The sequence below is a fragment of the Plantibacter sp. AC185 genome (assembly GCF_979258065.1).
In genome coordinates this window covers 3,217,751-3,333,093 of sequence record NZ_OZ409831.1, presented here as the reverse complement: position 1 = coordinate 3,333,093, position 115,343 = coordinate 3,217,751, and the positions used below count along the sequence as shown (strand labels likewise).

The window sequence follows — 115,343 nt, the reverse complement described above, 5'->3', positions numbered from 1 at the left end:
GCGCAATCGATGAGGCGCTGGCCGGTCGACCAGGATCCTGGGAAGCGGCGAAGATGGCAGAGCTGCTCGAGGCGACCGTCGGTCCTGACCAAGCCGAGCTATGGCAGCACCGCACCGAACCACTGCAACTGGTCGTCGACGTCGACGACCTCCTCTCCCACCGAACTGACGCCAGGTCCCAGTACGACGACGCGGAACACAGCATCGGCGAACAGCAGCTCGCGGTAGAGCAGGCAGACCCCTACCCCGACGAAGCCACATGCGGGTGGAGCTACAAGGTCACCGGCCCGAATCAGCTCACGGCCGTCGACCCAGCAGCGCCCGAATGGTCATGGGACACCTGGCGTACCCTCACCGACAATGACAACGCCAATCTCGTCGAGAGATCGATCCACGACGGTGACACCTTCTTCACCTCGCTCTTCATCCCCGACTCCCCCGCCTCCGCAGTCGAGTACTACTCGTCTCATCGACGAACGTGATGCCCGGATCGGTTTGTTCTACAAGCAGCTCCGACTGCTCGAAGCACAGAAGCAGCAGGAATGGGACACCTACGCAGTAGCGCTCACCCAATCGATCGAGACCGCAGCACGCTCCATCCAGGGCCTGCGCGTTCCCATCGAGGTCGCAATCACCACGAACACGGATTCGATCGTCACTGCACATCAGAAGCTTGAGCCGCTCGCCGAGCAGCTCCTCGACGCCGCCGTAACCGCAACCCCCTCCCCTGCCGACCTACCCGGAACGCCACTAGAACGCATCGCCGCAAAGGCTCAGTAACTCGGCGGCGTGTCCCTTCACGGCTCGCCTCACGTCGTCCAGTAACGCGTGGCAGTGGCGTTCTGCTTACAACGGGACGCCCGACTCATCCCATCCTCGGAACAACGCTGGTGTTCGCGCTGACCATCTTGGCCCCAGACGTCGGAGTCGGTCGCTAGACATGAGGCATACGTCTCGAACGATGCCGCCTCGAGACCTGATAGCCGATTCGCGCGCGATCGCCATCGGGGTCTCAATCGGCAGACCGACTCTTGACCACGGTTCGAAGCTCGTAGTCCCATGACTACACGACACGTTCAGCTCAGACCAAGGGACGCACTACCAGCGACAATTCAGATCCACACCCCGCCAGGTGGCGTGATTCACAGGTCTGCCGGCGGATACCCGAGACAACCCAACATCGAAAGGCTAGATCCGAATCAACAACAGATCCCGCAACGAAATGAGGATCAAATGAAGAACAACCGGCAACCGACACGTGCGATCTCGCTGTCCCTGAGCGCCCTCCTGCTCGTGGGCACCTCGACACTTGCCGCTCAGAGCGCACAGGCGGCGCCGGCGCCATCAGTGTCCACCGCCGCATCAGCACCGATCACCTCATCCCTGCAATCGCGCGGTCCGATTGTTGTGAAGTTCTTCTGGTCCAGCATCATGAGAATCTTCATCACGTTCTCTAAACACGCCGTGACGCAGATGTCCGCCCGCGGCGTCTCCGCGGCCACGGTTCAGCAGATTTTGAGTTTTGGACAGGTGATCTCCCGCCACAACGGCATCACTTCTATCCGGTCGGGGCAAATCACAGTGCGGGTCAACACGAATACCGGTAACGTGATCACGGTGATCAGGTCTTCCGGAGGTGGTGGTCGATGAAACTGAGCTACGACCCTGAAGCGGATGCAGCCTACGTTCAGGTTGCGCCTCATATCGAGCCCGGCGCAGTAGTGAGGTCAGAGGAGACCAGCTACCTTGATTGCCATATCGCGGTGGACTACGACAGCGACGACCGCGTCCTCGGTATTGAGATCTTAAGCGCCTCCACCCTATTTACGCCCACAGCACTCGATGTGGCCGGAAGCGAATAGCCTCATGTTGCACGGACAGTGACACGTGATCCACCTCTCCTGGAATTCACCGGACCTCCCGAACGCCTTCCGGCGAGCTTTTGCCTGACGCCTCAGGAGCTATCGGGGACCGTGAGCATGAAGTCTCTAGCGGCTCGCGAAGAAAGTTCACGTTCACGCAAGGGAGGTATTCACGGGGGGGCTGAAACTGGATGCGGATTTCGGTCCCGCTAGCTGCCGCCACGGCGAGACGATGCCCGACTACCTCCACCCCGGCTCCGCCCGATCCTGCGGGAAACCCGCGGCGTGGTGGTGTTCCACGAGCAGGTCATGCGCATCATCGACGAACTCACCGGCACAGGCCTCGGCACCGCCGACGTCCTCCGCCGGCAACTCGCCGACCCAGGCCGGCTCGACGGCATCGAATCGTGTTCTTCACCATTTCGGGACTGTAGTATCGCGCTCCGGAGGACCAGGGGCTGGAACCTGGCTACACCCCGGCCCCCATCGTGCTCGGCATCGACATCGGACTCTGGGCATTGGGTATCGGCCTGACAGTGTTCGTCGTCGCGGGGACACTCACCCTAGCCAGACGACGAACACGCCCAAGCACCACACCATCACCATCCGAGGATTGACCTCGCCAAGCACGTCACACAACCACAGCCGCGCCCCGAACCAACACAGCCGGGGCGCAGCTGCGACACCACCACACGGGTGACCGCGAGGGGACCACGCAGTCGACGGGAGTGCTGCGGGGCAGCCTGGCGTCACTTCGCGCGCGGGCAAACATGACAGCTCTCGACTGGACACGGCAGGTGTCGTGGTTGAGCCCGATGGGACGCTCTCGGCCGATCCTGCGGCGTCGGCACCTCAGCCGGAAGGTTCCGCGGGTACGCCGGCAGCGCCGGCTGGCTTCACTGCAAGACTTGCTTCCGCGCCGACGAACCGTGTCGTGCCGGGCACTGGAACGTACGATGTGAGTCACGCTTCGTCGGGCCGCCTACGTCGTCAACAAGCACAACCTGAACACCGCGGTCGTGAAGCGCGTCACGACGTCCTACTCCTCGCGTCTCGGTGCCGGATTTGCGACTGCGTTCAACTACTTCCTTGAGGCCAAGCAGTTCATCTGCAACATGCTGACGTGCTGGGTGAGTGCTTCCGTGTGGGTGCAGTCGACGGTGGATTACCGTGCAATCACCGGTGGCACCTTCGGCGTCGTCACGACGTACTGTCAGGGAGTGACACTGTGCCCCAACTGGGTCAAGAACGCCCTCAACGTTTAGGACGGCGCCATGCATTCAATACGCGTTCAGAACGCGTTCCTCGTCGAGCTCGCGCGCCTCGAGCAAGCGCAGCTCGATGACAGGATCCTCTGCACCAGGATCGACTTCACGGACGCTTCCGTCGTCCTGACGACCAGCGGCGGGCGCGTAGCCGCACCCCTAGGAGCAGATGCCGAGGCTCTGGCACGGTTGCTGCAGCCGCTCCTCGGGCCACTCGATGCCCCGTCAGAACAGGGAACGCGCAACTATCCGAGCAGCGGGACGTTGGGCAGTCGGTGGGCGGAACTGCTCTACGATCTCGGCCGTACCGACTTTCTCATCCAACTCGACTCCGCGACTGATACGAGTTACGAGAGCCTGCAACTCGGCGATCGAACCGCGGTCCTGACCTTGAGACGGCCCTCCGAGAGCCTCGTGGTCGAAATCAACATCGACGACTACCCGGTTCATGCTGCCTCCGAGATCGGTGAAGCCATCGACCGCGGAGGCCCGCGCTGGGCACCTGCCCATCGGCCGGCGCGGGTCAGCTCCTCTCTCGCAGGGTCGGTGGGTCATCGAAGTCCGTCTGAGATGAAACCAGCGGCTGAAGTTGATGAGCCGGGGGACGCAAGTACATGGATCTGAGGAGTACTGGGCAGGACGCTGGGCGGTCGCGTATCGTGAATCTGGCGGCCACGTGGGCGTTGTTCGTCGCGTTCGCCGGATCGGCCTGGACGAATCTTTTCACCATCTGGGGATACGGCGTTGTCGCACTTGGCTCCGTCGTTCTGCTCGCCGTGCTGTCGCGCCGTTCGCTTCTCGCTTTCCCTCTGCGGCGTTTACCGTGGGGGCTGGGGTGTTATGTCGGCCTGGCTTTGGTGTCGGTCACATGGTCGGCCTACCGTGTCGGTACGGCGGCGACGCTGCTAGGCCTGTTGATGTGCACGGCAGTAGGCGTCTTCGTTGCGCGGCACCTGAACTGGGCCGATGTGCTGACGGCGATCCAGCGGGCGGCGGGCGGTGTCCTGGTGCTGTCGTTGCTGTTCGAGGTGTACGTTTCCCTCGTGATCCGTCATCCCGTGCTGCCGTTCTTCACCGATTACGGCGACGAGGAGCCGCCGTTGCTTGCGTACTGGTCGAGAGACGTTCTCCTCGAGGGAGGCCGGATCCAGGGGCTACCTGGCAACGCGAACTTGCTGGCGTTTGTGGCTGCGGTCGCCCTGATCGTCAGTGTTGCGCGGCTTGCGACGGCCACTCCTCGGGCGGAGGCACTCGGCAGCGTTCTCCTGGCTCTCCTCATGCTCTGGCTCACTCGCTCGTCCACCGTCATTGTGGCGTTACTCGCAGTGGGTGTGACTGTCGTGGCGGTCGCCGTTCTCCTCGCGTTGCGACCTGGGTGGCCCAGACATGCCGGGACTGCCGCAATCCTGCTCATCACAGCGGGTGGGGTAGGCGCGGCGATCCTCCATTGGCAGGTGATCCTCAGCGGGTTCGGGAAGAGCGCCGACCTCACTGGACGCACAGAGATATGGGGAAAGGTCATAGAACGCATTGAAGAACGCCCCGTCCTCGGGTGGGGGTTCTCGAGCCCCTGGGCCAGCTGGGAACCGCAGTTCTCCGAGTTCGTGATCCGCAACGGAGTCCGTCAGCTCCAAGCGCACAACGCATGGCTCGACGTGAGCATGCAGCTCGGGCTGATCGGTGCAGCCGTCTTTCTGATCCTCATCGTCCAGACCACTCACGGGACGCTGTCGCTCCTCCCCTACCGAGTAACAAGGTCTACGTTCAGCACCTTCTTCGCGGCCGCCGCACCGTTCTCACTGCTCCTGCTCCTGGTGCTGCAGAGTTTAACTGAGAGCCGCCCACTCGTCGAGTCAGGATGGGTGCTCTTGGCAATCCTCGCGGTCAAACCACTTATGTTCGACAGTCCACTGCCGGGTGGGCGTGCCGACGCGGAGACGACACGCCCACACGCAATCAGCAGGCTGCGTAGCCGTTTGGCACGTACCGGTTGGTGACGTTGTTGAGGATTGCGGCGGCCACACGTCTCCTTGAGGAGCCTGAGGGCGTAGCGCGCGTTAACCGGCCCAATCTATGTTCAGGGCAGCTTCCCACTCTCCTGCTTCGCTGCCCTCCGGTGTTTCGCCTCGGTGGGCGTACGACGGTAGGCCATGATTTGCTATGCCTGTTCGGCAGCGTCGAGAGCGGTTCCCGTGAAGAGGGTGGACGCGCTCAAGACTTCGATCCCGAGGACGCGATCGTCACTGTCGAAATCGATGGCGATGTGGCAGTCGAGATACATCGATTGTTCCGACCGAATGGATGCGCCGGGTGCAATTTTCGGGACAATTTGAAGATAGGCCGTGTCTACCTCAGGGTCGTAGTTCAGCTTCATCGACCGCCACCTTCTGAGGAGTTGATCAGCGTGATGACGTTACCGGTTTTCGTGTTCACTCGCACGGTGATCTGCCCGACCGCACAGAGGTGACGGAGTCGGGGCGCGAGATTGCCCTCGGGCATCTGGCCGAGGGCGTCCTTTCCCGAGGTGATCGAGATCCTCTCGATGCCGGACCAAAGGAACTTCACCATGGTCAAATCCCCCGTCTGGTTCGACTAGTTCACACCAACTCCGGCAATCGCGAAATCCAGCACTGCACGCATGAATCATCGAACGGCTACATATCCCCCAGATTCAAAGCAATAAGGCCAAATGCGGGGGAGACCTGAGGATCACCGCTACATCGACTGCGTCGATTTCACTCGAAGTGCCTGGGGAGTCGCTGTGAGCCAGGGCACTGGAGCCGGCATCGCCGGTATCGCGGCCGGTCAACAGATCATGCTGGGAGCCGGATGGCCTGAGACCGTCGGCCTAGTATCTGCCCTGACGTCGAAGGCATCGATCAAGCAGCAGTACGACTGCCATGTCTTCTGCGCTGCATTCAAGCCCGCCTCGTGGAATCTCGAGAAATACCGCTACAACAATCCGGGGTGGGCGTCCAATCCGCTCGCACATCAGTGCAACTGGGCATAACGAAGGAATCATCGTGAAGGAGACGACCGCGCTCACCATCGCCGTAGGCACTCTCAGCGCTAGTGTCGCGCTCATCGTATCCTTCGGAGCCCTCCTCTTCCAGGGCGGAATCATTGCCGACGAAACAGGAACCGGGGGTCAGCTACTTCCCGTTCAGGCTGGTATGGGAATCACCGGTTTAATTCTGCTGGTTGCCACTGTCGGCCTGTTTATCTATGTCGGTTTCAGCGGGAACCGCAGATAGCAGCAGGGAAGAACCACTACGCATGAGGGGTACCGCCCAGCGTTCCGTGCCCCTCATGCGTGGTTCATAGAGCAGCTCTGACAAAACGAAGCGGTAGTCATCCTTCAGCCTGACGCCCCCTGAGGACTAGTCGAGTACCGTAAACATCATGCGCAAGCCCTCGCCCGCTGCCCTCATCATCGGTGCAGCCATGACCCAGCTCGCTGTTGGTATGGCGATCGTTGCAATCACCGCGAGCTATTGGCTGGCACCTCCCAGCCCCGTCGCGAGGATCACCGCAGACGACGGGATGGAGATGGTCCTGGACTGGGCCGACTACCCCGGCGATCCGAGCCTTGACCCGGACGACGTCCTCGCAGCCCCACGCGCCGAAGAGGTCGCCGACGTCGGAGACACCGAACTCTCCATGCTCCAGTCAGCTGCGGATACCGCAGTGCCCGACCTCGCCTGGGCCTCGGACGGCACCGGCACCGAGGACTCCCTGCTCAACACGACCGTCGGGGGCAACGGATACGGCGGACGATCACTCCACCGCATTTACAACTCGCCGAACCTCCTCAGCGACGATTTGCCTGCAGACGCCGACTGGGCAGGCCTAGGCGCAGCTCTCGATGAGGAACTCCTCGCCCTGGGCTACGACACGATCACCTGGGACTTCGAACGCCCGCCCGCCGACTATCAGACCGACGCCGACCGTGACGCGGAGATCCTCGACCAGTTCGGCTCACTCGACCCCGAACGCATGTGGAACTGGACCGGCATCGCCGAGCGGGGTTCGATGTGGGTCTCAGTGACCATCTGGGACGACCGCCGCGGCGCGCCCGAAGCGTACTGGCCCACGGCGAGCGGCATCAGTCTGAGCGTTGGAGGAACCGTCGTGGCCGCATCCGACGATCACAGCTACGAGGCCAGCATTGCACCATTTTCGGGGCTTCCCCGCCCGAAGTCGACACGCTCGGACTGAGAAGCCAGGCTGGCAGGCGGTTCTCGTGTCGTCAGGAAGTGCTCGAAACGAGAACACACGAGCGCACGTTGTCGATCTCACCTTCGACCGCTGTCCGTAGTTCAGGGTCACAGCTTCCTCGTCAACGCGGCTTCGCCTGGCAGACGAATGATCGCCCCGGGCCGGGGACTTCTGGCGGACCAGCCCGCGACGCGGACGCCGCCCCGCTTGCCAGTCATTGGTGATTCCCTGTCGCCCGGTCTTTACCCGGTCGAGTGCGGCACACGAAGCGCCGTGGCATGTCAAAAAGCGATAACCCGCAAGCCGCTGTGTGCGAGTTGCATGATCTCGCTCAAGTCAGCGAGGCAAGCGAAGGGTCAGGGTGAACGCTTCGGGGCCCACTGTCGCGGTGAGCACGCCGTCGAGTATCTCAGCACGCTCTCGCAGCCCCATGAGCCCATGCCCGCCAGGGAGATTATCGACGTCGGTAACAGGGAGGACGAGCTCGTTTCGAATGGAAACCAGAATCTCAGTTCCGGTGGCAACTGCACGAATCGATGCGTGTGCTCCTGGAGCGTGTTTGCGGACGTTCGTGAGACCCTCCTGAACGGTGCGATAGACAGCACGTTGAACCGGCAAGGGGAGATCCTCGGGCAGATCCAGCTCCGCTTCTCCTGGCGTCCCGCTGTTTGCGATGAGATCGGGCAGGTCCGCAACTGTCGGCTGGGGTGTGATGGGCTGTGAGGAGTCCTCGGCTCGGAGCAGACTGACCATCGCTCGGAGTTCATCCAGCGTACGGACCGCCAGCAGCCGAATGCTCTTGAGGGAGTGGTGGATGGGCCCATCAGCGGTGCTGACTTGGAGGGCGCCGGCTTGGACGGCGATGAGGCTCACCTGGTGGGAGACGACGTCATGCATTTCCCGCGCGATGTTCACGCGTTCTTCCCGCAGGAGCTCCATCGCGAGAAGTTGTCGTTCACTTTCGCGGGACGCGTGGAGATCGGCTAGCCGAGCGGCAAGTTCAGCCCTGGTGCGGATCAGAATGCCGAGAGCAACGGGCCCTCCTGCATACAGGAGAGCGTATGCCAACGCGAGGATCGTGTACTGCGGTAGTGGCAAGCCTCGCCACGGCGCTGCAGCGATGGCGAAGACGACGAGGCCGGCAAGCACAAGGGCCCAACGGCGTTGTTCTCGACAGGCCACCGAATACAAGGCGATGAGGCCAGCGAAGGCTGCCAGGCCGAGCGCGAACGCTGGTGCTGCGAGGAGCAGCGAGATCCATGGCCAGCGGTGTCGCACGAGCAGTCCGCCCACCGCAGCCATCGCGATCCACGACTCGATCGGTGACGCCCAGTCGAACGTCGTCAGACCTTCTGCGAATGCCACCGCCAAGAGCGCCAGATCGGCAGCGAGTGTGAGCATCTTCGAGCGTCGCATCAGCGGGGCGAGTGGCGCTCTGCGATGAGTGCCGCCTGGAGTCTGGAGGTGACTCCGAGTTTGGTGAGGATGCTGCTGACGTGGTCTTTGATGGTGGCGCTGCTGAGGTGCATCGCTTCGCCAATAGCCGCGTTGGAGGCTCCAGTATGGAGGAGCGCAAGTACTTCGCGTTCTCTCGAGGAGAGGCTGTCGACGCGCGAATCCCATCGCGTCGTCGAGCGAGTGGCTGCCAGGAGCGATCGCGAGACTTGGGGCGAGAGGACGATTCCACCTGCTGCCAGCGATCGGATCAACGCGGGTAATTGCTCCGGGTCGGTGTCCTTGACCAGAAACCCAGCCGCACCCAGGTGGAGTGCCGTGGCAATGTATTCGTCGGTGTCGAAGGTGGTCAGCACCGCGGTCGCCGGCGGCCGTGCCCACTGTTGCAGATCGCGGAGGACGTCGAGGCCGCTCCGACCAGGCATCCGGACGTCCAGAAGTACCACGTCGGGATCGGAGCGAGTGATCTCGCCGACAGCAGACACGCCGTCGGTGGATGCGACGACCTCGATGTCGGGAGTCCCGCCGAGGATGAGCTCGAAGCCACCCCGGAACAACGCTTCGTCATCGATGATCGCGACCTTGAGCACTCTCTGCCTCCAATTTTCTCCACACTAGGGCGAACGAGGAGGCGCGAGATCGCCATGGCTCAGATACCCCCCGGACGGCGGGGGTGATTCCACCTCTTGTTCGATACGGGCGCTCTCGGTCTGCGTGAAGCTGGCATCGGTTCGCTCTTCAGGGCGGACGATCAGAGGAGGAGGACGGCTTGGCTCGGACGAACCGGCGGGCTTCGCAAGCTGAAGGTTGCGCTACATCGCCCTACGTCGCCATCGGCTTGATGGCGACGACACTCTTGGTCGCCGTCGTGCTCGGCATCGCGTTCTACGTTTCCGTTCTCCTGCGATGAACGTCCCCGCTCCAGTGCTCCTCTTGAATGCCCCACTCTCCATCGGTGAGCACAACCGCATTTCCACGTTCTGTCGCTGATCTCCGGGGTGCGCGAGCCACGTCGCCGAGTCGGGAGCCCGATGAGTGCACCCAGCACACCTGCCATGAGGTAGGGGTGATGAACGACCAGACGGCCGGGTGGGGGGGGTGTTCCCTCCGGGTGACGGATGGCGACCGGAATGCAGATCATCGACGCTTGACGATGTCGTGTTGTGTGCGCACTTACGGGTGCGGCCGGGTGAGGAGTGTGCATGTTCTTGACGCAGATGAGTCTGAAGAACCGTCTCTTGGTGGGACTGATCACCATCGCCGTCGCTGCCCTCGGAGTCCTTTCGATGGGCAAGCTGAAGCAGGAGATGATGCCGCCCACGACGACTCCGATGGCGTTCGTGTCAGTCCAGGTCGAAGGGATCGCCCCTGAGGAGATGTCACGGATCGCGACCGTGCCCTTGGAGACGGCGTTGCAGTCGGTTCCGAATGTGAAGAATGTATCGTCCACGACGTCGACGGGGTCGTCGAACGTGATTGTGGAGTGGCCATTCGAGAACGATGCGGACGAGACGCTTCGTGCGGTGAAAGCCGCTGCCGACGGGGTGAAATCGGCGTTGCCCGCGACTGCACAGATCGACGTGTTCTCAGGCAGCAACAGCGAGATCCCGGCCATGCAGCTCAGCGCCGGCAGTAGCGGAGATCAGGACGCATTCGGCGACGCTCTCGCGCAGAAAGTCGTGCCGGCGTTGAAGAACGTGCCCGGGGTACAGAAAGTCGAACTCGCCGGCCGCGAGGAGCAGCGCATCGTGATCGATCTGCGCCAAGCGGATGTGAACCGACTCAGGGTGGATCCGACGCAGCTGGGTGCGGTACTCGAAGCGCACGGTGCTGCGGTGCCGGCCGGCCAGGCCGACTCTCCGGACGGGTCGACATCAATCTCAGTCGGCACCGCCACCACCAGCCTGGAAGACTTGCAGAACCTGCCGGTGAAAACCGAGGCCGCGATCGTCGCGCTGAAAGAGTTCGCTGACGTTCATGTCGAAAAGCTTCCCACCGGGAGCTTGTCCCGGGTGAACGGGAAACCGTCATTGACCATCACTGTGTCACCTGCCCAGGGTGCGAACGTAGTACAGATCTCCCACGTTGTGACTGCGGAACTCGACAGGCTGGCACCGAGCCTGAAGGCGGAGTTCGTGACGCTGTTCGATCAGGCTCCGGTGATCGAGCAGTCCATCCATGACCTGTCGGTCGAGGGCGGTCTCGGCCTCCTCTTCGCGGTGATCGTCATCCTCGTCTTCCTCGGCTCGTGGCGGTCGACGGTCATCGCCGCGATCTCGATTCCGCTATCGCTGTTGATCACGATGATCGGCCTCTTCGTCAGCAACAACACCTTGAACACGTTGACGTTGGGGGCACTCACGATCGCGATCGGCCGGGTGGTGGATGACTCGATCGTGGTCATCGAGAACATCAGTCGACGAGCGGAAACCGACGGGCTCGGTACGAGCAGTATCATCGCGTCTGTGCGGCAGGTGGCCGGGGCGATCACCGCATCCACCTTGACGACGGTGGCAGTCTTCCTGCCGATTGTGTTCGTCTCCGGAGCGGCCGGGCAGCTGTTCCGGCCATTCGCGGTGACCGTGTCGATCGCACTCCTCGCATCCTTGCTGGTGTCGTTGACGATCGTGCCGGTTCTCGCTTCGATGTTCATGCGGATGAAGCACCAGGACGCCCTCGCGATCACCTCGCCCGACACGCACGAGGATGAGGCCGCTGTCGTTCATGTCGGCTCTGTGCATTCGTCGGACACTGCCCCCGTGGCCGAGTCCCTCACGACAGCCTCCTCAGCCTCTGGAGTTCGCCATCGTCCGGAGCGGCTGAACAGGACCAGTTCGGATAGCAGCGATGTGCCTGAGGACCGGCTGCAACGCGCGATCATGCCGAGCCTCCGAGTCACACGCCGCCACCCGGTGATCACGCTCGTCGCCTCCGGCATGCTCCTCGCGGTCACCCTCGGGATGGGCATCATGATCCCCACCGATTTCCTCGGCTCCTCCGGGAACGAGACCCTGGAACTTTCGCAGTCCCCCGGCACTGCGATCGACGGCGAGTTGGAGAGTGAACAGAGCGACAACGGTGACACTTCCCCCGGAGACGGCGCTGTCGAACCTGCTCCCGAAGCCGCGCCCGCGGAGGATGAATCTGCCGCAGAACCACCGTCGAGCGAGCAAGACCTGGTGACGGCGGCGACCGAGGTGGAGGAGGCCCTCAAGCGCGTCCAGGGTGTGAAGAGCGTGCTCACCAGCATCCCCGTCGGTGAGCAGCAGCCTGGGAAAGCCACCACGATCTCGTACACGCTGAGGCTCGAAGAGAACACCGACGTCGAACAGGTGAGGATTGCGGTGCAGGCGCGGCTCGACAAGATGCCCAAACCCGAGGAGTTCCGGCTCCTCACCCAAGACGCCTTCGTCGGCGACAGCGGTGCCGGCGGTGGGATCGATCTGCGAATTCAGGGCAACGACCCGGCAATGCTCAAGGAGGCCAGCGTCCTGCTTCAGGAACGTCTGAAGTCAGCTGCCGGAATCCAAACGGTGTACAGCGAGCTCGAGGGCGGGCAGAGCATCGTCCGAGTGAAGCTTGATGAGGTGCGCGCTGGGAAGCTCGGTTTCGACCGAGCCTCGGTCGCCAAAGCGATCCAAGACACCCTCCAGGGTGCACAAATCGGATCGCTCATGCTCGAAGGCGAAAACCGCCCCATTGTCCTCCGCACGCCCGGCACGAAGTACACCGCTGCGCAGGTGGGCGAGATACTGCTTCCGGTGACGGCGGAACAGACGAGTCAGGCACAGAAAGTCGCCTCCGATGCGCTTGAGGCGAGAGCACAGGCTGAAGCCGACGCCGCGAAGCGAACCGCCACGGCCGAGGTGAACAAGCAGATCGCTGCTGCCCGCCAACAGCGTGCGGACGCGACATCGAGCATCGCCTCGCTGCAGCAGCAGCTCGCAGCACTTGCCGCGTCCCCCGTTGAGCCTCGACCTGAACCCGACGAGCAGGAGAAGGCTGCGGAAGAACGTCAAACACAGCTCGCCGAACTCCAGAGCGCGATCGCCAATGCCGAGGCGAGCATCACCGCCGCAGACGAGCAGATCGCCCAGCTCTACCAGTCGCAACGCGATACGGCCGCCCAGGAAGCAGAAGCGAAGAAGGCAGCAGACGAGCTGAAGGCGGTCACCGAGCTGCGCGGCACCCCGCTGAAGGTCAGCGACATCGCTACGGTCGAGAACGAACTCGTCCCGCCGATGATCAGCCGTGACAACGGCGAACGAATAGCGGCCCTCACCGTGACACCAGAGAAGGGGAAGCTCAGTCAGGCAAACGCCTCCGTGCAGGAAGCGATCCAAGGGACCCAACTCCCCGCGGGCGTCACCTTCGACATCGGAGGCGTGAGTGAGCAGCAGGACGAGGCGTTCAGCCAGTTGGGGATGGCGATGATCATGGCCATCATGCTGGTACTCATCGTCATGATCGCCACGTTCCGCAGCTTCCGGCAACCCTTCGTGCTGCTCGTTTCGATTCCGTTCGCGGCAACCGGTGCGATTCTTGGGCTCCTCCTCACCGGCACTCCTCTCGGGCTCCCGGCGCTGATCGGGCTGCTCATGCTCGTCGGCATCGTGGTGACGAATGCGATCGTGCTGATGGATCTCATCAACCGTTTCCGCGAGGAAGGGTCACCACTGGATGAAGCAGTCACGAACGGCACCCGGCTCCGGTTGCGGCCGATTTTGATGACCGCCGCGGCAACGATCTTCGCGCTGGTCCCGATGTCGCTCGGCCTGACCGGTGGTGGTGCGTTCATCTCCCGACCGCTTGCGATCGTGGTCATCGGCGGACTCATCAGCTCCACCCTGCTCACCCTGATCCTCGTCCCGATCCTTTACACCTGGATCGAGCACGCCCGGGAGCAGAGAATCGAGCGTCGCACTTTGCGCCGCAGCGCCACCCTCGATGAGACACGGACAAGTTCGGAACACGAGGAGGTCGACGCATTCGAAAGAACCCTGCGTTCGACCCCCTGACGGCACGCGCGTCTGTGGGGTCGCCTGTGACTGAGGTGGGGTCCCGCAGAAGGTCCGACGGCGATCGGGACCGACACCGTCGAGCGGACAGTACATCTCCTCGATCGAGCACCCCGTCACCCCTGCCACCGCCTACGGACGCGCATATGACGAGTATTTTCACGCCCTCCCAGGCACGAGACGACCGCGACGCAGAGTACGGTGACCAAGCATCTCGGATAAGTACTGCACGATGCACTTTTCTCGCGTAGCTGACAGCACTACGAGAATCATGGGATACCACCAGTGAGGCACGAAGCGGACAGCATGAGCACCAGACACCAATCCAATTCTCGCAATCTCACCGACGACCCCTCATTCCTAGGCGCGGTCGCGCGCGTCGACATCGCCTTGAAAGCCATGGGTCACGGAGAATCAGAACTTTTCGCGAACTGTTGGGCCCACCGTGAAGACACTTCCCTGTACGGCGCCTTCGGAACACGCGAACATGGCTTCGAAGCGATCAGCGCAACCCTTGCATGGGTAGCAAGCCGGCTGTCGGACGGCGATCTGGTACCGCAATACGAGCTGATGACATCTTCTGCAGATTTCGGCTACACGGTCGGATTCGAACGCGGCTTCCTGCGCGTGGATGGCGGCGAGCCAGGTCCATTCGAGGTACGAGTCACGCACGTCTTCCGGAAGATAGAAGACGACTGGTTGATCGTGCATCGCCACGGCGATCATCCGCCGCGGCTGTAGAACGAGTTCCAGAAGCTCCCGACTGCGAGCCTCATCACCGACACCTGGAGAACACTCATGAAGATCCGACGCGCGTCGATCGCGGCACTCGCCCTCACCGCACTTCTTGCCCTCACGAGCTGCGGCGGAAACACCGCCCCCGGTGACGGAATGGAAGGCATTGACCACGGCGGCAGATCGTCCGCCCCCGCGACGAACGCAGCTGTGAATGATGCCGACCTCATGTTCGCCAACATGATGAAAGAGCACCATGCGCAGGCCATCGAGATGTCCGATGTCCTACTCGGCAAGGAAGGCGTCGATCAACGCGTCGTCTCTCTCGCCGAACAGATCAAGGACGACCAGAACCCTGAGATCGAGATGATGGACCAGTGGCTCGAAGATTGGGGCGCCGACACCTCTGACATGGAAAACATGGACCACGGTGGCGGCACGATGTCCGAAGCGGAGATGCAAGCCCTCGCAGACGCTTCGGGCGCAAACGCCAGCCGTCTGTTCCTCGAGCAGATGATCCAGCACCATGAGGGGGCCGTCGACATGGCGCAAGACGAAGTCGACAACGGCCAGAACAGTGCCGCCATCGCACTGGCGAAGACCGTCATCGGCGCACAAACCGAGGAGATCGCGACGATGAAGGACATCCTCGCGACGCTGTGATCGATGTCGGAGTCGACCGCTGCGATGGTACGCGTGCCCCGGGTGTGGTCTTGGCCACCCAACTCACTCTTCGGGACTTGTTACTGCGGGAGCCGGAGGACGGGTGCGGAAGCGGGAGTGGACGAGCACGAACACCGTGACGACAGCCATGATCGCGGCGCCGGTGACGATCGGCAGCGACGGCCACAGTCCGTAGAGAGCAGTTCCTGCGGTCGGAGCAATGACGAACGTCAACCCGGTCACCGCACCAAGGAGACCCGCGAGGCCCCCCTGTTCCTCTCTACGGACGAGGAGACTGGGCCCAGCGCTGTACCCGGGGATGGCGGTTCCCAGCCCGACACCGATAAGGACGACGGCCGCCAAGAGGCTCACGAGGCCGGCGTCGACAACAAGAAGAGCGAAGCCGGATGTCGCCACAACGCCTCCCACACGCAGCAGGATCGTCGGTGTCCAGCCGCTCCGCGGCACGATGACCACCTGCGCGAGAACCATGCCCACTCCCGCTGCGAGCAGAGAACCGCCGGTGACCAAGCCAGTGAACTCGGCGTCGAGTCCGAGGCGGTCTTGGACGATGAAGCCCATGATCACCTGAATGAACCCCAGAGCGGTGAACATCCCGAAGCCGGCGATCAAGAACGGCCACACACGACCGTCGAACGGCGAGACCCGAACGGGCTTCTCGACAAGCTCATGGCGTGGTTCTCGACGGAGCCGGAAGCCGATCAGCACCAGCCCGACCAAGAGGAGGCCGGGTACAGCTATGAGCGGGGCGAGCAAGCCGAAAACCGACAACACCCCGCCGATGACGGAGCCGCTGACCATCGCGATGCCCTGGACAGCGCCGACTCCGGCCATGCCATTTACCCGGGTTCGGTCGTCAGTCGTGACGTCAGCGATGTATGCCTGCGCCGTGGGCGGCACCGCTGCAATCGCGGACCCGAACCCGAACCCGCGCAGCAGCACGAACAGCGAGAACAGCGCAGCGCCCGTGATCACCCCTGTCATTCCGAGCCAAGCGGATAGCCCGAAAAGTGCCATCGAAACGAGGCCGAGACAGAAGGCGGCAACGAGTACCGGCTTGCGTCCCCACGATTGTGAACGGCGACCCCAGAACTGACTGGTCAGGACCACCATCATCGCGGCCGCGCTGATGGTGACTCCCACCTGCCACTCCGCGAGACCGACCTCGCGAGACAGCGGCGCGATGATCGGGTTGAGCGTCATCTGTCCGAGATAGATGAGGAACACGGCTCCGAGGAGCACCGGAATCTGTGGGCGGGGCATGTCCGACGGGGTAGTCGTCTCCCGACTCGGTGACGTCATCGGTCCTCCTGACAACTGAAGCTTGATTTCGAGACCTTGGACCGGATCAACATGAGTCCGGCCACAACTCGGGCGGATCCGGCAGCCCACTCTGTCGTGATCAAAACGCGTTCCCTCTCGGTACATCCGTCTCGTTCAGGTATCAAACGCTCACATTCGAGTCCCGTGGCCCGGTGAGACGGACACCGGCACTGCGGCGATCGAACAGAGACGTCGTGTTGCTCCTGACGCCACTGCCGTTCATTCTCCCCGCCGATGGCGAACCTCGCACCCGCCAGGTTGCGGGAATTACGCGCTTGGTGATGGGTGTTGGGGACGACACCTACAGTTCGTAGAAACCGCTCTTCTCGAGTCGCTGGACCGCGTCTTCCCGTGACGAGGCTCCCACTTTCTTGAGCACGGCGGACGCTTGAGACTTCACTGTGCTGGTGGTGACGTGGAGTCCATCCGCAATCTGTCGGTAGCTGCTGTCCGAACGCAGATGATGGGCGATGAGTCGCTCTCGTTGAGACAACACCGGCAACGTGAACTCGGGGGCGACGGGCGAGGGAATGGAGCGCATTCGCTCGAGGACCAATCGCAAACGAGGCGCCAGGCTCCGATCGCGCGACAGCAAGAGTCTCCCAAGATCCAGAAGATCCTGAGTCGGGACAAGCATGAGGCCGAATGAAGGGTCGAGACGCCCGGTGTACTCGAGAGCCTCCAAGGCCTCTCGCACTGCGCTCTCGACGTTGCCGAGACGCATGTTCGCTACAGCCCGACGCAGGAGCGTTGCTGGCAAGGTCCAGCGACTGTGGACAACCTTCATGCGGAGACAATCGTCCGTCGCACCGCGAGCACCGCGGTACTCCCCGAGCACGAGGTACGCCGATGACCGGATCATCGCCAGACACATGAAGTGCATTCCCGGCAAGGGAACGTCGCGAAGCATTGCAACGGCTTGGGCTGGGGAACCGCGCATGACATGGGCGATCGCTTTGAGGCCCAGAGCACAGGTGCGCACCATGGACGGCCCATTCGGTTGATCCGTGCCCTGAGCAACCCTTCCAGCCCTGACCAGGGTCGCCGTCAGATCTCCCTCGACGAACGCGTTCAGCGCCTCGATCAGTCGAACAAGGGAGAGAGCCGTCGGCTCGCTGCGGACGAGCGAACGGGCTCGTGGAAGGATTGCCCGAACTCGCGCAGCATCCATCGAGGTCAAGCCCAGGATCGCCTCAGCGACCGCCTGCATGTACTCCACACGCTCGTCGCCCCAACCTTGTTCCGCTTCCAGTACCCGGATCTCGGCGATCATCTGCTCCGCTGCGACATGGTCGCCATCAATGGCGAACGATGCTGCAGCGATTCCCAGAACTCGGTTTCGCCACTCGGCCCGAATCCCTCGATGCAGTTGGGGAAGCATCCGTTGAACATGCTCGTTGCTCCGAACAGCGTTGCCTTGATTGACGTAGACCTCCGCCAGCGCCGCCTCGAGAGCCAGCAACGATTCAACCGGACTCGTGCGATCTCCAAGATTCAAGAGGTCGTCTCTGATGGCATCGGCGAGGCCGATCGATGCTTCTGTGTCATCGGAACGGACACGGGCCATCACCATCCCGGCGAGGACCGTCTGACGTTCACCGTCTTCGAACTTCTTCGCATCGGAGAGGGAGCAGCGGCGGAGGATGTCGACGGATACCAGCTCAGGGAATCGCCCGCCCCGGAGCGATGAGTCCACGATCGACTGTGCTGCTTCCAACATCCGCATCGCCCTTTCCACCCCACCAATCTGTCGCAGCGACCGGCCACCGGAGGTGGCTTTCCTGACACACATAAGCACCGCGCCATGCCTTGAGCGAAAATGTGTCCCGCTGCAACGTCGGCAGTCTCAGCTGTTCCTGACCGCTCGCCACCGACGCTTCCATCCGTTGAAGTACCACCCGCTGACGACACCGATGGCCGCTGTCGCGACGACCACCCACCAAGGGAAACCAGGGACGTCCGGTCGAGACGCCATGTCGTTGATGTCCTGCTGGGGAGTGGGAAGTACCCGCTGTGCTGTGACGAGGATCCGGTGTGTGTTGATTCCGAGTGGTGTGCAGGTCACGAGTGTAATCAGGTCGGCACCATCTACGGGACGGATCTCTTCCGTATTGTCGGGTGAAACTACCTGGATCTCGAAGATTCTGTACGTGAGCACCTGGTTCAGCACTTCGATGTTGATGGAGTCACCTTTCCGGACTTCGGAAAGTCGCGTGAACATCTCTGCGCTGGCCAACCCTCGATGACCGGTGAGAACCGCTTTCGTTCCCTTGCCACCCACAGGCAGCGATGTTCCCTGCAGGTGACCGACACCTTTGAGCAGGGTTTCGTCCGATGTGCCGTGGTAGACAGGAAGGTCGAGACCGATCGAGGGGATTCGGATGCGAGCCAACGTCCCCGTCGGTTCAGCGCGAAGCAGCTGGTCGTATTCGACGCTCGCCCCCGTCTCGCCGGTTCCGATCGCGACGTTTTCTCCTCCTTTGAGGAGAGCGCCTGACTCGAGGAGGTCGTTGTAGCGGTGAGCCTCGTCGAGGCTCGCCTTCATCTCGGAAGCAGCAGTCTCGGCATTTGCCGTTGTCTGATCGTGCACGACGTTCGACTGATTGAACTGCGAGACCCAGGCGGCCGAGATCGGGTACAGCAGGAGACCGACTCCCAAAAGCGTGCACAGCGCGATCAATGTGTCGGGCCACCGGAACCCTCGCCTCAGGAGAATCGGTTGTCGTGCGTGTCGTGCCGCCGGAGCGTGTCTTGTCAGATGACGAGCCATCGAACCTCCAAAGAGTGAGTCCGCGCTTACCCGCGGAGAAAACGCGATGACCGTGACGCAGGCCCGACCCGCGTCACGGTCATCCACAGTCAGACGGTCCCGATGTCCGCCCGACAACTACTGGATCAGCCCTGTCCGGCCATTGATCCACCGGTCTCTGACTGGTCCTTGCGACGACGGAGGAGGAACAGTACGACGCCTGCGAGCAGGAACGAAGAGCCGGCGACGATGATAATGACGCTGCCCGACGCACCGGTCATCGGCAACGATGGAAGATCACCCACATCGCTACCGATCTGCGTGTTGACGACCTCGATCGACGAGTCCGCGCCGCTCACCGTGAGCATCATTCCTCCGGCGAGTCCTTTGTACCCGGCCGGGACAACTGTCTCGTACACGCAGTACTTCCCTGCGGCGAGCACCGCGTCAGGGGTATTACCGGAGGAGTCTGACGTCTGAGTACCCAACACTTGGACCTGGTACGGGTCGCTGGCGGGAGTCGCGGCGCAGCTCGTAGCAGCATCGTCCGCGCGGTAGAGCACGAACTGAGCGCCGGCTAGGGGAACGGTTGCCGTGACGCCCTTGTTTCGCGCGACGTTCCGGACGTGGACACCCGAGAAGAAAGCTTCCGGGTTCTGGACGGAGGGACCAGTGCCGGGGGCGGTACTTACTCCATTCACCGTGATCGTGGCCTCGTTGGCGGTACTGCCCGATGAGACGGCATCGGTTGCGATCTCGAGGTAGATGCGTCCGCCGATGTTCGCATTGACGAGTTCCAATCCGGCGGCAGTGAAGCTCAGCACCACTTCTGCACCGCGCGATCCGTCAGGCTGAGTAAGCGTGTAATGGGTTCCGGAAATCAGATCCACATCGCTCGTCCCAGCCGCAAACATCTGGACACGACCTCGGGTGTATGTCACAGAGGGCGCAAGCTGATCGTTGATCCGCATCTCCGTGTACTGGTCTCCGCCCGCAAGCGGACTAATCGGAAGCATGACTTCGAACCAGATCTGGTCGCCGACCATCTCGGCGACTTTCGTTGCGCCTGATCCGGCCACAACGTTCTTCGGGTAGATGTGTGGGTTGTAGTTCCAGGTGGCGCTGACACCACCGTTACCCGGATATGGAACGGTCACGAGTGTCGGCTGGGATGCAGTGACGGCGTTGGCAGCAAGCGTGCTCTCGTACACGACGTATGCGCGATCAGCGGCCAGCGCGGCGAACGTGGTCTCACCCGTCGTCGAGCTGGTCTCTTGCTCGACGCCGCAGCTCAGAGTGAGCGCAGTGCCGTTTTCTGAGACAACCGGCGCAGCACCGTTTGTACCTCCCGAGAGTGCGAGGCCAGCGACGTAGCCCCAAGAAGCGGCCGTGGTGAGATCGAGACCGTCGACGGAGCAGACCGTGAACCCAGCAACAAGCGGTGTCGCCCCTGTGGCGTCGAGTTGTGAACCGTCGTTGGGCCCGAGCGATGTGCCGCGCTGCTCCAGCTTGTGGACCGTGATCGTTCCAGTGCCGGCATCGCCTGGTGCGGCGGACGCAGGCAAAGCGACGAGCGCCGATGCGCCGAGGACGAGGAAGGCTGCGGTGATGGCCGCAAGCTTCGTCCCTCGCCCTGAAGATGTGTGAACCACGAGATTTCCTTTCAACTGTGGTGCATTGCGTCGCCGAGTGAGTACGCGGCGGCGATCGGTGGAAGTGTCAGACCCGTGCCCGGGCGGCGAGGACGGACCCACGGAGTCTGCTCAGGACCCACAGAGCCATCGCGAGAACCACGACGAGGCCCCCTGCTGTGGTGAACAACCACGCGCCTACGCCACCGGTCATTGGGAGGCCGGGGAGGTCTTGTGGCGAGGCGGCGACCACGCGAAGGACAGTGCGCTCGCCCTGCTCGATGATCACGGATGAGGGGTTCAGGTCCGTCCAGCAGCTTTCGGGCGCGTCCGCTGCCTGGCCTGCGAAGGCCGCGCAATTCGCAGCGTCACGGCGCAGCATCTGAATACCCAGCAACGAGAGTCCCTCCGGCACCGCGGCGGCCGCAGAGTACGTACCGGGCCGCGCCTCCGTGCGGACGAGCGAGGCATCGAGAGACACTGATGTACCTCCAGTCGCATCGGCCGAAACACTCCACCCATCGGTCGGATCGTTCGTCGGCCCGTTCAGCTGTTTCGTGACGAACGAAAGGTGGCTCGTCTGGTTGGTGAACGCGCAAGTGATCGGTTCGGCAACGAGCGTCGTAGCTCCGATGACGAGTCGCCTCGTAGACGCATCGAACACGGAAGAATCGAGCGGACGAGCGTCGCCGTCGACACAAGCCAGTTCTCCTCGCTGCGTGTAGAGCGATGCGTTGGCATCGGGTCCGGGTGTGCTTCGAAAGCGCTCGGAGATCGTGTAGGTCACTCCACGTTCGAGTTCCGCCCCGGTGGCACCGCTGATCAGCTCGGTCGCCGTCGCCGATGCCGCTGTGACCTCCCAATTGGAAGCGGAGACCGAAGGCAGAGTGGGGTCACCACCGACCACAATGTCGGCGACCTTCGTGACGCCGACCACCACCACGTCTGTAGCGACCTGGTACTTGCAGGCGGCTGTCCGAGGCGACTCGTTGCCGGCGCGGTCCACCTGGGTAGCCGCGAACCCGTAGATTCCGTCCGGAAGCTCTGATACGACCGTGTAGCTCCAGGTGGATCCGGTGACCGTTGCGGTGCCGAGAAGAGTCTGGCCCTCATAGATTCGAGCCACACCTCCAACTTCCAAACCCGAACCTGACAGCGTCGGCGTCGCGTCCTTGGACGGAGTGGCCAAGCATTGGAAAGCGGGCGCCGCGGGAACCGTCGTGTCGATCGAGAAGGTGACGCCCCAGTTGGTGGCAGACGTCGGAGGGTCCGGATTTGACGGAGCACTGGTCAGGTAGTAACCGGACGTCTGCTCTGTCTGCAAAGCCAGGACGGTATAGGTGCCGTCGACGAGAGGCACTTGGGGAGCATAGGTGTAGCTCCAAGCGCCGGATGTGTCCACGATCACCGAGCATGCGGTGGTCGGTCCGCACTGCCGGTCGCCGTCGGCCAGGGTTGTGTTCGTCGCGGCGTTGATGTTGGAGATCGTGGATCCCGAGGCGAGTTTGAGGCTGATGGAGTGCCCGGGCGTTCCCGTGCCCGAGATCGTGACCGACTTACCCGACTGGAGATAGCCACCCTCAGAGGGAGTCGTGATGGTGGGGGCGTCGGGACGCGCGACACTGTAGTTGTAGTAAACGGAACCGACAGTCCATGACTCATCGATCCGTCCGGCCACGGGACGTTCTCCCGCGAACAGTTGACCAGCGGTGTAGGAGAGGAGGGGAGAGCCGTTGTTCGCGGTCACTGTCGCTGGGTTACGCGACTCAGGCCACACGACAAGACGGTAGTACCCCGTCCCGCCGGCGGATCGGAAGTCCACTCGTCCGTCGGCCTTCACGTTGTTCGTCAACCCCTGCGCCGCCGCTCCGGCGGTCCACGCCAGCGTCGGCCCCCCGGATGCCGCCGGAGGCACATTCTTCACAACAGCCGAGTTACTCACAAGATCCCTGTGAGGAGTCACTCCCGTGACATGTATCGGCGCAGTGTTGATCGATGTCACAAGGCTGCCGTCCTCGTGAACCCACGCGTACCAGAAGCTGTCGCTGACGGATCCGGCTGGGCCGGTCGCCACGGATGTGAACGCGAAGTTCGTCAGATCGACCGGGAGCGAGTTCGGCGGAAGAACGCCGGCCGGCTGTCCATTCAATCCGTAGTCGATGACCTGGCCCCAGTTCGCTTGGTTCCCAGACCAGAGGTTGTAGGTGGCGTCGTATTGCACCTGGACCACCGGTCCTGAACGGCTCGCGACACCCCACCCGTCTGCATAGATTCTGAGGTCGACGGGGAACACCGTCTGGGCGCCGGGGATCCAACTGGTGTCAATGGTGCTGGCGACTGCGCTGTTCGCCAACGAGAAGTACAGGTTCATCTGCCCAGAGTTCCCACCTGGAACGTTGTTGCCAGCGCCCGGCGGAACGTCCATGTCTCCTTCGACGGAGATGACGAGATAGTCGTTCTCCCCCGCCGCGATCACCTTATGCACGGTGAAGAACTCACCCCGGTTATTGGCCCAGACGGTTGCACCTGAAGCCGAGAATGTGTTGATGTACTGCATGCTGCGGTAAGACGCAACGCCATTGTCGTTCCGCCCGTCGTAGTCATAACCGACGCGAAGGTACTTTCCATCGACCCTTTGCATGGCTCCGGTCGTCGCATTGACGTACCCGTGTGGCACCTTCAGAACGAACGAAGCGCGGAGCTCGTCGATTGCCGAGTCCATCTTCGAATTATTCGCGTGAAACTTCAGTATCTGTGGGGCTGCAACGGGAGCAGCCTGCGCCGACGGCGCTGCCGTCAGCGCGATACCGAAGATCGAGATTGACGCCACGACGACGACCGAACGGACGACCATCCGGAGGAACGACCGTCGTCGGGTTTGCGCACGAGAGGAATGTCCTCGAAACACGGCACTGCTTTCTGGTCATGCCCGTGAGTCATGCGCAAGAGCGGACGTCCCGACGGGTTCGGTTCGTGATTCTGGGAGCGGAGGATGGACGTCCATCACCCCGCGAAGGCGTCATGCGGTGATGATCGCGCGAGCGGATGACCGGACTCGGGATGAGGTCCTTCGGTGACAGATCTTGCCAGCGCACAGGTGTGTCCTAATGACGACCGCAAGTTGTTTCATCCCACTTTTCAACCGCCCCCATGCCGTGCTGGCTCCACGGAGGGACGGAGGTGGCGACAGCACGTCCAGCCGTCGGAGCCGGCACTACGCTGGCCGACATTGGCTTCGACTATCGAACACCAGCGAGGAAGACCATGCTGCTCTCCGACACCATCACCACGTGCGACGCCCCAAGCGCAGTCGTAGCGACACACACCAACTCCTTCGTCGTGACGCACGGTCAAGCATGGGAGTGGCATCAGCACGATGTCGACGAGCTACTTTGGGGAAGTCGCGGGTCTCTCGTCGTCGAGACAGGGGCAGGCGTCCATGCCCTCCCAGGGCATTACGGGCTCTGGATACCGGCCGGCGAAGCGCACCGAGTGACTGCCGCACCGGGAACCTCGTTCGCCTGCACCTTCTTCTCGCCGGACCTCGGCGATCCGCCTCGCTCGGGGGCCGGAGCTGTGTGCGTGCCCGCGGCAGCCAGCGCTCTCCTTGACGAGCTCGGTCGCGACGACCTCGCTGCCGAAACACGACGCCTGGCCGAGCTCTTGGTTCCGCGACTGCTCGAACCAGCCGAGATCATCCGTCTCCAACTCAGCTTGCCGGAGGACGATCGTGCTCGACGCGTGGCCGAAGAAGTCCGGCGCGACCCCGCAGACGCACGAACGCTCGGGGAATGGGGCACAGTCGTGGGTTCGAGCGAGCGCAATCTGTCGAGGCTGTTCCGCCGGGACACCGGGCTGAGCTTCCTGGAGTGGCGGACGCGAGCACGGATGCTCGCTGCACTCGAACTCCTCGCCGCAGGGATACCTGTCGGTGCAGTCGGACGAAGAGTTGGGTACACGACTCCGAGCGCGTTCGTGCAGGCGTTCCGGCGCGAGTTTGGAACGACGCCGGGTCGTCTCGACTCGATCGCACGCGAATTCGTCGGGCAACCGACATTCGTTGGCCGGTTGGCGACATGATCGTAGGAGAGGATCAGGGAGGTGTCTAAGTAAGGCACACCTAACCACTCGAAGAGAAGATCTCCATGCCGCTCATACGTCCTCGTCTCCTCGCTGCCTCGGCGTGCATCGCTGCTACTGCATTCCTCTTGACGTCCTGCAGCTCCCCGTCCGATGTCTCGACCTCTCCCGACACGCTGACCGTGGACACCGACTTCGGTGAGGTGACAGTCCCTGTCGAGCCGAAGGCCGCACTCGGGTTCTACACGACCGATGTCGACATGTTGATCACGCTCGGATACCCCCTGGCCAAGGAGCAGCCGCTCCGAGACGATTGGAGCGCGTTCCCCAGCTTCTTCCCCCAAGACGAACTCGAGGGCATTAAGGGGTTCCACAATTTCCCAGAGTTCAACCTGGAGAAGGTACTGGACGTCGAGCCCGATTTCATCCTCAACGGACTCGGTTACGAGACCGACTTGCACGACAAACTCACGCCGATCGCGCCGACTTACACCTACAACGGATTCGATGGTGACGATTGGCGCGACAAGTTCGACAAGATCGCCGAGGACCTCGGTCGAGCGAAACAAGCGGAGGCCTGGCGAGACCAGTACGACGCTCGCGTGGCAGAACTCAAAGCTCAGCTCGACGAGAACGGCGTCGCCCCTGTCGTCGCGGATGTGACGTTCTGGGGAGGGCAGGTGCAGATCAGCTGCTACAGCATCTCCTGCCTGGTGTTCAAAGACCTCGGGTTGCAGATCAGCCCCCTCGCAGACGGCGATGGGGACGGCGAGCCGGACAGCACCGGCCGAGCGCTCAGTCCCGAGCAGGTCGGCGATCTGCGGGACATCGATCTCATCGTGACGACCGTCAATCAAGACGGATCCGACCTCATCACGAACAACGAAGCGGTCACGTCCAATCCGCTGTGGGCGTCCCTGCCCTTCGTAGTAAATGAACGAATCTACCCGTACAACCTCGAGATGACTTTCGGGTCGCCGAGCGGCCAGGACGCACTCCTCGAGGTGATCGGACAGGCTCTTCTCGAATGAGTCATGTCGTAACGCCCACTGTTAGCCGTGACGACGGCCGCAAGGCTCACCAGCCGGAGACGAATGCGACGGGGACCATGTGGCCAGGAGACCGTCAGCAGATTCCCCGTCGCATCCGCACGTCGGTCTTGATCGACGTGAACTGGGCCGACTCGTCGCACCGTGGGCTCGGGCCAGTCTTCGCCGGCGGGAGCCACGAAGCGGTTGGGCACAGGCACGAGGCTGTCGTCGACGTCAATGGACTCTAAGTTCGAACCCACGTCGTACTCATCGGGCCCTTTTTCTGGGCGAATGACAGCAACAGCAGAACGGGAACGAGCGGCTATCGGGGTGCCCACTCTTCGACGGCTAGCGGGATTCACCATGATGCTGGGCGCGCTGGCGTTCTGTGTTGCTGTCAGTCTTGTACTCGGGTCCAAGGACCTGTCGATGGAGCGGATAGCCGGCGGACTCTCCGGCACGGACTCTGACGCAAGAACGATCATGTTCACTCTTCGCGGATCGCGCACCGTTCTCGGGATCCTCGTCGGCGCCGCGCTCGGAATGGCCGGAGCCTTGATGCAAGCGTTCACCCGGAACCCGCTCGCGGATCCCGGCATCCTCGGAGTGAATGCCGGCGCGGCCTTCGCGGTGGCGGTCGGAGGCGCGGTGTTCGGCATCACGAGCCTGTCAGGCATCATCTGGTTTGCCCTGTGCGGGGCAATGGTCACCACTGTCGCCGTCTGGGCCATCGGAGCGGCGGGTCGCGGTGGACCCGACGCCCTTCGAATCACACTCGCAGGAGTGGCCATCGGAGCTGTTCTCAGCGGGTTCACGTCAGGGATCACCCTGCTGTTACCCGACGTGTTCGACCGGATGCGCGGATGGAACGCCGGAACCATCAGCAGCATTCCGTTCGATCAGTTCGGGTGGTTGCTGCCGTTCCTCGCGGTCGGGTTCGTGCTGGCCCTCCTCGTCGCGAAGCCGTTGAACACGTTGGCTCTTGGCGACGATCTCGCCGTCTCCCTGGGCTCCAGCGTCGTGCGTACGCGGATACTGGCGGTCGTCGCCGCTACACTGCTCTGCGCAGCAGCGACCGCGGCGGCGGGCCCGATCGCTTTCGTCGGGCTGATGGTGCCGCATGCTGTGCGGTGGTTCACCGGGCCCGACCAGCGTTGGATTCTTGCTGGCAGTGTCCTCACAGCACCCGTGCTGCTCCTGGCCAGCGACATCGGCGGGCGGCTCGTGCTTGCCAGCGGCGAGCTCCCGGTCGGAGTCGTCACCGCTTTCGTCGGCGGACCAGTCCTCATCGCCCTGGTGAGACGAAAAGGAGCAAGCGCGCTGTGACGGACATCATCTCCTCCGACCGATCGCGCATTGATCGTGGCTATCGCTACGGCGTGCTGCGAACCCGGGCGGGGCGCCTCAGCGTGATTGTCGGGATGCGTAGTGCGATCGCCACCTTCGTGCTCGTGGCTGCAGCGGCGGCTGTGGCGGTCGTGAGCCTCGGGTCAGGCGACTTCGTCGTGCCGATCCCGGACGTCATCGCCACAGTGCTCGGGGGCGGGACGCGCAAAACCCAACTCGTCGTGCTCGACTGGCGGATGCCGCGGGTTCTGCTTGCTCTCGCGCTCGGAGCTGCGCTCGGTGCCGCGGGGGCGATCTTTCAGTCACTGACACGGAACCCGCTGGGCAGTCCGGACATCATCGGCTTCGATTCGGGTGCCTATGCCGGCGCTCTCATGGTGATGACGACAGCAGGCACCGGCTATCTCGCCGTCGCCGCAGGCTCGCTCGCCGGAGGTCTCGCGACCGCGCTGCTCGTGTACGCGCTCGCCTACCGGCGGGGGTTCCACGGATTCCGCCTGATCATCGTGGGGATCGCGATTTCTGCCATGCTTGCGTCGCTGAACACCTGGATCATCCTCAACGCGGACCTTGAGCTCGCACTGTCCGCAAGTGCATGGGGCAGTGGCTCGCTCAATACGGTCGCATGGGCCCAAGCGTTGCCCGCGACGGTCATCATCCTCGCGCTCGGAGTGATTGCCGGACTTCTTTCACGAGGGATGCACGCCCTCGCAGTCGGCGACGAAGCCTCGACCGCGCTGGGCCTCCGTGGTGGCCGCGTGCGCCTCGAGCTCGTCGTGGTCGGTGTCGGCTTCACTGCAACTGCTACCGCTACAGCCGGCCCGATCGCATTCGTCTCACTCGCTGCACCCCAACTCGCCCGGCGTCTGACGCGCTCCGCTGGCGTCGCTCTGCCCGCATCCGCAGCGATGGGGGCCTTGTTGTTGGTGTCCAGTGACTTCGTTGCACAGCGGTTGTTTGCTCCCGCGCAGCTCCCAGCCGGCGTGATAACCGTGTGTCTCGGCGGCGCATATCTCATCTGGTTGCTGATCATGGAGGCGAAGAGACGGCCGTAGAGCTTCCGGGAGGGGAACGCCAGCGCGTGTGGGCGGCAATGACGCTCGCACAGGAGACACCACTTTGCTCCTGGATGATCCGACAACGCCCTCGTCCACCGCGCGCCAATACGCCGGAGTTCGACGCACGGCAGCAGCGGCCAACGCAACGACAGGTGCCCCTTGTTAGGTTTTGTGCGATTTGTTGCCGGTCCGAGGCGAGCCGTCGCATTGTTGTGATCACCGATCCGGAGCATCGAGCAGTAGTAGCACCCCACCCGGTGGCGGAACCTCCACGTGCACTTGGAAGATTCAGGCGACCGCGAAACTGATCGCAACACGGGATCCCGCTCAGTGAAGTGGCCACGATCGCTGATGGGGCGAAGGCGTCCATCATCCGCTGTTCATCGCGGCCAGGGCACTACGGATCGGTTGACGATCAAGAACCAAGACCACCGACAAGGAAGACAGTGGACATGAATCACCGAAGAAGCAGTACTCGCGTCGGAGCTATCGTGGCGACGGCGCTCGCAATCGGGACGCTGAGCGCGTGTGCGAACGGCTCAACGACGAGTGACGACTCCGCGGCCTCTCGCGAATTCACCTACTGGTCGATGTTCAAGATGGGCGAACCCGGCCAGGTCGCGCTAGCGACGATCATCGAGGAGTTCGAGAAGGACACGGGGATCACCGTTGACGCCCAGTGGGTAGGTCGTGACGTGCTCACCAAGCTGCAGCCCACGCTGTCGACATCACCCGCGGCTGATCTCATCGACCGCCCCCTCTGGGCTGTCGAATCCGTCATGGTGCCGAGCGGCACCGTCGCGGATCTGGAACCCGTGCTCGATATGGAGATTCCGGGAAGCGACGAGACCGTCCGCGACGTCATCCCCGAGACCTACCTCGAGGTCGCGCGATCAAAGGACGGGGCTCAGGTCGTCATCCCTTGGACGATGACCAGCTACGACATCTGGTACGACTCAGCTCGGTTCCCGGACCTGGTGAACACGACTGACCTGACCTGGGACCGCTTCGTCGAAGTACTCGACGATTCGCGAACGCTGGGAGCTCCTTTGGCCCTGGACGCTGACATCCTCGGCTACAGCGCCTACTGGTACAACAATGCAGTGCTCCACACCATGGGTCCTGGTGCCATGAACAAGGCCGCCGGGGACAAGACCGGTAAGACCTGGGACGAGAGCGGGTACCGGGACGCGGCCGACAGGATCCAGCAGCTCGTCGCCGGAGGCTACTTCGCAGAGGGATACAACGCGAGCAAGTTCCCGGCCATCCAACAGAAGTGGGCGTCCGGGGAAGCGAACTTCATCCTCAACGGCTCATGGCTCCCCGGCGAAGCCGCACCGAATGCCGCAGAGGGATTCGAGTTCGCAAGCATCCCGTTCCCCGCTGACGAGCCAGACTCGAAGTACGCGGCGACCACTGCGTACGGCTGGGTCATCCCTTCGAAGTCCACGAATCCCGGTCCAGCGGAACAGTTCATCGCCTACGCCTACGGCAAGGAGCGCGCACAGGCGTACGCCGATGAGACCTCGGTCATCTCAGCCCGAGCGGACGTGACGGAGTCGGCGGCCGTGGCGTCCGCGGCCGCGACGCTCGAAAACGCTGACAAGCTCGTTCTGGACGACGACGGCATCTCCCAGAGCTACGGCGGCGACTGGTCGACGAAGGTCTACCAACCGCTGGTGGCCCAGCTGCTCACCGGCGGGCTCGACGCCGAGAAGTTCATCGCCGAGATCAAGCAGCAGACGGTCTCCTACTGGGAACTCAATCAGTGACGAATCAGACTGATCAACGTGCAGTCCGGGGTGCCGACACCATGTCGGCCCCCGGGCGGCCGGCCGGCCGCTCCGTGTCCGCGCGTCGTGGCTCGTTCGAACGATCTCGTCGACGTCTCTTCTGGCCGTTCGTTCTTCCGGCGCTCCTTCTCTTCGCCCTGCTGATGATCGTTCCACTGGTCGGGACATCGTGGATCAGCCTCCACAAGTGGCCGGGAACGGGTCCCATGGAATGGGTGGGCCTGAAGAACTTCGTCTATCTTTCCCGCGATCCAGCCTTCCTCGAGTCATTCGCGAACTCGGGGTTGGTCGTGGTCGTCGCGGGCGCTGGAATCTTCGCGTGCAGTTTCGTCCTGCTCGCACTCCTGAAGGACATGGTCGGACGTGGACGCGCATTCGCAAGATCCGTGATCTTCTTCCCGGTGATCATTCCAGGGATCGTCCTGTCGATCGTTTGGGGATTCATGTTCCAGGCGGACGGGCTCGTCAACGAGGTACTCCGCACGATCGGTGTCACGGACCCTCCAGCGTGGCTTGCAGCAGAGAACCGGTTCGGAGTCATCCTCCTCGGCATCGTCTGGTTCGGTGCCGGATTCTACGCGACGATTCTGCTAGCCGGCGCTGATCAGATACCGCCCTATCTGTACGAAGACTGCGCGTTGGCCGGGGCGAACATGTGGCAGCGGTTCAGATATGTGACCTTGCCCCTCTCGTGGGACATCATCTCCGTCTGTGCCGTCCTCTGGACCATCAATGCGCTCAAGACGTTCGAGTTCATCCTGGCGATCGCCGGGTCCTCGAGCGGACTCCCCGACCCCGGAACGTGGACGATAGCTCTCTACACCTACGCGTCCGTCCTCAACCCGGCCGGGGTACCCAGCTATGGTCTCGGGGCCGCAAGCTCGTTGGTCATGCTCGCGCTCATCGGCGTACTCGTCGTCCTCATCCGGCGCATCATGCGTCGAGAGAGCATCGAGTTGGCATGAGCGACTCGTCGTCGTTTTCGAAAGGATCTGATCGTGCCAACTGATGAGACGAGAAATCTCCTGGTTCCGCGCTCTCGCAGCAGAACGGCCGCGCGGAAGCCGTCGATTGCGAGCCCCCTTCAACGCGCTCTCAGCGGTCCGATCGTGGCCGTGATCGTCATTGCGAACGTCGCGTTACTCGCCTGGCTCCTGATGTCAGCTTTCAAGTCGAGTCGTGACATTCTGAATCAGCCTTGGTCGCTACCGACCGAGCTGAGGTGGGAGAACTTCGTGCTCGCCTGGACGACGGGCAACTTCAGCGTCGCCACAGCGAACTCGGTCGTCCTGACCGTGGGCACAGCCTTCTTCACGATCGTCCTGGCCGCGCCCGCCGCCTACGCGCTGAGTCGACTGGGGAACCGAGCAGCAAGCCCGTTGACGTCTCTGTTCGCCGTGTGCATCGGCATCCCGGCTCAAGCGATCTTCCTGCCGATCTTCGCAATGCTCGCTCCGGTTGGTCTGGTGAACAATCTGTTCGGGCTGCTACTCATCTACGTGGGCACATCACTTCCGTTCGCGGTGTTCTTCCTGACCGGATTCTTCCGAACGCTCCCTCTCGAGCTCGAAGAAGCGGCGGCGCTGGACGGTGCAACGCCGGCGCGGACGTTTTGGCGGATCATGCTTCCGCTGGCCCGCCCGGGAATCATCACACTGGTCGTACTGAACGTCATCGGCCACTGGGGAGAGACCTTCTTCGCACTGGTCTTCCTGCAGTCGCAGGAGCTCCAGACGCTTCCACTCGCATTGCTCGGCTACTTGCAACAGATGCAGTACAACGGAATGAACTGGGGCGGCATGTTCGCCGGAATCGCCGTCACGGTCGTTCCGATCCTGGTGATGTACCTCTGGGTCGGGCGCCGGATCATCGAGGGGATGACGCTCGGAGCAACCAAATGAGGCTGGCTTGAACGGGCGGGGCGCGGAACGCAGTCGATTCCGTGCCCCGCCCGTGTTCCATGGGACGCTATTCGCTTCCAGTCATCAAGAGAAGTGCCGACGAGGCAGCACTCCCTCAGCCGCCGCACAGCCCATACGGTTGGCACCGCAGTCGCTCACGTCAGCCGCTCACATCCCGCAGTGCAGTCCGTGTGTCAGGGACATCCGACGCGCGTGCGGCGACCGCACCGTTGGGATGTTCCTCGTTCTTCGCCGGCAGCTCCAGACGGATCGCCGCCAGATTGAGCGAGTCGATCGTCCACTTCGAATCCTTGATCCGGAGACCGCGTATCTTCAGGGTGTATCGGCCGGCCTCGGGCACCTCGACTGTTCCGATCTCACTTCGCACCATCTGCCAGAAGAACAGCACCGGACTGAATTCCCGACCGTCGTCGGTGACGACAAAAGCGCGAGTGTGAACCTCACCACTGGGGGTCGCCCATTCCAGACGTCCGGTGAGCCCCGCACCGTCCCAGCGCGGCTTCGCGTGTCCGGAGGTTTCCTTACTCAGCGCGACGACCCGGTAGTCGCCGGGATCGACAACGTCGACGTCCCACGCGATACCACCTGGAATGGACCTGGCCGATCCCACGTCGAGTCTGATCGATTCGGCAGAGGATTGCGCCGGAACGGGGTCGATGTCCGGCGCCGAGCCGAATGTGAGCTTGACCAGTCTGGGAAGATCGTCGCTCGGGGCGGGTACCTCCGTGGTGAACGAGGATCCCAAGAGCGCCGGGGCCACGCGCGACAGTGGCAACGCACGCTCACAACCCGTCGGTTCGATGAACGACACTCCGAGCGGCTGCGTCCGAAGTCCCGGCAAAGCAAGGCGGACGAGAGACGGATCGGTGATGTGGACATACAGCGATGTTTCTGCTGAGGTGACGTAGCCCCAGTCGAAACCCGACGGGAACGGCGACCCACTAGCTCCGTGGATGGCAGGCGATGCACGACGCATCCAACGGCTGATCTCTCGAAACTGTTCGCTGGCCCGAGCCGGAATGCTGCCGGCGCCGTCGGGTCCGAAGTTCAGGAGCAGGTTGCCGCCCCGGCTCACGGTGAAGGCGATGGTCTCGCACAGACTGGCGGAAGTCTTCCAACGGCTCTCGCTTGCGACAAATCCCCACGAGTCGTTCGTGGTCGCGGCCGTCTCCCACGCTGACCTCGGCAGAACCGTATTGAAGTAGTTGTCATCCATTGATTCGTAGTCTGCAACGCCGCCGACACCGACGCGACTGTTGATGACCGCTGTCGGCTGGAGCTCACGGACGATTCTCGCAGCCTCGGCAGCTTGGTGCGGGGCGATACCTGCGGGCATGTCGAACCACACGGACGCGATTTCGCCGTATTCGGTGAGAAGCTCCGTGAGCTGTGGCATCGCTTTCGACCGCCAATATCGCTCGAAAACTCCGTCTCCGGAAGTCGTATCCCAGTCATTGCTTCGCGGCCCGACAGCATCCGGGTCGGCCCAGTCGATGACATGCGAGTAGTAGATCCCGAGGGCGACACCGTGCTTCCGGCAGGCGGCGGCGAGCTCAGCCAGTGGATCACGCCGGAATCGCGTGGCGTCGACGATGTTGAACGAGCTCGCTCGCGACCGATACATGGCGAAACCATCGTGATGCTTTGCGGTGAAGACGAGATATCTGGCTCCCGCACGAGCTGCCATCAGTACCCACTCATCCGCATCGAACCGAACCGGGTTGAATTCGGCGGCAAGCCTGCGGTACTCGTCGCGTGGAATCCGCGCCGTCGACTGAATCCACTCGGCCAGCCCCGGGATGTCTTGTCCGGCGTACTGCCCTCCGAGCAGAGATGAGACTCCCCAGTGCACGAACGCTCCGACACGCCAGGACTCCCATCTCCGTCGCCGGTCTCGGTCGGCAGGCGTGTCGCCGATCGTGGGGAGGTCGCCGTGCAGCCCTTCTCCGGCGGGTGTGGCGGTATCTACAGGCAACACGGTTCTCCTTCGCGCCGGACGCCGGCTCGGTGTGTTTCGCGCCCAGTCGTGCTGGATGTATGTGTAGCACCTGGACTGTCCGAGCGGACATGTCCTGTGCGTTACTGTTCACTTCGCCCGCCACCTCGCCCCTGAGTTCGTCCGATGGTGAGGAACCAGGCCGCATCGCCAACGCGAAGTTAAGCGCTTGCGCGAGTGTTCACCTTTGTGCAGTGCGCCACCTCGCGTGTTCCTCGCTGCTAGCGTCTGACCGTCCTCGCAGATGGCGGAGCGACCTCCATTGGCGAAGGCGGCCGATCGGTCGACTGCCGCAACCGCATGACCTGGAAGGCGTTCGATGATGAACCTCCGAGTAGTCGCAGCTGTGTTCCTGTCGTCCATCTTGGGTGCAGCGTCTCTCACCACGGGCGCCTCGGCCGCCGTGACGCCCGACCAGGGTGTGGTTTCGGGCGATTGGGTGGACCACGACTTCACCACGCGGGACCTCCAGCCCTTGGACGGTCACGTCGATGTGGACACGAAGCTCATGGGGCGGGTGTCGATCACGCCTGGCGCGAACAATGCCGGAACGGTCTCGGACGCGCGCGGGAACGTGTTCATGATCGAGGCCATCACGGAGGCGGTGAACGCCTATCGGGGAAGTATCAGCCGTTCGGTTCGCACCGGCATCGAAACACGAGTGAAGTTCTCGAGCACGGATTCGACTCGAACCCTCTTCGAGATGAAGAGCATGACACCACCCGCTGGGAAGGGCACGTGGCCCTCGCTGTTGCGGTTCGACGCCCAAGGGAAGATCAAGGATTGGAAGGGAGCGGTCGTCGGTGTCTATGCCGCGGACCGGTGGTATGACATTTCGATCGACATCGACTCGCCCGATCACCGGTACAGTGTCTGGCTGGACGGCTCGCCGCTGATCACCGACCTCGATCTCGGTAACTTCTCGGGGATACTGCAGAGCAAGATCATCCAGGGGACGAATCCGACCAAGTCGAGCACAACGACCTCCTTCGAATTTCTGCGCGCTGGAACGATCATTCCCCGGGTGCAGGCGATATCAGTGGCTCCGGGCACGGTCGAAACGGGAAAGATCCACTACCCCTCCGCAACGGTGACTCCCGGAGATGCAGCCGTCTCGGGGTTTTCCTTCGCTTCGTCAGACGAGAGCGTCGCCCGGCCGTTCGGTGCAGCGATCCTCGGTCGAAACGTCGGGTCCGCGACGATCACCGCTACAGAAATCCGCTCGGGCGCGACCAGCTCGTTCGAGCTGTCGGTCACCGATTCGACCCAGCCGTGGTCAGCAGCCTCGATTCGTGACGCAGATCTCGCCTCGGCACTCATGGCCGGCGTGCGGGCTCAACGAACTTGGACCACGGATCAGATACTGGCCAAGTATCCCCTGGTTCAGACCTATATGGCCATGGACGAAGCAGATTTCGTCAGGGCCGTCGAAGCTGACTCGGCTCGGATCATGGTGCTCAATACGCCATCGAACTTCAGCTTGTACGCTCGGTTGTTCACGAGACTCTTCGAGACCACCGGAGACGAGTCGTACGCGAAACGTTCACTCTTGATCATGTACACGTTTGCGCTCGAATACCCGCGCATCGTGGGGCTGGGAGACTATGGTGGGCCGACCGCTTCGGCGGCCCAGCCGGATATGACCTGGGCATTCGGAGCCATGTTCGACATGGACGTATGGGGGCTGCTCGAGCCCACCGTCTCCGGTGATGATTTGAAGCTCCTGATCCAAGAAGTCATCGTCCGAGGGTCAGCCTATGTGGCCACCGATGCGGTGCTCTCCCGCGCTCGCATGGACAATCGAGACCCGTATAGCGCACGTCCTGCATCCGTGGCAGCGCTCCTCCTCAACGACCCGATACTCATGCGGCGCGTGATCGATGTCTATGACCGTCTCCTGAGCCCGGAGCACTATTACGGAGATGGACTTTGGCACGAAGAGACATCTGCATACAGCGACCAGGTGGCAGGAAATGTGGCGACGACGATCGATGTGATCAAGTCGTACATCGATCCCGCCGGCTTCACAGACAGTCGGCTCGGCATCGTGCTCGACAACACCGACCTGACCGCCAGGTGGCCGCTGTTGACGAAGACGCGGAACGCTGCGACGGAGCAGCTCATCTACCCGGACGGCACTCCGATCCCATTCAACGATTCCGACGGCAAAGTCGGGAACCCGACGCCATTGCCAATCGTCTCGAAGGGTCTCAAGAACATCGAGATGGGTGACACCGGTTACTACGCACTCTTCCAAGGAGATGAGACGGAAGCCACCCACGTCGGCTTGTACGCACCGAAGACCAACCGGTGGGGTTCTGGGCACCATCAGTTCAATTTCAACAGGCTCGACCTCTGGGGCGCGGGCGTCGAGCTGCTCCCCTACAGCGGATACGTCCGCAACACGAGTTACTCCGACGGCAGCGGTCGGAATCTGCGATATCCGTCCATGAGTCCGATCTGGGGGAACTCGCCTTGGGTATGGCGTGCTGACGGTGCGAACCAGACACCGAGCGAGGAATGGGTTCGTCCGGCGGTGCTCGCCTACGACGACGGCAGCGGAAACGACAAGCAGGTGCAGCTCGTCGAGACATCCGTCGCCGGGGTTCCAGGGAAGGGTTCCGAAGTGAATCGACGGCTGGAGCTCATGGTCAACCTCGGCGGCAATCGAAACTACACGTTCGATCTCAGCCGGCTCAAGGGTGGCCAGGCCCATGAGATCTATCAGCGCGGCGCTGAACTCGAGCCGATGTCAGAGCAGACGAACAACATCGACCTGGCTCAGACAGGCCAACCGGACCTCGCAGCCCACCTTGCAAACATCGGCAAGCCGGCAGGCTATCCGCTTCACCGAAACTGGCTGCTCAATCCGCAGGAAGGCAGCGGCGCGAGCCCCTTCGACTTCACCTGGACGGGTGCTGAATCCGGTGCCTCCCTCCGTACCTTCATGAACGGCGTTCCGGGGTCAGAGGTGTTCATGTCACAGATCCCACGCACTCGGGTGATCACGACCAAGTCTCAAGAGACGACCTTGACGGCGCCCCATGTGACCCGTCGCACGATCCTCGCTTCTCCAGACCAGGCCACGCAGTACGGAGCAGTCTATGAAGCCACCGTCGATGGCCAGAAAGGTCTGCTAAGCGGCGTTGAGTGGTTACTGCCCACTGATGGAGATGACATGACCACCATCGCCAAGGTTCGGAGCGGAGAGTTCGTCGACACCGTCTACATCAGCGATGACACCGACGAGCGCGTCGTCGATGGGATCACATTCTCCGGCAGCGTGGCGTTCGTCCGAACCGACGCACTTTCAGGCCGAATCCTGTCGACCTACGTTTCTGGCGACGGCATGATCCAAGCCCCCGAATCCGCGCCAGTGGCCTCCGGCACGGAGCAGCTGCGCATCATCGGGGCGACCACCTCGACAACGAACACCGGGCTCGACCCCGATCGACAGCGCAAGGACACCGTCACCTTGGAAGGAACGTTCACAGACCCGAGTGCGGTGGTCGGCCAGCGTCTGCTCACGCGGTTCGGTGACGGGTCCGGTTTCTCGATGCACGTGAACGGGATCGAGGAGGTGGCGGGGAACACCGTCCTGACAGTTGAATCGTTCACCCCATTCACGGTCACGGACAGCGGTATCGAGACCGTGTTCTATCCCCGGGTGTCCATCGCAGGAGACGCCTACGCGATCGTCAACCACTCGTCACGAAGAGCGGGAGATCCCCTGTCTGCAGACGACGCCGCGGAGAACCGTGAGAGGACCGAACCGGTAGCCGCGTCTCCGTGCGCGTTGCCGTTCTTCCCAACCGACAAGAACCAATCGCGAGAGCACGAGCCCACTCAGGGGAGCCCCAAATGGCACACGAACGCGCTCGGCTACGTGGTCGGTGGGTCGTCTGATTCGCCGCGGCGCAAGGGATCTCTGCGCTTCCATCAAGCCCCGCTTGTTGGTAGCTGACAACAACTGGAACACTGTGCTCATGCTCCGATCGGAGAGACAGAAGTCGATCCTGCGAGAGATCGATCGCCGCGGCGCGGTGGCGGTGACCGATTTCGCCGCGCGCCTCGGTGTTTCGGGGATGACCGTCCGTCGCGACCTTCTCGATCTCGAGCAGGCCGGCCTGATCGTGCGCGTCCACGGCGGCGCCGTGAAACGACACGCGCAGACACACCCGCGGCAGAGCGATTCCGCATTGACGCTCGGCCTGATCGTGCCCTCGGCGACCTATTACTTCCCCGGATTCATCAACGGCGCGAAAGCCGCTGCGGCGGAACAACATGTCCGCTTGGTCCTCGGCGTGACGGATTACGACAAGGACGTGGAACGGCATCAGGTTTCCCGGCTGTGCCAACTCGGTGTCGACGGCCTCATCGTCACTCCGAGCGGAGCGCCAGGAGCCGCCGATGGCGGCGACGAAGCGAACTACCACCTGCTCGCTCAGTCGGGGCTGCCCGTGGTGATCATGGAGCGCGCACTTGACGACAAGACAGCTGCGCTGAACCTCGGAGGCGTGCGAACGGACCATGCACACGGTTCCCGGTCCGCCGTTCGTCATCTCGTCGAACTCGGGCGGAAGAGGATTGCGCTGATCGCGCCCCCGCGCGGGAGCACTTCAGATCCCGTGCACGCGGGATACCGGGCTGCAATCGCAGCGTTGTTGCCGGATTCTCCCCACCTGGAATTCGACCTGCAGGGAACCGTTGGCACCACCGAGCAGCGACGCTCATACGAGTCCATCTTCGACACCTGCGTGGCCGCTGGAGTCGATGCCATGCTCGTGCTTCCCGACGCTGTCGCCATCGCCCTCGCGGATCGCGCCTTGGACGCTGGAATAGCTATTCCGAAAGACCTGTCGATCGTCGCGTACGACGACGAGATCGCGTCAATGGCGGCGATGCCCTTGACCGCGGTATCGCCACCCAAGTTCGATGTCGGAGCAATTGCGGTTCGCACATGCATCGATTTGATCGTCCAGAAAGACAGCATCGGACGTCTCCCTCCCGAAGCGCGCGTGCTCTTGCTACCGACCCTGATCGTCCGCGCGTCGTCCGCGTCGACTAGAGGCACGTGACGCCACATTATGTGTGATTCTGTGCGATCTCGTGCAAATCGAACCGGACAGTGTGCAGACTGAAGCACCATCAGGCGCACGAGCAGGCAGCCTCGACAGAGTCGCAGTCCAATCGCCCGTGTGAAACAGGAGAGGCTCGCAGGTCTCCACAAAAACGTGCTGACACGCACTCGATGCCGCCTCCTTCTGCAACAACGCCCCGTCCTCTCAACTACGAAAGAGCACCTTCATGTCTTCCGCAGCGCCGACATCGACGACGCACACCCGAACGGCTCTCGCCCTCAACGTCGCGCTCGCGACCGTCCGCCGAAACGTTCCCCTCTTCCGCGGGATCTACCCCGCCGACACCACCTCGGCCGGACGCTATCCCCGGCGCCCGGCGGCGACAGGCATCGAGGAGGGCGGGAACTCCGGTTGGACCACGAGCTTCTGGCCTGGAATGCAGTGGCTCGCCTGGGAGGCCACGGATGACGCGGTGTTCCGCGATTCGGCCCATGCCTACACGGTCGACTTCGTCCGTCGGGTTCGCGCAGTCGAAGACCTCGATATGCATGACATCGGCTTCCTGTACAGCCTGTCAACCGTCGCCGACTGGCGACTCACCGGCGATCTCGTCGCTCGAGATGCGTCGCTCCAAGCCGCCGCACTGCTGATGCGCCGTTTCCTGGAGCCCGCTGGGATCATTCAGGCATGGGGCGATCTCAAGGATCCTGCGCAACGGGGGCGTACGATCATCGACAGCTTGATGAACCTCCCGCTCCTCACCTGGGCGGCTGGTGAGACGGGCGACACCCGATTCTCCGATGCCGTCCGACGTCACACCGCACAGCTCCGCGAACACATCATCCGCGAGAACGACTCCACGTTCCACACCTATCAGTGGGACACCGTGACCGGCGTGGCCGTGGGGGGCACGACTGCGCAAGGGGCGCACGATCAGTCTTGTTGGGCGCGTGGCCAAGCCTGGGGTATCTACGGCTTCGCGCTCAATCACCGTGCAACCGGCGACCCACGGGACCTCGCGGCGGCGTGGCGTTGCGCGGAGTATTTCCTCGCCCACCTGCCCACCGATTTGGTGCCCTACTGGGATCTGGACTTCGGAGAGAACGACGGCGCGCCGCGCGACAGTTCAGCAAGCGCAATCGCGATCTGCGGCCTGCTCGAGCTGGCACGCGCCGGCACCGATTCGGTTCGTTCCGCCCGAGCCGATGAGGCCGCACGCGAGCTGCTCGATGCGCTCATCGAGCACTGCACACCAGCGACAGCGGAAGACGCTGACGCCCTGCTACTTCATGGCGTTTACAGCTTCCCGGAGGGTATCGGCATCGACGAGGGAACGCTCTGGGGGGACTATTTCTACCTCGAGGCTCTCGTACGAGTTGCCCGGCCGGATTGGACGACGTACTGGTGAGCGACCGCGAGAACACCGTCATGGATCGGTTCCGCCTCGATGGAAAGGTGGCACTGGTGACAGGAGCCAGTCGAGGCCTCGGACAAGGGGCGGCCGTCGCCCTTGCCCAGGCCGGCGCCGATGTCGCCCTCCTCGATCGCGGTGACGCGTCCGAGACCGCGCGGCTCATCGCCAAGACCGGCCGACGAGTCCATCGCGTTCAACGGGACCTCTCTACTGCGACTCCGGGCCAGCTGTCGGAAGCCGTGGACATCGTCCGCGAGGAGCTCGGAGGACTCGACATCCTCATCAACAATGCCGGAACCATCCGCCGTGCCGACGCATTGCAGTACGGGCAAACGGATTGGGACGAGGTGCTGGCCGTGAACCTCGACTCAGCCTTTCATCTGGCTCAATCGGCTGGACGACATCTGATCTCACAGGGCAGCGGGCGAATCATCAACGTGGCCTCGATGCTGTCCTTCCAAGGCGGGATCAGAGTCCCTGCATACGCCGCCTCCAAGCACGCGCTCGTCGGACTCACCCGAGCGCTCGCGAACGAGTGGGCCACCTCCGGCGTGACGGTCAACGCCGTCGCGCCTGGATACATGGCCACCGACAACACCGCGGAACTCCGAGCTGACGCCGAACGGGACCGGTCCATCCTGGCCCGCATTCCCGCTGGCCGATGGGGCACACCCGCTGACGTGCAGGGCGCATTCGTCTTCCTGGCATCTGATGCGTCCGCGTACGTCAACGGAGCCGTGTTGCCCGTCGACGGCGGATGGCTCGTCCGCTGAGCCCCCTTCCTTCATTCGATTCAGGAGTTCACACACATGGAACAGAGATACGCAACCAACCCGGGTCAGATTCCGAGTTTCACCACGAAGGATCTCCGCGAGCGATACCTCGTTGATGAGATGTTCGTCCCGGGTGCGATCAGGCTCACCTACACGCACCACGATCGCATCGTCTTGGGCGGCGTCGAGCCCGCGGGGAAGGTCATCGAGCTCCCCGGATACCCGGAGATCCGCAGTGAGTACTTCCTCGAACACCGAGAACTCGGCATCATCAACGTCGGCGGAACAGGAACGGTAACCGCCGACGGCGAGCTGTTCACGCTGACGAAGGGGGCTTGTCTCTATCTCGGACGGGGCACTCGCGAAATCATCTTCGCCGATGCGGAGGGAAGTGCACAGTTCTACCTCTTCTCCGCACCGGCGCACATTGCTTATCCGACTGTGCACATCGCTGCGGGCGAGGGCACCGTTCGCGAACTCGGTGACCAGCTGACCTCCAACCGACGCACGCTCCATCAGTACATCCACGAGGGCGGCGTCCAGAGCTGTCAGATAGTCATGGGAGTCACCGAACTTCACCCAGGCTCGATGTGGAACACCATGCCGGCCCACACGCACGATCGTCGCAGCGAATGCTACCTGTACTTCGACGTTCCAGAGGATGCCCGCGTCGTACACCTTCTCGGCGAACGTTCGGAGACCCGACACGTCGTCGTCGCCGATCGCCAGGCGGTCATCTCACCGAGTTGGTCGCTGCACTCGGGTGTCGGCACGTCTGCATACTCCTTCGTCTGGGCGATGGCAGGCGAGAATCAATCATTCGACGACATGGATGCGGCTCCCGTCACGACACTCGAGTGAGCTGCTGACGCGACGGGCAACCGACGTTGGCGAAAACCACCGATCTGATCTGTTTGCACCCGCGGCACCGAGCCAGCGTTCGATGCCGCGGCGCCGTCGAACACCAGCTCGGATCACTCGTCCCAACCTCGTTCCCCGCGTTCGTCGCGGAACTCACGTCAGAGAACGAGCCTGTGCAACGATGGCCGCGCGTCGAGACTGACGGGTTGACCCGGGAACGATCAGCGTGGCCAGATGCGGCAGGCATCCGTCCATGACGGCGAGAGCCACGACGCTCAGCAGCGTCTGCGCCGCATACTCGTCACTGCGTTCCGGCAGGGCGTTGGAGAGCGCGGCGACGAGTTCCGCGCATCCGCGCGCCCGCTGCAGTGCCGATACAGGCTGATCCAGCTCAAGGCTCTCCCAGGCCAGAAGGCGTGCAATGTGGGGACGCACCGAGGTGCGATCATACAGTCGCCCTGCGAGATCGCCCAGCGCGTCAGCTTGTTGACCAGTGATCTCGACGCCATCCATCAGGCCGTCGACCTCGGCCTCGAGCACGGCCCCGAAAAGACCGGCTTTGTCTCCGAAGTACTGGTAGATACGCTCCTTATTGACACCGGCGTCTCTGGCTATCGCGTCGACACGGGCACCGGCCAACCCGGCCGCAGTGAAATGCGTCGTCGCAGCAAGAAGCAGCTTGCGTCGTGTCTCATCCGTGTCCCACGCCATGCGTCCAAGAGTAGTCCAACCAGACGGTTGCATTGATGCTGCATCCGAGATGACACCGTACGGGGCCGCTCGACGACGCCCCGGAAACACGGGGTACTGCGCAGGGCGAAGCGAAGTCTGATGAGGGCGGCCTGGTGATCGACGCGTCACTCTCCTCGCGTACGAGTTCCGCGCCGCCGTATCGCAACGAGGGCCCCTCCGAACGCCAGGAGGAATCCGGCGGACAGGAGGCCTGCGGGCGAGACGGAGAAGCCCGTTCGCGAAAGGGTGCCGCTACGAACAGTCGTCTGGGATTCACCGAGGTCGATCCGCAGCGGCCTGAACTCGACCCGAAGGGACGCCCCACGTTCGGCTCGGGGCAGTGGAACGTTCGCAGTTCCTTCCACGACGATCGCTCGACCGAGCATCTCGACTCCCCGGTAGACGGATGCAACCCCCCAGGGACGGGCGCCCGCAGCGTCGGCAGAGATGCCGGCCTGGTCGACTGTTGCGCTCAGTCGCAGTGTCGAGCCGTCGAGAACTGCAGAGACCTCGGTACGACGAGGACGGACATCGACGACGGTCGAAACCGAGGTGGCGGATTCCACGCCTGGGTCGCCTGCAAATCGAGCAGTGAGCTCGAAATGACCCGTTGGGAGCGCAGCGATCGGAACTGACCAAGCTGCCGCGATCCCGGGCCTCGTCGGGGCCTCGTACGCGTCCGATAGTTCGAGGAGCAGATCGTTGCCACGATACAACGCAGCCTCGCCCGTAACGGGGGCTGACGTGACGTCACTGCTCAGTTCCACCAGGACTGCCCCTGCTGAATCGGCTGTGGGCGTCACGCTTGCGACGGTCAGAGTGAGTTCTGTGCCCCGGAGCGCGTAGTGACCCTCGACGGAGACGCCTCCGGGATCCTTCCAGCGATCCGGATCCCCCTGGAACAATGCCGTCACGAGATTGCTCTCCTGATCGAGGCTGACGTCTTCAAGGACCGCACTGCCGCTCTCCATCGGTGCCCTGCCCAAGAAGAGGCCGTCGTCAAAGAACAACACATCACCGGTGACAGGGGTGGTCGTCGCGAGAGAAGATCCGATGGCGCGTAGATCGACTGCTCCTCCCGGCAGGGCTGCATCGATGCCGACAACGGTCAGAGCAAGAGCGAACTCCTCTGGCGCCACCGTCAGCGTGCGATGTTCGGCCACCGCCCATGCCAGGGAACTCTCTCCTGTGCCGTCGGCTGAGTCCGTGTAGACAGCGTCGATCCGGTAGGTCGCACTTGTCGGAGCTGGTAGCTCGAGGGTGGCTCGACCGTTGACCGGCGTCGCGCTGCCGATCGGTGATCCGTTGAGCATGAAATCGACGATTCCTTCGCTTGTCGGCACACGACCGTGTTCGACATCGACGGCGAGCGTCACGCGGGATCCTGGTGAGACACTCTTCCAGTCCCCTGCCCAGCGCACTTCAGGCTCGGTGTCGGCATCGGTGTTCGTACGATTCCCGGCGCTCGATGCAGCGTCCTGCACCGATGGCGCGTGTTCCACCGCCTGGGCCGCCGCGAGGGGCGTGGACTGAGCAAGCGGTCGGCCCGGCATTTCAGAGAGGGTCGCAACTGGACAGCCGTCGTAGACGGACAACCGAGACCAGGCCTTCTGAGCGAAATCGGCCGGGTTGTACTGGTACGGCATCGAGAGGGTGGGGGCGTGCCATGGGTCACCTGAAAACGATGCCGTGATCTCCTGGGATGGCTGATCGGTGACGTTCAGACGAAGACACCAGACGTTCGGGCCGAGACGTCCAGCGGTCACCTCACCTAATGGCTGGGGAGTGTCGGTTCCCGAGCTGCGCGATGCGAAGCCTATTCGGGGCAGATCAACGTCGACGCTTGCGTCCGCCCATGACGCCAAGCGGACGACGAGCGAGTGTGTGCCATCCGCACCCAGCATCGGCTCGAAGAGGAAACGTGACGACGAGCGACCCGGCACGAGTTCGGTGGTGGCAGTGGACGGCCGATGCAGGCCGGGGGCGTCTGGGGTGAACTCGACTCGTACCGCCACCGGCGACCCGGGTAGTAACTCTTGCGCGAGGTCGAACGCGAATTTCCCCGAGGCAGCAGGCCTGACTTCCGCTCGCTTGCGATCTCCCAGGTAGACGGCGACGGTACCCGCATCGAGTTCCACGTGGGTGCGCATGTCGCCTGTAGCCGGTTTCCTGATCGTCTGCTGCACTTGCCCCCTGAGCACACCGCCATCGGCGTCGCGGATGATGACCTGAGTGTCCCGAAGTTGCTTCCACCTGAGCGTGACGAACGCGGGTCCGGTGTTCGGGGTGATGGCCGGCAACGAGCACGGGTTACCGCACGAGTGAAAAGCCAGATGGCTCGTTCCCGCCCCTCCTCCGGTCGCAGGAACGAGCGATGGAAGGTTGCCGTAGAGGTTCTTCCGATTGCCCTGTGTCCACTCGGAAGCGGTCTGGGCTGAGCCGCCGACTCCGGAGTTGAGTCCGCCTCCACCTCCTCCACCTCCGGTGAGGTGCGAGTACCAGGAAGTACCCGAAGCCTCTCCAGCCTTCGCCTGCATTCCGCTCCTGCAAGCGTCCCGCACCGTGCTGGGACCCCCGGAGCTCCATACGAGGCTGTCCTCGCCGCGCACAGGAGGGGTCAGATCAAGAGAATCGGTGAACATCCCGCTTCGGGTTTGCCTTCCCGATGATCCTCCGCCACCTCCGGCGACGGCGATGACGTTTCGCGGGCTCTGAGCACACACGTCGCTGTCCGTCCGCTGCACGAGCATCGTCGCGTTGCCGCCCGCGGTGCCCGACTCCTCCATGCTCCCGCCCACACCACCCGGGGCGGCGTCCAGCGCGGAAAATGTTCCATCGGTGCCCGCGCCGAACAGCACATCAAGGACCGTGCCCGGCGTCAGGGAGCGAGTCCGGAACGTGAACGTCGCACCTGCACCGCCCGCGGACCCTCGGCCGGGGGCGCCCGCGATCGTCACCTCAACGCCGTCGACGGTTTCCGGCACGGTCCAGCTGCGGTCGATCCACCGTGGATCCAGGGTGAGTTCGAAGGAGTCAGCGCCTGACGATGCCGCTGCTGACGCAGTCTGAGCGGCCGTCGCGCGAGATGGAACCGCCGGACTAGCAACGAGACTGCCCACCAGTGCCGCGATCCCAACAAGAACAACCGTTCGAGCTGCACGTGCCATAGACACCCCCTTGATCGAACGCTGAATGAGCCGTTCCGGCCCAGGATCCGACCGTAGGCTCAGCCAAGCCTCGTCGACCAGGACAAACCCCACACCTCCAGCGTCGGACGCGAGGAATCACTTGCTCCAGATTCAGATGTCGCCCGCCAGGACGAAGGACCGCTCATGCGACCGTCGTCCGACCAGGTGGTAACACGCGTCCGTCGATTCCCACGCGAGGACGCGACAACCAGCATGGCGACAGGATTCGTCCGAGTCCATGCACGCCGCGGGGGTTCGCTGAGCCGCACCAAGGTGGGCATCCAGCGAAAGGAATAGTTGTTGTCCCTCAAAGATGTTGCGAGGAGCGCTCTTCTCGTCATGACGACCGGTGCAGTCGTGCTCGGCACAGGCACAGTGTCGAACGCGGCAGAACCCGTCACACCCGACCTGCCATACAATGTGGTCCAGCTCGGTGATTCCTACTCGGCAGGGAATGGAGCCGGCCGCTACTGGGGTGATCCGGAGGCGCGGTTGAGTCACAACAACTACGCCGAGGTCTACACGGACTGGCTCAACACTCAGCCGCAGATCAACGCGCGCTACTCGAGCTATGCGCACAGCGGGGCGGAGACCTCGGACATGCTCGACAAACAGATCCCGCGCGTCGACAGCGAAGCCGATCTCGTCATGTTCACGATCGGTGGCAACGACGTTGGGTTCCAGGACATCATCAAGTACTGCTTCGCCCTCGGATACCGGTCTGCTGGGGATTGCCGCGCAAAGGTGGACTCCGCACGCGCAGCAATACCCGCCGTCGAAGAGCAGCTCACCGTGATCCTGCAGCGGCTCTCGGAGCGTATGAAGCCGAATGCAGAGATCATGCTGGTCGGATACCCGCAGCTGAGCACCGCCGCTCCGCACAATCTCTGCGACTACGTCGTGCTCTGCTGGGGGGGCTACTCGTATGACGCCTCGAAGGGAGTCCGCCAACTGGGATCGGCCGCCGCAGACATGCAGCAGCGGGTCGTCGACGCATGGAACCGGACCAACCCGTCGAACCCGGTCATCTACGCTTCCGGGGTCGCTCGCGCATTCGAGGGGCACGAGCCGGAGCCTGACACGATGCTGCGAAACAACTACCAGTGGATCAACGGCTTGCTCGCGAAGGAGACACGGGTCGTGCATCCCAGCGGCCGAACGGACTACAGCGCCAGCACCGACAAGATGAACTGGTACCACCCCGGGATTGTCGGTCACGCCCAAGTGGCGAGCGTCATTCAGACCCAGATCGGGCTGACGCCTCGAGCCCGAGCGATCCAGGCGAGTAACGCCGGGGCTCCTGCTCTCCGCGCACCGTCGGGGATCGCTCGCAGTGTCGCAACGCAACTGGCAAGTCTTGGCTCTGCGCCGAGTGCTGTCGCCGAGGACGGGAGCCCATCAGCTTGGTTGCTCGGACCCCACGTCCAGGCGATGGGGACCACCATCCGGTTGGACGCCCGCGGGAGTGTTGCGGGAGATGACGTCATCGCTTCCTACGAGTGGGACATCGACGGCGATGACATCGTCGATCGCACCACCGCAGAACCGGTGGCTGAGTTCCGATTCGACTCGCTCTACGAAGGAGCGGTTTCGGTGCGGGCGACACAAGCCAACGGGAAGTCCTCGACGGCCTCGACGCAGGTCCTCATCTCCGAGGACGGCGACAGCACGCCGAAGGTGTCGGACAACTGCCCTGACGTCGAGAACTACAGTCAGAGCAATGAGGACGGCGATGCGTTCGGAGACGAGTGTGACCCCACTCCGGGACATCCGACCGAGGATCTGCCTGGCGTGTACGCCGTGACAGCTGCAGGCGTGACCACTCGCTCCGGGACAGACACCGCACCGACGACATTCGAACCGTCCAGCTCTAAGGGTGCCTCACTGTCGGTGACGAAGACGTCGGCGCGCCCCGGCGACACCGTGCAGTTCGAGCTTTCGGGCTTCACCGCCGGCGACGAGGCTCAGCTTGTCTGGGGCACCGACGGCACCAACGTCATCGGTAGGGTCGTCATCGGTCCTGACGGTTCCCAGAGTGGGAGCATCGTCATCCCTGCGAGCGCCCCTGCTCGCGCTCATGCACTTGTCGCTGTCGCACCAGCAACGTTCGCCGCAATCGAACTGACGGTTCTCGAGCCGACCTCGTCCGCCTCCGGCACGCCGTCGGGCGGCAGCGGTCCTGGAGTGGCGGCCGCGCCGAAGCCTGCGCCTCGTGGAGCGGATGGCCTCGCCGCGACCGGCTTCGACGGAGCGTTGAGCACGACTCTCGTGTCCGGGAGCGCGATCGCGATCGTCCTTGGTGCGCTCTTCGTCCTCATGGTCAGGTCGAAGCGAAGGGCCGACCGAAAGTAACCCCATTCCGATCACAGCTCGGACGGAGCACGAGCCTTTGCTCGGGCTCCGTCCGAGTCGTTTCGCTCCGGTTCTCGCGTCAAACGGCCAGAGCACCTTCGCGTGGTACTACCTGGTCTGCTCCCGATCTGCACCGTTGCTGGGTGCCGTCGCACGGAGGACCATCATCGCGATCGACGTCTCTGCGTGTCGGAGACTGGTTTCCGACATGCGTGGAACCTCTCGGGAGGGTTTCGAACGGATTGGTCGGGGTCCAGAATCGATTCACGGCGGCGCGGGACAACCGCGGCTCGGTGGATCGAGTTGCTGGTGCGGTGCATTCGGAGCCGCATCAGTCCGCTCGGCGTAGGCTCATCGGCCACCCGTGGCCTGTGCGCCACGGGCCTGGATCGTCCCTCGGGGCTGAGACGATCTCGAAGCCGGTGACGCACGCGCCGGCGGAGAGGGCACGGGTCGACCGTGTCCTCTCCGCGGCAACCTCTTGAGTCTCGTCTAGCACGGTGTTCCGAGCAAGGTTTCCCTCCTGACCGCGTCACCAAGCACCGACTAACCGGGTGGCGGCTCGGACAGAAGCTGTGTGGAGGTCAGCGGAATGCGTGCCCACAACCGCGCGCCTCCAGCCGGGGCTTCACCGAGCTCGATCTCACCCCCATGAGCGCGGATCCGATCTCGGAGCACCTGCAGGCCACGGTCAGGGCCCGGCATGCTCGGCATACCGGTGCCGGCGTCGTCGAAGACGATCGAGATCGCGGAAGGAGGATCCCCGTCGAGTCCCACCGTGAGGTCGACGTGGCGTGCAGCACCGTGCTTCAGTGCGTTCGTCAGTCCTTCCTGCACGATGTCGACGACGAGAGTCCTGATGCCACTATCGAGCTGCGGTTGCTCGAGCCGCTCGATCTCTTCGAGCTTCGGCTCGATCGCAACGGTGAAGCTCACGTGTGACGGCAGCCGGTCGAGCATTAGGCGTATCGCACTCGGCGCCCCGAGGTCGAGCCCTGCGGGCCTGGAGTACTCAGCGACTGCCCGGACGTCCCGTTCACGCAAGAGTTCCAGGTCACGGGCGACGGCAGACAGCCCCTCGACAAGGGACGGCGCGGATTCGCCGGCCACGGCCACGCGACGCAGCTGCGCCACTTTCCACTCGATGAAGAGGATGGACTGCTGGAGAGAGCCGTGCAGGCGTCGGCGAATCTCTGCGCGAACCTCTTCTTCCTTGCGAACTCCTGCCTCCAAAGCTTCAGCCGCCCGAAATCGTGCTTCGAGCTCTGAACGTTCCCTGATACGGGTGCGAACGCCGACATCGACGCTCAGCAGCCCGACCGCTGCGAGCATCATCAGGAGGAGCGCGACGAAGAGCTGCCGGAGGAACGACGAGGCCAGGTTCGGAGGCTCTCCGAAGAACTGCATGACGACACGAACCGCGCTCACGAGCAAGATCACTTCTCCGATGATCCGCGCGCGTTCGATGCGCCCTCGGAAGACCGGATTCCGCCACCGATAGGCAGCCGCGACGACGAACATGCAGACGAGATCCATCAGAAAGTCAGTGACGATCGTCCGTTGTGCGCCGAGATCGAGGTGCGGCGCCCACGTGAATGCGACGCGCAGCAGTCCGAGCCAGGTGAGAGCGATCGCCTGCCCCACGACAAACCGTCGACCATCATCAGGGACGTATTCGTCGCGTGAGACCAGTGGGTTCGGCAGGGGCTTGAACCCCAGGAGGCGGCTGGGCATCAGATCGTCCTCGACGTTTCACGCAGGAATGCGATCGTGGCCGATACACGTGGGTTCACATTGCCGTCATTGGAGATCTTGAGCACGTCGTAGATCCCCTTCAAGTGACCTTCCACGGATCGCACCGAGAGAGCCAAGCGATCCGCGGTCGCCTGATTCGAGTACCCCTGGCTGACGAGCTTCAACACCTCGAACTGACGCGCCGTCAAACCCGCCAGACCGGAGCCAAGCCTCGCAGTCGACTTGTCGACCAATGCTGGATCAAGGATCGTGTTTCCTTGAGCAGTGCCCCAAAGCACCCGGATCAGCGTCTCCGCGTTCATCGACGACAGCTTCGACAGGTAACTCCACCCCGCGGAGATGTCCTCGGGCAAGCTCAGGACGAGATCCATGACATCGTGGCTGGAAAGCAGCAGTATCCCGAGCTCGGGGTCGCGGCGACGCAACGAGACACCCAGCGCCACACCGTTTCCGTCCGCGAGCTCGACGTCCATGATGACGACATCGGCTGTGCCTGGAAGAATCTTCCGGCGTGCTTCCGCAGCGCCGCTTGCCGCCGCGACCACCGTAGTCGTCGGATGTGCGTTCACAACGGCTGCCAGCATCGCGAGATACAGCTCTTGGTCCTCGACGATTGCGACTCTCAAGGCGGAAACCAAGGGCACTCCATACTCGAAGGAAACCGGCTACAGGCTGCGCGCACGCACCGAAGCGGTGCCGCTCCACACCGAACTGTAATCGAACCTCAGTACTTTCCTCAGGATGGCGCGTGGAATTACCTGCGCGCTTGAAACAGTTCGCTCCGCAGAGGCTTCGCGTCTACCAGGGTGCACGCTTGGCCGGCGTACCCGGTGGCTCCTCCTTCGGGTCCAGATCAGCCAGTTCCCAGGTGCGCGTGAACAGGGTGTACTTGCCGGTGAGCGTGAGGAGCTCGAGGTCTGCGAGCGTCCATCGAGCGATCGAGACCTTCAGCCGCCCGGCGAAAGTAAGGAGGAGGTCGAGCGACACCTCCACCTGGACTGCAGAGCCAACATTCTTGATGGAGCCGCTGATCGATGCTTGCCCGGCCACTGAGAACTCGGGACCGGCGAAGCCATAGATCTTCGAGGTCACCGACACCTCCGGACCGATCGCGAAGTCGCCGGAGAGTTTGAACTCGACGTCGCTGAGCTTCTCGGGCTTGAACGGAGAGCTCGTTATCTTGGGAGCCTTCGACAGGGAGCGGCTTCCCGCTCCCGACGAGTAGGTGAAGCCGGCTACGTCCTCACGGGTGATCCCGATCGAAGGGATCGACACAGCCGCTTGCCACCGCATAGACACTTTGAACGCGACATCCACGGAGTTCAGAATGACGACCGGCACCGGTCCGACGGGGACGGTGAACGCCGGGAGCTTGAATCCGGCGACCTTGTTGCGGATGGCGTGCTCGAGTGACGAAGCGATGAACACCATCACGCTCGCTTCGGCCTTGATCTTGGTCCTGACCTTGACCGTGAGCTCGTCGACCACCACCGATGTGGAGAACCAAGCGAAGGTGAAGTGGGTACGCAGTACAAACGTGAGTTCGAAACCGACCTGTGCTGCTGCCGACAGCACGAGCCCCGTCTCCTGAGTGCGCGTCATCTCGCGGAATTGGCTCTGGAGGAGCGCTTTCGGGTCTCCAGCGGCTTTCGAGAGATCCGAAAGCCTCGGGGATTTCGTCTCGGTGTCGTACACGGCTTTGACATGGAGGCGAGATGACAGCGAGATGCCGAAGTCCCCCGGTTCATCGTCCTTACCCGAGCCGTCCGTCATGGCGACAGCGCCTGGGGGTGGAACGCCGTCGACCGAATACGACTTTCCCGCGTCTCGGTGCGCTCCCTGAAGGGCGCCACGACCATCCACCGAGGATTGCGGCTCGGCATCGCTCGGTTCTGAGAGGTCGTCGAGGTCCACGGCCTCGCCGGAGAGTATCGACGAGCTGATTCCTCCTTCGTCGATCTCGTGCTGGAACTCCGTCTCTTCGGGTGCAGTCTCGGGATCGTCGTCGACGAGAATTCCAGCCGGGTCGGTCAGGCTGACCAGCCGCTCCACGTCGGCCTGGTAGAACACGTCCTCGACCCGTGCGGGAACTGTCGTCACAACCCATTCGTCGTAGATCCGGTCCGCCGCTTGCACGATAACGAACACACCGTCAGGCGCTTGCTCGGTGGCCTCAGACACGAGGACATCTCCGGGACTCAGACCCGGATCGCTGGTGAAGGTCACTCGACTCGACGCGACGTCCGCTACAGCCGGCGTCTGGTCCACAACACCGTCGGATCCGGCAATCGACGGTGACGCGCTCGGGGGCCCCAGCGGTGCCGCCACCGGTCCGCCGAGGTCCGTCCGCGCTATCACCACGTCCGGCGCGACCACGGTGTCCGTCTCGTCGACTGCGTCTACCTCGAGACTGATCTCAGCGGTGCTCGTGTGTCCTGCCCGGTCCACCGCGGTCGCCGTGTATCGATGCAGTCCGTCCTCTGGGGCTGAGACCCGATACGCCCAGGTGAGCACGCCCGTCGAGTCGTGCAGAACTTCGGCATTGCCGATCAGACCAGCCGGACCGGATACCTCAACACGGTCGAGGCTCGCCTCGGAGATGTCGACGGTGCCGGACAGTTCGACGGACCCGTTGACGCCGAGATCGACCGATTGGCCGGGTTGGTGTGATCCGATGGTGATCGCGGGCCGTGCCCCCTGGCGCACCGGCGCCTGAGATCCGAGGACCTCGCCAACCGTGAGCACCGACGCAGCGGTCTGCCCCCGCCCAAGCGAAAGCGTGCTCACGCCCCGTCCTTGCAGCGGCGTCACGACCAGCTGCGGCTGGGCTCCCGCCTTCTCGTCCACGATGATCCCTCGCGCCCGCCCGCTGCTCGGCGGCCCGAGGTCGAGCAGCGTCGTCTCGCCGGCCGGTCCTGCGGACACAAGAGCGACAACATGGGTGGCGTCTCGAGGCGAGCCGAGCTGCACTTGCTGCTGCCGCCCGGGAGCATCGCCCAGGTCGATGACCTCACTCTTGGATTCGGACGAAGCCGTGGGCGACAACCCGCCAGAGACGTTCGCGCGCGCGAAGTCCTCGCCTGCGCCGGCAACCCAACCTCGGACGTCCAGTCGGAATGAGCCGCTCCCCTCGGTCAGTCTCGCAGATGTCGCTCCCGTCTCGTCCGGTGTGAGCAGCGTGGTCACCGATGTGGTCCCGGCACCGAGCACGATCGATTGCCCATCGAGCCGGAGCGTCGTCGCTGCGTCAACGGTGGACGTCGCTGTCACGTACACGCCTCGGACGCCATCAGACGGAACCCCTCCTACGCCGACGAGGCCGACAGTCACGGGTTCAGCCGATATCTCGGTTGCTGCGATTCCTCGGCTCGTGTCCGCGCGAGTCACCGGCTCAGGCAAAGCGATCGTTTCCCCAGGAGACGGAAGCCGGTTGTCTCCGAAGACGGCGAGTATTTCGATCCTGGTGTCTGCAGGATGCGTCGACCAGAGGTTGATCCGACCCGACACCACGGGTAGAAGCACGCTCGTGGACGCGGACTGGCCTCTCGCGACGACGAGGACCGGATACCCGGGCTCTTGCGATCCGCCTCCCGAGCGGACGCTGAGTTCGGATTCGGCGGTCAAGACGGCGATGCGAACGAGGATTGCGTTCGGCGTGACGGTCGGATCTCCGGCCCCGAGCATTGCTGACACGTCGATCATCGACGCCGGATCGGTGCCGAGCCGCTCTCCGCGCCCGATCTCGGATTCGACGACCGGCACGACACCCCGAGGTTCCGAGAACGGGAGCCTCTCCCCCACAGCGACTGTGGGTGCCGCAGACGGGGCGTTCGGGTCCGTTGTCGCAGCGAACGCACGCGCTGGCAGGCCGGCGATCGTGCCTGCAGTGAGCACCCCGATCGCAACAAGAAGTCCGATGACCCGCCTCGGTGAGAAGCCCTGCGTCGCCGTCATGATGACACTCGATCCGAACTGACGGTGCGACGCAATCGACGAAGAAGGATTCCGACGCAAAGGAAACCCGCCGCAGCGATCGCGGCAGGTAAGAGGGCGAGTCCGGTGCTCTCCAGCCACCCCGACGGCCGCCCGCGATCGGCAGCTTCATCGGACCCAGCAGCCGGCATGCTGGTGTCGTCGGGCACGTCCGGCACGAACTCGTCGTCAGGCGCACCTGTTCGGGCTGGCGTGATCCGCTCGCGCGTCTCGGCAAGAATGCCACCTGTCGAGGACACCGCGGTCACCGCGAGGTCGGGATTGAGGTTCCGAGAAGGTTGAAGCCGAGCGAGCACTCGAACAGCCACCTCATGAGGATCTGCTGCTTCTCCGAGATCGACTTCGGCATGGAGCCCGAAGGTCGTTTTCACCGGAACCAGCGCCTCCCAGCGACCGGAATCCAAGTGATAGGACATCTCCACGTCCTCTGCGCGGAGGCCTGCTTGTTCGAGATCGATCCAAATGGCGGATGTCTCGTCAGGAAGTTCGAGTGTACTCGACGTCGCTTGGGCGGGAACGGCCGGGAACAACACCGTCCAGGTCATGATCAGGGCACCTACCACCGCTACTCCGGTCGCTATGCGCGTTCGCACGGAAGCGCGGTAGCGCGCTCCAACACCGTGCTGAGCCATGAGCAACTCCTTTCCATGGGACGGCTCGGAGTGTGACTTCGAGCGCGCGGCGCCGACCTTGCGGGTCTGCTCTCGTACGATGCTGTCGCAAAGAGGAGCACCCTGCCCGGTGACCGAGTGGTACCACGCGGCGGCGTCTTGACAGCGTCCGAGGCGCCCGGTCGGATGAGAGTCTCATCGGTCCGCGGCAAGCGGGTTCGTCCCGTCTGGATGGCCGATGGTCGTCCGAATCCAGAAGAGGTGTTCCACGTGTACGTCATCCTGCTGTGCATCTTGATCGGCGTCCTCGTCGTCGTCTTCGTCACCGCGGTGGCCGTGAATCGCGACGAACGGGGCCGACGCAAGACTCGCGGCGATTACGACAGCAGGCTGCCTCGGTAATCGGCCGACGATTCCACGGCGGCACGCTCGGCCCGCATCAGCTTCCTGGAGAAGCTGTCCGACTGCTCCGACGTCGGTCGATCGGCCAGAGATAGACACAGAGGACCGCCACAGCCACCACGGCAAGCCCTCCTATGCCGAGCGGTTCGCGAAGCGACGCGACGACGTAACCGAGATGCGGGACGGCCGCGACGAGCTCTCCCGCCGTGGTCACGCGATACGGCTCCGGGTCCTCGACATCGTTTGCGTCTCCCTGCAACGTGAACATCCATTGATGACCGTCGCGCTCGATCGTCACGACCCGATGCGTCACCAGGCCACGGCCGTCGGTTCGATTCACCGTCACGATCTCACCGATCCCGACATCCGAGGCCGGCACGGTGCGTGTCACGATGAGAGATCCCGTCGACAGCGAAGGCTCCATCGATCCCGAGATGACCACGTGTGACCGCAGGCCGAGCGCGATGCCGAGCAAGAACAGGATGATGGAGAGAGCTCCTATCCCAGCGGCGACCCACAGCGTCGCGGAACGGAGCACTGCCAGGATCGGCCACACGATGCCGCCTTTACCCTGACCATGGCCGGATGCATGTTGTCGTGACATCTATTCCGCTCGGACTCTCGTGGTGCCCGTCGAGACCACCGGGATCGGTGTACCGAACGGGCTCTGTGCGCTGGACGCTGCGTAGTCGTATACGCGGTATCCAGCTACGGCAGCGGTCCGCGGCATGCATCGCGTGAAGTTCCATCCGGCGGCCGTTCCGGCCCCCCAGGCGTACACCTCACCGGACGTCGTCGTCACCCAGGCAGCGCACTGTGTCGCTGCGATGGCTTGGAGAGGTGCCGCTGGCAGCCCCTGGACAGGAGCAGGAAGTGTGACGACCCGCGAAGGGGCATCGGTGGAGCAGACGAGCGGTATGGCTCGCCTGCTCACGTCGTCCCACCCGCCACCAACCGCCTGGCACAGGTTGTTATCGCCCCAGCCGAACGCGCGACCGGTCTTCGTGAGCACGAGAACCGAACTGATGCCGGCCGTGAACCGGTCGACCGAGTCCGTGCTGCCTTCGATCGTCACCGGTGCGGGAGAGAACACGTAGTTGCTGCTGAGCGGCGTGAGACTGGACGTGCGGCCCAAGAAGGTCTTGCCGAAGTACTCGGCCGACACCTGCCACGTGAGCATCGTCCCGTTCTGCAGCAGCAGACGCGGCGCGCGCGCGCTGAAGCCAAGTTGACGGACCGGGCATGGCCCGGAATCAACCTGACCAGTCGCCTTCGTTCCATCACATTCTGGGAGCGTTCTGCTGACCATGTTCGCGACGATGGCTCGATACCGGACGTTCCTGGCCTCTCTCGTTCTCAGCGCATCAGGTGAGAAGGTCGACCCGTCGGCCGCTCGGTAGAGGTGCGGATACGCGGCGAAGAGCGCTTCGTTGGCACCTTGGTTCAAGGTCGGACAGCCCGTGTCGAGTATCAGTGCCGACACCCCGTCGGAGTTGTCATAGCCCCAGGTGTACACCAGACCATTTGTCGCGACGGCACCACTGGAGTTGGTGCCTCCCCACAGGGAGTGCCAAACGACCTCGCCCACGTGATTCGGCATTCCCGCCTTGCATGATCCACGCCCCGGCAGCGCACCGGTCGTATTGGACATCGTCGGCGCCGTCCTACTCGCAACGGAACCGTCTGGAAGAGGTAGGTTTTGCCCTCCGTAACCCCACACCCACAGCTTCCCGGAACCATCCAGCGCAAAGAACTGGTTCTCAGAACGAGCGATATCGACGATTTTCGGCAGGGGAACGGCAGGGTCGGAAGTGGAACTCACCTGTCCAGGGGTGGCTGCGGCCTGGGCGCTGAGTGGTCCACGCCCGATCAGCGAACGTCCAACGTCACCTCCAGGTAAAACCGCACCCCAGGTCCACACCCGCCCGGCGGAATCGAGAGCCGCAAACGAGGTGGTCAGAGCCTGGGCCGAGGTGAAGTCGTCGGTACTCCCTGCAGCATCGACAATGACGACTCCCTCAGGAAACACAACTCTGGTCGGAGGTGCAGAAGCACTCGTCGTCAGTCCTCCGGCCCCGTCACCGGTACCCCGATAGCCAGCGACGAAGAGCTCGCCGAAACGAGAGAGGAACAGGCTCGACCCGAACGACTGGTCATACGAAACCGGCAGCGCAGGTGGTGACTCGGTCCGGAGGCGCGCGGCCGCGTACGTCACATCCACAAATCCAGCAGATGTGCTGGAGACACCGACCAGACCGGTCATCACCGTCATCATTGCGGCCAGGCCGATCAACGCGGCCCGGCGCCGGACGCCAAATTCGACGGTCATAGAGAGCTCCCGGTGATCGTGATCGTGAGACTCAGGGACCCGTGCGCCACAGCGCGCAATTCATCAGTGTTCGGGAGGTGGACATACACGCTCAGGACCACCTGTGACGTGGCCGGCCCGCTCCACACGGCACCTTCGGCGATGGGCTCAGAGATTCTTGGCGATAGCGAGATACTCTGGGAGCGAGGAATCACCGCAGCCGCGAGTCCGTTCACCTCGGGCTCGTCAGGTGATCCGAACACACCAACGGTCTCCCCTCCCGATGCCGATGATGCCGAGAACCGCACGGTGTCGGCTAGAGCACCGTCCGCCACGATCGAGAGACGTATGTTCGCAGCGATCGCGGGGCTGTTGTTGAAGACTCGGATGTCGATTCGAGCGGTCGCTCCCGGAACGAACCGGTCTTCGTTGGCGTAGGACAACGTCGCCCTCTTCGCTCCCACTTGGGTGGCGAAGCCAGATGGCGTGACGAGTCCAAGGGAGAACGTGCCGCTACTGATGGTGTGCATGTCAATGACGGCGCGGTCAGAGAAAGCTGCACGAGCGTTCACGACAGCGATGCAGCTCGAGACGACGAGCAGCATGGAAAGAATGACCGCCACACGAAACCGACTCGGAGACCGGGACGGGACGACCAAGGTCTGGAGCTCACGAACTTCAGGCATCATCGTGGTCCATAGACTCATCGGGCGTCGTTCTGGCCTGGGCATTCATCGCGCCGAAGCAGGACAACGTCAGCTCTCCGGTGGCTGTCGCCGATCCAGGCGAGGAAGCGAGATGGCCCATTGTCGGAGTGTCGATGGTCACCGAGTCTCGCAGTGGCTCGCCAGGGAGCTCCGACGGCTCGGTCGAGACGTCCGCCAGGAGCAGTAGCCAGGTCATCACTGCCAGCAAAAAGAAGGTAAAGCTGAGTAGCGCGGTCAATCCCCTCACCTGTCTTTCATCGCTGTTCTCGTTCTTCGACATCGTTCGCTCGATCGGAGTTGAAGCGTTCTCCATCACTCCAGACTTTCCTCGAGGACGAACGATTCACCGACACGGGTCTCCGCGAGCACACGGATGCCGATGTTCGCTGGCTGATTGAAAGCCGAGCGAGGAGCATCGGCGCGTAGCCAGATTTTCAACCTGATCGACGTTGAGGTTCCCGGTTTGAGGGAGATCGGCAGCGCGGCTCCTCGGCCGTTGTTCAGGTTCAGGAGTTCCGGCGCTGGCAGTGGAGTCCCATCTCTTAGGAGCGACACTGAACTGTCGTAGACGCCGAACACCAGAGCGTCGCTGATTGCAGAGGCATCGGAGAGTTCCTGGTCGTACACAGAGACGTACACGTCCGATTCAGCGGAATCGGGACTCAGGTAGATCTCGACCGCGAAGGAGGCAGTCTCAGTGCGCGGTTCACCCGATCCGCCTTCCGGAAGCGCTCGGATCGGTCTCGCTTCCGGTGCGATGCGAATCTGTTGCGGCGCCCGCGGATCCGAGTACTGAGACAGCCCGTCAGCTGACTGGGACACGTCGACTCTGCCGCTGACGCGAGCATGCGCCCTCTTCTCCTCGGTGAACGCAGCAGAAGTCGTACTGATCCCGGCGATGATCGCCCACAGGAACACCGCTACCACCGCACCTGTGGCAACCCGTCGACAGCTCGAAGCCGATCGGTTCGTGGTCACAACTTCTGTCCTTCGAAGAGTCTTGGTCTTCCGGAGGCGGCTCTTGATCGCGAGCTGATCTCCCACGAACGCGCCGTCCCCGTCCGCCGCTTCAGGATCACCATCTGCCTCCAGCACAGATGTCATCGGGACCGAGGTTCCTTCACCCCGCGCGTGAAGACGGCCTGACCAGGTCAGTCGATCGACTGCCCGTCGAAACGCGCGTGGATCTGCACCGACCCGCCGTTCGCGGCGTTGGTGGCCTCTTGCGTCGCACCGTTGACGAGGTAGGCGCGCACGACGAGGACTCTGCCAGTGCCGGGGCTCAGCGTGCTCAAGGCACTCGACACCGTCGCCTGTCCAGCTGCCAGCCGGAGCCCCGATACCAACCAGGTCGTTGGAATCGTGGAAGCGTCCTCGACCTCAGCGATGTCGAACCTGAGCAGCCCCGCGTACGCTGCGTCAGCGCTCGAGGGGTTCGCGTTCACATCGACGAACGTCACCGATGTCGTCGACTTCAAGCTGGTGGACTCGTTCCGGAAAGGCAGTTTGACGATGACTGGCGCTCCGCCCGGGACGAGGCGATCCGCACCCGCGATGGGGGCCACGTCCACCGCTGTCGGGTTCGCCTCCACCCACGCGGCCACAGACGCCGTCGTGTTCTCCTGCCCGGCGGACACCTGGAGGTTGTACGCGTTCGCGCGCCCGCCGAATCCCCCGGATCCGCCCAGGCCGAGAATGCCGTAGTCGGTGAACGCTGCCGTGCTGGCGAGGATCGCCACACCGAGCAGCGATCCCGTTGCGATGGCTGCGCGCTTCTTGCCGCTGCGTCGGCCATTTCGCGCGCTGCTGTCTGACTGCTGTGACATGACTGCATCCTCCCGGGTTGGTGTAGCGGAGCACGTTCGGCCGCGGGCTCAGTATCTCTGCACGTCCACCCCCTTCGAAGTGCGCGACCAGCGGTTCCACGTGCTTGATCCCGTCACGTCGGGCTGGTGAGCGCCGCGCATGCGGCGACGGATCTGCAGATTCGCTCAGGCGCGGGGAAATCTCGGCGTGCGATGTCCACCGAAGCGCACCCATCGCGATCGGCGGCTGGGTGATTCCACGCGACCGAGATTGACGAATTCCCGCCGGTGCGGGTGAATAGTCCCGGGTCCAGCGATCGTGGTGGCGTGGAGAGACGTGCAACGACTGACGCCGGACCTGCTGGCTGTATCCCCCAAGCGGCCAGCCGGAGGGGTCGACTGCATGTGTCGACCCCTCCGACATTGTCGGCAGCGAACAATCCCGACAGTGCGATGGATCGAACCGCACCACGTCGGCTTGGGTGTCATGGTTCGGTGAAAAGGATCCTCGCACGACAGACTTTCGGACGTCCTGGTCGGCGCGGACCCCGAGGCATCGGTAGAAGGCAAGCGCTCGAGCGAAAGCGCCGACCCATCGACGGGTCGCCTGTCATGTATCGACATCCCCTGACTGCACTGGCGAAATCAACGGACGACTTGGGGCCCTGTCCTGCGGACGAATTGTCGCCACCTCCTCGGTTCGAGGTCCAGCAATCGACTCGGTCGGCGGTACCATCGGGCCTCATCTTTCAAAAGATTTGAACTTTCACTAAGTCGAGGCTAGCCTAACTCCTCGGGGCTTCCCTTGCCACGAGAGGACACATCTGTATGAAGACACAACGACGTTCCCTGTCAGTCACCGCGGTGCTGATCGCTGCGATGGCCCTGACCGGCTGCACGAGTTCCACCGCCAAATCGTCCGCAGATGAAGGCGGCAGCACCAATGACGATTGGGAGACCGTCACGATCGAGCATGCTCTGGGCGAAGCTGTAATCACCGAGAAGCCAGAACGGATCGTGTCCCTCGGCCAGGGATCGGCGGAAACCGCGATCGCACTGGGAACAATTCCCGTGGGCATCGAGGAGTACAAGTGGGGCAGCGACGAAAGCGGATATCTGCCGTGGATCCACGAAGCAGTCACCGAGCAGAAAGCTGAACTGCCCGTGCAGTTCACCGGAACGACGGAGCTCGACATCGAGACGATCGTCGGACTCGAGCCCGATCTGATCCTCGCGCCATGGTCTGGCGTCACCCAGGAACAGTTCGACATCCTCACGGACATTGCTCCGACGGTCGCCTACAAGGAGGAGCCCTGGGTGATCACCTGGGAGGAGCAGATCGAGGTCATCGGACAAGCAATGGGCAAGACCGAAGCCGCGCGGGATCTGATCGACGAGATCAACACGCAGCTCGGGTCAGCCGCACGCAAGGAGTACGAGGGAATCACCTTCTCCTACATCTACAACGACGGCCCAGGCACCCTTGGCGTGTTCTTCGAGGACGAACAGCGGGTGGCCATGGTCCGAGCGCTCGGGCTCACGGTCGATCCGGTGATCGATGAATTGCGAGAGTTCGAGGTCGAAGGCACCGACTCGGCGTCATTCGGCCTGGAGAACGCGGACAAACTTTCAGGGTCCGATCTCGTGTTCACGTTCTACTCCGATGAGGCGAACCGAGCAGAGATTGAAGGGCAGCCGCTGTACCAGCAGATCCCAGCAGTCGCGCGCGGGACAGTTGTCGCTCCCACGGACCAGCCATTCGTGACCGGTTCATCGATGATCAATGCTCTGACTGTGCCCTGGACCTTGGAGCGGTTCGTACCGCTGATTGACGAGGCCGTCGCAAAGCTCGATCGGTGATGCGCGGGGCGAGCCCCTCACGCGTGAGGTCGATCGTACTCGCAGTGGTGGGGCTCGCGACCGCCATCGTGTGCAGCCTGTTCTTCGGCGGCAAACTGACCGACCCCGCCGACATCGTCTCTGCCCTTCGTGGATCAGGCGAACCCTATGTCTCGGCCGTTTTGGACGCTCGAATCGACCGGACCGTCATGGGTGTCCTCTGCGGCGCGGCGTTGGCGGTGTCCGGCGTGATCATCCAAGCCATCACACGAAACCCGCTCGGAGATCCAGGACTACTGGGAGTGACGGTGGGATCGTCAGCTGCGATCGTAACCGCTGCATCGATCACGGGTTCAGGCTTTGGCTCCGGTTCGGTGTGGATCGCTTTCGCGGGTGCACTGGTGACGGTGGTTGCCGTCTATGCAGTCGGTGCTCGCTCTGCGTCAGGGAGCATCGTCTCACTCGTCCTGACGGGCGCCGTGGTGTCGGCTGTGCTGAGCGCCTACGTTCAGGCGATGATCCTCACGAATCCCAGCGTCTTCGACTCCTTCAGGTTTTGGGTCATCGGCTCGCTCAGTGGTCGGGATACCGAGGTCGCCGTCATGGTCGCACCTGCATTGATCATCGGCCTGCTGATAGCGCTGATGCTCTCCCCGTCGCTGAACAACCTCGCTCTCGGCGAGGACGTCGCAACGTCGTTGGGGACGCCGGTCGCGCTTGTTCGAGCTGGCGGCATTATCTCCGCATCGATCCTTGCCGCCGCGGCGACAGCAGCGGTGGGCCCGATTGCATTCGTCGGGCTCGTGGTCCCCCACCTGACCCGCTCAGTCGTCGGCATCGACCACCGATGGCAGATACCGATTGCTGTGGTTCTCGGGGCGGCGCTCCTTGTGGTGGCTGACATCGCCGGACGCATGATCGCCCGACCGGAAGAGATCATGGTCGGCATCGTGACCGCGCTGGTCGGAGCGCCGTTCCTCCTCCTCGCCGTGCGCAAGGGATGGGCGACACGATGAGCCATACCGACACATCTCGGCGATTTGCGCTCTCGGTCGACCGGCGCTTCTGCATCGTCGCGATCCTCTCGATCGGGTCCCTCCTGATCGTCGCTCTTCTCACGCTCACCATCGGAAAACTGGGCATCCCGGTCACCGAACTCCCTCAGGCGCTGGTGGGTCGTGCCGAAGGACAAACAGCTTTCGTGTTGGAACGGCTGCGAGGTCCGCGTTTGGCTACAGCAGTCTTGGCCGGCGCCCTCCTCGGGGTCTCAGGTGCGTTGTTCCAGACGGTCACTCGCAATCCTCTCGGAAGCCCCGACGTCATTGGGCTCGGAGCGGGAGCCGGTGCAGGTGTAGCCCTCATGACCCTCAGCTTCCCCCTCTTCCCAAGCTCGCTCGGCGCCGTACTCGGTGCCGCAATCGCCACTCTCGCTGTGTACGTGTGTACCGGACGAGGATTCCGGTCGCCCGCTCGCACGATCATCGCCGGCATCGCTGTGGCCGCGATGGCCGCAGCGATCATTGAGTACGTCGTGAGTACTCAGCTTCGGGATGCGGCATCCCAGCTGGCCGCTTACCTCGTCGGATCGCTCAATGCCAGCAACGGACAAGACGTCCTCGTGACACTCGGCGCGGTTGTGCTCATACTCCCGGCAGCCATCGCCGTCTCGAGAGACGTGTCTCTCCTGGAGATGGGAGACGATACCGCATCAGGTGTGGGCATCGACCCGAACCGCACACGATCGATCGCCGTGATCCTCTCGGTGCTTGCCGGAGGAGCGGCAGTCGCAGCAGCCGGCCCCATCTCGTTCGTAGCGCTCACCGCCCCACAGATAGCGCGACGCCTACTCAAGACCTCCAACGCCAGCGTGTTCTCCTCCGCGCTCACCGGAGCTCTCATCCTCACCGCCGCCGACCTCGCTGCGCAACAGGCACCGCTCGTCGCTGGTCTCCCCGTCGGCGTCCTCACGCTCGGGGTCGGTGGAATCTACCTCGGATACCTGCTCGTGCGCGAACGCTCAAAAGGACGACTATGACGACACCCACCCACCGCTCCACCCCGCTGCCGGAGACCGGACTGCACCTGCAACACGCACACCTGGCCTACGAAAACCAGGTCGTCAGCACCAACCTGAGTTTCTCGGTACCCGAGGGCGAGTTCACGGCGATCATCGGACCAAACGGCTGCGGTAAATCCACACTGCTCAAAGCCCTAGCCCGAACGCTACGCCCAACTACTGGGACGGTATCGCTCGATGGGAAGGACGTCCGCACGCTGCGGCCGAAGGCTATCGCGCGGCGAATCGCCGCGCTCCCGCAACACCCGATTGCCCCCGATTCGCTGCGCGTGCGCGACCTCGTCGCGCGGGGTCGCCACCCCTACCACTCAATACTTCGCCAATGGCTGCCCGGAGATGCTGAGATCGTGGACACTGCGATGAAAGCAACGGGCGTGAAGGACTACGCCGAGAAGCTCATCACGGAGTTATCTGGCGGTCAACGGCAACGGGTTTGGATCGCGATGGTCCTAGCGCAGCAGACAGACTACGTCCTCCTCGATGAGCCCACCTCGTTCCTCGACCTGGCGCACCAGGTCGAACTCCTCCACCTCTGTCAAGACATGCGCAACGACGGCCGCACCGTCGTAGCCGTTCTCCACGACATCAACCAGGCAGCCAGATATGCTTCACGGTTGGTCGTCATGCACGACGGTCAGGTCGTCCGCCAAGGAACCCCACACGACGTCCTCAGCACCGCTCTGGTGAGGGAGGTGTTTGGGATCGACGGCATCATCGAACGCGACTCGCAGACCGGGTCGCCGCTTGTCACGGTGCGCCGACGTCACGTTTCCGCTTGAATTGCTCCCACCCAGCGGGTAGTTTCGCATCGATCATCCAGCCCATGTAGTCGCGCATGTTCCGCAATCGTTCCCAGGACCGGCCACCCTCGCTCACCAACGACATCGCCTCCTCTGCAAGACGAAACTGGTTCTGCAGATACTCCTGCTCGGCAGCCAGAAATCCCGCCCACACATCGTTTCCCATGGTGAAGAAGTGGGCACGAACACCTGGCTTACGGACCCGATGGACGAAACCACGGTCGATCAACTGCCGTGTATACGTTGACACCGATCCACTACTGATTCCGAGCTTCTCGGCCAACTCGGCAGCACTCACTTCACCTGTCTCGTCAAGAAGTAGATACCCCGCGATCAACCCCTCGAGACGAGACTCACCTGCCGCTGACCAATGGTCAGCGAATCGTTCAATGGCAGCGCGCTCCCGTTGAGTTTCGATCCGTTCGGTCATCTGTCTCTCTGTCGTAGTTCTCGATGGCTCGCGGACGAGCTCAGGCGTGGCGCTGTGATGCGGAAAGCCGGCGGTGCGTTCCAGGGTCTCGGTCCGGTAGACCGGCTGGCGTCATGCAGCACAACGACTCATCCGATCGCGTGGCGTCGACAATGCTGTTCGAAGCCTACCGACCTCGCCACTCTTGCGTTGAAGAGGTCAGCCAAGGCGATCCGAGTCCTCCATGTCAAGAAGCTGACCATCAACGACGAACGCGACGACCCACCCGTGACGACTCGTCGATCACCACGGTCACCACCTCAACCGAGTCGAGCGTCGAGAACCGAACGACCTCAGGATCCCCCGACACCGCAAATCGCGCAATAGCCCGTTGCACGAATCGCGCCACCGACAGATTCGGCAACGCATACACGGTTCCATCGTGGAGCAACATCCATCCTGCCGCCATCGTGGCTCCGTCGCTCTGTACGGATGCTGGAGGAGGCCACCCGCCGTGACCGTACGCCTTTTCGCGCGACGACACCAGCTGAAGTTTGCTCACGAAGCGGCGACGACCTTTCGACCGCAACCGCACTGCGCAACACGTTCGCCAACCTGGTTGGCCGACGTCGCTCGTGCGCTCTTCGTCCGGTGCAGTCCGCGTGTTTCCACGCGGCTGATGTTGACGACAGCACACTGGGACGCGTGAATTGAAGCGGAGCTGGGAGTTGATCCGTGTGTGAGAGCACGAAGACAACCGCCCAATCCGCCGGCCCCTCTCCGTGGCCATTCGGAGGGGTCGACCGCAGGTTCGGCCCCTCCGTTCTCGTTCGACGCCTTACATCGATGCCGCATTCACACGACGAACAACGTCGCACGGCCGCCGTGAACCGCGCAGCGGGCACCGAGCAGCGGGCACCGAGCAATACACCAGAGGGCGTGCAACGGGGCGTTCTGCGCTGGTCAGTGACTGTACCCAGTCGCCCGCTTGCAGTGTCTTCTGACTACCGCTCGCTGATGTCGAGGATGAGACGCGCCACGTGCAAGGCGAGGTAGGCGATCTCATCTTGAGTGAGCTTGGTACGGACTCCCATCTCAATCAGATACGCGATCTTCATCGAGCAGGCGATTGCCTCCGGGTGAGCGTTGGAGATGGCTTCGAACAATGTCGGGTGCGGATCAGCAATCTGTTGACCCGCGTTCACGCGCGCGAACACGTAGCGAAGGTGAGTGATGAATCGAGCAGCGTTCATGGAACGCCTGTCGACGGCAATGGAGAAGGTACTTTCGATCACGGCGAAGGATTGTGCAATGATCTCCGTCATCTGCATCGCGGCTCCGACACCTGGCGTGGTGAACTGCGCGTTCACGAGATGCATCGCGAATGCAACGGCTTCATCGGGATCGATCCGTATGTGGAGGATCTGACTGGCAAGCGTCACAGCCTCCTGACCCACCGCGAACTCGGCAGGGTACAGCTGGCTGACCTCCCACAGCAGGGGGAACTGCATCTCCATGCCGCTCTCAGCGCGCTGCATGGCGAAGTGCAGGTGATCGGCCAGCGGGAGGATGAGGGCCTGGGTGACCCGAAGCCCGAGCCGCTCGTTCGCCAGTTCAGCGATCCTGGCTGCGGCGCGCACACACGCGAGCGGCGTGTCTGCCAGATGCTCCGTCAGACGGTCAGCGGCCGCGTCGCCTCCGGCGAGGAAGACCTGCTCGACCTTGTCCTGATCAAGCAGGTCTCCCGCGCGCACGCCGAATCCCACACCACGCCCGAGCGCGACGAACTCGTGGTCGTCTTCGTCGGCCGCCAGGACGGCGTTGTTTCCGATGATCCGCTTGATGGTCATGGTCGGGCGTTGCGTCATTACAGGCCACCGTCCTTCTGCTCGAAGCTAACCGAGATCCAAGCCGTTGACGGCGATGACCCCGCGGTACCAGTGGAAACTGTCTTTCCTCGAGCGTTCCAGGCCACGAAGGTCGGTTTCGGTGCGGTCGACGTGAATGAAACCGTACCGCTTGGAGATGCCCTGATGAGTGGAGACGAGGTCCATCGCAGACCACGGGCAGTAACCGAAAACATCGACGCCGTCGCTGATCGCCAACCGTATCTGCTCGATGTGTCGACGCAAGTAATCGATCCGGTACGGGTCATGGACCACGCCGTCGACAAGCTCGTCGAACGCTCCCGATCCGTTTTCGGTGATGATGAGCGGCAACCGGTAGCGGTCCCAAAGCCGTCTCATCGTCGTCCTGAGCCCGACGGGGTCGATCTCCCAACCGAAAGCGTTGGTAGGAAGGTGCTCGTTCTTCGCTGCTCGGTAGACTCCGACCTCGCCGCGGACGATCTGCTGGTCTCCCCCACGATGCTGGATGTCACTCGCGTCACCACGGGAGGCACCAACCGTCTGGGTTGAGTAGTAGTTGAACGCTATGAAGTCCGGCCGCCCCGCCGCGAGCGTTTCGGCGTCCCCCTCGCGCAGCTTCGGGGCGATACCCCGCTCCGTCAAGTAGGCCCAGGCGAGCGGATGATAAGTTCCACGAACGGCGACATCGAGATACATGAGGTTACGGATCGCATCCCAGTCATCGGCAGCGAGCACATCTTCCGGCGCCGGGCTGGCCGCATAGACCGACACGATGTTCGGCGCTGGCCCGATCTTCGCCCCGGGCAGCACCTCGTGACACAGGGCCATGGCGCGCGCTGCAGCGAGAAACATGTGATGGTTCTGCTGGTAGATCGTCCGCTGGTCGGCTTGACCGCTGCGCCCGGTGGTACCGATCGCCTTGCCGTGCAGGATCATCATGTTCTGCTCGTTGATGGTGAGCCACGTCGTCACCTTGTCCCCGTACTCGTCGAAGAGGATGCCCGCGTAACGCGCGAATGCTTCAATCGTGGCAGGGTCCGACCAGCCGCCCCGGTCGTCGAGCGCAGCAGGCAGGTCGAAGTGATACAGAGTCACGATCGGCTCGATGCCATGTGACAAGAGTTCGTCGATGAGTCGATGGTAGAACGCCACTCCGGCAGGGTTCACCTCCCCGTCACCGTCCGGGACGATCCGGGTCCACGCGATCGAGAATCGGTAGGCCTTGAGGCCGAGTTCTGCGAAGAGCGAAACGTCCTCCCGGTACCGGTGGTAGTGGTCCGCTGCAACGGTGAAGTCGCTGATGCCCTCAGCACGGTGGATGTGGAGATCGACGACCGAGGGGCCTTTACCGTCTTCATTCCAGGCACCTTCGACCTGGTAGGCGGAGGTTGACGCGCCCCAGAGGAAGCCGCGTGGGAAGGGTGTGAGCTGTGCGTAGTCCATGAGTTCTGCCTTGAGGTTCTCAGCCGGCGATCGAGAGTACGGGCTCACCCGCGACGACGCGCCCAGAGGCCGTGACCGAGACCTCGCCGACGTCGTCCGGGTTTGTCACGACCAGGATGACCGTCGCCGGGTGACCTGCGTCTGAGATCGCGGCGAGATCCACGGAGACGAGCTGCTGTCCCACTTCGACATGCGTCCCTGATGGGACTGCACCAGAGAAGCCGGCTCCCTTCATCTGGACCGTGTCGACGCCGATGTGCACGAGGACCTCAACGCCCGCGTCGGTGACGATGCCGAACGCGTGCCCGGTCTTCGTGGCGGCCACAACGGTGCCCGTGACCGGCGAGACGATTCGACCGTTCATCGGTTCGATGCCCAGTCCAGGGCCCATGACGCCCGACGAGAACGCTCCATCGGGGATCGCGGCAAGCGGTAGGACCTCGCCGGAGACGGGAGCGGTGATCTCGTGTGATGCAGAAACGGTTCGTTCCCCGCCAGTGCCCGCAGTTGAGATGGTGCCGATCGCAGGTACCGACGCGGAGGGGATATCGACTTCGACCGTCAATCCAGAGCCAAGCAGTGCATCCTGTGCCGCAGCAACGCGCTCGAAGCGCACTGAGAGCAGGATGGCGGCCGCAGCAGAGACCACCGCTGAGATCGCGAGCGCCACCAGGATGTTGACAAAGAACTGGAGGGTGTTGTCTCCGATGTACAGGAACACGGCCGGCAGGCCCGACGTACCGACGGCGAACCGGTGTGTGCTGGTCAACCCCGCATAGAGTCCGCCGGCGCCGCCGCCGATCATCGCCGCAATCAAGGGATACCGTTTCGGAAGGGCAACGCCATAGAGCGCCGGCTCGGTGATACCCATCAATGCAGTGATTCCACCTGCAGTCGCGATCTGACGCAGCTTGGTGTCCTTCGTGCGGACGGCGACCACCAGCGTCGCGACACCCTGCGCGATGTTCGAGCAGATCGCACCCGGGCCGAAGATGCTGTCGTACCCGAGCTGTGCCAACTGGGCGAACCCGAGTGGCGCCACCGCGTTGTGCACACCGAACATCACCATCACCGGGAGCAACGCGCCAATCAGCAGCGAGGGTACCCACGGTGCGTTCTCGGTAAGGAAGGTGAAGAAGATCGCGAGATACCCGCCGAGGAAGGTGCCGATCGGACCGAGGACCGACATCGCAAGCGTGCCCATGACCAGGAAGGTGATCATCGGGACGAACACGAGCTTGATGGCGTTCGGGACGACCCGGTTCAACAGTCGCTCGAAGTATGACTGCACGAGGATAACGAGCAGGATCGGGATGACCGAGGAGCCGTACGATGCAAGCGTCAGCGGGATGACGTCGAAGAGATGTACCGGATCACCACTCGCGACCATCTGCGTCCAGGTCGGGTGCAGCATCATCGCTGCCACAACACCGGCGAGGAACCGGTTCGTCTTCAGTTTGTCCGCCGCTGAGATGGCGACGAAGATCGGTAGGAAGTAGAAGACCGCGTTGGCGAAGAACGCGAGTACCTGGTAGGTCTGGGATTCCCTGGTGATCACGTTGGTCACGACCAGGACCGCCAGCAATGCCATGATCATGCCAGCTCCGGAGAGTGCCGGGACGATGGGCTGGAACGTGGCCGCGATGAAGTCAACGACGACGCTGAAGACGCTACGCCGCTCTGCGGGTTTCGAAGCGGTCGTGTGGGTGGCGCTCGAGACGCCGGCAGCGCTCAACTCTCTGTCCACCTCCTCGAACACGTCTTTGACGTGCGTTCCGACGACGACCTGATAGGTCCCGCCGGAGACCCGTGTCGTGGCCACACCCGCCGTCGCTTGCAGCTCACTATCGCGAACGAGCGACTCGTCGTGGAGGGAGAAACGGAGCCGCGTCTGGCAGTGGTATGCGGCTTCGATGTTGGCGGGGCCACCCACGAGTCGGATGATCTCGGCCGCGAGTGTCGCGTACTTGGTACTCATGCTGAACCTGTCTCCTCGTTGAGGCATAAAAAAAGACCCGAGCATCGATACCCGGGTCGGATATCAGAGCTCAGGTCCTGCTTCACACAAGGTGAATAACATCCCACAGTCTCACGCGGCAGAAGCCGCATTGGAGACCATAGCGAGTTGTCGACTTGAGCACAAGGTTACAACGGTGTTCGTGTGCAGCCCGCATTGTTCGTGTGTTCAAGGTGGATCTTGTGCGGATGTGAACCTGACCTCGTCTCGGGGTTCCCGACCGATCGCGATCGAAGCTGGGAGACCAGCGCCTCGACGCAGGCGAGGGTGATCGCGAGGATGCAGGAGACACCCGACGGCCTGTCGTCGCGCCCGAGACGGATGCCCCCGACGGTTTCCACGTGCGCCCACTTGCGCGTCGTCGAGTTAATAAGGTAATCCTAACCTAAATAGCAGTACTGCTGGAGCTCAGCCCCACCTGTTGGAGCGCGCCGTCGGCACATCGAAATGCTGCTGCCCACCACTGTCTCGAAAGGCCCCTCTTGTCCCGAATATCCCCTCCGAAGGTCCTCGCGGCCGCCCTCGCGGCGGCGGTGATCGCTCTCGGATCGCTGACACCGGCAACCGCAGCGACCCCGCGCACGGATCTCGCCCTCGGCGCCGACGTCACCGTCAGCTCGACCCACCCGCACAACAACTTCGCCCTCGCCGGATCGAACCTCGTCGATGGTTCCAGCAGCACCCGCTGGGCAGCGGCCGATGACGCCACTTTCCCCCTCACGATCGACCTCGGCTTCACTTCAGAGGTCACCTTCACCGAAGTCGTCATCGACGAGTTCGTCGACTCGGGCACGAACGCGCGCGTGGCCGGCTTCGAACTCCAGCGCTGGGTGTCCGCGTCGTCGGCCTGGGAGACATTCTCCGCGTCGTCGGGACTCGGCCGGAAGAAGTCGATCAGCGGCTTCGGCGAGATCACGTCGTCGAAGGTCCGCCTTTCCATAGCGGGACTGTTGCCGGGCGAGACGTACACACCGACGCTGACCGGCATCGCGCTCTACGCGACAGCACCCGAAGCCCCTGGGACCGGCGGTGAGGGAACCCCAGCTGCGAGTGATGCGCCGTACATCGCGTTCGAGACCGCTCCGGCCGGGAAGACCGCGATCGATCCTGGCGCGCGCGTCACCCAGATCGATACACCGTCGACGAACGGGTCGAACTCGATCCGTGTCGTCGAATCGGATGGCGACGTCTTCCTCCAGCAGGTTGCGGAGGACTCGGGCGCCGCCACGCAGACGCTCGACATCAGCTCCAACATCGATGAGGTGACCTCCGGCACCGCGAGCCTCGACTACGGTGCGGCCTCGCCCTATCCCCTGAACATCACCCTCTTCGGCACGAAGGACGGGCAGCCGATCGTCCTCCGCGTCATCACGCCTGGATCGAGTTCGCTCGGGACCGCTGCGTCCACGACGTTCGAGACGCTGGACGCAGCAGCGTTCGAGCAGCGCACGGGCGTCGCCATCACGAGCCTCGAACTCATCAGCCCGTTCAGCACGGGCTACCTGGCCGTGTACTCGACCCCGAGCGGCTACGGCGCGAAGCGCCTCACGTACGCCCTGGCACCACAGGCCGGACGCGATCCGATCACGCTGCCGTTCAGTCAGGTCGATCGCGAGTTCCGTCTCGACACCTACGGTGACCTGTACTCGAGTCGAGTCGACGCCGTCGAGAAGGTCTCCATGTACGACCTCTCCGCCGTTGCAACCGTGGAGCTCCCGGGCGTCGGCATCGCCGCATCCTGGTTGCTGAAGCCGTACGCTGTGCTCCTGGTCGCGGATGCAGCCGGCAAGGTCGCGAACGTCAGCCTCAAGGATGGTGTTGCCCTCCGTGGCGTGATCACGCTCCCCACGCAGGCCGCCTCTCTAGCGTTCGTGGAGTACACCTCAGAGATCCAGCTCGCCACAGCAGGTGCAACACAGATCCGGAGGTTCGCGGCCTCCGACAGCAGTGAGCGGACCCCATTGGATGCAGCCGGTGTGGTGCTCCCCGGGTCGTTGAGCTCCTTCGTCAGCTGGAATCCGGCGACGACCTACCTGGCAGCCATCGACAAGAACGTCTACTCGTACCGCGCGTCGTACGTCTCCAGCGCCAAGCCGTGGTTCACTCCCTCGCTGTCCGCAGCAAAACGCGGCGCCGGTATCGACTTCGCCTACTCCGGGGCCGGCACGGGTCTGTCTTCCGGTAACGCCTGGTTCGAGTACAGCCTCGACGGCGGAGCGAGCTGGGCCAAACGCGGCGACGCCTGGTCCGACGCGGTCGCTGATCGTGGCAACGTGACAACCCCACCCGGCGCACTCGCCGAACCGCAGGACGGCATCGCTCCCTACCTGCGCCAGAACACCGAAGACGTCTGGGCTTCCACCACCCTCGGTGTCTTCTACGGCGACATCGTCCTCCCGGCCGAGCAGTACGACGCCCTCTGGCGCTACCGCCTCGAGAACGTCTACGGATCGGTTGCCAGCGCCGCCACCAAGATCAGGATCGAGAGCGAGCAAGAGGTCGACCCGACCCTCCGAGTGACCACCCAACCCACTGCCGCACGCGTCAGCGTCGGTGAGTCGCTCACCCTCACAGCCGCGGCTACAGCAGCACTCCCGCTCACCGTGCAGTGGCAGCGCTCCGCCGACGGCACCGACTGGGCTGACATCGACGGGGCGACGGGCAACAGCCTGACGCTCACCGCGTCCGCGGCCGACACCGGCAGCAGCTTCCGGGCCGTGTACACCGCCGGCGATTCGACGATCCAGTCCGAACCGGCGAGCATCAGCGTGATGGTTCCGAACGGGCCGGTCACCTCCGCCGCGCCCGCCGGCGCCGTCATCGCAGCGGACGCACGCTTCACGCTGGACCTGTCCACGTACTCCCAGGAGTGGGTGCGCGACGTCGCAAGCAAGAACGTCTCGCTCGGAACGACCGGCTTCGAGTTCTCCTCGGGCTCCGGGTGGACCGATCCCGCGTCCGGTGAGACACAACTGTCCTGGTCGGGCACGGCGATCTACCGCCCCTACGGCGGTTACCTCGGCCTGTACATGGCGTACGCGAACCCCCACCTCGCGATCGCAGCGAACGGGCAGGCCACCCTCACGGCGGAGATCGCCTGGAACGACGGCGGCGGCAAGTGGAGTGGCCCCGTCGAGAACAGCTACAAGCGCGTCATCGTCGCGACGTTCGCCGACAGCGAGCTCACGACGGCGACTGACGGGACGCTGTCGTTCGCCGGCACGCCGGAGTGGTCGGGACGCGCCTACTCACAGGGTGCAGGCGAGGTGTACGCGGACAGTTTCCCCGCGTCGCTCGTCGACTACTTTGACCCGAGCAACCGTCCGTGGTTCTACGGGACCGGCAGCTTCCGTGACCCGGAGAAGGCCGGCCTGCCGGTGACGGCGACGGCGACGGTCACGACCGAGACGGCCCCGTCCGCAGGTTCGAGGGTCGACCCGCTCGACCCCCTCGGCGACGGCAAGAACCCGTTCACTCCGTCCTCACCGACCGTGGTCGCACACCCCCAGTCGGCGACCATCGGCGTCGACGGTACAGCCAAGCTCACCGCCACCGCGACCGGGTCACCGGCACCGACGATCCGCTGGCAGCAGCTCCTCGACGCGGTCTGGACCGACGTCGACGGCGCGACGACCACGACCTACACCGCGACAGGGCTCGCGGAGGGAGCGCACTCGTTCCGTGCAGTGTTCACCGGAGGCGGCACATCGGTGGAGTCGGAGACCGCCGTCGTCACGGTGAGCGCCGACGGGGTCGAGCCTCAGCCGTCGGCGGGTCCCGCACTGAGCGTGACCCCGGGTTCTCAGCTTGCGGACGGTGCCAAGCTCACGGTGTCGGGGTCCGGCTATGAGCAGCACACCAACCGTCGCGGTGCCTACCTCCTGTTCGGGTACGCCTCCACGTTCCCGTCGGCCGGCGGCAAGCTCGGCGTCGATTACGACTACGCAGCGGGCATGGACAATCAGCGGTTCATCGCCTGGCCCGGCTCAGACACAGCAGGAGCCTCGCACGCGCTCTTCGCTGACGGCGGGTTCACTTTCGAGGGCTTCACCGCCACGTCCACGTTCATCGGAGGTACCGGCAAACCCGTTGACTGCCGAGCCACCGGGATCACCTGCGGCGTGTTCACGATCGGCGCCCATGGCTCGACAGACGCGGCGCTCGAGACATTCACCCCGGTAACGTTCGCGACCGTTGCACCCGAACCTGGCACGGAACCAGGCACCGAACCGGGTACGAACCCAGGCACGGAACCAGGCACCGAACCGGGTACGAACCCAGGCACGGAACCAGGCAACGAACCGGCACCGCTGAAGATCGAGCCGTCTGGCTCAGACCTGACGCTCGAGAACGAGGGTCGCATCACGGTTCCGGTGAGTGCAATCGCAGGATCGACCATCACCGTGTCCGTCGGCAGCGACCGAGCTGCGGACCGAGTGGCCGCGTACCTCTTCTCCGATCCGAGTTCGCTCGGTACGCACAAGGTGTCTGAGAGCGGGACCTTCGAGGTCCGCCTCCCCGCTGACGTCACCGGCGTGCACCGCCTCGCGGTCTACGACGAAGACGGCATCATCGGCTGGGCATCCATCTCCATCGCCACTCTGGCCGGCAATGGAGACAAAGCAAAGGACTCGATGGCCGTCACGGGGACCGAGTTCCCGTCGGCTGCGATCCTCAGCGCCGTCGTGCTGATATTGGCCGGAGGGGTTCTGATCAAGCGGCGTCGCAAGCTGACCGCGTGATCTCCCCGGCATAAGAGATCCGAAGGGGTCCAGAGCCCGATCGGCTCTGGACCCCTTCCGCTTTGAACCCCGTCCGCGAGAGGCAGTGGCCAAGGCCACCGTCGCGACACACAGCGATCGGATCGTGGCCGTTCGCGAGCCACGCGCTGCTCTCGAATACCCATCGGTCATGCGTCAATCGTCTCGGCCAATGATCCGTATGCCTCTGAACCTCCCTCGCATCCACCTGCCTGGGGATCGTGCTACAACGACTGCACGCTCGGGAGTCCGATATTGCCCGAAGAGAGCCGGGTATAGGTTAGCCTGTCCTTACTCATGAACGCCTTTGATCGCTTCCTCCCCAGGCTGTTCGCCATGCTGACAGCTCTCGCCATTGGGCTATCCGGCTGCGCGGTGACGGATCCACCATCAGCCCCCGATGCATCTGGGTGCGAGGCGTCGACAAAACCACTCGGGTCACTCACGCCCGTCGCCGACCCGAAGGACTGGACCGGTCCATCCACCGCCTGCATGGCCGACCCCGGCATCACCGCGGTCACCGACGCCCCAGAGCAATCGCTCCCGGTCACGCTCGTCGACAACCAGGACACCGAGGTCACGATCAGCGACACCAGCCGAATCCTGGCCCTCGACCTGTCCGGATCGCTCGCAGCCACCGTGTTCGGTCTCGGGCTCGGTGACTCCGTCGTCGGCCGCGACACCTCCACCGGGTTCCCGGAGGCCGCCGACCTCCCCCTCGTCACGCAGAACGGCCATGAACTCAACGGCGAGGCCATCCTCGCGCTCGAGCCCACCGTCATCCTCACCGACAGTTCGATCGGCCCCTGGGACGTCGTCCTCCAGATGCGCGACTCCGGCATCCCCGTCGTCGTCCTGACGCCACAGCGGAACCTCGACAACATCGACGACCTCGTCACGCAGGTCGCCGCGGCGCTCGGTGTCCCGGCGGCCGGTGAAGCGCTGAGCGCTCGGATCGCCTCCGAGATCGCGACGACGATGACGGACATCGAAGCACTCGCTCCGGCCGACCCCGCCGACCGTCCACGGGTCATGTTCCTCTACGTGCGCGGGAACGCAGGGATCTACTACATCTTCGGTGAGGGCTCCGGGGCCGACGCGCTCATCCAGGCACTGGGCGCCGTCGACGTCGCTGAGGAGATCGACTGGCAGGGCATGCGCCCCATGACCGCCGAAGCACTCATCGATGCGGCGCCCGACGTCCTCATCATGATGACCAAGGGCCTCGAGTCGGTCGACGGTGTCGACGGACTCCTGGAGCGCATCCCCGCCGTCGCGGAGACCCCGGCTGGACAGCACCGACGGGTCATCGACATGAGCGACACCGAAGTCATGAGCTTCGGCCCACGCACGGCCGCCGTCCTCGACGCGCTCGCCCGCGCCCTCTACGCGCCCAACACCGGCGCCCCGGCGGACGAGGAGCCGTGACCCGCTCGGCCCTCGGCGGCAACCGCACCGCGGCACCACTCGACATCGACCCGGAGGTCCCCGGCGCACGGTCGCTCCGGTCGGGCGCGCTGGCGGTCACCCTGCTCGTCGCGCTCATCGCGCTCGCGCTGATCTCGGCGGGCAGTGGGCAACTCCACGTGCCATCCCTCGAGGTCCTCGGCTCGATCATGCACCGGCTCGGTCTCGACATCGGACCGATGCCCAGCCACGCGAACGGGGAGAGCGCCCTGTGGAACATCCGCTTTCCACGCGTCGCCATGGCGCTCGTGATCGGGGCGGCGCTCGCAGCGGCCGGCCTCCTCATGCAGGCGATCTTCGGCAACCCACTCGCCGAGCCCGGCGTGGTCGGCGTCTCCGGTGGGGCGGCACTCGGCGCGTCGGCGACGATCGTCTTCGGCTGGGCCTTCCTCGGGGAATGGACGGTCGCCGTCACCGCGTTCGTCGGCGGACTCGCGGCAACGCTCATCGTCTACGCGATGAGCCGCGCGAACGGGCGCACCGAGGTCATCACGCTCGTCCTGACCGGCATCGCCGTCAATGCGGTGACCGGTGCCGGGCTCGCGTTCCTCACCTTCCTCGGCGACACCGCCGCACGCGAACAGATCGTCTTCTGGCAGCTCGGCAGCCTCAACGGCTCGCGCTGGCAGCAGTTCGCCATCGTCCTCCCCCTCGTGCTCGTGGGCCTCGTCATCGCGTTCGTCGTCGCGAAACAGCTCGACCTGCTCTCGCTCGGCGAGAAGAGCGCCAGGCACCTCGGGGTCAACGTGGAGGGACTGCGGATCCTCGTGATCCTCGTCGTCGCCCTGCTCGTGGGCGCGAGCGTGGCGTTCGCCGGCATCATCGCCTTCGTCGGGCTCGTGATCCCGCATCTCATGCGCATGATCATCGGCCCGGCCCACCTGCCACTGCTCGTCGTCAGCACCCTCGGCGGGGCCGTACTCCTCCTCGGGGCCGACCTCGTGGCACGCACCGCCGTCCCGCTCGCCGACCTTCCGATCGGCATGCTCACCTCCCTCGTCGGCGGACCGTTCTTCTTCTGGCTGCTGCGACGGACCCGCCGGTCCTCGGGAGGCTGGGGATGAGCGTGCCGGTCGTCGGTCGGCGCTTCGCGGTCCCCGAGCCCCTCCGACCCGGCGAGCTCGCGATCGAAGCCTCGAGCTTGGGCGTCGTGATCAACGGGAAGCGCATCCTCCACGACGTGACCTTCGACGCCCGCGCGGGCGAGGTCCACGCGCTCATCGGGCCGAACGGCGCTGGCAAGTCGACCCTGCTCGCGACGATCACGGGTGACCAGACGCTGGCCGAGGGGCGCATCACCGTCGCGGGCCGGCCGCTGCAGGCCTGGTCGGCCCGCGAGCTCTCCCGACGGCGCGCCGTGCTGTTGCAGCACAACGACGTGTTCTTCCCGTTCACCGTGCAGCAGGTCGTCGAGATGGGCCGAGCGCCGTGGCAGCGGACCGAGCTCGAACGCGACGACGACGAGGCCGTCGCGGCCGCGATCGCGGAGACGGACATCGCCCGCCTGTCCGGCCGTCAGGTGCCGTCGCTCTCGGGCGGCGAGCGCGCACGGGCGGCACTGGCCCGGGTGCTCGCGCAACGGACCGGCATCCTCCTGCTCGACGAGCCGACGGCGGCACTCGACCTCCGACACCAGGAGGACGTCCTCCGACTCGCACGCGAAGCCGCGGCCGCGGGTGACGCGGTGATCGTCGTGCTGCACGACCTCAACCTCGCCGCCGCCTACGCCGACCGGATCTCGCTGTTGCAGCAGGGACGGCTCGTCACGACCGGGAGCCCCGCCGAGGTCCTCACGGCGGAGCGGATCACCGAGGTCTACCGATACCCGGTCGAGGTCGTCACGCATCCGACGAGCGGCGCACTGGTCATCCTCCCCATCCGCTGAAGCACCTTGCGCCCGGGCTCCAGTGGCGCGGGTCGGCACCCCGACAGGCTCGGCGACCGGAGCGGGCCGGACAGCGAGCAGCGCGAATGCGACAGCGAGCAGACAGCAGGGAGGGCCGCCCCGCGAACGGGACGGCCCTCTCGTGTCAGTCGGCCGTGCGGCCGCCGGGCGGTCAGACCGCGGCCACCTGCGTCTTCCGGCGACGCGCCAGGATCGCGAGGACGAGGCCGGCTGCGAGGAGCAGCCCGCCGGCGAGGAACGGCACGGCAGCGTCGGCGCCGGTCGAGGCGAGGACCGCGGTGGTCGTCGTCGTGGAGCCGTCGGGGTTCGTCACGACCGTGACGGTGACGGTGAACGCCGCCGTCCCGATGAGGACTCCGTCGGCGTCGAGGACTGCAAGCGTGTGATCGCCCGCCTCGAGGTCGGACGGGACCGTGAAGCTGACGGTCCCGTCGGCCGCGACGAGCGCCCAGCCGAGCCACTGCGGCTCAGAGAACGCGTACGCGCCGAGGTACTGTCCGGCGTGCTGCGTGCCGACCGAGACCGTGATGACGTCGCCGTCGATGCCGGTGATGTCGATCCCGGGGGCCTCGGTGAGCGATGCGGCGTCCGGTGCGGCCGGAACCGTGCCGGGGACCGTGAGCGTGACCGACGCCGCTGCGCTCGTGACCGTGCTTCCGCCCGATGCGCCGGGCGCCGAGGGGACGTCGTTCGAGACGGTTGCGCGAACCTGCTCGCCGTTCCGGACGTCGGCCGAAGCGATGGTCAGTTCGGCGCTCGTGGCGCCGTCGAGGTCGACCCAGCCGGTGGAACCGAGCGCGAGATGCTGCCACTGCACGGCCACGTCGTCGCCCGCCGTGACCACGGCGAACACCGCATCCTCGCCGTGTGCGACGGACACCGACGCGGGCTGCGCCGTGATCGATGCGGGGACCCCGAGCGTCAGGGTCGCCACATCCGAGGTGACCGGATCGCCGATGCCGTTCCCGACGACCGCGCGGAACCGCTTGCCACCGTCACCGTCGGCGTAGACGACCTCGAGGGTCGTGCTCGTCGCGCCGGTGACGGCGGACCAGCCGTCCGCTCCGACGGCACGCTCGAACCACTGCACCGACGGCGCCGGGGTACCGGTCACGCCGACCGAGAAGAACACCGAGGGCGACGCGGCACCGACAGGCGCCGTGACGGAGACGGGCTGCGACACGATCGCCGCCGCGACCGGGATGGTCGTGTCGACGGCGAGCCCGACCGGTGCACTGGTGACCGAGAAGACCGAACCGTCGATCTCGGTCGGGATGGCCCCGGTGACGACGGCACGGTACTGGGCGCCGGCATCCTGGGCGGTGGTGACGATCTCGAGACTGGTACCGGTCGCACCGGCGACGTCGGTCCACCCGGTCGCGCCGGCGGCGAGACGCTGCCACTGCACCGCGGCAGCAGCACCGGCGATCCCGACGGTGAACGTCGCGGTCTCACCGACCTTCACCGATGCGGCGGACGGCTGGGCGGTGATCGACGCGGGTGCACCGACCGTCAGGGTCGCGGCCTCCGAAGTCGCGGAACCCGCTGCGTTGGACACGACGGCGCGCACCTCGGTGGCGTCGTCCGCCGCCGTGTACGGCAGGGTCAGCGTGGCTGCCGTAGCCCCCTCGATCGCGACCCAGTCTCCACCGGCTGCGCGGCGTTCCCAGACGACCGTCGGCTCCGGCGAACCGGTCGCGGTGACGGCGAAGGAGGCGACGGGCGAACCGGTCGCGGGTGCGATCGGCGCGACGACGTCGCTGGGCTGCGCGGTGATCGCTGGAGCGACCTGCGGGATTGGGGCGACGGGGTCCAGCACACGTACGACTGCAGACTCGGACACGACCGGCCGTCGGGCGGCATTGTCGACGGTCACGCGCACGAGCGCTCCGCTCTGGCTCGTCTGGAAGGCCAGCGTCAGCGTCGGCGCATCGGTCGACTGGGGAGTCCAGGTTGCACCACCGTCTTCGCTGAGCTCCCAGCGGTAGCTGAGCGGGCCGTCGCCTGCGGCCTCGACCGTGAAGGTGGCCCTACCTGCGTCCTCGACGGTGACACCTGCGGGCTGCTTGGTGATCGTCGCGGGGACGACCTCTGGCACCACGGGGGCGACGGTGTAGGAGACGCCCAGCGGAGTGGTCGGCTTCGCGGCGTCCGCTGCGCCGCCGGACGAGTACCAGTACGACGCCATGCCGGTGAGTACCTGGAAGTCGACGAAGGACTGCGGGAAGGATCCGGCGTTCGCCCCGGTCGTGGACTGCGGGTTACCCGATGGTGACACCGAGATCACCCGTCCAAAGTAGTCAGGCGTGACCGTGAATCCGGTTTCGGTTACGTCGACGCCCGAGAGGGTGGCGACAACGACATCCTGCCGAGGCTCAAGGACCACAAATACGTTCGTATTGTCCATGCTCGTGCCGTACCCGCTGAGGGTCGCGGTGACGACACCGGTGCCGTCGGCGTCGACCGTGAGCTTCGGGTCGGACGCGGAGAACTGCGTGAGCCCCTGGTAGTACGCGGCCGTGAAGGTGCCGTCCCACTGGATCTCGGCGGTGCCGGCTTCGACGTCCACCGTTCCGGTGCCGCCGGAGATCGCGACGCGGTTGTCGCTGTAGTTGGCGCTGGACGGCGGCGTGATCGGTCCGCCGGTCGCGGTGGTGCGGAGGCCGGCCCATGTGGACGGGGCCCAGGTGCCGTCGGCCTGCTTCTTCTGGATCGCGACGTTGCCGTCGGTCTGCTTCCATTCGCTCTCGACCACGGTGTCGGTGCCGCTGGTCTTCGCGATCTCACCGGCGGACAGCAGGTTGATCGCGCCGGGCTGGAACGCTGAGTTGTTGGACTCGTTGTTGATGCCCCAGGTGAAGACGGCGTCATCGATCGTGGACTCGGCGGCCATCGCGGCCGGTGCGGCGACGATCGAGCCGAGGGCCACGACCGAGGTGGTGACGAGGGCGGTGACGGCGGACCTGAACGGTCTCCGCCGCCAGGCGGGTGGTGGGGCTGTGGGCCGTGCAGACAAGGCGATCTCCGGTGTGTTCGACGGTGGATGTCGGGTGGAAGGGGGCGCCGGGTCTCCGAAACCGAGCCCCAGGCAGGGTTAGCTTAGCCTTAACTAAGTAAGGTTATGCAAGCCTTATTAACTGCGGCTAGGCTGCTGCCATGCCGCATCGCCCGACTCCGTCCACCGCGCCCTCGATCCGCTCCACGACAGCGAACCGAGGCCGACGACGACTCGCGGCGATCTTCACGGGGGTGGCACTCCTCGCCGGCTTCTCGGCCGGTGGATCCCTCCCGGAGCCCGCCTACGCCGCCTCCTCGGTGACCGCACACGTGGTCGACCGCCCCGACCTCGCGAACGTCGCCGACCCCGACTACCTCACCGACGTGCAGCTCTCCGGCTCGGGCTTCCAGTCGATCAAGAACGGGCACGGCGGTATCTACGTCGCCTTCGGCTGGGTCGCCGACGCCGAGTCGTGGCGCCCGAGCAACGGCGGCGTGACCGGCGCCGATTACGCCTACGTCCCCGACGACGAGACCAACCCCACGGGCTACATCCTCTTCGTGACGTTCCCCGGGAGCGACACCGCGGCCGCCGCCAACGGGGGCGAACTCTCCGCCGACGGCACCTGGTCCGGTGTCATCAGCATCCCCGGCGCCCGCTTCGAATCGCTCGACCGCGACGGCAACGCCCAGACCATCGACTGCCTCAGCGTGCAGTGCGGCATCATCACCATGGGGGCCCACGGCGTGAAGAACGCCAACAACGAGACGTTCACGCCGATCACCTTCACCGATCTGTACGGCGACGATGCCGCTGCTCCGGCGCCCGCGCCGGTAGCCCCGGAGAGCGCCCCCGAGCCGACGGTGATCTCCAGCACCATCGTCGCCGAACCGGACGAGACCGCCGCCGCCTCTGCCACCGACGACCTCGTCCCGCTCCTGACCGGTGCCGTCATCGGCGTCGGCGCCCTGTCCGTCGGCGCGGTCGCGTTCCTCGTCTGGGCGGTGCTGAGCGGACGTCGTCGAGCAGCGCTCGCGGCGACAGGAGCGGCGGGCGCGACCAGCACGGCAGACGCGACCGGCACGTCCGGCGACAGCGCGTGACCATGCGCCCCGGTCCCGCATCACGCACCTGGTCCGCCCTGATCGCCGGCGGCCTGAGCATCGGGCTCGTCTTCGCAGCCGTCGGACTCGACGCAGAGACCGCGACGGCCGACCAGGCCTCGTCCGCCGTCGTGGACTCGCCGGCGGCGACCACGGCATTCCCGTCGGGAGCAGATCCGATCGCCGCCGAAGCCGTCGTCACCCCGGTGGATGCCGCCACCGTCTCCGTCGCGTGGCCGGCCTCGGTCGACCCGGCGACGAGCACGCAGGACGGCACCGCGGCGACGCTCCTCGTCCTGGTCCTACCCCCGGTCGATCCGGAGGCTCCGGCTGCGCCGGTCGACCCGATCGCGGTCCTGCAGCCGTCAGCCGAGCGGGACCCCGAGGCCGACGCAGCCGCACTCGCGGCCGGCCTGCCCATCCTCCAGACGGCAGAGCCCGTCGATGTCGGCACCACAGCCGACGGATCGGCCGCCGCCCGGGTATCCGGCCTCCAGCCCGCCACGGACTACCGCTTCGCCCTGCGCACGGTCCCGACTGATCCCGCCCTCCTCGCCGCGAGCGCGTCGCCACTGGCCGAGTCCGTCGCGACCCAGGCGGCGACGCCCGCTCCCGCCGCCGAGGAGCCGCCCACCGACGACGAGGCACCCCCGGCAAGACCACAGCCGAGCGCGACACCCGAGGAGGCCGTTCCGACGCCGAGCGGCCCGACCGAGCCGGCCGAGGCCCCGACCGCCGATGCGACGCCGACCCCCGAAGCGGACTCCGCCGGACGCGCCGCCGCCGTTCCGGGCACACCTGAGGCTCCCAAGGGATCACCGGCCGGAGCCGGCACGATCGAGGTCTCCTGGCCGGCGGTCGCCTCGGGCGCACCCGTCGTCACCTACACCGTCACGGTCCTGCGCGACGGCTCCGTCGTTCGCACGATCCCGGGCATCGACCCGCTCGTCGCGGGGACGACCACGCTCGTCACCGGGCTGCTCGCCGACACAGCGTACGCCTTCACCGTCGTCGCCGTCGGCGCCGACGGACCGAGTGCGTCCTCGTCCTCGTCCGCTCCGGTGACCACGGCGAAGGGCGCACCGTCCGCTCCCCCGCGGGCCACCGTCGTCGGCCTGCTCGACGACCCGCTCGGCCTCGTGGCGAGCTGGACCCCTCCCGTGTCCGACGGCGGCTACGCCATCACCGGCTACACCGTGGAACTCTTCACCGGCAGCACCGTCAACCTCACCAACCTCGTGAGCCGGACGGCGGTCCCGGCGGACCGCACGCGACTGGAACTGCCTCGCATCGGCATCGTGGGCTCGTCGCTCAGCGTCCGCGTCATCGCCTCGAACGGCGCGGGCGACACCGCCTCATCGCTCAGCGCGCCGGTCCGTATCGACGCGACGGCTCCCGTGACCACACGCGTCGCCACACCGACCGTGACCGAGGGGCCGACACCCGGTTCATTGCGTGTGACGTGGACGGCTCCAGCCGGGACGACGGCCTCGACGGGATACCTGCTCCGCGTCGCGGCCGCCGACGGCGTGTCCGCCGCCATGACCGCCGCCGTGATCGACCTCGGCGGCGACTTCGCCGCAGCTGGACCGCTCGAGGCGGTCGTGGAGAACCCGGCGCCAGGACGCCGCGTGTCCGTCCAGATCACGGCGTTCGAGACCGCTTCCCTCGCCGGTCTGATCCCGACGACCCACCGGACGACCTCCCTGCGGAGCGTGGCCGTCGAGACGAGCGGCTCGTCCACGCCGCAGCAAGCCACCCCGCCACGTTCCGTCACGAGCGGCGACGTCGACAGCATCTCGGTCGACGGCTCGACGATCGGCGTGACGGCCGGGAACGGTGCTGCGATCACCGCGTTCGACCTCCTGGTCTTCCAGGCGGGTTCCGCTGAACCCGTGACGACGACCCGCGTCGACGCGATCCCCTCGATCGACGACCCGACCCTGCTCACCCACGAGCCGACGACGGTCGCCGGATTGCAGGCGGACACCGCCTACACCGTCCGCGCCCGCGCCGTGAACGCCGCCGGACCCGGTCCGATGTCCGCGGCGAGCGCCCTCGTCGTCACCCTCGCCGTCCGACCACCCGGCTCGGTCCCGCCCAGCTGGACCTCGCTCGCAGCGTTGCGCGCCGCCGTCGAGCGAGGCTCGGTCACCGGTCTCGACGCCGCCCAGGCAGCCCTCCCCGCGACCGTCGAGCCGACGAGCGCCCTCGAGCCGTCCTTCGCCTGGCCGGGTTCCACCGGTGCCACGGGCGGAGAGGTCTGGCTGTTCGGTTCGGCGACCGACGATCGGGCCCCCGTCCATCTCGGCGCCTTCTCCGTCACGGCCGGTACTGCCAGCGCGTCCGTCACGGTCGGCCAGCTCGCGGACGGGGCGTACGCGCTCGCCTTCGTCCCGACCGAGGGCCGCGCGGTGGCGGTCTGGCTCGAGGTCGTCTCCGACCAGGGCGGTCCGACCAGGGTCGACGACGCGATCCTCCGATGGGGCTTCAGCAACGAGGCCAACAACGGTGCCTTCTTCGGCGGCTGCAACTTCCTCACCGCCGGGCATGTACCCGACGTCGGTTCCGGCGCGATCATCGACGAGAGCCGGTACCGGGCACAGGACGGTCCCGTCCGCATCGAGAAGCCGAACGCCGGCGGGGCGTACGAGCTCGCGAGCTTCGCCACCCGATGCCTCGACCGCTCGGGCAGCACGGTCGACTCCAACGTGACGAGCGCCTTCACGGATTCGCAGCTCGTCATCGTCGGCGGCTCCGGCACCGTCGATCCGTCGACGAACAGCGGAACCATCAGCTGGACCGGGGACTTCTCGGTCGCGTTCTACGGTGGGCTCACCTACTGGAACGGCTCGAACCCGACCCTCACCGTCGTCGACGGTGTCGGAACCCTCACCGCCACCGCGAGCGGCTTCGGCACCGACATGGCCGATCAGACGAAGTGGACGCCGATCCCGCCGCGCGAGATCGAACTCGCGACGCTCACCGGGGTGACGATGCGCAGTGACGGGTTCACCGTGTCGCCCGACTACCTCGGCGTGGACATCGCGCAGGGTGACCAGGTGGCGAAGACCGCGGCCAACGCCGCCTACTGGGGGTCCTTCCCGCAGAGCTTCATCGACTTCCAACAGCTCACCGGGCAGTTCTCCTACTGGTTCACGAGCGGCGGGCGCCAGGATCCGGGCAAGGTCGCACTCCCACTGACCGTCGGGTTCGACGCGTCCACCTTCGTGGCCGTCCCACCCGCTGGAGCCCCGACGGCCGCAGCGCCCGACCTCGTCCCTGAGGCCAAGCGTTCGCCGTTCGCGCTGCGGGCACCCGGTGCGCCGGCCCCGGCCGCGGCGGTCGGTGCCGCGCAACAGGTGACCGAGATCGTGACGGTCGTCCAGCGAGGCAGCGCTCCGGCGCCCGCGTCGCAGGTGGTCCCGTTATTCATCGCCCTCCTCGCGCTGCTGGGCGGCGTCACGGTCGTCGCGGCCGCAGGTGGCGGACTGATCGCCTCCGGCGTGGTGAAACCCTGAGGTCCGATTCCTGAGAGTGGGCAAAGTTCGCCACCCATCTGCCTCGACCCCAGGCAGCGATTGTCAATGCGCACTTCAAGGCATTGGGGCCTGCCTTGACGAGAACGAAACGCCTGTCACGCCTCGGAGTTGACGCACGGTGATCACATCCGCCATCGTCAATGCTCCTCGCTGTCTGCGTTCGATAAGGCGCTCCGCCGCTGCAGCTGCGAGCCTGCCGGTGGCAACCGACTGACCCTGCCCCGAGAGAGACATCACCTCACCGGTTCTCCGATTGCCCACGCTGACACCCCAGGAGTCGCCGCCGATGTGCGGCGCAAGAGCGAGCAGTGGCGAGAGTGCGGGCAGCGCTCCGATGACCCCGAGTGCGGCGGTGGCCGCACGGGTGTCGATCGCCAACCAGGAACGCACCGCGATGTTCAACCGCCGCCCTGCAAGCAGATCGTCCGGGAAGTCCGCCCGCAGATGAACTCGCTTGCCACCAGTCGGAGTAGGAAGGCGCCGCCAGGACCGCAGGTTGACAACAGAGTGGGGTTCTGGCGGGGCATGCAGCGTCGCTCCGGCAAGGCGCGCTGTCCAGGCGACGGCAGCGGCCCCGTGAGACTCGCCTCCTCCGAGCAAGACAGCTACATCGACATCGTCCCCCGGGACCGTTTCCAGTGCGTGAACGAGCACCGTGCTGGCACCAGGGGCAATGCCGGCTCCGAGAAGGACTGCTCCGTCAGCCGTCACACCCGCTGCGAGAGCCCCTAGGTAGGACGCGGTCGCCGAGACGTCCACGAGTGCAGTCGTTCCCACCGCAAGCTGTACAGCGCCCGATTCCAGCCCGCTCGCGTCGATCACGACATCGACCCCCCGAGCCGCCGCAGCGAGAGCGTCTCGCCCCACGGTTGTGGATGCATCGATCGCCAGGTCATTCTCTGCCGCGCTGCGGCCCGCGCTGCGCACAGCATGCCCTCTCGCTCGGAGTTCGTTCACGGCAGCGGAACCTACTGCTCCGCGGCCACCCAGGACGAGCGCCTTCACTGCTCCTCCGCCGCGTGTGCAACTGAACTGCTCGTCTGATGAGTCGGCGCAGAGCAGCTGAGGTTCGCGTCTCGTGATGGCGCGTGTATCGCAGGAGCTGGACAGGACATTGCTATGAGCGACATCGGCACCCCCCGCAGCCGTTGGGCCGCCCGTGCGAGCAGGGGTACCGCCCAGAAGACAGCGAGTGGCACGACGATGGTGACGACAACTGCGGTACGGAGCTGATGCGGCCAGTCCTCGGACATGGGGGCGAGAAGCGTGGACACCACTAGCGATAAGGGCAGTATTCCAAGCCAAGTCACGAGGGCTTGCAGCGGACGTGGAAGAGGACGCATGAAAACTCCAAACATTCGGTTGGGTTTCAAGATAGCAGACTGCAACCATTTAGTTGGAGATCGGAAAACACTCGCCGCCGCACCCCATCCCACCAACACCGGCACCGGCACCGGCACCGGCACCGGCACCGGTGCAGTTTCCGCCAGCGCACGCATTCGCCGGCTCACCAAGGGTGCTGCCACGATGAAGGAACTGATCTTTCACCGCCTCGCCGACAAGCAGATCTGGTCTGCGGCAGCGGTGGCGACCGAGGTCAGGGGCCGCTGGGAGTGATCGAGGTCGACGCGCGATCGCATTCGCGGCCACCATCGACCGTCCGACTTCTCCATAGATACGGTCTCCCTGAGAGCTTGGTCCTCGACCAGGGACCAAGGGACGTCACCTGGCCGGGTACCGGAATGGTAGATGTCGCGTGGTTTCACCCGTCCGGCGTTGACGACTTCGCGGCCAAACGGCTGAATGGGATCTGTTCAGCCGCCGCAGGCGTTGAAGCGTGATGATGACCGATTGCCTCCTAGCCCCACACCCGACTCGCCACGAGGCCTCAGCTCTCAGATACCGGAAACGAATGACGGTTCTCAACGAGCCGAGGACGATGAGCAGGACCTCGATGCGCGCGCCAGCCCGTTCTTTGGTTGACCTTCGGGTCGGAACGCCCGAATCCCCCGACGGAACATCCTCTGGCCTCGCAGCCCGCCTCTGCGCTCGCACACAACTTCAAGGACACCAATGAACACCGAACCTCCGGCATCGCTGCGCGAGATTCAAAAGAAGCGCCACGCTCTGCAACAGGCCGTCATTCAGGATTTTCTTGACGACCTCCCAGAACCAGTACATCTCGCTGACATCGCAAAGCGTCTCTACCTCAGCTACTCCCTGGTGAAGTACTACCTGACAACGGGGCAACTCGTCGGGGTGTTGCGAAACGGGAGGTGGCACATCGACGCGTATGCCAGCCGAGAATGGATCGGTAGATTTCTCGCGTCGCGAGCGAGCCGCCGTCTTCGTCTCCATCGACCGATTGAAGTTCCGGACGCGATCTCTGTTTCGGTGACCGCGCCAGACGCACTCGAGCGGTTGCGTCAGTTGCAATCGGTCGATCTGACCGCAGATGCAGTCGTGGAGCACGCACTTCGGGCTCTTCCAATGAGCGACACAGTGCTCGTTCTGCGCGCGATCGACGAATTGACCGAGGTGATATGACGAAGATTTCTCGAAATGCTCGGACGATCCGAGAAGGTATCTCCGCCGGTGTCAGTCTCAGGCGCGAGCGAGGAACACGCCGTTTCGCAACGCCGCCAAAACGAGATCTTTTCTTACTGGGGTCGCTGGTCGTAGGGGTCTTATTCTTCGACTGCGTGATTGGCCTGGTCTTTGCCCTCGTCACGCAGTCCCTCTATGTGGGCCGCGGACACAGTGGGTGGGTGGGTCCGGGGATCGCGATTGCACTCGTTCTCTGCCAGTCCTGCATCTTGGCGATCGGCTCCAGCCTTGCGCGTTCCCGCGCATCGCACGAGGGTAGCGTGAACGACTCTGCCTAATCATGCATCGCGCTGAGACCCCACTCCAGACCTGCTGCGAGAAGCAACGGCGGACCGCCCGCGTCAATGACGCCAAACACTCTCAGGCCGACGACGCAATTCGAGGACGCGCCGCTGGGGCAGCGTCACCGTTCAACGCTGAGGATCGGCATCTTCGTCTGAGTGCTTGATGGTTGGAGGCGAGCAAGAGAGTGGTCTGAGGTCTGGAGCCCGGGCGACCGCCCAGCCCACTAGAACCCAGTCAAGGGGAAGTCCGCCGAAGGTTCCCGGGTGCGACAAGGGACTGTGTCGGTCGCCGCCGGTACCCCGCCCCCAGATTGGACTGCCCCCATGCCTGTAGAGAAGCTCATGCTCACTGCCGAGGAAGCTGCTGAATCGCTCGGGGTCGGCCGTTCCACGGTCTACGACCTCATTCGACTCGGTCAGCTCTCCAGCGTGAAGATCGGACGCGCACGTCGCATTCCGGTCGCAGCCTTGCATCGCTTCGCCCGAACGTTATCCGGTGAAGACGCGTAGTGGGCCAACGCGCCAACGGCGAAGGTTCGATCTACAGGCGCGAGGACGGCCAGTGGACTGGCGCAGCATACGTGTTGGCCGCGAACGGAGCGCGCAAACGTCGGACTGTCTACGGACACACCAAAGCACAAGTCGCAGCCAAGCTCCGGGACCTCATCTCGCAGACCGACGCAGGCGTCCCGACCGCCGTCTCGGGCTGGACGGTGAAGACCTACTCCGAATACTGGCTTACCCACATCGCGCCAAACGCGCTCCGTCCCACCACGAAAGCCAACTATGAGTGGGTTCTGCAGAAACACGTGCTCCCATCGGTTGGCACGAAGAAGCTTGAGCAGCTGACGCCACAACACGTCCGCGAGATGCACAGCAGCATCGCGCGCACTGGTGTCTCGGCCCATACCGTTCGGCTTGCTCACGCTGTGCTCCGCAGCATCCTCGCCGAGGCAGCCCGCGAGCAGCATGTCGGGCGCAACGTCGCGTCTCTCGTCCGCGCGCCCAAGATCGAGCACCAGGAAGTCGAGCCGTGGACAGCAGACGAGGCCTCCGACTTCATGGAGTCCAGCCGCGACTCGCAGTTCGCCGAGCTCTACGTGCTCGCTTTGACACTCGGGCTACGCCGGGGCGAACTACTCGGCCTGCGCTGGGCTGACATCAACGCAGAGCGGACACAGCTCCGCGTGCGGCAGACCGCTCATCGCGCCGGAACCGGGCAGGGGATCTCGATCGGCCCAACGAAGACCGCGCGATCGCGTCGGACGCTGCCGCTACCCGCCAGGGCCATCGCTGCGCTCAGAACACGAGCAGCCCACCAATTGTCCGATCAACGCGCCGCGGGCGAAGCCTGGGTCGACTCAGGGCTCGTCTTCACCACGCGGACCGGCACACCGATCGAACCCAGCAACCTCCGGCGCAGCTTCGACAAAGAGATCGCCGCGGCAGACGTGCGCCGGATCCGTTTCCACGACATGCGCCACACCTGCGCATCGCTCCTTCTGGCCCAGGGCGTGCAGATGCGTACGGTCATGGAGATCCTCGGGCACGCCAACATGGCGATCACCTCCGACATCTACTCCCACGTCGCGCCGACGACGCTTCGAAACGCCTCAGATGCGATGAACGCCGCTCTCGACTTCCCCACAGCAGGCCCAGCATGACCGTGCACGTTCATCCTTGTTCGCCATCGTCCGCGGGGTCGTTGCTACATGCGTTGCTACACGCGTTGCTACATTTTCGTGCCTATCCGGCAGCTGTCGCCCGTCTTGGCAATTCGAGCCGGCCTCCGGGGCGACATAGAAAAAGCCGTTGACCTGGTTTTTCCAGGACAACGGCCGGGTGAAGCTGATGGAGCCGCCCAAGGGAATCGAACCCTTGACCTTCTCATTACGAGTGAGATGCTCTGCCGACTGAGCTAGGGCGGCGCGTGCGCTGGTCGCCCGGCGCACGAGTATCCATGTTAGCGCAGCTTTTGGACCGTCGTGTACAGCTCGGCAAAAGAACGCCGGATCCGCTCGGCGAGGGACCCTGGCGTCGGCGCATCGGCCCAGCAGCGCCACGCGTGGCGCAGGCCGGCGAAGCCCACCATCGTCACCATCCAGCAGCGGTCGAACAGTGCCTCGGCGTCCTCCGCGAGCGTCGGATCGTCGTTCAGCACCCGCCGCTCGACGACCTTGTACAGGCCCTCCTCGAAGCCACGCATGCTCGCGATCCGCGCACCCAGCAGGTGCGGGTGGTCGCGCAGGACGTCCTTGCGGAGATGGTGGATCTCCACGTCCTCGTCGGCGTCACCGACGGTCCGGGCCAGGAGCTCCCCCAGGTCGGTGAGCACGTCGGTGGCGGGCCCCGCGGTCAGGAAGGCGTGCAGCGCGTCGCCGTCCGGGATCAGCGGGATGTCGCCGATCAGCGCCTCCTCCTTCGTCCCGAAGTAGTTGAAGAAGGTCCGTGGCGAGACCTCCGCCCGACGGCTCACCTCCTCGACCGTCACATTCTCGAGCCCCTGCTCACTCGCGAGCGTCAACACCGCGTGCTGGATCGCCCGACGCGTCGCGAGTCGCTTCCGCTCGCGGAGCCCGAGTTCAGCCGGCGCCGTCATGGTCATCAGGATCCCGCCGTCAACTGCACATCGGGTCCTTCGATGGCACCGTGCCGTCGATGAGGTACTGATCGACCGCCTGATTCACGCAGTCGCTGCCCTTGTTGTAGCCCGTGTGACCCTCACCCTTGTAGGTGATCAGCTGACCCTTGTCGAGCTGCTCCGCGAGGTTCTGCGCCCAGACGTACGGCGTGGCCGGGTCGTTCGTCGTCCCGACGACGAGGATCGGCGCAGCACCCTTCGCGTGGATCTCCCCACGCTCGGTCCGCGTCTGGTACGGCCAGTTGGCGCAGAACGTGTCGCCGTAGGCCATGTACTGGCCGATCACGGGAGCCGCCTCCTCCAGCTGCTTCGCCTCGTCGGCCATCTTCGTCTTGTCGTCGTCGTAGCTGTAGTCGAGGCAGTTGATCGCGTTGAAGGCCTCGGTCTGGTTGTCGGCGTACTTGCCGGACTCGTTGCGACCGTTGTAGCCGTCGGCGAACTGGAAGGCGATGTCGGTCCCGCCCTGCATGACCTCGTCGAACATCTGGCTGAGGTACGGCCACGCATCGGCCTGGTACAGCGGGTAGATGATCGCCGTCAGCAGGGTGTTGCCGCCCAGCTCACGGCCGTCGTCGCCGGGGATCGGGTTCGCGTCGACCTCGTCGAGGAGCGTCTTGATCTCGGTCATCGCGCTGTCCACCGAACCACTGAACGGGCAGTCCTTGCCCGTCATGCAGTCCTCGAGGTAGGCACGCAGAGCACTCTCGAAGCCCTTGGCCTGCTCCTTGACGACCTCGAAGTTCGACGTCGACGGGTCGATCGCACCGTCGAGCACGAGGCGCCCGACGTTCTTCGGGAAGAGCTCCGCGTAGGTCGCGCCGAGGAACGTGCCGTACGAGTAGCCGAGGTAGTAGAGCTGCTTGTCGCCGACGGCAGCGCGCAGCATGTCGAGGTCCTTCGCAGCGCTCTGCGTGTCGACGAACTCGAGCATCTTGCCCGTCTCCTCCGCACACGCGTCGCCGAAGTCCTTGGCGGCCTTCTCGTTCGCGGCGATCCACTCGTCGGAGCCGCGCTTGCCCGGCGTCACGTCGTACAGGTACGCGTCCATCTCGGAGTCGGTCAAGCAGGTCACCGGCGTCGACTTGCCGACACCGCGGGGGTCGAAGCCGACGACGTCGAAGTTCTCCTGGAGGTCCTTGTCGACCGCGAAATCGAGGCTGTCGGCGACGAGGCTGTAACCGGAACCACCCGGGCCGCCGGGGTTCATGAAGAGCGAGCCGATCGGCTTGCCGTTCGTGGCCTGGTGCCGCACGAGCGCCAGGGAGAGTTCGCCGTCCGAGGGGTTGTCCCAGTCGATGGGCGCCTTCGCCGTGGCGCACTCGAAGCCGTCGGCACAGCCGCTGGTCTTCCAGTCGAGCTTCTGCTCGTAGAAGGGCTTCAGCTCGGCGTCGACGTCGCTCGTCGCCGGCGAGGAGGACGACGTCGTCGGCTCGGCGGCCTTCGGCGGCAGGAAGGCGGTCACGCACCCGCTCAGGGTGAGCGCCGCGACCGCGAGACCGGCCACCAGGGCGACCCGCGCCGTACGGCGCGCACCGGGACCCCTGCGACGGGGTGCACCGGTCGATCCCGTCGAGTCAGACGGCTGCTGCCTGGGCGAAGTCACAGAGGCTCCCTACCGGACCGCCGACACGAGCATGGCCTCCAAGGCCAGCGCCGGGGCGACGTTCCCTTCGATTCGTGTGCGGGCGACGGAGATCGCCTCCAAGGTTTCGATCGTAACCGCAGGCGTCGTCCGGCGAGCGGCTTCCTCGAGTTCCGGACGCAATTCACGGTTGATGATCGTGGCGTCGTGCCCCAGCTGCAGGAGCACGATGTCGCGGTACAGCGAGAGCAGGTCCACCATGATCCGGTCGAGCCCGTCGCGCAGGCTGCGGGTGGCGCGCCGCTTCTGGTCCTCCTCCATCGCCCGCACCTGCGAGCGGAGGGCCGGTGGGACCGACTGACCGGGCTCGACGCCGAGTGAGCGCAGCGTGCTCTCCCGCTCGGCCTCGTCGCGGAGCGAGGTGTACGCCTTCGCGTCGTCGCCCGCCAGCTCCAGGAGGCGACCAGCGGTGACGACCGCCTGGCCGGCACTCCGGATGTCAAGAACGGCACGGAGCGTGGACTCGCGGCGCTGCCGCGCGCCGGGGTCCGTCGCGAGGCGGTGGGCCATGCCGACGTGGCTCTGCGCCTCGCGGGCGGCGCGTTCGGCGAGTTCGGGTGCCACGCCGTCGCGCCGTTCCAGCAGCTCGGCGACGTCGTCGATGGTGGGGACGCCGAGGCGGACCGAGCGGACGCGCGACCGGATGGTGGGCAACAGGTCGGCCTCGCTCGGTGCGCAGAGCACCCAGATCGTGCTGCTCGGCGGCTCTTCGAGCGACTTCAACAGCAGGTTGGAGGTGCGCTCGGTCATGCGGTCGGCGTCCTCGACGACCATGACGCGGAAACGACCGACGGACGGCGCGCGGTAGGCGTTGCGGACGAGGTCGCGGACCTCGTCGATCGTGATGATGACGCGATCGGTGCTCAGCGCGGAGAGGTCGGGGTGGGTGCGGGCCTCCACCTGACGACGGGTGACGTCGTCGCCCCCGGGCTCACGGCTGAGGAGCGCGGCGGCGAACGCGTAGGCGAGGGTCGACCGGCCCGATCCTGGCGGCCCGGTGATGAGCCAGGCGTGGGTGAGGCCCTTGGGCGTGACCGGGTCCGACGCCGACTGGAGGAGCTCGATCGCGTCGCGTTGACCCGTCAAGTCGGTCCAGGAAGCCATGCGTCTACGATACCGGGCGGTACCGACCTGAACCGGCGGGGCCCTTCGACAGGCTCAGGGACCGGGAGGATGTGCGCTCAGGGACTGGAACGGTGTGGGCTCAGGGACTGGAACGGTGTGCGCTCAGGGACAGGGAGGATGTGCCCTTCGACAGGCTCAGGAACCGGAGTGGGGTGCGCTCAGGGACCGGGAGGGCATGCGCTCAGAGGAGCGGCGCGATGCGGGCCTGGATGTCGGCGGCGAGTTGCTCGGGTGGGAGCGACGCGTCGACGACGAGGAACCGCTCGGGCTCCGCTGCCGCGAGGGCGAGGAACGACTCCCGCACCCGGGTGTGGAAGTCCTGCGCCTCGGCCTCGAGCCGGTCGAACCGCTTGTTGGCGTTGTCGAGACGACCACGGGCGACCGCGACGTCCAGGTCGAGGAGCACGGTCACGTCGGGCAGGAGGTCCTCGGCGGCCCAGAGCGAGATGCTGCGGATCTGCTCGGCGTCGAGCACGCGTCCGCTGCCCTGATAGGCGACCGACGAGTCGAGGTACCGGTCCTGCAGGACGACCTCGCCCCTCGCGAGGGCCGGGCGCACCACGGTGGCGATGTGGTGAGCACGGTCCGCTGCGTAGAGCAGGGCCTCGGCACGCGGGCTGATGTCGCCTCGGTGATGCAACACGATCTCGCGGATCTCGACACCGAGCTCACTGCCGCCCGGCTCACGGGTTCGGACGACCGTCCGCCCCTGCTGCTCGAACCAGTCGCTCAGGAGTCGAGCCTGCGTCGACTTCCCGACACCGTCGCCGCCCTCGAGGGTGATGAACAGGCCCCGAGGGCGTTCTCCCTCGCTCACGTGACGGCGTCGGCCTTCGCCGCAGCCGCCTTGTTCGCGGCGCGGGTCGCGGCAGCCTTCTTCGCCGCTTCCGAACGGGCGGTCGACGTGGCCGTCGCGGACTTCGTGGCCGCCGTCTTGGCGGTCCCCGTCTTCGCCGCGGCAGTCTTCTTGGCCGGAGCCTTCTTCGCAGGGGCCTTCTTCGCGGGAGCCTTACGACCGGCCTTCGGCTTCGCCGGGCCCTTCGCGCGCTTGTCCGCCAGGAGCTGGACCGCTCGCTCGAAGTCGACGTCGTCGACCTCCTCGCCACGCGGGATCGTCGCGTTGGTCACGCCGTCCGTCACGTAGGCGCCGAAGCGGCCGTCCTTGATCTTGATCGGCTTCCCGCTCTCGGGGTCGGCCTCGAACTCCTTGAGGGCGCTCGACGCCTTCCGGGCTCCGTACTTGGGCTGTGCGAACAGCTCGACGGCACCGGCGAGGTCGACCGCGAAGATGTCGTCCTCGGAGGTGAGCGACCGGGTGTCGGTGCCCTTCTTCAGGTACGGACCGTAGCGACCGTTCTGCGCGAGGATCTCCTCGCCCGACTTGGGGTCGGCTCCGACGACGCGAGGCAGGTCGAGGAGCTTGAGCGCGGTCTCGAGGTCGATGGTCGCGAGGTCCATCGACTTGAAGAGCGACGCGGTGCGGGGCTTCTCGGCCGCCGCCTTCTTCTTGGCGGGGGCCTTCTTCTTGGCACCCGCAGCAGGCTCGGTCACCTCGCCGGTCGCCGTATCGACGGAGAGCTCCGCCTCGGGCTCCGGGTCGACCTCGGTGATGTACGGGCCGAAGCGTCCGTCCTTCGCGACGATCTCCTTGCCGGTCGTCGGGTTCACGCCGATGACGCGATCGCCGACGACGGGTGCGTCGATGAGCTCGTGCGCCTTCGCGGGCGTCAGCTCGTCGGGCGCGAGGTCCTCGGGCAGGTTGACCCGACGCGGCGTCGGTGCTTCCTCTCCCTCGGCCGGCGGCGGACCGTCGGGCGTGACCTCGAGGTACGGGCCGTACTTGCCGATGCGGAGCGTGACCCCGTCGTCGATGACGATCGAGTTGATGCGGCGGGCGTCGATGTCGCCGAGGTTGTCGATGACCTGACGCAGGCCGCGACCCGAGTCGTCGCCGAAGTAGAAGCCCTTGAGCCAGTCGACGCGGTCGACCGAGCCGCCGGCGATCCGGTCGAGGTCGTTCTCCATCTCAGCGGTGAAGTCGTACTCGACGAGTTCCTCGAAGTACTCCTCCAGGAGACGGACGACGCTGAACGCCACCCAGCTGGGGATGAGCGCCTGGCCGCGCTGCGTCACGTAGCCGCGATCGATGATCGTGGAGATGATCGATGCGAACGTGGACGGTCGCCCGATGCCGAGCTCCTCGAGCCGCTTCACGAGGCTGGCCTCGGTGTAGCGCGGCGGCGGCGAGGTCTCGTGCCCCTTCGCCTCCGGGTCCTCGATGCCGAGCTGCTGGCCTTCGGTGAGGGGCGGCAACTTCGCCTCGGACGCGTCGTCCTGGGAGTTGCGGTCCTCGTCCTGGCCCTCTTCGTAGGCGGCGAGGAAGCCGCGGAAGGTGATGACGGTGCCGGAAGCGGTGAATTCTGCGCGACCCACGTCGGTCTTCGACTCGAGCGTGATGGTCGCGGTGGAACCCTTCGCGTCGGCCATCTGGCTGGCGACGGTGCGCTTCCAGATCAGGTCGTACAGCTTGAAGTCGTTGCCGCGGAGCGTCGAGGCGAGCGAGGACGGCGTGCGGAAGGTGTCGCCAGAGGGACGGATCGCCTCGTGCGCCTCCTGCGCGTTCTTGCTCTTGCCGCTGTACAGGCGCGGCTTGTCGGGCACCGTCTCGGCACCGTAGAGGGCAGCAGCCTGCTTCCGCGCCGCGTCGATCGCCTGCTTGCTCAGCGAGGGCGAGTCGGTACGCATGTACGTGATGTAGCCGTTCTCGTACAGCGACTGCGCGACACTCATCGTCTGGCGAGCGGAGAACCGGAGCTTGCGCCCGGCCTCCTGCTGGAGCGTGGAGGTCGTGAAGGGCGCCGCCGGCCGGCGGGAGTACGGCTTGGACTCGACGGAGAGGACGGTCGCCTTCGACTGCTCGAGTGCTGCGGCGAGCGCCGTGGCCCGCTGTTCGTCGAGCGGGACGGCACTGCCCTTGAGCTGTCCCAGGTCGTCGAAGTCGCGGCCGGTGGCGACGCGGTCGCCGTCGAGCCGGACGAGACGCGCGGTGAAGGGTGCTCCGTTGGCGTCTGCTTCGGGGAGGAAGCGGGCGATGACGTCCCAGTAGGAGGCGGCGCGGAAGGCGAGGCGCTCGCGCTCCCGGTCGACGACGAGTCGGGTGGCGGCGGACTGCACGCGTCCGGCGCTCAGCCCGGGGCCGACCTTGCGCCAGAGCACGGGCGAGATCTCGTACCCGTAGAGACGGTCGAGGATCCGGCGGGTCTCCTGGGCGTCGACGAGGTCGGTGTCGAGGGGCCGCGTCTTGTCCTTCGCGGCGAGGATGGCGTCCTTGGTGATCTCGTGGAAGACCATGCGGCTGACGGGGACCTTGGGCTGCAGGACCTGCAGGAGGTGCCACGCGATGGCCTCGCCTTCGCGGTCCTCATCAGTCGCGAGGAGGAGTTCGTCGGCGTTCTTGAGCGCGCGCTTGAGGTCCGCGACGGTCTTCTTCTTCGCGTCGGAGACGACGTAGTACGGCTCGAAGCCGTTGTCGACGTCGACCGAGAACTTGCCGAGCGAGCCCTTCTTGAGCTCGGCGGGAAGGTTCTTCGGCTCGATGAGGTCGCGGATGTGACCGACCGAGGACAGCACCTCGTAGTCGTCACCGAGATATCCGGCGATCGACTTCATCTTGGTCGGTGACTCTACGATCACGAGTTTCTTGCCTGCCACGAGGCTCCTTCCATCAGGCACACCATACACACGTGCACAGCAGGCTTGTCCAATCGTGGGGCGGCCACGCGCGTGTCCATCCCCTTGCGTTCTGCGGCGTTCGGAGCAGAATGTCTGCCATGAGTACCCAGACGAGTTACACCGTGAAGTTGACCGACGGTCCACTGGAGGGCAAGACGATCAGCGCCCGACTCAGCGACCACGGATCACCGACGCCCACCGTCGACGTGCCGAGCGGCACCGCCGGCAAGGTCTACCGGTACGCCCGGACGACCGGCGAGGAGTACGACGACTCCGGTGCCCCGAGCGCCGTCGACTACCGCTTCCTGGAGGCGGTCTTCACGACCGACTCCGGTCAGGGCTGACCGTTCGCGCCGCTACCTCTTAATAGGTGGCGGTCACGGGCACCCCGACGACTGCACCGGACGCCGCCGGAGGAGGTCCGGCTCTCGCGGCGACCGTGATGGCGCCGAAGGCCGTGTCGACAGTGGCGTCGACGAGGACGGTGACGCCCTCCACACTGCAGGTGCCGAGCGACGCGTCATTGCGCGCCGCGACCATGCGAGCAGTTTCGCAGGGGAAGCCTGGGAGACGGCCGGACGCGGTGTCGGCTGCCGCCAACGCGGCTGCGTCGGCCGCGTTGGCCGCTCGCTGATGAGCGGCGAACAGCGTCACGACGGGCAGAGTCGCCAGGAGGACGGCGATCAGCGCGCCGAGGATTCCTGCTGCGAGAACCGACCCGGCCCCGCTCTCCTCCTGGATCCCGTCCTTCGCGCGGAGGACCAGGAGGCGCCACCTCACGCTCATCGGCCGCCGTCCATGGCGCACGAGGATGCCGACACCGGGACGACGCCGGCCAGGCCGGACCCGCCGACAGCGTCGACGCGCACGCAGACGAGGTCACCCTCCACGCCACTCGTCATGGTGGCCCCCGGCAGGACGCGCGCTACCCGACCCGCCGCGGTCCCGGCGTCGTCGCCTCGCCCCAGGCTCCGGGCGGCGTCCGCCGCCGCATCGGTCGCGCGGAGCTGGGTCAGCCCCACCTGCACCGCGGAGAGCCCCATCGCCAGCACGAGGACGACGGCAGGGACGACGACCGCGAACTCCGCCGTCACGGCCCCGTCCTCCGAACGGCATGTCGGTACCTTCAGCCGCACGACTCAACCGTTCGCCGTCAGGGCTCGTCGGATGAGGTCGGTGAGGATGCCCCGCACCTCGTCTCCGCGGAGGATGGCGACGAGGAGCCCGGCGAACCCCACGGCCGCCATCGTGGCCACCGCGTACTCCGCCGTGGCGGATCCCCGTTCGTCCTGCAGGACGCGCCGCACCTCGCGCGTGACACGCTGCTCGACTCGACGACCGATCGTGATCATGATGTTCCTTCCCCGCACCGGAGTGCTGCGCTCGTGGCACGAACACCTCCATGTTCGGCGACCGCGTCCAACGACGCGCGGGCGGATCCGACGTCGGCGACGGGCCGGGTCGACAGGCCGGTTGTGGAGCGAACTCGCCTTGCACCGAACCGCTATTCATGCTTGAGTAATAGTCATGGATGAACAGCTGGCGGCGCGCGACTCGCAACTCCTCCGAGGCGTGCTGCCGATGCTCATCCTGTCCACCGTGCACCGCGGCGAGACCTACGGATACGAGCTCGTCGAGCGGCTCCGAGCACTCGGCCTGGCCGATCTGGCGACCGGGGTCGTCTACCCGGTCCTCAGCCGGTTCGAAGGCGACGGACTGGTGACCGCGCGTCGGGTCGCTTCCTCGGGCGGACCAGCACGGAAGTACTACGCGATCACCGAACGAGGAGACGCGGCGAGGCTCGACGCCATCGCCCGCTGGAGGGCGATGACCGACATCGCCGAACGAGGAATCGACCCTGAAGGAGCATCAGCATGATCGACCAGAAGCACCCCACCCCGGACGACCTGCTCGCCGAGCGCGCTGCACGCGGACTGAGCGTCGCGGACCGCTGGCGACGCGACTCGTACCTGCAGCGCCTCGACTGGCACCTCGAGGCCGTGGTCACGGGGCGGGAACGCCGCTCGATCATCCGTTCACTCCGGGACGAGCTCTCGGTCGATCAGCGACCGATGACGATCGCCGTGGCCGACCTCGGCTCACCACGCGCTCTGGCCGCCCGCTACGCCGACGACCCGGCCCGCTTGCGACCGACCTGGTCGATCGGGGTCATCTGGGGCGGTGTCGCGATCCTCGCCTACTGGTTCTCGTTCGCCCTGTTCACCCTCGGGATGCTCTCGGTGGTCGAGCAGTCGACACTCGATGAAGCGCACGCACGGTTCTTCTTCGTCGACGTGCTCGCCTTCGCCAACGAAGACGGCATCGGCGTCGGCTGGTCCGGCGACGTCGCGTGGATCCTCGTGCCGATCGTGATCATCGCCGTCGCCGTGCTCGTCGGTGCACGCTGCTGGCGTGCACTGCCACGCTCGCGCGACTGAAGCAGCAACGCCACTGCAGCAAGGCGGGTCTGCGGCGAACAGTTCGTCAGAAGCCGAGCGTCGTCGACGTGACGACGCTGAGGAGGAGCGGAGCCACACCGACGAGGAGGAAGGCCGGCAGGATGCAGACCCCGAGCGGGATCATGAGGCGGGTCGCGAGGATCGCGGCTGCCCGCTCACCGTCGGACCGCGCCTGATCACGCTGCTGCTCCGCCTCGCTGCGCAGCAGCTCACCGGCGGGGATGCCCGCCCTGGCCGACAGGGCGAGGACGCTCGTGATCGTGGCACCGTCGTAGGGGACGGCGAACCGCTCGCACGCCTCCTCGACGATCGACCGGGCCGCCGGCGCCGCTCCCCCACCCGCCATCGCCACCGCGACGAGGTCGAGCGACAACCCCGGTGCCGGGTCGCGCCTGGCCGCCCGTGCACTGAGCGCCGAACTCCAGCGCGCACCGACGACGAGGAACGCCACGCCCGCCGCGAGACAGCAGAGCCCAGGAGGCGTCGCGAAGAGCGTCCGCAGTGTGTCGAAGCCGAGGGCCATCCCGAGGAGGACGGCGACGAGCGGCAACCAGAGCACCAGCCTCGCCGTCGCGGACGGTCCGGCGAGCGCTGTGCCGACGTCGCGACCGATGCGGTCCAACTCGCGCAGCGACCCGGCGAGGTCCCGCAGACAGACACCGAGTGGTGCGCCGCTGATCGCAGCGACCTGCCAAGCGGCTGCCAGGCCCGCCCAGGCTGTGCGCGCGCCAGCACCCGTCTCCTGATCAGCGATGGCGGCGATCGCCGCCGGCAGGTCGCCGCCGTGCGCTGCAGCATCGGCCACCGCTGACAGCACCGCCGCGTCGGTCCGATGATCGCTCGTCGGGCCGCCTTCGTCGTCCGGTTCATCCGTCGCGAGGCCGACGGACACCGTGGCTGATCGCGTCCGCGCATCGGCGTCCGCTTCCAGGGCCAGATGCCTCCAAGCGCTGCCGGGTGCGACACCGGCACCCAGCAGCACGGCCAGACGACGAGTGGTGCGCGCCACGCGGGCGGGACCGTCGTCATCGGGCGGCGCCGCGCCGGGAAGCGCCGCGAGCACCCGCCGCAGGACCCGTAGCCGGGTCACGGCAACTCCTCGACGGAGAGGCGGTCGTGTTCGTCGATCAGGAGGCGGCCGACCGCCACCACCTGCCGGCCGACCGGGAGCCGTGCCAGATGCACGACGAGTCCGATCGCGCTCGTCGCCTGACGGGCGACGGCCTCCTGACTCATGCCGGCGAGCGCACCGAGCGCTTCCAAACGGGCGGGCACGTCGGTCACGGAGTTCGCGTGGAGGGTGCCTGCACCGCCGTCGTGCCCGGTGTTGAGCGCCGACAGCAGCTCGCGCACCTCGGGCCCGCGGCATTCGCCGAGGACGAGCCGGTCGGGACGCATGCGGAGCGCCTCGCGCAACAGGCGTTCGAGGTCGATGCCGCCGGCCCCCTCCAGGTTGGCCTGGCGCGACTGGAGGGCGACGACATGTGGGTGGAGGATCCGCAGCTCCGCGACGTCCTCGATCACGACGAGCCGCTCGGCGGGCGAGGCGAGGCCGAGCAGGGCGCCGAGGAGCGTCGTCTTCCCGGAGCCCCCCGCGCCGGTGATGAGGATGTTCGTCCGTGCCGCGACGGCGTCGCGCAGCAGCTCGGCGACCGCCGCCGGGAACATCCCAGCGGCCTGCAGCGCATCGAACCCGAGCGCTTCGTCCCGCGGCACCCGGATGGACAGCAACGTCCCCCGGGTCGACACCGGCGGGAGGACCACATGGACCCGCACCCCGTCCTGCAGACGCACGTCGACGCAGGGGGTCGCCTCGTCGACGTGCCTCCCACCCCTCGCCACCAGGCGCACCGCGAGCGCTCGGATGGTCGCCTCATCGGAGCGCCACCCCGCCTCGCGGACGAGCCCGGCACCGTGGTCGAGCCAGAGGCCGGACGAACCGTTCACGAAGAGATCGGTGACCCCCGGATCGGCGAGGTAGGGAGCAAGAGCCCCGAAGTCGGCGAGCGCCGTGACCCCGCGCGACTCGGCCGCACCAGCGGGTTCGGCGTCGACCGTCGCTTCCGGAGAATCAGGAGAGGCGGCATCGGGCGGGACGGAGACGACGAAGCGATCGGACATGCGGCGAGCGTAGAAGCCCAGGCTCGAACCCCGAGGCACGGAGGCGCGGACCTCGCAAGCTCACGCGACCGGCCTCGCTTGTGGAGCGTCATCGGCGAACCTCAGTGCGGCTCAGCGACCGATCGTCGAGGCGCGGATGACGAGGTCCGCAGCGATCACCGGGGCGGGTGCCACCGTCCGGCCCTCGATCCGAGCGAGGAGTTGCTCGGCGCCAGCGCGACCGAGCGCCTCGCCGGGCAACCGCACACTCGTCAACGGCGGATCGCTCACGACCGACGACGCCAGGTCGTCGAACCCGACCACCGCGAGCTCCCCCGGCACCGGCATGCCCATCGCCCGAGCAGACTGCAGCACCCCGTACGCGTGCGTGTCGGTCGCGCACACCAGCGCGGTCACCCCGGCGTCGCGCCACCGCGGCCAGCTGTCGACGAACGCCGCAGCCGCCGCTTCGAGGTCGATGATGCTCTCCGCGCGGTCGTCCGCGTGCACCCGCATCCCGCGCACGGCGGCCTCGCGTTCGAGCAGCAGTCGACGCAGGAGGAACGTGTCCGTCGCCGTCCGCCCACCGAGATACCCGAGCTGCCGGTGACCCAGGACGTGGAGGTGGTCGAGGAGTGCTCGGACACCGCCGAGGAGGTCGAAGTCGACGGAGACGGCGCGTCGGTCGGCGGCGACGGCACCGGACGCGGCCTCCGCCGTCGTCGTCGGGAGGCGGGGTGCGTCGAGCAACACGAGCGCGGTGTCGAGCAGGAGCTCCTCGAGGAAGGCCTCGCTCGGTGCGTCGACCACGACCCCGGCCGGTCGGAGGGCCGCCAGTCGACCGAGCGCCGCCGCCGTGGGCACATCGCCCTCCCCGGTCACCGACACGAGCAGCTGGTACGCGTCGCCGAGGCCGGCTCTGAGCCCGCGGATCACCGCACCGAAGTACGGGTTCGACGCATCCGGCGTCACGAAGACGACCAGGTTGCTGGACCCGCTCGCGAGCGCCCGTGCGGCGTGGTCGGCCACGTAGCCGAGCTCGGCGATCGCCTGGCGCACCCGTTCGGCGTTCTGCGCCGACACGTGCCCAGCATCCTTGCCGTTGGCGACGAGCGACACGGTCGCGACCGACGTCCCGGCCCGCTCCGCCACCATCGCCGCAGTCACGCGACGGGCGGCGCGTGGCTGGGGATCGTTCGGTTCGAGGGGCACCCGTCGATCGTATCGGGGCCGCGGAACCCTGGGCCGAACGACCCGGTTTGGCGAACCTAAAGCGCTTGACGTAGGCTGCTCCCGGCGGACCTGAAGCGCTTTACGTGCCTTGTCGCCCGCTTCCCCAGCACCCCAACGATGTGGAGAACCATGCCCCGCAAGATCATCCTCGACTGCGACCCAGGCCACGACGACGCGATCGCCATCCTCCTGGCACACGGCAACCCCGAGATCGAGCTGCTCGCCGTCACGACCGTCGTCGGCAACCAGACGCTCCCGAAGGTCACCCGGAACGCCCTCGCCGTGGCCCGCATCGCCGGGATCACCGACGTGCCGTTCGCCGCCGGTGCCGACCGCCCGCTCGTGCGCCCGCTCGAGAACGCGCCGGACATCCACGGCGAATCGGGCATGGACGGCCCCGTCCTCCCCGAACCGGCGATCGCCCTCGACGACCGGCACGCCATCGACCTCATCATCGACCTCCTCATGTCGCACGAACCGGGCGAGATCACCCTCGTCCCGACCGGCGGCCTGACGAACATCGCCCTCGCAGCCCGCAAGGAGCCGCGCATCGTGGAGCGCGTCAAGGAGGTCGTCCTCATGGGCGGCGGCTACCACGTCGGCAACTGGTCGGCGGTGGCCGAGTTCAACATCAAGATCGACCCCGAGGCCGCGCACATCGTCTTCAACGAGAGCTGGCCCGTCGTCATGGTCGGCCTCGACCTCACGCACCAGGCCCTCGCCACCCCGGAGGTCGTCGAGCGGATCGCCGCGATCGGCACCGGCCCGGCACGCTTCGTCGAGGAGCTGCTCGAGTTCTTCGGCACCACCTACAAGGACGCACAGGGCTTCGACAGCCCGCCCGTCCACGACCCGTGCGCGGTCGCCTACGTGATCGACCCGACGATCGTGCGGACCGTCAAGGTGCCGATCGACATCGAACTCACGGGCACGCTCACCCTCGGCATGACGGTCGCCGACTTCCGCAGCCCAGCTCCGGACGACTGCAGCACCTGGGCCGCGACCGAGCTCGACCACGCACGCTTCTGGGGCCTCGTCACCGACGCCCTCGAGAACATCGGGGAGATCGAGCTGTGAGCGACCTCCTGAGCTCCACGAAGCCAGCCGTCCGCATCGGCGCCCTCATGACGGCGTTGCTCGCCGCCTGCGTCGCGTTCCAGTTGAACGCCAGCATGCTGAGCCCCGCGCTCGTCAGCATGGCGCGCGAACTGCAGACCGACGACGCCACCATCGGCCTGTCGCAGACGATGTTCTTCACCACGGCGGCGCTGTTCTCCGTCTTCCTCCCCCGCCTCAGCGACATCATCGGACGGAAGCGTGTCCTGACGGGCATGCTCGTCATCATGCTCGTCGGCACCGTCGTCGCAGCCCTCGCCGTGAACGTCGAGATGCTGTTCGTCGGCCGCATCATCCAGGGCGTGTCCGGGCCGGTCGTGCCCATCACCCTGCTCATGCTGCGCGCCGAGGTCACCGACCCGAAGCGGTACGGCGCCATGATGGGCCTCATCACCGCGGTCAACGGCGGCATCGCCGGGATCGACGCCCTCGCCGGCGGCTGGCTCGTCACGAACCACGGCTTCCGGTCCGTCTTCTGGACCATGGCCGTCATCGCAGCCGTCGCGATCGTCTTCGTCGTCCTGTGGGCCGCGAACTCGCAGCCTTCGAAGGGTACGAGGATGGACTGGTGGGGCGTGCTCCCGCTCGTCGTGTCGATCGCCGCCTTGCTCACCGCGTTCAACGAGGCCGGCAAGCTCACGGCGGCGAACTGGTTGCTCGTCGGCGGGTTCATCGTCCTCGCCCTCGTCGCGTTCGCGATCTTCTGGACCGTCGAGAACCGCGTCGCCGAACCGCTGGTGGCCACGAAGTACCTCCGCCAGCGCAGCACCTGGGCGCTCTTGCTCACGACGCTGCTCACGATGACCGGTGTCTTCGCCGTCGCCAACGGCCTCGTCACCTCGATCGCCCAGAACGCCGACGCGGGCTTCAGCATGGAGGCTGACCTCGCCTCCCTCGCGTTCCTGACGCCGTACGCCCTCGTCGGCTGGCTCGTCGGCCCGTTCGCCGGTCGTCTCGCGCCCACGCTCGGCTACCTGAACGTGCTCCGCATCGGCCTCATCGGCAGCATCGTCTCGATCGTCATCATGGCGCTCGTCGGTGTGCACTCGCTCCCCGTGCTCATCGCGACGACCGTCCTCATCGGTGCGACCTACGCGGGCATCGGCAACATCATGCTCAACGGGCTGGGCATCGTCCTGTCGCCGAAGGAGAACCCGGGCTTCCTGCCCGGACTGAACGCGGGCGCCTTCAACCTGGGCGCCGGCCTCAGCTTCGTCGTCCTCCCCGCCGTCCAGATCGCCGTCGCACCCGCCGGAGGGACGTCGACGGCCGGGTACACGAGTGCCATGCTGGTCGGCGCGGGCATCACCGCGGTCGCCCTGCTGGTGTCGTTCCTCATCCCGAAGCCCGCGGGCGCCGAGGTCCGTCCGGCCGAGACCGCCTCGGCAGCCTAGGAGGGTCACCATGCAGAGTCCACGCATCGTCGTCGTCGGGTCCTTGAACGCGGACCTCGTCGTCCGCACGGCCCGCTTCCCGCAGCCCGGGGAGACGCTCACGGGATCCGAACTCGCCGTCATCCCCGGCGGCAAGGGCGCCAACCAGGCGGTCGCCGCGGGCAGACTCGGCGGCGACGTCACCATGGTCGGCGCGGTCGGCGACGACGCGCACGGATCCCTCCTGCTCGATTCGCTCTCGAGCTCCGGGGTCGACGTCACCCGGATCGCCCGACGTGACGACGTCGCGACGGGCACCGCGGTCATCACCGTCGACGACGCCGGGGAGAACACGATCATCGTGTCGCCCGGGGCGAACGGCACCCTCACGCCGGATCGGATCGGCGAGGCGTGGACGGCGCTCGACGGTGCCGGTGTCGTCTGCCTGTGCCTCGAGGTACCGATCGACACCGTGCTCGAGACGGCCCGGCGGGGCGCCGCGGCCGGCGCGCTCGTGCTCCTCAACCTCTCCCCCTACGGTCCGGTGCCGGAGGAGCTCCTCCAGGCGACCGGCGTCCTCCTCGTGAACGAGCACGAGGCGGCCGACCTCGCAGGGGTCGACCCGGAGGAGGCCGGGTGGGAGGCGACCGCCACGGCGCTGCGCAGCCACGGCATCCGACGAGCCGTCGTCACGACCGGGGCCGCGGGCAGTGTCGTGATCGACGGCGAGGCCGACCCGACGTCGGTGCCGTCGCCGACGGTGGACGCCGTCGACACCACCGGCTGCGGCGATGCGTTCATGGGTGCCCTCGCGCTGCGACTCGCTGCCGGAGACGAGCTCGTCGACGCGGCTCGATTCGCCTCGACCGTCGGCAGCTACGCGGCGACCGGGGCCGGCGCCCAGGCGTCATACCCCGATGAGGAGCAGCTCGCGGCGTTCCTCGAGCAGCGATGAGACACGGGGTCCCGCGTGAACCGATGCGGGACCCCGTGGCGCCTCACCCGGCCGCGATCACCCAGAGGTAGAGCACCGCACCAGCGGCGATCGCCCAGCTCGTGAAGCTGCCGACGAGGAACTCCTCCGCCTTGCCACCGACACCGCGATCCTCGGAGATCTCCGGGAAGCGCACGATGCCCTTGGCCGCGACGAGGGCGGCGATCACCATGCCGGTGCCACTCAGCGCGAGGACGACGATGAAGACCCGTTCGAGCGGGCCGATGAGTCGGCCACCGAGCAGCTGCGTCGTCGGACGCAGCGGCGTGCCGCCCTGCTCGACGCTCCCCAACTCTCGACCGCGGATCCTGACCGTCCAGGCGGAGGCGGGTGCCGCGGCCGGTTGCGGCTCATCGTCCTCACGCGCGCGGCGCAGCGACGCCCGCACGATGAGATTGCTGCTCCGGGTGAGGAAGACGAGGGTCGACCCGGCTGCGACGGCGAGGGCCAGGGGCACCTCCTGCAGCACGCCGAGGTCGAAGCCCGCGTAGACCTGCGCTGCGGCGCTGTCGGCCGTCCCGCCCGCCCCGAACACGAGCGTGGAGGCGACGACGAAGAGACCGAGCAGCAGCACGGGCCAGAGTCCGCGTGGTCGCGAGGTGTCCGAGGACGGCATCGCCACGATCCACCCGAGGGCGACGAGGCCGGTCAGCGTCGGCCACCACCAGACGAGCCCGAGGCCCAGCACGGCGAACAGCCAGACCACCACCAGCCCGATCGCCGGCGACCAGCGCGGTACCCGGATCAGTCCACGACAGATGTCGGCGACCCCGATCATGAGCAGCAGGACGGCCGTGATCATCGAATCGGCGCTCCGGCGAGCAGGTCGAGGGCCGAGACGAGCGCGGCGCCGCCCGATCGTTGCAGGTTCTGCGACACCGCGGACTGCGAGATGCCGACCTCGGCCGCCATCGACTCCTGCGATCGGCCGAGGAGCGCACCCGCGGCGAGCTGTCGCTGTCGAGGGTTCCGCATCTGATCGATCGTGTGATCGCGCAGGGTGAGGAGTGCGTTCACGATGGCGTCTCCGTCCTGGGGCGATTCGCCCTCGAACCACGATCGCAGGTACGGCTGACGTTTGTCCTCCCGCCGATGCGCCTCGTCGATGGCGGCCCGGGCCCGCCACCAGGCGGAACCGTCCTGGATGAGCACGTCCTGCCCGGCGTCGATGTCCGTGACCTCACCCCAGCCGAGGCCGAACCGGCAGTCGACCTCGGCAGGGAACAGGAGTCGCGCGAGGGTGGTGGCACGCAGTGCGGTCGCGACGTCCGCGTACACGACCTGGAACTCGTCGCCGACCGTGGGACGCAGCGGCTGCTCGGCGGGCCAGATGGCCTCCACCTGGAGGAAGACGTCCTGGATCGCGCGTTGAGCTCGGGTGCGATCGTCGAGACGGCGCGAACCCACGATGTCGACGACGACGGCCAGGAGGAGATCGGTCATCTCAGAAGCATAGAGCTGATAGTGGCAGAACTATAAGCAATATTCGAATACTCACCAGCGGCTCCCTGCAGCCGACACCGGAGACAGAAGAAGGCGGCACCCATTGGGGGGAATGGGTGCCGCCTCTACAGTGCCGGATTGGGGGGAATCGCTGGCACTGCATGCACGAATGTGTATTCGGCCGGGTCCAAGTGTACGCCAGTGAACGGGGAACACAAGCACTCAGACGACCCCAGATCGAGTGGTTTCCCTACCATGCCCAGATCATTCACAGACTGGGCCCGTGAATTTGTTCGGATGAGTGACAAATCCGCAACCGAGAACGCGCTACGCTCGTGCATGGCACGGACTCGACCCGCCTCGGCAGGTCGAGTCAGGAACGCGGATTCGCAAGGGAGCGAGACACACACGATGAGCACTCAGATCGACAGCCTGCTGCACGAAGACCGACGATTCCCACCGTCGGAGGAGTTCGCCGCGCAGGCGATCGCCAGCGCCGAGCTCTACGAGCGGGCATCGAGTGACCGGCTCGCCTTCTGGGCCGAGCAGTCCCGCGAGCTGCTCACGTGGAGCAAGCCGTTCACGAAGACCCTCGACTGGTCGAATCCTCCCTTCGCGACCTGGTTCGACGACGGCGAGCTGAACGTCGCCTACAACTGCCTCGACCGGCACGTCGAGGCCGGCAACGGCGACCGCGTCGCGCTCCACTGGGAGGGCGAGCCCGGCGACACCCGCACGATCACCTACGCCGAGCTCACGGCAGAGGTCAAGCGCGCGGCCAACCTGTTCACCAGCCTCGGCGTCGAAGCCGGCGACCGGGTCGCCATCTACCTGCCGATGATCCCGGAGGCGATCGTCTCCATGCTCGCCGTCGCGCGCATCGGCGCGGTCCACTCGGTCGTCTTCGGCGGGTTCAGCGCCGACAGCCTGCGCTCCCGCATCGACGACGCGGAGGCCAAGCTCGTCATCACCGCCGACGGCGGCTACCGCAAGGGCAAGGTCTCCGCGCTGAAGCCCGCCGTCGACGCGGCGCTCGCGAGCCGCGGCGAGCTGCCCGAGCAGGCGACCGTGGACCACGTGCTCGTCGTCCGTCGCGGTGAGAACGAGGTCGACTGGACGACCGGACGCGACCTCTGGTGGCACGAGGCCATCGCCGACGCCGAACCCGAGCACGACGCGCAGCCGTTCCCCGCCGAGCAGCCGCTCTTCATCCTGTACACCTCCGGCACCACCGGGAAGCCGAAGGGCATCCTGCACACCTCGGGTGGCTACCTGACGCAGACGGCGTTCACCCACAAGAACGTCTTCGACCTGCACCCCGAGACCGACGTGTACTGGTGCACGGCCGACATCGGCTGGATCACCGGTCACAGCTACGTCACCTACGGACCCCTCGCGAACGGCGCGACGCAGGTGCTCTACGAGGGCACGCCAGACGCCCCACACCCGGGACGCTGGTGGGAGATCATCGAGAAGTACGGCGTGAGCATCTTCTACACGGCTCCGACGGCGATCCGCTCCTTCATGAAGCTCGGTCGCAAGATCCCGAAGCAGTTCGACCTGTCGTCGCTCCGCCTGCTCGGCTCGGTGGGTGAGCCCATCAACCCCGAGGCGTGGATGTGGTACCGCAAGATCATCGGCAACAAGGTGGCGCCGATCGTCGACACCTGGTGGCAGACGGAGACCGGGGCGATCATGGTGTCAGCCCTCCCCGGTGTGACGTCGACCAAGCCCGGTAGCGCGCAGGTCCCGATCCCGGGCATCGCCATCGATGTCGTCGACGACGCCGGTGACGCGGTCGGTGCCGGCGGCGGCGGACTCCTCGTCGTGACCGAGCCCTGGCCGTCGATGCTCCGCGGCATCTGGGGCGACCCCGAGCGGTTCAAGGAGACCTACTGGGAGAAGTTCTGGGACGTCGAGGGCGGCCCGTTCTACTTCGCCGGCGACGGCGCCCGACTCGACTCGGACCGCGACGTCTGGCTGCTCGGCCGCGTCGACGACGTCATGAACGTCTCCGGGCACCGACTCTCGACCGCTGAGATCGAGTCGGCGCTCGTCGCCAACGAGATGGTGGCCGAGTCCGCCGTGGTCGGTGCGGCCGACGAGACCACCGGGCAGGCGGTCGTCGCCTTCGTCATCATCAAGGAGTCCCACCTCGAGCAGGCATCCGGACTCGCGGACATCACCGGGGCACTCCGCAGCTGGGTCGGCGAACAGATCGGTCCGATCGCCCGCCCACGCGAGGTCTACCTCGTGAACGAACTGCCGAAGACGCGCTCGGGCAAGATCATGCGTCGTCTCCTGCGCGACGTGGCCGAGGGCCGCGAGGTGGGCGACACCACGACGCTCGCCGACACCACGGTCATGCAGATCATCACCGACAAGATGGTCAAGAGCACGTAAGTCCTCGCAGCGTCGCAGCAGGAGATCCGCTCCGCAGCAGGAGAACGTAGTCACGTTGGTCCTGCTGCGGGGCGGATCTCCTGTGCTCCACAGGGCAGACTCGCGGGCACCTCATCCCCAGCACTCCTGAGTGGGGCATGTGGCCGCGCCCGGCCCACGAAGCTGAGGTGATGGACCTCACCCCGTGGATCGACCGGCGCGACGGGATCGTGCATCGTCTCGACGCGCTCGATGCCGGAGCGACCAAGCACGGCATCGAACGAGCAAAGCAATCAGGCTCGGTCCGAGTCGTGAGACGTAACTGGCTCGTGACCGCAGCGTGTGATCCTCAACTCCTCTTCGCGGCGACGCGCGGAGGACGATTGACGTGTCTGACGATCGCCGGTCGTCGCGGCTGGTGGAACCTGGCTGACGGGTTCGTCCATCTCTCCGTCCCTTCGACGTCTGCGGCGACGACTGAAGCAGGGCTGCGGCTCCATTGGAGCGCGACACCGGCGCCGGTGTCCACCCGCACACTGGTGCAGCCACCGGTGAATGCGCTCGTCCACATCGCCGAGTGCCAACCGTTCGAACGCGCGCTCGCGGTCTTCGAATCGGCTGTCCGCGTCGGCGATGCCGACCTCGACCGACTCAGACTCATGCCGATCCGTTCCCGACGGTTCAGCAGAGTGATCGACCGCGTCAGCCACCTCTCCGACTCAGGCATCGAGTCGATACCGCGCATCCGTCTCGCGCGGGTCGGCATCCACATGAGCCAGCAGGTCGTGGTCGACGGTCACCGGGTCGACGGACTCATCGGCGAACGCCTCATCCTGCAGTTCGATGGACACGCTCCTCATCAGGATGCGTCACAACGGAGCCGCGATCTCGCGCAGGATCGCCGTCTCGCGCTGTCCGGCCACACCGTCCTGCGGTTCAGTTACCGGCAGGTCATGCACGAGTGGACACTCGTCGAGCGCGAGATCTCAGACGCGATCGCGCAAGGCAGGCATCAGTGGTGAACGCAGGAGATCCGCTCCGCAGCAGGATGAACGTGGTTACGTTCTCCTGCTGCGGAGCGGATCTCCTGTTGTGGCTCGGGGAGGCGCTACGCGAACTCGACGATGAGCTCCACCTCGACGGGCGAGTCGAGCGGCAGGACGGCGACGCCGACGGCGGAGCGGGCGTGCACGCCGAGGTCGCCGAAGATCTCGCCGAGGACCTCTGACGCACCGTTGATGACGCCGGGCTGGCCGGTGAACGCCGGGTCGGAGGCGACGAAGCCGACGACCTTCACGATGCGGGTGACACGGTCGAGCGAACCGATCTGGCTCTCCACCGCGGCGAGCGCGTTGAGCGCGCACGTCCGGGCGTAGGACTTGGCGTCGGCGGGCGAGACGAGTCCGTCGCCCTCACCGACCTTGCCGGTGGCGGGGAGCTTGCCGTCGGTCATGGGCAGCTGGCCCGAGGTGAAGACGTGCTCGCCGGAGACCACCGCTGGGATGTAGGCGGCGACGGGCGGGACGACGGTGGGCAGGGTGATACCGAGCTCGGCGAGTCGGTCGGCGATCTGGGACATGGGGGTTCCTCCGGGACGTCGGGTCAGTCGGCGATGGGGCGCTTGAGGTAGGCGACGAGCCCACCCTCCGGACCGGTGACGACCTGGACGAGCTCCCAACCCTCCCCGCCCCAGTTGTTCAGGATGGCAGCCGTGTTGTGGATCATCAACGGCGTGGTGAGGTACTCCCAGCGGGTCATGTCTCTCCTCGATCGGGCGCTCCGCACGGAGAGGCGGAGGCGCAGGGGATGTTCATGGCGAGCCCCAAGTGAAGCTCGCTCACAGTTTCCCCGCTTACCTTCGATCCTATGCCTGAACCACGTACCCCCGCGAAGACGGTCGCGCAGAGCGTCCTCGGCTTCGTCGGCTTGAGCGTCGCCGCCGGTGTGCTCGCCACCGCCGCGGTCACCCCTGCCATCGCGATGACCGGTCTCGCCACCTCCACGGGCATCTCCGTCTTCGACGGCCTCCCCGACTACCTCCAGCTCGACTCGCTCGCCCAGAAGTCGAGCATCTACGCCAAGGATTCCGCCGGCAACCCGGTGCTCCTCGCCTCCTTCTACGACCAGAACCGGATCGAGGACAGCTGGGACCAGATCTCCCAGTTCGCGAAGGACGCCGCGGTCTCGGCTGAGGACCCCCGCTTCTTCGAGCACGGTGGCATCGACCTCGCGGGCACCGTCCGCGCGGTCGTCAACAACGCCGCCGGTGGATCGACGCAGGGTGGCTCCTCGATCACACAGCAGTACGTGAAGAACGTCCTGGTGCAGAAGGCCGAGGCGATCCCCGACAAGAAGGAGAGCGACGCGGCCTACGAGGAGGCGACCGCGACGACCCCGGAGCGCAAGCTCAAGGAGATGCGACTCGCGATCGGCCTCGAGAAGACGTACGGCAAGGAGGACATCCTCCGCGGGTACCTCAACATCTCCGGTTTCGGCGGACGCGTCTACGGGATCGAGGCGGCGTCCAACTACTACTTCAACACCACGGCCGCGAACCTCACGCTGGAGCAGGCGGCGACGCTGCTCGCGATCGTCAACAACCCCGAGAACCTCAGGATCGACAAGCCCGACAGCGCTGACAACGGCGCGGCGAACGGCTACGCCCTGACGAAGACGCGACGGGACTACGTCCTCGACCAGATGCTCAAGGAGCAGAAGATCTCGCAGGAGCAGCATGATGCGGCGGTGGCGATCCCGATCACCCCGACGATCGTGCCTCCCGTCACCGGCTGTTCCGCGGCCGGGTCGTCCGCCTACTTCTGCGACTACGTGACCCAGGTGCTGCAGAACAACGAGATCTTCGGCGCCACCCAGGACGAACGGTGGACGAACTTCAAGCGCGGCGGGTACAGCGTCTTCACGACCCTCGACCTCGACCTGCAGAACGCATCGCAGGCGGCCATCGACGAGTACGTCCCGAAGACGACCACGGAACTCGACCTCGGCGCCGTCTCGGTGAGCGTGCAGCCCGGGAGCGGGCGGATCCTCGCCATGGCCCAGAACAAGGACTACTCGCAGGATCCCGATGTCCTCGCGACAGGCTCCAACTACAGCGCGATCAACTACAACACCGATCAGGCCTACGGTGGATCGGCGGGCTTCCAGCCCGGGTCGACGTACAAGATCTTCACCCTGACGGACTGGCTGAAGTCAGGCAAGGGCGTCAACGAGTCGATCAACGCGAACCGCAGATCCGACTGGGGCACCTTCACCAACAGTTGCGTCCCGGGTGGGACGGAGCAGGCGGAGGCCGGGTGGAGTCCGCGGAACGACGAGGGCGAGTCGGGGTCGTACACCGTGAGACGCGCCACGCAGCAGTCGATCAACACCGCGTTCATCGCGATGGCGCAGGAGCTCGACCTCTGCGACATCAGCAAGACCGCCGAGTCGATGGGCGTGCACCGTGCCGACGGCGCGCCACTGAACAACTCCCCCGCCACCGTGCTCGGCACCAACGAGGTCGCCCCGTTGAGCATGGCAACCGCCTTCGCGACGCTCGCCGCCGGCGGCAAGACGTGCGACCCGATCGCGATCGACTCGATCACGAAGCCAGACGGGTCGACTGCCGAGGTCCCCTCCGCGAACTGCCGCCAGTCGGTCGATGCGAAGGTGGCGGCCGCGGCCGACGACGTCCTCCAGGGCGTCGTGTCGAGTGGTACCGCGTCCGCCTCGGGTGCCCGCACGGACGGCGTCGGTGAGTTGATCGGCAAGACGGGGACCACCGACAACGCCGAGGCGACCTGGATGAGCGGTGCGAGCACGACCGTCGCGACG

At 65.3% G+C, this 115,343-nt stretch carries 93 protein-coding genes and 1 tRNA gene (2 of these 94 running past the window's edge); 51 read left to right on the top strand and 43 right to left on the bottom strand.

Features of this window, described 5'->3' with window-relative positions; genetic code table 11:
- The 8 genes from ACZZZB_RS15575 to ACZZZB_RS15540 form a co-directional block, all read left to right on the top strand.
- On the top strand, positions 1–482 hold the 3' portion of the coding sequence (locus ACZZZB_RS15575; RefSeq protein ID WP_463530158.1) for a hypothetical protein. It extends 166 nt beyond the left edge of the window; 482 of the gene's 648 nt are visible here — the last part of the coding sequence; the start codon falls outside the window, past its left edge; the stop codon is at positions 480–482.
- A gap of 13 nt (positions 483–495) precedes the next feature.
- Positions 496–780, top strand: coding sequence for a hypothetical protein (locus tag ACZZZB_RS15570; RefSeq protein ID WP_138944968.1), 285 nt, complete (start codon positions 496–498; stop codon positions 778–780).
- A 453-nt stretch (positions 781–1,233) separates the two neighbouring features.
- Positions 1,234–1,650 (top strand): DUF4258 domain-containing protein, encoded by a 417-nt coding sequence (locus ACZZZB_RS15565; protein ID WP_463530157.1) that lies wholly within the window; start codon positions 1,234–1,236, stop codon positions 1,648–1,650.
- Entirely contained in the window at positions 1,647–1,862 is a 216-nt protein-coding gene (locus tag ACZZZB_RS15560; protein ID WP_079003054.1) for a DUF2283 domain-containing protein, read from the top strand. Before ACZZZB_RS15565 ends, ACZZZB_RS15560 begins: the two co-directional genes overlap by 4 nt.
- Positions 1,863–2,075: 213 nt before the next feature.
- On the top strand, positions 2,076–2,396 hold the full coding sequence (locus ACZZZB_RS15555) for a hypothetical protein (protein ID WP_079003055.1): 321 nt from the start codon (positions 2,076–2,078) through the stop codon (positions 2,394–2,396).
- Between the two features lie 485 nt (positions 2,397–2,881).
- Positions 2,882–3,127, top strand: a complete 246-nt coding sequence (locus tag ACZZZB_RS15550; RefSeq protein WP_079003056.1) for a hypothetical protein — start codon at positions 2,882–2,884, stop codon at positions 3,125–3,127.
- Between the two features lie 9 nt (positions 3,128–3,136).
- Positions 3,137–3,751, top strand: a complete 615-nt coding sequence (locus tag ACZZZB_RS15545; protein WP_463530156.1) for a hypothetical protein — start codon at positions 3,137–3,139, stop codon at positions 3,749–3,751.
- Complete coding sequence (locus ACZZZB_RS15540) at positions 3,742–5,124, top strand: O-antigen ligase family protein (protein WP_463530155.1); 1,383 nt, start codon at positions 3,742–3,744, stop codon at positions 5,122–5,124. Before ACZZZB_RS15545 ends, ACZZZB_RS15540 begins: the two co-directional genes overlap by 10 nt.
- Positions 5,125–5,285: 161 nt before the next feature.
- Here ACZZZB_RS15540 and ACZZZB_RS15535 read toward each other — a convergent pair whose 3' ends face one another.
- On the bottom strand, positions 5,286–5,501 hold the full coding sequence (locus ACZZZB_RS15535; RefSeq protein ID WP_463530154.1) for a DUF2283 domain-containing protein: 216 nt from the start codon (positions 5,499–5,501) through the stop codon (positions 5,286–5,288).
- Positions 5,498–5,695, bottom strand: coding sequence for a hypothetical protein (locus tag ACZZZB_RS15530; protein ID WP_463530153.1), 198 nt, complete (start codon positions 5,693–5,695; stop codon positions 5,498–5,500). The genes ACZZZB_RS15535 and ACZZZB_RS15530 overlap by 4 nt, the downstream gene beginning before the upstream one ends.
- Positions 5,696–5,888: 193 nt before the next feature.
- Here ACZZZB_RS15530 and ACZZZB_RS15525 point away from each other — a divergent pair, with 193 nt between their 5' ends.
- The 3 genes from ACZZZB_RS15525 (at position 5,889) to ACZZZB_RS15515 (ending at position 7,345) form a co-directional block, all read left to right on the top strand.
- Complete coding sequence (locus ACZZZB_RS15525; protein ID WP_463530152.1) at positions 5,889–6,137, top strand: hypothetical protein; 249 nt, start codon at positions 5,889–5,891, stop codon at positions 6,135–6,137.
- 13 nt (positions 6,138–6,150) lie between these two features.
- A complete protein-coding gene (locus ACZZZB_RS15520; RefSeq protein ID WP_463530151.1) occupies positions 6,151–6,381 on the top strand; it encodes a hypothetical protein in 231 nt (76 codons plus the stop codon).
- Positions 6,382–6,529: 148 nt separating this feature from the next.
- Positions 6,530–7,345 (top strand): hypothetical protein, encoded by an 816-nt coding sequence (locus tag ACZZZB_RS15515; RefSeq protein ID WP_463530150.1) that lies wholly within the window; start codon positions 6,530–6,532, stop codon positions 7,343–7,345.
- A 336-nt stretch (positions 7,346–7,681) separates the two neighbouring features.
- On the opposite strand, the gene ACZZZB_RS15510 is transcribed toward ACZZZB_RS15515, so the two are convergent.
- Entirely contained in the window at positions 7,682–8,746 is a 1,065-nt protein-coding gene (locus ACZZZB_RS15510; protein ID WP_463530149.1) for a sensor histidine kinase, read from the bottom strand.
- A 14-nt stretch (positions 8,747–8,760) separates the two neighbouring features.
- The gene (locus ACZZZB_RS15505) at positions 8,761–9,390 is read right to left on the bottom strand and encodes a response regulator (protein WP_079003061.1); all 630 of its coding nucleotides are present in this window, start codon (positions 9,388–9,390) and stop codon (positions 8,761–8,763) included.
- A 612-nt stretch (positions 9,391–10,002) separates the two neighbouring features.
- Here ACZZZB_RS15505 and ACZZZB_RS15500 point away from each other — a divergent pair.
- The 3 genes from ACZZZB_RS15500 to ACZZZB_RS15490 all read left to right on the top strand — a co-directional run bounded on the left by ACZZZB_RS15500 (position 10,003) and on the right by ACZZZB_RS15490 (position 15,216).
- Complete coding sequence (locus tag ACZZZB_RS15500; protein ID WP_463530148.1) at positions 10,003–13,818, top strand: efflux RND transporter permease subunit; 3,816 nt, start codon at positions 10,003–10,005, stop codon at positions 13,816–13,818.
- 306 nt (positions 13,819–14,124) lie between these two features.
- On the top strand, positions 14,125–14,559 hold the full coding sequence (locus ACZZZB_RS15495; protein ID WP_138944973.1) for a YybH family protein: 435 nt from the start codon (positions 14,125–14,127) through the stop codon (positions 14,557–14,559).
- Between the two features lie 57 nt (positions 14,560–14,616).
- On the top strand, positions 14,617–15,216 hold the full coding sequence (locus tag ACZZZB_RS15490) for a DUF305 domain-containing protein (protein ID WP_463530147.1): 600 nt from the start codon (positions 14,617–14,619) through the stop codon (positions 15,214–15,216).
- Between the two features lie 63 nt (positions 15,217–15,279).
- On the opposite strand, the gene ACZZZB_RS15485 is transcribed toward ACZZZB_RS15490, so the two are convergent.
- The 5 genes from ACZZZB_RS15485 to ACZZZB_RS15465 form a co-directional block, all read right to left on the bottom strand.
- Positions 15,280–16,500 carry an MFS transporter gene (locus ACZZZB_RS15485; RefSeq protein ID WP_463530146.1) on the bottom strand — a complete coding sequence of 407 codons (1,221 nt, stop codon included), beginning with the start codon at positions 16,498–16,500 and terminating at the stop codon, positions 15,280–15,282.
- A gap of 361 nt (positions 16,501–16,861) precedes the next feature.
- On the bottom strand, positions 16,862–18,280 hold the full coding sequence (locus ACZZZB_RS15480; RefSeq protein WP_463530145.1) for a helix-turn-helix transcriptional regulator: 1,419 nt from the start codon (positions 18,278–18,280) through the stop codon (positions 16,862–16,864).
- Between the two features lie 126 nt (positions 18,281–18,406).
- Positions 18,407–19,417: a class C sortase gene (locus tag ACZZZB_RS15475; protein WP_205858680.1), complete on the bottom strand. Its 1,011-nt coding sequence runs from the start codon at positions 19,415–19,417 to the stop codon at positions 18,407–18,409.
- Positions 19,418–19,455: 38 nt separating this feature from the next.
- The gene (locus ACZZZB_RS15470; protein ID WP_463530144.1) at positions 19,456–20,976 is read right to left on the bottom strand and encodes a SpaH/EbpB family LPXTG-anchored major pilin; all 1,521 of its coding nucleotides are present in this window, start codon (positions 20,974–20,976) and stop codon (positions 19,456–19,458) included.
- Between the two features lie 52 nt (positions 20,977–21,028).
- Entirely contained in the window at positions 21,029–23,794 is a 2,766-nt protein-coding gene (locus ACZZZB_RS15465; protein ID WP_463530143.1) for an Ig-like domain-containing protein, read from the bottom strand.
- Positions 23,795–24,204: 410 nt separating this feature from the next.
- On the opposite strand from ACZZZB_RS15465, the gene ACZZZB_RS15460 reads away from it, so the two are divergent.
- The 7 genes from ACZZZB_RS15460 to ACZZZB_RS15430 all read left to right on the top strand — a co-directional run bounded on the left by ACZZZB_RS15460 (position 24,205) and on the right by ACZZZB_RS15430 (position 32,150).
- Complete coding sequence (locus tag ACZZZB_RS15460) at positions 24,205–25,020, top strand: helix-turn-helix domain-containing protein (RefSeq protein WP_463530142.1); 816 nt, start codon at positions 24,205–24,207, stop codon at positions 25,018–25,020.
- 182 nt (positions 25,021–25,202) lie between these two features.
- A complete protein-coding gene (locus ACZZZB_RS15455; RefSeq protein WP_240555520.1) occupies positions 25,203–26,051 on the top strand; it encodes an ABC transporter substrate-binding protein in 849 nt (282 codons plus the stop codon).
- A gap of 363 nt (positions 26,052–26,414) precedes the next feature.
- A complete protein-coding gene (locus tag ACZZZB_RS15450) occupies positions 26,415–27,377 on the top strand; it encodes an iron chelate uptake ABC transporter family permease subunit (RefSeq protein ID WP_205847532.1) in 963 nt (320 codons plus the stop codon).
- Positions 27,374–28,453, top strand: a complete 1,080-nt coding sequence (locus ACZZZB_RS15445; RefSeq protein ID WP_240555521.1) for a FecCD family ABC transporter permease — start codon at positions 27,374–27,376, stop codon at positions 28,451–28,453. The genes ACZZZB_RS15450 and ACZZZB_RS15445 overlap by 4 nt, the downstream gene beginning before the upstream one ends.
- A 494-nt stretch (positions 28,454–28,947) precedes the next feature.
- Positions 28,948–30,228 (top strand): ABC transporter substrate-binding protein, encoded by a 1,281-nt coding sequence (locus tag ACZZZB_RS15440; RefSeq protein WP_167620501.1) that lies wholly within the window; start codon positions 28,948–28,950, stop codon positions 30,226–30,228.
- 227 nt (positions 30,229–30,455) lie between these two features.
- Complete coding sequence (locus ACZZZB_RS15435; protein ID WP_463530141.1) at positions 30,456–31,214, top strand: carbohydrate ABC transporter permease; 759 nt, start codon at positions 30,456–30,458, stop codon at positions 31,212–31,214.
- A 144-nt stretch (positions 31,215–31,358) separates the two neighbouring features.
- A complete protein-coding gene (locus tag ACZZZB_RS15430) occupies positions 31,359–32,150 on the top strand; it encodes a carbohydrate ABC transporter permease (RefSeq protein ID WP_205847534.1) in 792 nt (263 codons plus the stop codon).
- A 160-nt stretch (positions 32,151–32,310) separates the two neighbouring features.
- Here the strand turns inward: ACZZZB_RS15430 and ACZZZB_RS15425 are convergent, their stop codons facing one another.
- On the bottom strand, positions 32,311–34,146 hold the full coding sequence (locus ACZZZB_RS15425) for an alpha-L-fucosidase (protein WP_463530140.1): 1,836 nt from the start codon (positions 34,144–34,146) through the stop codon (positions 32,311–32,313).
- 340 nt (positions 34,147–34,486) lie between these two features.
- Here ACZZZB_RS15425 and ACZZZB_RS15420 point away from each other — a divergent pair, with 340 nt between their 5' ends.
- The 5 genes from ACZZZB_RS15420 (at position 34,487) to kduI (ending at position 42,296) form a co-directional block, all read left to right on the top strand.
- Positions 34,487–38,131 (top strand): hypothetical protein, encoded by a 3,645-nt coding sequence (locus ACZZZB_RS15420; protein ID WP_463530139.1) that lies wholly within the window; start codon positions 34,487–34,489, stop codon positions 38,129–38,131.
- 22 nt (positions 38,132–38,153) lie between these two features.
- Complete coding sequence (locus ACZZZB_RS15415) at positions 38,154–39,245, top strand: LacI family DNA-binding transcriptional regulator (protein WP_079003078.1); 1,092 nt, start codon at positions 38,154–38,156, stop codon at positions 39,243–39,245.
- Between the two features lie 229 nt (positions 39,246–39,474).
- Complete coding sequence (locus ACZZZB_RS15410) at positions 39,475–40,656, top strand: glycoside hydrolase family 88 protein (RefSeq protein ID WP_079003079.1); 1,182 nt, start codon at positions 39,475–39,477, stop codon at positions 40,654–40,656.
- A 20-nt stretch (positions 40,657–40,676) separates the two neighbouring features.
- On the top strand, positions 40,677–41,435 hold the full coding sequence (kduD, locus tag ACZZZB_RS15405; RefSeq protein ID WP_079004000.1) for a 2-dehydro-3-deoxy-D-gluconate 5-dehydrogenase KduD: 759 nt from the start codon (positions 40,677–40,679) through the stop codon (positions 41,433–41,435).
- 36 nt (positions 41,436–41,471) lie between these two features.
- The gene (gene kduI / locus ACZZZB_RS15400; protein ID WP_079003080.1) at positions 41,472–42,296 is read left to right on the top strand and encodes a 5-dehydro-4-deoxy-D-glucuronate isomerase; all 825 of its coding nucleotides are present in this window, start codon (positions 41,472–41,474) and stop codon (positions 42,294–42,296) included.
- A gap of 153 nt (positions 42,297–42,449) precedes the next feature.
- Here kduI and ACZZZB_RS15395 read toward each other — a convergent pair whose 3' ends face one another.
- Both ACZZZB_RS15395 and ACZZZB_RS15390 read right to left on the bottom strand, forming a co-directional pair.
- Complete coding sequence (locus ACZZZB_RS15395; RefSeq protein ID WP_463530138.1) at positions 42,450–43,007, bottom strand: TetR/AcrR family transcriptional regulator; 558 nt, start codon at positions 43,005–43,007, stop codon at positions 42,450–42,452.
- Between the two features lie 146 nt (positions 43,008–43,153).
- Positions 43,154–46,195 carry an Ig-like domain-containing protein gene (locus ACZZZB_RS15390; protein WP_463530137.1) on the bottom strand — a complete coding sequence of 1,014 codons (3,042 nt, stop codon included), beginning with the start codon at positions 46,193–46,195 and terminating at the stop codon, positions 43,154–43,156.
- 360 nt (positions 46,196–46,555) lie between these two features.
- On the opposite strand from ACZZZB_RS15390, the gene ACZZZB_RS15385 reads away from it, so the two are divergent.
- Complete coding sequence (locus ACZZZB_RS15385) at positions 46,556–48,568, top strand: SGNH/GDSL hydrolase family protein (RefSeq protein ID WP_463530136.1); 2,013 nt, start codon at positions 46,556–46,558, stop codon at positions 48,566–48,568.
- A 546-nt stretch (positions 48,569–49,114) separates the two neighbouring features.
- Here the strand turns inward: ACZZZB_RS15385 and ACZZZB_RS15380 are convergent.
- The 4 genes from ACZZZB_RS15380 to ACZZZB_RS15365 all read right to left on the bottom strand — a co-directional run bounded on the left by ACZZZB_RS15380 (position 49,115) and on the right by ACZZZB_RS15365 (position 54,948).
- Positions 49,115–50,302 (bottom strand): sensor histidine kinase, encoded by a 1,188-nt coding sequence (locus tag ACZZZB_RS15380; protein ID WP_463530135.1) that lies wholly within the window; start codon positions 50,300–50,302, stop codon positions 49,115–49,117.
- Positions 50,302–50,961, bottom strand: coding sequence for a response regulator (locus tag ACZZZB_RS15375; protein WP_153303494.1), 660 nt, complete (start codon positions 50,959–50,961; stop codon positions 50,302–50,304). Before ACZZZB_RS15375 ends, ACZZZB_RS15380 begins: the two co-directional genes overlap by 1 nt.
- Positions 50,962–51,121: 160 nt before the next feature.
- Positions 51,122–54,277, bottom strand: coding sequence for a hypothetical protein (locus tag ACZZZB_RS15370; protein ID WP_463530134.1), 3,156 nt, complete (start codon positions 54,275–54,277; stop codon positions 51,122–51,124).
- On the bottom strand, positions 54,274–54,948 hold the full coding sequence (locus ACZZZB_RS15365) for a hypothetical protein (protein ID WP_463530133.1): 675 nt from the start codon (positions 54,946–54,948) through the stop codon (positions 54,274–54,276). The genes ACZZZB_RS15370 and ACZZZB_RS15365 overlap by 4 nt, the downstream gene beginning before the upstream one ends.
- A gap of 165 nt (positions 54,949–55,113) precedes the next feature.
- On the opposite strand from ACZZZB_RS15365, the gene ACZZZB_RS15360 reads away from it, so the two are divergent.
- Positions 55,114–55,329 (top strand): hypothetical protein, encoded by a 216-nt coding sequence (locus ACZZZB_RS15360; protein WP_463530132.1) that lies wholly within the window; start codon positions 55,114–55,116, stop codon positions 55,327–55,329.
- A 37-nt stretch (positions 55,330–55,366) separates the two neighbouring features.
- On the opposite strand, the gene ACZZZB_RS15355 is transcribed toward ACZZZB_RS15360, so the two are convergent.
- From ACZZZB_RS15355 to ACZZZB_RS15330, 6 genes are all read right to left on the bottom strand, one after another.
- Positions 55,367–55,885 (bottom strand): signal peptidase I, encoded by a 519-nt coding sequence (locus ACZZZB_RS15355; RefSeq protein ID WP_463530131.1) that lies wholly within the window; start codon positions 55,883–55,885, stop codon positions 55,367–55,369.
- Between the two features lie 48 nt (positions 55,886–55,933).
- A complete protein-coding gene (locus ACZZZB_RS15350; RefSeq protein ID WP_463530130.1) occupies positions 55,934–57,658 on the bottom strand; it encodes an RCC1 domain-containing protein in 1,725 nt (574 codons plus the stop codon).
- Complete coding sequence (locus ACZZZB_RS15345; protein WP_463530129.1) at positions 57,655–58,242, bottom strand: hypothetical protein; 588 nt, start codon at positions 58,240–58,242, stop codon at positions 57,655–57,657. The genes ACZZZB_RS15350 and ACZZZB_RS15345 overlap by 4 nt, the downstream gene beginning before the upstream one ends.
- Before the next feature lie 73 nt (positions 58,243–58,315).
- The gene (locus ACZZZB_RS15340; RefSeq protein WP_153303499.1) at positions 58,316–58,624 is read right to left on the bottom strand and encodes a hypothetical protein; all 309 of its coding nucleotides are present in this window, start codon (positions 58,622–58,624) and stop codon (positions 58,316–58,318) included.
- Between the two features lie 32 nt (positions 58,625–58,656).
- On the bottom strand, positions 58,657–59,448 hold the full coding sequence (locus ACZZZB_RS15335; protein ID WP_138944998.1) for a hypothetical protein: 792 nt from the start codon (positions 59,446–59,448) through the stop codon (positions 58,657–58,659).
- Between the two features lie 47 nt (positions 59,449–59,495).
- Positions 59,496–60,170, bottom strand: coding sequence for a hypothetical protein (locus ACZZZB_RS15330; protein WP_079003091.1), 675 nt, complete (start codon positions 60,168–60,170; stop codon positions 59,496–59,498).
- Between the two features lie 807 nt (positions 60,171–60,977).
- On the opposite strand from ACZZZB_RS15330, the gene ACZZZB_RS15325 reads away from it, so the two are divergent.
- From ACZZZB_RS15325 to ACZZZB_RS15310, 4 genes are read left to right on the top strand one after another with little or no spacing between them, the layout of a single operon-like run.
- Positions 60,978–62,009 carry an iron-siderophore ABC transporter substrate-binding protein gene (locus ACZZZB_RS15325; protein ID WP_079003092.1) on the top strand — a complete coding sequence of 344 codons (1,032 nt, stop codon included), beginning with the start codon at positions 60,978–60,980 and terminating at the stop codon, positions 62,007–62,009.
- Between the two features lie 44 nt (positions 62,010–62,053).
- Positions 62,054–63,004, top strand: a complete 951-nt coding sequence (locus tag ACZZZB_RS15320) for a FecCD family ABC transporter permease (RefSeq protein ID WP_463530128.1) — start codon at positions 62,054–62,056, stop codon at positions 63,002–63,004.
- Entirely contained in the window at positions 63,001–64,023 is a 1,023-nt protein-coding gene (locus ACZZZB_RS15315) for a FecCD family ABC transporter permease (protein WP_463530127.1), read from the top strand. Before ACZZZB_RS15320 ends, ACZZZB_RS15315 begins: the two co-directional genes overlap by 4 nt.
- Positions 64,020–64,844, top strand: coding sequence for an ABC transporter ATP-binding protein (locus ACZZZB_RS15310; RefSeq protein WP_079003095.1), 825 nt, complete (start codon positions 64,020–64,022; stop codon positions 64,842–64,844). Before ACZZZB_RS15315 ends, ACZZZB_RS15310 begins: the two co-directional genes overlap by 4 nt.
- Here the strand turns inward: ACZZZB_RS15310 and ACZZZB_RS15305 are convergent.
- From ACZZZB_RS15305 to ACZZZB_RS15290, 4 genes are all read right to left on the bottom strand, one after another.
- The gene (locus tag ACZZZB_RS15305) at positions 64,813–65,295 is read right to left on the bottom strand and encodes a GbsR/MarR family transcriptional regulator (RefSeq protein ID WP_463530126.1); all 483 of its coding nucleotides are present in this window, start codon (positions 65,293–65,295) and stop codon (positions 64,813–64,815) included. The genes ACZZZB_RS15310 and ACZZZB_RS15305 overlap by 32 nt on opposite strands.
- A gap of 983 nt (positions 65,296–66,278) precedes the next feature.
- Entirely contained in the window at positions 66,279–67,142 is an 864-nt protein-coding gene (locus tag ACZZZB_RS15300) for a PRD domain-containing protein (RefSeq protein WP_463530125.1), read from the bottom strand.
- Between the two features lie 27 nt (positions 67,143–67,169).
- On the bottom strand, positions 67,170–68,585 hold the full coding sequence (locus tag ACZZZB_RS15295; RefSeq protein WP_463530124.1) for a glycoside hydrolase family 1 protein: 1,416 nt from the start codon (positions 68,583–68,585) through the stop codon (positions 67,170–67,172).
- Between the two features lie 19 nt (positions 68,586–68,604).
- The gene (locus ACZZZB_RS15290; protein WP_463530573.1) at positions 68,605–70,563 is read right to left on the bottom strand and encodes a beta-glucoside-specific PTS transporter subunit IIABC; all 1,959 of its coding nucleotides are present in this window, start codon (positions 70,561–70,563) and stop codon (positions 68,605–68,607) included.
- Between the two features lie 521 nt (positions 70,564–71,084).
- On the opposite strand from ACZZZB_RS15290, the gene ACZZZB_RS15285 reads away from it, so the two are divergent.
- The 4 genes from ACZZZB_RS15285 to ACZZZB_RS15270 all read left to right on the top strand — a co-directional run bounded on the left by ACZZZB_RS15285 (position 71,085) and on the right by ACZZZB_RS15270 (position 78,714).
- On the top strand, positions 71,085–75,344 hold the full coding sequence (locus ACZZZB_RS15285; protein WP_463530123.1) for a galactose-binding domain-containing protein: 4,260 nt from the start codon (positions 71,085–71,087) through the stop codon (positions 75,342–75,344).
- 510 nt (positions 75,345–75,854) lie between these two features.
- Entirely contained in the window at positions 75,855–76,790 is a 936-nt protein-coding gene (locus ACZZZB_RS15280) for a heme/hemin ABC transporter substrate-binding protein (protein ID WP_463530122.1), read from the top strand.
- A 44-nt stretch (positions 76,791–76,834) separates the two neighbouring features.
- Entirely contained in the window at positions 76,835–77,893 is a 1,059-nt protein-coding gene (locus tag ACZZZB_RS15275) for a FecCD family ABC transporter permease (protein WP_463530572.1), read from the top strand.
- A complete protein-coding gene (locus tag ACZZZB_RS15270; RefSeq protein WP_463530121.1) occupies positions 77,890–78,714 on the top strand; it encodes a heme ABC transporter ATP-binding protein in 825 nt (274 codons plus the stop codon). The genes ACZZZB_RS15275 and ACZZZB_RS15270 overlap by 4 nt, the downstream gene beginning before the upstream one ends.
- A gap of 172 nt (positions 78,715–78,886) precedes the next feature.
- Here the strand turns inward: ACZZZB_RS15270 and ACZZZB_RS15265 are convergent, their stop codons facing one another.
- The gene (locus ACZZZB_RS15265; protein WP_463530120.1) at positions 78,887–81,751 is read right to left on the bottom strand and encodes a hypothetical protein; all 2,865 of its coding nucleotides are present in this window, start codon (positions 81,749–81,751) and stop codon (positions 78,887–78,889) included.
- 140 nt (positions 81,752–81,891) lie between these two features.
- Here ACZZZB_RS15265 and ACZZZB_RS15260 point away from each other — a divergent pair, with 140 nt between their 5' ends.
- The 6 genes from ACZZZB_RS15260 to ACZZZB_RS15235 all read left to right on the top strand — a co-directional run bounded on the left by ACZZZB_RS15260 (position 81,892) and on the right by ACZZZB_RS15235 (position 90,933).
- Positions 81,892–82,836 (top strand): hypothetical protein, encoded by a 945-nt coding sequence (locus ACZZZB_RS15260; protein WP_463530119.1) that lies wholly within the window; start codon positions 81,892–81,894, stop codon positions 82,834–82,836.
- 2 nt (positions 82,837–82,838) lie between these two features.
- Positions 82,839–86,357: a fibronectin type III domain-containing protein gene (locus tag ACZZZB_RS15255; RefSeq protein ID WP_463530118.1), complete on the top strand. Its 3,519-nt coding sequence runs from the start codon at positions 82,839–82,841 to the stop codon at positions 86,355–86,357.
- A 1,362-nt stretch (positions 86,358–87,719) separates the two neighbouring features.
- Complete coding sequence (locus tag ACZZZB_RS15250) at positions 87,720–87,995, top strand: hypothetical protein (protein ID WP_463530117.1); 276 nt, start codon at positions 87,720–87,722, stop codon at positions 87,993–87,995.
- A gap of 456 nt (positions 87,996–88,451) precedes the next feature.
- Positions 88,452–88,925, top strand: a complete 474-nt coding sequence (locus ACZZZB_RS15245) for a hypothetical protein (protein WP_463530116.1) — start codon at positions 88,452–88,454, stop codon at positions 88,923–88,925.
- A 668-nt stretch (positions 88,926–89,593) separates the two neighbouring features.
- Positions 89,594–89,779 carry a helix-turn-helix domain-containing protein gene (locus tag ACZZZB_RS15240; RefSeq protein ID WP_079003108.1) on the top strand — a complete coding sequence of 62 codons (186 nt, stop codon included), beginning with the start codon at positions 89,594–89,596 and terminating at the stop codon, positions 89,777–89,779.
- The gene (locus ACZZZB_RS15235; RefSeq protein ID WP_463530115.1) at positions 89,779–90,933 is read left to right on the top strand and encodes a site-specific integrase; all 1,155 of its coding nucleotides are present in this window, start codon (positions 89,779–89,781) and stop codon (positions 90,931–90,933) included. The genes ACZZZB_RS15240 and ACZZZB_RS15235 overlap by 1 nt, the downstream gene beginning before the upstream one ends.
- A 188-nt stretch (positions 90,934–91,121) precedes the next feature.
- Here the strand turns inward: ACZZZB_RS15235 and ACZZZB_RS15230 are convergent.
- From ACZZZB_RS15230 to topA, 6 genes are all read right to left on the bottom strand, one after another.
- Positions 91,122–91,197 (bottom strand) — tRNA-Thr (locus tag ACZZZB_RS15230).
- A gap of 35 nt (positions 91,198–91,232) precedes the next feature.
- Positions 91,233–91,874 (bottom strand): TetR/AcrR family transcriptional regulator, encoded by a 642-nt coding sequence (locus ACZZZB_RS15225; protein ID WP_064294663.1) that lies wholly within the window; start codon positions 91,872–91,874, stop codon positions 91,233–91,235.
- A 13-nt stretch (positions 91,875–91,887) separates the two neighbouring features.
- On the bottom strand, positions 91,888–93,513 hold the full coding sequence (locus ACZZZB_RS15220; protein WP_463530114.1) for an alpha/beta hydrolase: 1,626 nt from the start codon (positions 93,511–93,513) through the stop codon (positions 91,888–91,890).
- Positions 93,514–93,522: 9 nt separating this feature from the next.
- Positions 93,523–94,656, bottom strand: coding sequence for a DNA polymerase III subunit delta' (locus tag ACZZZB_RS15215; protein ID WP_137243700.1), 1,134 nt, complete (start codon positions 94,654–94,656; stop codon positions 93,523–93,525).
- 202 nt (positions 94,657–94,858) lie between these two features.
- The gene (gene tmk, locus ACZZZB_RS15210) at positions 94,859–95,494 is read right to left on the bottom strand and encodes a dTMP kinase (RefSeq protein WP_463530113.1); all 636 of its coding nucleotides are present in this window, start codon (positions 95,492–95,494) and stop codon (positions 94,859–94,861) included.
- Positions 95,491–98,346 carry a type I DNA topoisomerase gene (topA, locus tag ACZZZB_RS15205; RefSeq protein ID WP_463530571.1) on the bottom strand — a complete coding sequence of 952 codons (2,856 nt, stop codon included), beginning with the start codon at positions 98,344–98,346 and terminating at the stop codon, positions 95,491–95,493. The genes tmk and topA overlap by 4 nt, the downstream gene beginning before the upstream one ends.
- 161 nt (positions 98,347–98,507) lie before the next feature.
- Here topA and ACZZZB_RS15200 point away from each other — a divergent pair, with 161 nt between their 5' ends.
- Complete coding sequence (locus ACZZZB_RS15200; RefSeq protein ID WP_064294660.1) at positions 98,508–98,753, top strand: hypothetical protein; 246 nt, start codon at positions 98,508–98,510, stop codon at positions 98,751–98,753.
- A gap of 19 nt (positions 98,754–98,772) precedes the next feature.
- Here the strand turns inward: ACZZZB_RS15200 and ACZZZB_RS15195 are convergent, their stop codons facing one another.
- The 3 genes from ACZZZB_RS15195 to ACZZZB_RS15185 are packed head-to-tail and all read right to left on the bottom strand — an operon-like array spanning position 98,773 to position 99,761.
- Positions 98,773–99,195: an Rv3654c family TadE-like protein gene (locus tag ACZZZB_RS15195; RefSeq protein ID WP_463530112.1), complete on the bottom strand. Its 423-nt coding sequence runs from the start codon at positions 99,193–99,195 to the stop codon at positions 98,773–98,775.
- Positions 99,192–99,503, bottom strand: coding sequence for a TadE family type IV pilus minor pilin (locus ACZZZB_RS15190; RefSeq protein ID WP_463530111.1), 312 nt, complete (start codon positions 99,501–99,503; stop codon positions 99,192–99,194). The genes ACZZZB_RS15195 and ACZZZB_RS15190 overlap by 4 nt, the downstream gene beginning before the upstream one ends.
- Before the next feature lie 45 nt (positions 99,504–99,548).
- Positions 99,549–99,761 (bottom strand): DUF4244 domain-containing protein, encoded by a 213-nt coding sequence (locus ACZZZB_RS15185; protein WP_121293956.1) that lies wholly within the window; start codon positions 99,759–99,761, stop codon positions 99,549–99,551.
- A 175-nt stretch (positions 99,762–99,936) separates the two neighbouring features.
- On the opposite strand from ACZZZB_RS15185, the gene ACZZZB_RS15180 reads away from it, so the two are divergent.
- Both ACZZZB_RS15180 and ACZZZB_RS15175 read left to right on the top strand, forming a co-directional pair.
- Positions 99,937–100,287, top strand: coding sequence for a PadR family transcriptional regulator (locus ACZZZB_RS15180; protein ID WP_463530110.1), 351 nt, complete (start codon positions 99,937–99,939; stop codon positions 100,285–100,287).
- Positions 100,284–100,847 carry a hypothetical protein gene (locus tag ACZZZB_RS15175; protein ID WP_411556743.1) on the top strand — a complete coding sequence of 188 codons (564 nt, stop codon included), beginning with the start codon at positions 100,284–100,286 and terminating at the stop codon, positions 100,845–100,847. Before ACZZZB_RS15180 ends, ACZZZB_RS15175 begins: the two co-directional genes overlap by 4 nt.
- A 46-nt stretch (positions 100,848–100,893) precedes the next feature.
- Here the strand turns inward: ACZZZB_RS15175 and ACZZZB_RS15170 are convergent, their stop codons facing one another.
- From ACZZZB_RS15170 to ACZZZB_RS15160, 3 genes are all read right to left on the bottom strand, one after another.
- Positions 100,894–101,958, bottom strand: coding sequence for a type II secretion system F family protein (locus ACZZZB_RS15170; RefSeq protein ID WP_192005586.1), 1,065 nt, complete (start codon positions 101,956–101,958; stop codon positions 100,894–100,896).
- A complete protein-coding gene (locus ACZZZB_RS15165) occupies positions 101,955–102,989 on the bottom strand; it encodes a TadA family conjugal transfer-associated ATPase (RefSeq protein WP_463530109.1) in 1,035 nt (344 codons plus the stop codon). The genes ACZZZB_RS15170 and ACZZZB_RS15165 overlap by 4 nt, the downstream gene beginning before the upstream one ends.
- 111 nt (positions 102,990–103,100) lie before the next feature.
- Positions 103,101–104,180, bottom strand: a complete 1,080-nt coding sequence (locus tag ACZZZB_RS15160; RefSeq protein ID WP_463530108.1) for a LacI family DNA-binding transcriptional regulator — start codon at positions 104,178–104,180, stop codon at positions 103,101–103,103.
- A 150-nt stretch (positions 104,181–104,330) separates the two neighbouring features.
- Between ACZZZB_RS15160 and uriH the strand changes: the two genes are divergently transcribed.
- Genes uriH through ACZZZB_RS15145 form a run of 3 tightly spaced genes read left to right on the top strand, consistent with a single transcriptional unit; the run spans position 104,331 to position 107,645 of the window.
- Positions 104,331–105,278, top strand: a complete 948-nt coding sequence (gene uriH, locus ACZZZB_RS15155; protein WP_463530107.1) for a uridine-preferring nucleoside hydrolase UriH — start codon at positions 104,331–104,333, stop codon at positions 105,276–105,278.
- Complete coding sequence (uriT, locus tag ACZZZB_RS15150; RefSeq protein ID WP_463530106.1) at positions 105,275–106,711, top strand: uridine transporter UriT; 1,437 nt, start codon at positions 105,275–105,277, stop codon at positions 106,709–106,711. The genes uriH and uriT overlap by 4 nt, the downstream gene beginning before the upstream one ends.
- Before the next feature lie 10 nt (positions 106,712–106,721).
- Positions 106,722–107,645, top strand: a complete 924-nt coding sequence (locus tag ACZZZB_RS15145; protein WP_192005592.1) for a ribokinase — start codon at positions 106,722–106,724, stop codon at positions 107,643–107,645.
- A 43-nt stretch (positions 107,646–107,688) separates the two neighbouring features.
- On the opposite strand, the gene ACZZZB_RS15140 is transcribed toward ACZZZB_RS15145, so the two are convergent.
- Together ACZZZB_RS15140 and ACZZZB_RS15135 are read right to left on the bottom strand one after the other, a co-directional pair.
- Positions 107,689–108,486: a hypothetical protein gene (locus tag ACZZZB_RS15140; RefSeq protein ID WP_463530105.1), complete on the bottom strand. Its 798-nt coding sequence runs from the start codon at positions 108,484–108,486 to the stop codon at positions 107,689–107,691.
- Positions 108,483–109,127 carry a SatD family protein gene (locus tag ACZZZB_RS15135; RefSeq protein WP_463530104.1) on the bottom strand — a complete coding sequence of 215 codons (645 nt, stop codon included), beginning with the start codon at positions 109,125–109,127 and terminating at the stop codon, positions 108,483–108,485. The genes ACZZZB_RS15140 and ACZZZB_RS15135 overlap by 4 nt, the downstream gene beginning before the upstream one ends.
- A 411-nt stretch (positions 109,128–109,538) precedes the next feature.
- Here ACZZZB_RS15135 and acs point away from each other — a divergent pair, with 411 nt between their 5' ends.
- Both acs and ACZZZB_RS15125 read left to right on the top strand, forming a co-directional pair.
- A complete protein-coding gene (acs, locus tag ACZZZB_RS15130) occupies positions 109,539–111,530 on the top strand; it encodes an acetate--CoA ligase (protein WP_124769890.1) in 1,992 nt (663 codons plus the stop codon).
- A 170-nt stretch (positions 111,531–111,700) separates the two neighbouring features.
- Positions 111,701–112,531 (top strand): endonuclease domain-containing protein, encoded by an 831-nt coding sequence (locus ACZZZB_RS15125; RefSeq protein ID WP_463530103.1) that lies wholly within the window; start codon positions 111,701–111,703, stop codon positions 112,529–112,531.
- An 86-nt stretch (positions 112,532–112,617) separates the two neighbouring features.
- Here the strand turns inward: ACZZZB_RS15125 and ACZZZB_RS15120 are convergent, their stop codons facing one another.
- Both ACZZZB_RS15120 and ACZZZB_RS15115 read right to left on the bottom strand, forming a co-directional pair.
- Positions 112,618–113,088: a RidA family protein gene (locus ACZZZB_RS15120; protein WP_175117467.1), complete on the bottom strand. Its 471-nt coding sequence runs from the start codon at positions 113,086–113,088 to the stop codon at positions 112,618–112,620.
- Between the two features lie 23 nt (positions 113,089–113,111).
- Positions 113,112–113,267: a DUF4177 domain-containing protein gene (locus ACZZZB_RS15115; RefSeq protein WP_162852301.1), complete on the bottom strand. Its 156-nt coding sequence runs from the start codon at positions 113,265–113,267 to the stop codon at positions 113,112–113,114.
- A 108-nt stretch (positions 113,268–113,375) separates the two neighbouring features.
- On the opposite strand from ACZZZB_RS15115, the gene ACZZZB_RS15110 reads away from it, so the two are divergent.
- A protein-coding gene (locus ACZZZB_RS15110) for a transglycosylase domain-containing protein (RefSeq protein WP_191941636.1) crosses the window boundary here: on the top strand, positions 113,376–115,343 show its 5' portion. The gene runs 384 nt beyond the window's last position; only the first 1,968 of its 2,352 coding nucleotides appear in the window; its start codon is at positions 113,376–113,378; the stop codon falls past the right edge of the window.

Coding starts and splice junctions, on each gene's coding strand:
- ACZZZB_RS15325 (WP_079003092.1), top strand. CDS start 60,978: ATGAAGACACAACGACGTTCCCTGTCAGTCACCGCGGTGCTGATCGCT.
- ACZZZB_RS15250 (WP_463530117.1), top strand. CDS start 87,720: ATGAAAACTCCAAACATTCGGTTGGGTTTCAAGATAGCAGACTGCAAC.
- ACZZZB_RS15345 (WP_463530129.1), bottom strand. CDS start 58,242: ATGCTGCTCGTCGTCTCGAGCTGCATCGCTGTCGTGAACGCTCGTGCA.
- ACZZZB_RS15365 (WP_463530133.1), bottom strand. CDS start 54,948: ATGGCTCAGCACGGTGTTGGAGCGCGCTACCGCGCTTCCGTGCGAACG.
- ACZZZB_RS15480 (WP_463530145.1), bottom strand. CDS start 18,280: ATGTTGGAAGCAGCACAGTCGATCGTGGACTCATCGCTCCGGGGCGGG.
- ACZZZB_RS15540 (WP_463530155.1), top strand. CDS start 3,742: ATGGATCTGAGGAGTACTGGGCAGGACGCTGGGCGGTCGCGTATCGTG.
- ACZZZB_RS15315 (WP_463530127.1), top strand. CDS start 63,001: ATGAGCCATACCGACACATCTCGGCGATTTGCGCTCTCGGTCGACCGG.
- uriH (WP_463530107.1), top strand. CDS start 104,331: ATGCCCCGCAAGATCATCCTCGACTGCGACCCAGGCCACGACGACGCG.
- ACZZZB_RS15255 (WP_463530118.1), top strand. CDS start 82,839: ATGCGCCCCGGTCCCGCATCACGCACCTGGTCCGCCCTGATCGCCGGC.
- kduI (WP_079003080.1), top strand. CDS start 41,472: ATGGAACAGAGATACGCAACCAACCCGGGTCAGATTCCGAGTTTCACC.
- ACZZZB_RS15530 (WP_463530153.1), bottom strand. CDS start 5,695: ATGGTGAAGTTCCTTTGGTCCGGCATCGAGAGGATCTCGATCACCTCG.
- ACZZZB_RS15450 (WP_205847532.1), top strand. CDS start 26,415: ATGATGCTGGGCGCGCTGGCGTTCTGTGTTGCTGTCAGTCTTGTACTC.
- ACZZZB_RS15140 (WP_463530105.1), bottom strand. CDS start 108,486: ATGATCACGGCCGTCCTGCTGCTCATGATCGGGGTCGCCGACATCTGT.
- ACZZZB_RS15145 (WP_192005592.1), top strand. CDS start 106,722: ATGCAGAGTCCACGCATCGTCGTCGTCGGGTCCTTGAACGCGGACCTC.
- ACZZZB_RS15370 (WP_463530134.1), bottom strand. CDS start 54,277: ATGACGGCGACGCAGGGCTTCTCACCGAGGCGGGTCATCGGACTTCTT.
- ACZZZB_RS15270 (WP_463530121.1), top strand. CDS start 77,890: ATGAGCGTGCCGGTCGTCGGTCGGCGCTTCGCGGTCCCCGAGCCCCTC.
- ACZZZB_RS15545 (WP_463530156.1), top strand. CDS start 3,137: ATGCATTCAATACGCGTTCAGAACGCGTTCCTCGTCGAGCTCGCGCGC.
- ACZZZB_RS15300 (WP_463530125.1), bottom strand. CDS start 67,142: ATGACGCAACGCCCGACCATGACCATCAAGCGGATCATCGGAAACAAC.
- ACZZZB_RS15515 (WP_463530150.1), top strand. CDS start 6,530: ATGCGCAAGCCCTCGCCCGCTGCCCTCATCATCGGTGCAGCCATGACC.
- ACZZZB_RS15135 (WP_463530104.1), bottom strand. CDS start 109,127: ATGACCGATCTCCTCCTGGCCGTCGTCGTCGACATCGTGGGTTCGCGC.
- ACZZZB_RS15115 (WP_162852301.1), bottom strand. CDS start 113,267: ATGACCCGCTGGGAGTACCTCACCACGCCGTTGATGATCCACAACACG.
- ACZZZB_RS15195 (WP_463530112.1), bottom strand. CDS start 99,195: ATGAGCGTGAGGTGGCGCCTCCTGGTCCTCCGCGCGAAGGACGGGATC.
- ACZZZB_RS15535 (WP_463530154.1), bottom strand. CDS start 5,501: ATGAAGCTGAACTACGACCCTGAGGTAGACACGGCCTATCTTCAAATT.
- ACZZZB_RS15385 (WP_463530136.1), top strand. CDS start 46,556: ATGACGACCGGTGCAGTCGTGCTCGGCACAGGCACAGTGTCGAACGCG.
- ACZZZB_RS15340 (WP_153303499.1), bottom strand. CDS start 58,624: ATGTCGAAGAACGAGAACAGCGATGAAAGACAGGTGAGGGGATTGACC.
- ACZZZB_RS15180 (WP_463530110.1), top strand. CDS start 99,937: ATGGATGAACAGCTGGCGGCGCGCGACTCGCAACTCCTCCGAGGCGTG.
- ACZZZB_RS15565 (WP_463530157.1), top strand. CDS start 1,234: ATGAAGAACAACCGGCAACCGACACGTGCGATCTCGCTGTCCCTGAGC.
- ACZZZB_RS15420 (WP_463530139.1), top strand. CDS start 34,487: ATGATGAACCTCCGAGTAGTCGCAGCTGTGTTCCTGTCGTCCATCTTG.
- kduD (WP_079004000.1), top strand. CDS start 40,677: ATGGATCGGTTCCGCCTCGATGGAAAGGTGGCACTGGTGACAGGAGCC.
- ACZZZB_RS15240 (WP_079003108.1), top strand. CDS start 89,594: ATGCCTGTAGAGAAGCTCATGCTCACTGCCGAGGAAGCTGCTGAATCG.
- ACZZZB_RS15330 (WP_079003091.1), bottom strand. CDS start 60,170: ATGTCACAGCAGTCAGACAGCAGCGCGCGAAATGGCCGACGCAGCGGC.
- ACZZZB_RS15465 (WP_463530143.1), bottom strand. CDS start 23,794: ATGGTCGTCCGTTCGGTCGTCGTCGTGGCGTCAATCTCGATCTTCGGT.
- ACZZZB_RS15485 (WP_463530146.1), bottom strand. CDS start 16,500: ATGCCCCGCCCACAGATTCCGGTGCTCCTCGGAGCCGTGTTCCTCATC.
- ACZZZB_RS15260 (WP_463530119.1), top strand. CDS start 81,892: ATGCCGCATCGCCCGACTCCGTCCACCGCGCCCTCGATCCGCTCCACG.
- ACZZZB_RS15305 (WP_463530126.1), bottom strand. CDS start 65,295: ATGACCGAACGGATCGAAACTCAACGGGAGCGCGCTGCCATTGAACGA.
- ACZZZB_RS15280 (WP_463530122.1), top strand. CDS start 75,855: ATGGCCGACCCCGGCATCACCGCGGTCACCGACGCCCCAGAGCAATCG.
- ACZZZB_RS15410 (WP_079003079.1), top strand. CDS start 39,475: ATGTCTTCCGCAGCGCCGACATCGACGACGCACACCCGAACGGCTCTC.
- ACZZZB_RS15435 (WP_463530141.1), top strand. CDS start 30,456: ATGGAATGGGTGGGCCTGAAGAACTTCGTCTATCTTTCCCGCGATCCA.
- ACZZZB_RS15185 (WP_121293956.1), bottom strand. CDS start 99,761: ATGATCACGATCGGTCGTCGAGTCGAGCAGCGTGTCACGCGCGAGGTG.
- ACZZZB_RS15460 (WP_463530142.1), top strand. CDS start 24,205: ATGCTGCTCTCCGACACCATCACCACGTGCGACGCCCCAAGCGCAGTC.
- ACZZZB_RS15500 (WP_463530148.1), top strand. CDS start 10,003: ATGTTCTTGACGCAGATGAGTCTGAAGAACCGTCTCTTGGTGGGACTG.
- ACZZZB_RS15495 (WP_138944973.1), top strand. CDS start 14,125: ATGAGCACCAGACACCAATCCAATTCTCGCAATCTCACCGACGACCCC.
- ACZZZB_RS15390 (WP_463530137.1), bottom strand. CDS start 46,195: ATGGCACGTGCAGCTCGAACGGTTGTTCTTGTTGGGATCGCGGCACTG.
- ACZZZB_RS15215 (WP_137243700.1), bottom strand. CDS start 94,656: ATGGCTTCCTGGACCGACTTGACGGGTCAACGCGACGCGATCGAGCTC.
- ACZZZB_RS15225 (WP_064294663.1), bottom strand. CDS start 91,874: ATGACCATGACGGCGCCGGCTGAACTCGGGCTCCGCGAGCGGAAGCGA.
- ACZZZB_RS15415 (WP_079003078.1), top strand. CDS start 38,154: ATGCTCCGATCGGAGAGACAGAAGTCGATCCTGCGAGAGATCGATCGC.
- ACZZZB_RS15245 (WP_463530116.1), top strand. CDS start 88,452: ATGAACACCGAACCTCCGGCATCGCTGCGCGAGATTCAAAAGAAGCGC.
- ACZZZB_RS15360 (WP_463530132.1), top strand. CDS start 55,114: ATGAGAGTCTCATCGGTCCGCGGCAAGCGGGTTCGTCCCGTCTGGATG.
- ACZZZB_RS15560 (WP_079003054.1), top strand. CDS start 1,647: ATGAAACTGAGCTACGACCCTGAAGCGGATGCAGCCTACGTTCAGGTT.
- ACZZZB_RS15290 (WP_463530573.1), bottom strand. CDS start 70,563: ATGAGTACCAAGTACGCGACACTCGCGGCCGAGATCATCCGACTCGTG.
- ACZZZB_RS15335 (WP_138944998.1), bottom strand. CDS start 59,448: ATGACATCTGTGCTGGAGGCAGATGGTGATCCTGAAGCGGCGGACGGG.
- ACZZZB_RS15295 (WP_463530124.1), bottom strand. CDS start 68,585: ATGGACTACGCACAGCTCACACCCTTCCCACGCGGCTTCCTCTGGGGC.
- ACZZZB_RS15510 (WP_463530149.1), bottom strand. CDS start 8,746: ATGCTCACACTCGCTGCCGATCTGGCGCTCTTGGCGGTGGCATTCGCA.
- ACZZZB_RS15350 (WP_463530130.1), bottom strand. CDS start 57,658: ATGACCGTCGAATTTGGCGTCCGGCGCCGGGCCGCGTTGATCGGCCTG.
- ACZZZB_RS15200 (WP_064294660.1), top strand. CDS start 98,508: ATGAGTACCCAGACGAGTTACACCGTGAAGTTGACCGACGGTCCACTG.
- acs (WP_124769890.1), top strand. CDS start 109,539: ATGAGCACTCAGATCGACAGCCTGCTGCACGAAGACCGACGATTCCCA.
- ACZZZB_RS15120 (WP_175117467.1), bottom strand. CDS start 113,088: ATGTCCCAGATCGCCGACCGACTCGCCGAGCTCGGTATCACCCTGCCC.
- topA (WP_463530571.1), bottom strand. CDS start 98,346: ATGAAGTCGATCGCCGGATATCTCGGTGACGACTACGAGGTGCTGTCC.
- ACZZZB_RS15310 (WP_079003095.1), top strand. CDS start 64,020: ATGACGACACCCACCCACCGCTCCACCCCGCTGCCGGAGACCGGACTG.
- ACZZZB_RS15175 (WP_411556743.1), top strand. CDS start 100,284: ATGATCGACCAGAAGCACCCCACCCCGGACGACCTGCTCGCCGAGCGC.
- ACZZZB_RS15125 (WP_463530103.1), top strand. CDS start 111,701: ATGGACCTCACCCCGTGGATCGACCGGCGCGACGGGATCGTGCATCGT.
- ACZZZB_RS15490 (WP_463530147.1), top strand. CDS start 14,617: ATGAAGATCCGACGCGCGTCGATCGCGGCACTCGCCCTCACCGCACTT.
- ACZZZB_RS15380 (WP_463530135.1), bottom strand. CDS start 50,302: ATGCCCAGCCGCCTCCTGGGGTTCAAGCCCCTGCCGAACCCACTGGTC.
- ACZZZB_RS15395 (WP_463530138.1), bottom strand. CDS start 43,007: ATGGCGTGGGACACGGATGAGACACGACGCAAGCTGCTTCTTGCTGCG.
- ACZZZB_RS15165 (WP_463530109.1), bottom strand. CDS start 102,989: ATGTCCGATCGCTTCGTCGTCTCCGTCCCGCCCGATGCCGCCTCTCCT.